Origin of the sequence: Brachybacterium tyrofermentans (assembly GCF_014897585.1) — a bacterium.
Classification (GTDB): Bacteria; Actinomycetota; Actinomycetes; order Actinomycetales; family Dermabacteraceae; genus Brachybacterium; species Brachybacterium tyrofermentans.
Genome location: NZ_JABUXW010000014.1, coordinates 1 through 115,343, shown reverse-complemented (window position 1 = coordinate 115,343; position 115,343 = coordinate 1). Strand labels below are relative to the sequence as shown.

Here is a 115,343-nt window from a genome sequence, read left to right as displayed (position 1 = left end):
GTCACGTAGAGCGCGGCCATCGCCGCAGCCAGCAGGAGCGCGATCCAGTCGGGCTGGATCACCGTGAACATGGTTCCCGGGCCGAAGGCCTTCGCGGGCGGCAGGTAGCCGACCAGCGAGAGGGTCTTCAGATCGCCGACGGCGGGGACCACCTGCGGCACGGGCGGGGCGGACCTGCCCAGGGCGATCGAGGCGCCGATCACGGCGGCCATCACGATCCCCTCGGTCGCGGCCAGGTGCCGGAAGCGCAGCCGGTCCCCGAGCCGTCGACGCTGGGCGGCACCGATCCCGGCCAGGACCAGCAGCCCCACGGCCTTCACGAGCACGACGCGGCCGTACCCGGTGGTGAGCAGGTCGCTCCAGCCCGAGAGGCGGATGACGGCGCTCAGCACCCCGCTGACCGCGAGCGACGCCACGGCCGCCAGGGCCCAGGGCGAGAAGCGGCGCACGGTCGTGGCGAGCTGCGCGTCCTCCAGGCGTGGAGCGATCAGTGCGATCACCAGCAGGCCGCCGGCCCAGACCGACACGGCCACGAGGTGCAGCGCCATCGCGTTGACCGCGTTCGTGTGGTCCAGGCTCGCCCCGGCGTGGCCGGCCAGACCGAGGGCGCCCACCCCGATCCCGGCGAAGGCGAGCCCCCAGCAGGCCAGAGTGGTGGACCGCGCGAGCGCATAGGCCAGCGCCGAGATCGTCGCGGCGATCCCCACGGAGAGCTGGAGCTTGCCGAGATCGGTGCCGAGCGCGATGTCCCAGACATTCAGTCCGGAGCCCGATCCCGCGGCCTCCAGCCCTCCCAGCGGGATCTGGGCGATCGCGGCGACGGCCCACAGCAGAGCACCGACGGCGCCGAGGCGGACGGTGGCGCGTCGCGCAGGATCCAGCGTCGTGACCTCGCGCCGGGACGGGCCGGGCTGGAGGAGCACGGCGGTGCCGCCGGCTCCGATCGCGAGCAGCAGCCCCAGATGGTGCAGGGCTCGGACGACGGGCAGACCCCAGGTGACCAGCGGTGACGCGGGCACCAGGGTCGCCGGGGTGGCGGCGCCGGTGGCGAGCAGCCCGACCAGCGCGGAGGCGACGGTGAGAACCAGCAGCATCGGCACGACGGCCGCCCCGATGCGCAGGGCACGTGAGGTCATTCCCGGGCCTGCCTGCGGCGGAGCGTCTCGAACAGGCATACCGTCGCGGCGGTGTGGACGTTCAGGGATTCGGCGTGCCCGGCCAGGGGGATGCGCACCGCCAGGGGCGCCGCCTCGAGGGTGTGCTCGTCCAGTCCGTGCGCCTCGTTCCCGAGGATCCACGCGATCCGGGAGGGCAGCTCCGCCGTGAACAGCTCCGCCTCCGCGTAGCCGCTGGTCGCGGCGGCGGTGACCTGCGCGCCGTGCAGAGCCTCCAGCACGTCGTCGATCTCGGCGCCGGTGACGACCGGCAGATGGAAGAGGCTTCCCACGGAGGCACGCACGGCCTTCGGGGCATAGGGATCGGCGCAGGTGCGGGTGAGCACGACCAGGTCCGCTCCGGCGGCGTCGGCCGTACGGATCAGCGTGCCCACGTTGCCGGGGTCACGCACTTCGTGCAGGACGACCACCGTGACCGGCTGCTGCTGCGGCAGGGCGGCGATCGCCGCGACGGCGGCCGACGGGTCCTCCGCGGGCAGATGTCCGAGGGCCAGCACGCCTTGAGGGCTCGTCAGGGTGCCGCTGGCCGCGCCGTCCGGCTGCGCGCCGTCAGGGCTCGGCCCGGTGGCGTCCTCGCGCACCATGGCGCGGATGATCTGGTCCTCCACCTCGTGCACCGTGATCCCGGCCTCGCGGGCAAGGTCCGCCAGCTCGGGATGGGCGGCGTCGGCTCGGGCGGTGGTGAACACCTCGCGCGCGAGATCGGCGCGATGGGCGAGCAGCGAACGGATCGACTGCGGCCCCTCCACGCGGAACATCTGCTGCTTGCGACGAGCAGAGCGCCCGGCCAGTGCCGCCACCTTCCGCACCCGCTCGGAGCGGGGGGAGGTGATCGGGGACTGATCCGGGCGCTCGGTCATCGCGTCGTGTGGCGCGATGTCAGGCTGCCGGGGCGTTGACGTCCTCGGGGAGGGCGTTCTTGGCGATCTCGACGAGCGCGGCGAAGGCCGGGGCGTCGTTGACCGCGAGCTCGGCGAGCATGCGGCGATCGACCTCGACGCCGGCCAGGCCGAGGCCCTGGATGAGGCGGTTGTAGGTCAGGCCGTTGGCGCGGGATGCCGCGTTGATGCGCTGGATCCAGAGCTGACGGAAGGAACCCTGGCGCTTCTTGCGGTCGCGGAAGTTGTAGGTCTGCGAGTGCAGGACCTGCTCCTTCGCCTTGCGGTACAGACGCGAGCGCTGGCCGCGGTAGCCGCTGGCCTGCTCAAGGATTTCCCGACGCTTCTTATGGGCGTTTACCGCCCGCTTCACGCGTGCCACGTGATACTCCTTCGATCGTAAATTCAGGGGCGCGGGAGCAGGGCTCCCACGTGGGCGATCAGCGGCCCAGCAGCTTCTTCATGCGCTTGACGTCGGCCTTGGCGACAGTGGTGTCGGTGCCGAGGCGGCGCTTGCGGGTGGAGGACTTGTGCTCCAGGAGGTGGCGAGCGTTCGCCTTCTCCCGCATGAGCTTGCCCGACCCGGTCACCCGGATGCGCTTCTTGGTCCCCGAATGGGTCTTGTTCTTCGGCATGGTGCCTGTTCTCCTTCGTACGTTCTCAGGACTCGGAGCCGGGCTCGGCGTCGGCCTCGGGCTGGGACGACTCGTCCCCGCCACGGGCAACAGCCTTCTCGGCGTCAGTCTTGCGCTTGCGGGCCTCGGCCATGGCCTGGGCCTTCTTCTTGTGCGGTCCGAAGACCATCACCATGTTGCGACCGTCCTGTCGCGGGTGCGACTCGACGAAGCCGTACTCGGCGACGTCCTCGGCCATACGACCGAGAAGCTTGACGCCCCTCTCGGGACGGGACTGCTCACGACCACGGAAGCGGATGATGACCTTGACCTTGTCGCCACCATCGAGGAACTTCTCCACGTTGCGACGCTTGGTCTCGTAGTCGTGCACGTCGATCTTCAGGCCCATACGGATTTCCTTCTGGACCGTATTCGCCTGGTTCTTCCGCGCCTCACGGGCCTTCAGGTTGGCTTCGTACTTGTACTTGCCGTAATCCATGAGACGCGCGACCGGCGGGTTCGCGCCGGGTGCGACCTCGACAAGATCGAGATCGGCTTCCGCGGCGAGACGCAGTGCGTCCTCGACACGGACCTCACCGACCTGCTCGCCGGCGGGCCCGACCAGAAGGACCTTCGGGACCCTGATCTGACCATTGATGCGCTGTTCGCTGATGTTGGCTCCTCACCTTGGTTCGAGTCGGACAAGACGAAAGGCCCCCGCTTCATGCGGAGGCCCCAAGGTGCGCGACGCCGGAGCGCCTGCCGGGCATTGCGGCCCGACGATCGGGCGTTGCCGCCCGACTGCGATACTGACCTGGCAACGGTTCGCGCCGAGCTCGAGAGCTGCGGGCTGTTTGCTACGAGGTGGGAAGGGACTCCACTTGAGGAACGATGTGACGAGGGTTTCGACCTGTTCCGATCCCCTATCCTAGCAGGAGCGCTCGCGCAGTCCAGGTGATGTGCGTCGCGTCCCTGACCAGTGATGAACGAGGAGTTCCGTGGAGAGCGACCGCAGCCCTGTCGGAGACCCTGAGCGCGAGGGCGACGCCCCTCCCGGCAGCACCCCTCCTGATCCGCGGCGCAGACGGGACATCATCATCTCACTGGTGGTCGTCGCGGTCCTGGTGCTGGTGGTCGCCATCGGCGGCAGCATCCTGGCCTATCGCGCACTGCGCCCCGAGCCCGGTGCAGCAGTGGGTGCGATCATCGAGGAGAGCACGATCCTGGAGACTGCAGGAGGGACGATCCACGACCCTCTCGCGGACGCCGCGGCGCGATGCGCTGCGGGCCCGGACCGCTCCGCCCGCACTCTCGACCCCCTGGTCGCCACCGACGACCTTGCCCCCTCCACGACGAAGGACAACACCCTGTGAACGACAACCAGACCCCCGCACCTGCCCCCGCGGACGAGAGCTCCGACGATGCGCTGCGCGACATCTCCGAGGTCGCCGCGGTCGAGATCATCACGTCGGCCTGCGTGCATCTCATGAGCGCCGCCGCCGTGAAGGTGGGGCTCGCGGAGGACGAGGCGACCGGGCAGTACCAGGACCTCGCCGAGGCGCGGAAGCTGATCACTGCCCTGGCCGGCCTGGTGACCGCCTCGGCTCCGGAGATCGGCAACGAGCATGCCCGGTCCCTGCGTGACGGCCTGCGCTCGCTGCAGCTGGCCTTCGCCGAGGCGCTGCCGTTCCCCGATGGCCCGGGCGAGGCCCCGGGCGAGGCCCCGGGCGAGAAGTACACCGGCCGCGTCTCCTGAGGACCGAGCGGCTCATGAGTGCCGTACGGCTCATCCGGGCCGCACGGCTCCCGCAGCTCGACCGGCTCCCGCAGCTCGTACGGTCAGGACCCCAGCACGAGACGCAGTGAGCTGATCCGCTCGGCGACGAGCGTCTCCGCGCCGAGACGGGCGGAGACCTCGTCGACCACCGCGCGCACCTGAGGCGCCGTGAGTCCGGGGCGCAGCTGCAGATGGAGGTCGACCTCGCTGCGCTGCCCTGCACGCGCCGAGAGGCCCTCGACCTGATCCGTCGCGTCCGCGACGGCGTCCAGGACGGCGGAGAGCTCCGGATCCAGATGCGGAGGGACCCATTCGCGTCCCTGGGCGAGCGCCCAGAGCACTGATCGCGGGAGCAGGATCGGCCCGCCCACGTCCGGCGAGGTCGCCGCGTCCACCAGCAGTGCGGTGCAGCCTTCCTGCACCGCGGCCTGTGCGGCCTGCGGGGCCACCACGGGGACCGGGCGGGCGTCGGACCGCCAGGCGCTCAGGGCATCGGCGGCGGTGAAGATCGGCAGCACCCGGATGCCGTCGGGCGCGGTGATCGACACCATCGCCATATCGGCGCCGTTGTCACCGGTCAGCCCGTGCGCGGTGGTGCCGGTCTCGGTGGCGACCGCCATGATCGGCACCAGCACGCGGCTCCGCGCCAAGGCCGCCACGAACGCCTGACGGTGAGGATCCTGACCGGCACGGTGGGCCGTCAGCGCACGGCCGAGCTCCTCCGGGATCGCCCCGGAATCCTCCGGGAAGGGGCTGACGGTGTAGTCGCGCCCTTCCCACGAGACACCCGCGGTGTCCGTGAGCGGTGACTTCTCGCGGAAGTGCGCGGGCAGCGCCTTCGCGACCGCCTCCGCACGGGTCTCGTGAGCGTCGGCGGGCCGCCGTTCCGAGGGGTCCGGGGTCTCTGGTGCCCCTGTCATCGGCGACCTGCGACGTCCAGCGCCTCACCCATCGTGAACGCCTGGGCGTAGAGGGCCTTGCCCACGATCGCGCCCTCGACCCCGGCGGGGACCAGCTCGCGCAGGGCACGCAGGTCCTCGAGCGAGGAGATGCCGCCGGAGGCGACGACGGCGGCGTCGGTACGGGAGCAGACGTCGCGCAGGAGGTCGACGTTGGGACCGCGCAGGGTGCCGTCCTTCGTGACGTCGGTGACGACGTAGCGCTGGCAGCCGGCTTCGTCGAGGCGCTCGAGGGTCTCCCACAGGTCGCCTCCCTCGCGGGTCCAGCCGCGGGCGGCGAGGGTCGTGCCGCGCACGTCGAGGCCGACGGCGATGCGGTCGCCGTGCTCGGCGAGGATCTCCGCGGTCCACTCGGGGTTCTCGAGGGCGGCCGTGCCGAGGTTGACACGGCGGCAGCCCGTGGCGAGCGCGGCGGCGAGGGAGTCGTCGTCACGGATGCCGCCGGAGAGCTCCACGTTCATGTCGACCGCGGCGACGACCTCGGCGAGCAGGGCGGCGTTGCTGCCGCGCCCGAAGGCCGCGTCGAGGTCCACCAGGTGCAGCCACTGCGCACCGCCCTCCTGGAAGGCGAGGGCGGCGTCCAGCGGGGCGCCGTAGGAGGTCTCGGAGCCGGCTTCACCCTGCACGAGACGGACTGCCTGGCCGGACTGCACATCGACGGCGGGCAGCAGCTCGAGGATCGGAGCGGTCATAGGGGTGCCTCCTGGAAGCGGGTTGTCTCGGGGTCGTCGCCCTGCAGGGGCTCGAGATCACTGGTGGGGACTGCAGAGAATGCACGGACTGCACGGGATGCAGGAAGTGCGGGGATTGCAAGGAGTACGGAGAATGCTCGGGAACCGAGGAACTCAGGGAGGGGCGAATGGGCGGGAACGGACGGAGCCGGCGACAGGTCGTGCCGGTCAGCCGGTCCGCAGCCGCCAGAACGAGATGCCGATGAAGACCAGGCCCAGCACGAGCAGTCCCAGGGTGGCCCACCATGGCTTCTTGGAGCGGTAGAAGGACCAGGCTCCGCCGAGCGTCATGCCGCCGGCGAAGAGCAGGATGAAGGCGTAGATCACGGTGACGCCTCCTGCTGGGCACCTGCTGCGGCGCCCTCAGCCCCGGGTCGGCGGCGCGGCAGCGTGCCGAGCCAGTTCGCCAGGAGCTTGGCCCCGGCGTCCCCGGACTTCTCGGGGTGGAACTGGGTCGCCGTGAGCGCGTCGTTCTCGACGGCCGCGACGAAGCGGTCCCCGTCGTGCTCGGCCCAGGTGACCTTCGGGGCGGCGAGCGAGCCGATCTGCTCCATGGTCCATTCGCGCGCGGCGTAGGAGTGCACGAAGTAGAAGCGCTCGGACTCGACGCCCCGGAACAGCTGGGTGCCGTCGGCGGCCTCCACGGTGTTCCACCCCATGTGGGGCACCACGGATGCCTGGAGGCCGGTGATCTCGCCCGGCCACTGCGCGAGCCCCGCGCTACGCTGGCCGTGCTCGGTACCGGCGTCGAACATGATCTGCAGGCCCACGCAGATGCCGAGGACGGGCAGGCCGCCGGCCAGCCGTCGTTCGATGATGCGGTCCCCGCCCACAGCGAGCACCTGCTCGATGGTGGCGGCGAAGGCGCCGACGCCGGGCACGACGAGACCGTCGGCCGCGAGCGCGAGATCGCGATCGGCGGTGAGCTCGACGGCGGCGCCGGCTGCCTCGAGGGCGCGCACCACGGAGCGGACATTGCCCGAGCCGTGATCCAGGACCACGACGCGCGGGGTGGCGGCGGCGTCGCCGGCACCCGGCTCGGCAGAGGGTTCGGCGATGCTCTCGGGGAGGGGATCGGCCTCGGTCACTTGCGCTTCCCCTTACCGGCGATCCAGGCCAGGGCCTCGGCCCGGGTGACCGTCGAGGGGTCGATGCCCTCTTCCAGCTCGTCCACTGCCGTCGTCCCGAGGAGCAGCTCCTCCACGACGTCGTCCACCGCGCCGAGCACGATCGCGGGCGAGATGTCCTCGCCGCGCTCCCCGCCCTTGTACCGGGTGGCGGTCATGCGGTCGCCCCGGCGCCAGAACAGCACGATGCCGTTGCGCTGCAGCGCGGTCGAGGCGATCGCCGCGAGATCATGGGCGGCGGTCTCCTCGAGCTCCCCCACGGCGATCGCGCCGGTGCGGGTCTCCAGGGTGCGGCTGCCGGTGGGGATGTCGATCCCGTCGGTGCGCGCCTCCCGGCCCAGCCGGATCGCGCCGGCGAGTGCCTGGCTGGTCGCGACGGAGGTGGCGACCACGGCGATCGTGGGTTCCTTCTCCTCGGCAGGGGTCTCGGACAGGACGTCCTCGACGGTCAGCGGGGTCTCATCGAGGGAGTCGAGGGAGAGACCCTCGGTGAGCCGGGCGAACTCGGCATCGATGTCGTCGGAGCCGTGGCCGGAGCCGTCGGACGGATCCTGATCCGGGTCACGCGGGTCGGCGGTGCTCACAGGGCTCCCTTCGTGGAGGGCACGTCCAGGACGCGCTCGTCGTAGGCGCAGGCCGCGCGCAGCGCGCGGGCGAGCGCCTTGAACTGGGCCTCGACGATGTGGTGCGGGTCGCGGCCCTCGATCAGGCGGATGTGCAGGCAGATCGCGGCGTGGTGGGCGATCGACTCGAACACGTGGCGGGTCAGCGACCCGGTGAAGTGGCCGCCGATGAGGTGCGTGGCCTGGGCCTCGCTCTCGCCGGAGTGCACGCAGTAAGGGCGGCCGGAGAGGTCCACGACGGCCTGGGCGAGGGACTCGTCCAGCGGGACCAGGGCGTCGCCGAAGCGGGCGATGCCCTTCTTGTCGCCGAGGGCCTCGCGCAGCGCCTGACCGAGCACGATCGAGGTGTCCTCGACGGTGTGGTGCGCATCGATGTGGGTGTCGCCGGTCGCGCGCACCGTGAGGTCGAAGCGGGCGTGGGTGCCCAGGGCCGTGAGCATGTGGTCGAAGAACGGCACGGAGGTCGACACCTCGACCTGGCCGGTGCCGTCGACGTCGAGGGTGACCTCGACGGAGGACTCGCGGGTGGAACGGGTGATGCTCGCCGTGCGCGACGGGCGCGCGCTGGTGGTGTCGGTCATCGGGGGTCGGCCTCCTCGAGGGCGGTGCGGAATGCGGTGTTGTTCTCGGGCGTGCCGATGGACACGCGCAGCCAGCCGGCGGGGCCGACGGCTCGGACGAGGACGCTGCGGTCGAGGAGCGCCTCGAACACCGCGTCGCGATCGGAGAAGGTGCGGAACAGGATGAAGTTCGCGTCGGACGGGGCCACGTCGTGGCCGCGGGCCACCAGGTGCTCGGCGAGGGCGTCGCGCTCGCTGCGCAGCAGGGCCACCTTGCCCAGCAGCTCCTCGCGGTGGGCGAGGGCGGCACGGGCGACGGCCTGGGTGACGGCCGACAGATGGTACGGAAGGCGCACGACGCGCACGGCGTCGACGATCGCCGGATGGGCGACCAGGTAGCCGAGCCGTGCTCCCGCCAGGGCGAAGGCCTTGGACATGGTGCGGGTGACCACGATGTTGGGGTGGCGGTCCAGGAGGGTGAGGGCGCTGGGCACCCCGTCGCGGCGGAACTCGCCATAGGCCTCGTCGACCACGAGCAGTCCCCGGCTCGGTGCCAGCGCCGCGGCGGCCGCCTCGACCACGTCGAGGGTGAGCGCCGTGCCGGTGGGGTTGTTCGGGCTGGTCAGCACCACGATGTTCGGTTCGTGTGCGGCGATCGCGGCGGTGACCGCCTCCGCGGTGAGCGCGAACTCGGGCTCCGGGCCCCGCTCCGCGGTGACCCACCGCGTGTAGGTGTCGCGGGCGTACTCGGGGTACATCGAGTAGTGCGGGGTGAAGCCGAGCGCGGTGCGTCCGGGGCCGCCGAACGCCAGCAGCAGCTGGTGCATGATCTCGTTCGAGCCGTTGGCCGCCCAGACCGCCTCGCGCGGCGGCGCGGCGATGCCGGACTCCGCCGCGAGGTACTCGCCGAGGTCGGTGCGCAGGTCCAGGGCCTCACGGTCCGGGTACCGGTTCAGGCCGACGGCGGCGTCCGCCGCGGCCCGGCCGATGGACGCCGCGAGCTCCGGGGAGGGCCCGTAGGGGTTCTCGTTGACGTTGAGCGCATGCTCGACCGCGAGCTGCGGGGCGCCGTATGGGGCGGCTCCCGCGATGCCGTCGCGCGGCTGCGGCAGCGCGTCGGTGGCCAGGGTCGGAGCAGAGTTCTCGGGCATGGGGCCCATCGTAGTTCGGCCGCGGCGCCGACGACCCGGCCGCCCACCGTGCAGACGGCCATCCAGAGCGGCCCGGTGCTCCCCGACAGGCACGTCGACCGTCGCGAGCAGGCAGGCCAGCAGGTCGGGAGCACGTCGACCGGAGGGGCGCGGCGACCGCCTCCAGGGAGGACGAGGTGGCGCCGTTCACAGAGACCCCTGCAGGGGCCGCCGGCTGAGAGGACGGCGGCCTGTCCGCCAGTACGCTGAGAGGATGTTCCGTTCTCTGGGTGCCCTGATCGGCGACCTGCTGGTCGTCATCCTCTTCGTCGCCATCGGTTTCCTGCAGCACGGGACGCCGCTGACCTCGCAGAACCTGTTCCTGGTGGGCTGGCCGTTCGCCGTGGGCGTGCTGCTGGGCCATCTCGCGATCCGCGCCTGGCGCGCGCCTTTCCGCGTGTGGCCGCACGGGGTGTTCGTGTGGGCGATCACGATCGCCGCCGCGATGGCGATCCGCACCCTCTTCTCGGCCGGCACCGAGGTGGCCTTCATCCTCACCACGGCGATCTTCACCGGCGTGCTGATGCTCGGCTGGCGCGCGGTGGCGATGTACCTCACCCGCGGGGTGCGCAGGGTGCCCCTCGCCGGAGCCGGGGGCGAGGCCGGCAACGAGTCCGCTGCCACAGCCGGAGCCGAGGCCGGAGTGGGCAACGGGACCGCGGCCGCGACCCGAGCTGGAGTCGCGACCACCGGCAACGACGACGACAACGACGGCACCGACGACACAGCCGCCGGGCCCGCGCGGCGCTGAACGCCCACGCAGCGAGCTCCACCCTGCACTACGTGTCGGTGAGGAGGCTCTCACCGACACGTGGTGCAGGCTCGACGACCAGACGGAGCGACCACCAGGCGGATCGGTGACCGGCCGGATCGACGACCAGCACGGCCGGCGACCGGGCGGCCCGGCGGCCCGACCGCATCACCGCCTGCTGCTGATCACCTGGTCGATGTCGAGGCCGTGCCCGTAGGGGTACAGCGGCTCCGCCGTGCCGCCGGGGACATCCTCGTGAGCCTCCCGCACCGCCTTCATCGACCGCGGCAGCTCGATCGGGAGTCGACCCCGGGCCGGGACCACGCCCGTGATCGCGTCCGCCCAGGCGGCGGCGGAGACCCCGAAGCTGCCGGTGAGTGCGTCGCACTCCCCCGCGATGTCGGTGAGCACGGCGGCCCGGTCGAGGTCCACGTCGAGGATCAGCGGGCACGCGGCGCGGAGACGGGCGAGACGGTGGGCGAGCCCGGGCGGGAACTCCAGGTCGCCCTGGTGGAACCACGATTCCAGGAAGAGGTCGTCGCGGGGCTGGAACGGGGCGCCGATCCGCAGCAGCGCGACGTCGGCCTCCGCCGGGGTGGCGACCTGCTCCCCCAGCTGGGCGATGACGTCGGCAGGCAGCCCTTCGGCATAGATGCGGGTGCTGCCGCGCACGGTGTGCAGCGGCAGCACGTGACCGTCGTCGTGCAGGACCACGACGCTGCCGGCCTGCGCCTCATGGCCCTGGCGGCGGCTCTCCTCGCTGCCCACCAGGGCGTCGGCCGCGGACTCGTCGACATAGGGGTCGTCGAACAGCCCGAGCCGGAACTTCACCCGCAGCAGCCGACGGGCCGAGTCGGTCACCCGTTCCTCCTCGACCAGGTCATCGCGCACCAGGCCCAGGAGCAGCTCGGTGCACTCCTCGCCGCCGAGCTGATCGGCCCCTGCCTCGAGGATCCGCTGGAGGCGCTGGGCGGGGATGAGCTCCTCGACGCCCCAGGCGCGCGCCGGGAGCACCTGGTCGCCGACGTGGTTGTCGTTCACCAGCTCCCAGTCGCTGACGATGACGCCGTCGAAGCCGAGCTCGTTTCGCAGCAGGCCGGTGAGCACCTGCTCGTTGAAGCCGAAGCCGACGGACTCGATCTCGTGCCCGTCGATCTGGAGGCCGACGGGCCGGCCGTAGTAGGGCATGATCGCGTCGGCCCCCGCGGCGATGGCTTCGCGGAAGGGCAGCAGGTGGTCCTCGAAGCGACCCCCGGGGTAGACCTGGTCGCGGCCGTAGGGGAAGTGCGCATCCTCGCCGTCCTTCTGCGGACCGGCGCCGGGGAAGTGCTTGACCGTGGACTGCACCGGAATCTCGCCCTCAGCCCCGCGCAGACCGTCGAGCGCCGCGGTGACGAGGCGGGCCACGAGCTGCGGGTCCTGGCTGAAGCACTCGCGCTGACGGGCCCAGCGCGGTTCGGTGGCGAGATCGGCGACGGGGTGCAGCGCGGCCCGGATCCCGACTGCGGTGTACTCGCGGCGCACGGTGCCCGCCCAGGTGCGCACCAGCTCCGGATCGCCGAGAGCGCCGAGCCCGAGCGGCTCGGGCCACAGGGAGAAGAACGACGTCACCCAGGAGGTGCCCGCGTTCTGGGCACCGCCGTGGCGGGGGTCGGTGGAGATCGTGACGGGGATGCCGTGGGGAGTCTGCTCGGCGAGCTCCTGGAGCCGGTTGTGCCAGCGGGCCGCGGCACGGGCATCGTCCAGTCCGTGCACGTTGAAGTGACTCATGCGCTTGTCCAGCACGACCGTGGAGGTGGGCGACTTGGAGATCGCGCCCGGGGTCTCCAGGAGAGTGCCGTCCTGGCCGGTCTCGATGACCGTGTGGAACATGAGCCCCACCTTCTCCTCGAGGGAGAGGCGGGCCAGCAGGTCCTCGGTGCGCTCCTCCGGGCTGAGGCGAGGGTCCTCGAAGGGGTCCATCACCCCGTTGCGGTTCAGGTCGCGGAAGCGGGTTCCGTCGGGCGCGGAGGAGAGGTGGGGAAGGGTGCGGTCAGCCGTGGGCACGGAAGGTCTCCTGCTCGAGGACGGGACGGAGGCGGGCGGCGACCTCGTCGGTGCCGAACCAGCGGTGCAGCTGCTCCTCGAGCAGCACGTTGCCGAGGGCGCCGAGCACCATCGACTGGTCCAGGGAGAGGTGGCGCCGGGCGATGACTCCCGAGCCGACGGCGACGGCGTCGTGGAAGCCGCCGGGTCCGTAGGCGCCGAGCTCGGTCTCGATCCGGGAGAGGTTCTCGATCGCCTCGGCGCGCTCGTACTGCATCGCGAGCGCCGCGGCGTGCGGGGTGACGACGCCGTCGAGCCCCTGCGGGTAGGGCTCTCCCTGATGCCAGTCGGTGGCCGCGGCGTCGGAGAAGTAGCCCTCGGGGTTCAGTCCCAGGGCATCGACGCCGTACTCGCGGTACTCGCCGTGCGGGTCGGAGCTCGGGGAGAAGCCCCAGTAGCCGTAGCCGGCCTCCTCGAGTCCGTGCTCGCGCTGGGCGCGCACATGGAGCGGATGGTTCCTGCGCCAGCTGTCCGGGCCCCAGGCGGCCTCGGGCACGAACAGGTCCGGCATCAGCTCCTCGAACATGGAGCCGCCCCAGCCGGGGACGATCTCCAGGCCGCGGTAGGTGTGGGCTCCCTCGAACACGGCGACCCCCTCGTGCTCGGCCCAGTCGCCCACCGGCGGCATCTCGGCCCAGTCCCACTGGGGCGGGAAGGTGCGGAAGGTCGTGAAGTAGGCGGCGGCCGGGATCTGCTCGGTCATGATCCCGAGGTAGGTGACCATGCGGGCCTCGGAGACGGCCGTGTCGTAGTGATGCTCCGTGTGGTACCAGACCTCTGCCCCGGGGATGTCCTGGAACAGGGGAAGCAGCTCGACGCCGTCCCGGTGCGGGTCCTCGACCCAGAAGCCGCCGATGGTCTGCCCGGGCTGGACGTCGACGTCGCGGTCGAAGAACACATCCCAGCGCATCGCGTCGAACAGGCGCTTCGCCCGACGGCGGTTGGAGGGATCGGCCTGGGCGACCACGTGCAGGGCGGCGCCGAGCCAGCCCATGTCGACGCTGGAGACGAAGGGGACCACGGGGTCGCCGGTGCCGGGCCAGCTGCGCAGCACGGAGCCGTCGGTCTCGTCGTACCAGTTGTAATACATGCCCGAGGGCTCGTGATGCTCCATCGTCTCGAGCGAGTCCAGGGTGCGGGAGATCCGGTTGCGGGCCTCCCCCGGCGTGATCAGGCGCAGCTCGCGGGCCAGGAGCGTGGACCAGAGATAGCCGCCGATGTTGGTGGGCGACGTGTGGCGCGAATGCCCCGTCAGGTCCGCCTCGATGGTGTCGGAGACGAGTCCGGTGCTGCGCACGGTCATCGCGTCCAGGGAACGCCAGGTGTCCTTCGCCCAGCGTCGCAGCAGGCGCTCGTCGCGCCCTCCCCCGGCGGTGCCGACGAGGGCCGGGAGACCGGCCGTCGACAGCCCGGCCCCCGAGGGCGTCGGGGCGGGAGCTGCCAGGGCCGGACTCGCGGCGCCGACGGCCCCGAGGGCGGCGCCGGCTCCGAGCAGCGGGACGGTGAGCAGGGTGCGGCGAGGGATGGAGTTCACGATGCCTCCTCGAGGCGATGGGTACGACGTCGGACCGGGTCTCGTGCGGGGTCGTGCAGGATCGTGCGGGGTGGTGTCGGGTGGTGGAGATCAGCGGACGCCGATCATTTGATGCCGGAGGTGGCGATGCCCTGGATGAAGTAGCGCTGGAAGAAGAGGAAGACGAGGAGGATCGGCAGGACCACGAGCGTGGCGCCGGCCAGGAGCAGCCCGTAATCCGTCTGGTTCTGTCCGGTCGAGATCAGGGCGAGCGCGACGGGCAGGGTGTAGGTCGACTCGCTCGAGGAGACGACGAGCGGCCACAGGAAGTTGTTCCAGGAGCCGAGGAAGGTGAGGATGCCGAGGGTCGCGAAGGCGGGGCCCGCGAGCGGCAGGTAGATCCGGAAGAAGATCGCGACCTCGCCGACGCCGTCGATACGGCCGGCCTCGAGCAGCTCCCGGGGCAGTCCCAGGAAGAACTGGCGCATCAGGAAGACGCTGAACGGCTGCACCAGGAACGGCAGGATGAGCGCGGGGATGGTGTTGGCCAGCCCCATGTTCACCACCAGCACGTACTGCGGGATGAAGGTGACCAGTCCGGGGATCATCAGGCACACCAGGACCAGCACGAACAGCACCCGCTTGAAGGGGAAGGTGAGGTGCGCGAGCGCGTAGCCGAACATCGAGCTGAAGATCAGGTTCCCCAGCGTCACCGCGATCGCCACCACGGTCGAATTGCGGAAGTAGTGGCCGAAGGGCCGATCGAAGAGACGGCGGAAGTTGTCCCAGGTGGGTTCCTCGGGCAGCCAGGTGGGCGGGACGCGCAGGAGCTCTCCCTGGGTCTTCACGCTGCCGAGGATCATCCACACGAAGGGCGTGATGACCAGCAGCAGGAAGGCAGTGAGGATGACATAGGTCAGGACGGGACTGCGACGTTCGATCATCACTTCTCCCTCATCAGGCGGAACTGCGCGAGGGTGACGATGCCGATCACGATGAACGTCAGGTACGCCATCGCCCCGGCCATGCCGTAGTTGCCGAATCCGAACTGGTTGTAGGTGTACATGGAGGCGGAGATCGTGGAGTTCAACGGACCGCCGCCCGTCATGACGAAGGGCTCCTCGAAGAACTGCAGGTAGCCGATCGACGTGGTGACCAGCACGAACAGCAGCGTCGGCCGAATGGACGGGATGGTGATGTTCCGGAACCTCTGCCAGGCGTTCGCCCCGTCGAGCGCGGCTGCCTCGTGCAGCCCGCGGTCCACGGCCTGCAGGCCGGCCAGGAAGATCACCATCGAGGTGCCGAAGTTGCGCCAGACCGCCATCACGATGAGCGACAGCAGGGCGGTGCGCTCATCACCCAGCCAGTTGGGCCCGTCGATCCCCACCCAGCCCAGGACGGTGTTCACCAAGCCGTTCTCGGGCTGCAGCAGGAACCTCCAGACCACGGCGACGGCCACGATGGAGGTGACCACGGGGGTGTAGAAGCCCATCCGGAACAGTCCGCGCAGCTTCAGCGCGCCCCGGTTCAGGGCGATCGCGGCGCTGAGCCCCGCGATGATCGTCAGCGGCACCCCGACCAGCACGAACACTCCGGTGTTCAGGGCTGCCCGCCGGAAGACGGGGTCGTGGAAGGCAGCGATGTAGTTGTCCAGACCCACGAAGTCCACCGCGAACGGCGACCGGATGTCGGTGATGCGCATGTCCGTGAAGGACATGAACATCGACTGCAGCACGGGCCAGGCGATGAAGATCCCGAAGAGCACCACGAAGGGCAGGGAAAGCAGCAGCCCGGCGCGGGCCTCCGCGGCGGCGCGGTGGCCGCGGCGGCGCCCGGGCCGGGAGGCACTGCCCCTGCCCCTGTGGCTCCCTCTGCTCCCGGTGGGCGACGGCGGCGGGAGGGCCGCGGCCGAGGAGGCGGACTGCGTGGTCATCTCAGGCGCCGATCCCGATGCCCTGTGCCTCGGACTGCGCGGCCTGGAGGGCGTCGGCCGGGGCGAGGTCCTGCTTGCAGACCTGCTCGATCTGGGCGTCGAACTTCGCAGCCACCTGTTCCCAGGTGGCGATCGTGGGCGGGGCGAGGGCGGTCTCGAGCTGGGTGTGGAAGGCCTCGAACTTCTCGTTGGAGGAGACCTTCTCGTCCTCCCAGGCCGACTGCACCGCAGGCATGTCGGTGACCTGCTCGAACCACTGGATCTGGACCTCCGGGCGGGAGAGGTACTCCACGAGCTTCCAGGCGGAGTCGCGGTTCTTCGACCCCTGGAGGACGCCGATGTTGGCACCGCCCAGGAAGCTCGAGCTGGTCTCCTTCACGGGCATCACGAACACGCCGTACTTGTCGGCGAAGCCGTCTCCGCCCACGCCCTCGACGGCCGCCATCATCCAGGGGCCGGAGACGAACATCGGCACCGCTCCGGAGACGAAGTCCTGCTCGGTGGTGCCCTCGGCAGGTGCCGGGTCGGCGATCCCGTCGGTGAAGTAGGACTGGTAGTAGGCCAGCGCCTCCTCGTTCTGCGGCGTCTCGAAGGTGAACTCGTCCCCGGCCTCGGAGACGACACCCCCGCCGTTGGACCAGCACAGCGGGAGCACGGTCTGCCAGGAGCCGTCCCCGCCGGGCTGCAGGGCGATGCCCCACTTCCCGTCGGGCTGGCCCTGGAGCGCCTTCGCCATGGCGGCCAGGCCCTCCCAGTCGGTCGGCGGCTCGGAGATCCCGGCGGCCTCGGCGATGTCCTTGCGGTAGTAGACCAGGCGGGTCTCGACGTACCACGGGACGCCGTAGGCGGTGTCGCCGACGGTGACACCCTCGACGGCGCCGGGGAAGAAGTCGTCCAGGGCGATGGACTCCGGGGTGGGCTCCAGAGCATCCAGGCTCACGAACTCCGCCATCCAGGTCGAGCCGACCTGGGCGACGTCCGGGGCGGTGCCGGCGGCGATCGCCGAGGTGAACTTGTCATGGGCCGAGTCCCAGGGCAGCGGGGTGACCTCGAGCGTGACGTCGGGGTTCTCCTCCTCGAAGCCCGTGAGCAGCTCGGGGAGGGCCTCGCCCTCGGCGCCCATGGCCCAGATCGTGAGGGAGCCGGTGGCGGGTCCCTCGGCGACCGGGGCGGCGGGGTCTGCAGCACCGCCGCCGTCCTCCTCGGGGCGGCCGCAGGCGGCGAGGGCGGACAGGGCGCCGGCAGCGCCCAATCCGCCGAGGGTGCGGCGGGAGATGCGGGGAATGCTGGTCATGATGACTCCTTCGTCCATGAGGCGGTCGGGGGATCTGTGCGGTTCTGGTCGGATCGTGAGCGGGCGCGCTACGCCAGGGCCGGGACCGGGTCGGGGGCGCAGCCGCAGGACTGCCGGAGCACGACGTTGGAGTCGACCGTGACCGGCGACTGCGACGTGTCCCCGTCGATGAGGGCCGCGAGTCGCTGTGCGGCGAGGGCCCCGAGCTCTGCGACGTCCTGCCGGACGGTGGTCAGGCCGGGGGTCAGGTAGCGGGCGGTGACGGTGTCGTCCCATCCGGTGACGGCGAGGCGACCGGGGACGTCCACGCCTGCCGCGGTGAGGCGGGAGATGATCGCCATCGCGAGCTCGTCGTTGCCGCAGACGAGTGCGTCGAGACCGGCGATCCCGGTCGCATCGTCCGCTCCGGCCGCACCGGCGTCCGCGTCGTTCCGCTCGCGCTCGACGGCCAGCAGCATCTCGGCGATCTCGAGTCCGGAGGCCTCGACCGGGTCCTTCTCGAACCGCTCTGCGGGCGCGAGGCCGGCTTCCTCGAGGGCTTCGAGGTAGCCGACGTGGCGCTGCCCGATGTCGGACCCCTCCTCGAGGCGCCCGACGAAGCCGATGCGGCGTCGGCCGTGCTCGATGAGGTGCTCGGTGAGCTGACGGGCCGCCGCGCGGTTCTCGGCGTAGAAGGCGTCGACGCCCTCGACCTGGCCGCGGGCGACGCTCACGGTGGGTCGCACATCGGCGACCTGCCGCACGGTGTCGTCCTGCGCGCCGCTGCGGGCCATGAAGGCGACGCCATCGACGCGGCCCAGGAGGTCGAGCACGGAGAGATGCCGCGGCTCCTGCGGGTTCAGGAGCGCCAGCACCACGGACAGCCCGAGCTCGGAGGCCGCGACCTCGAACCCGACCAGGAGCTCCGCGTAATACGGGCCGTCGATGTGCGGGAGCACGACGCCGAGCGCCTTGCTGCGCCGGACGGCGAGCGCCCGGGCCGCAGCGGCCGGGACGTACCGCAGGACGCGGGCCGCCTCGAGGACGGCATCCAGCGTGCGGGGTGCCACCTTGGAGGGGTCCGAGAACGCGCGGCTGACCGTCGCGATCGAGACGCCCGCGCGCTCAGCGACCTGGTAGATCGTAGGTACGGGCGAGGATGCGCCGTTGGCCATCATCCGGTCTCCTCCAGCTCATCCAGCTCGTCATCGATTCCTGCTCAGCAGCGCTGCGCGCACTCCCGGACCTGCCGTCCGTCGGAGCCGGAAGCCCCCATCAGAGCTGGAAGCGCTTACAGCGTGACACGGACTGTATGCGCTTACATCGGTGTGCGCAAGAGGCGCAGGCACGTTCCTGGATCACGGCACGGCCGATGAGTCGACGGGTCTACGGCCAAGGGCCGAGGCCGACAGGCCGACGGGCGACCCCGCCCGTCGGCCCGCGCCCGCGCAGGTCAGTCCGCGAAGCGGATGTCGATCGCCGCACCGTGCGCCGGGAGCCCCTCGGCGTCGGCCAACGTGGTGGCCGCCGCACGGGCATCGGCCAGCGCCTCCCGGTCGTAGTGCACGACGTGGATGCCGCGCAGGAAGGTCTGCACGCCGAGGCCGCCGTTGAACCGGGAGCTGCCGCCGGTGGGCAGCACGTGATTGGAGCCGGCGGCGTAGTCGCCGAGGCTCACCGGGCTGTGGGAGCCGACGAAGACGGCGCCCGCGTTGGTGACCCGGGCGGCGACCGCGGCGGCGTCGGCCGTCTGGATCTCGAGGTGCTCCGCACCGTAGGCATCGACCACCGACAGGCCCTGGTCCATCCCGTCGACCATCACCACGCCGCTCTGCTCTCCGCGCAGCGCCTCCTCGATGAGCTCGCGGTGCCGGGCGAGGGGCACCTGACGGGCGAGCTCCGTCTCGACACCCGCGACGAGCTGCTCGTCGTCGGTGACCAGGATGCTCGCGGCGAGCGGGTCATGCTCGGCCTGCGAGATGAGATCAGCGGCGACGAAGGCGGGGTCGGCGGTGGCGTCGGCGAGGATCGCGATCTCGGTGGGGCCGGCCTCGGCATCGATGCCGACGGTCCCGCGGACCAGGCGCTTCGCGGCGACGACGTAGACGTTGCCGGGACCGGTGACGAGATCGACCGGGTCGAGGTGCTTCCCGTCACCGAGGTCGTCGGCGCCGTGCGCGAGCAGCGCGATGGCCTGGGCACCGCCGGCGGCGATCACCTCGGTCACCCCGAGCAGCGCGCAGGCGGCGAGGATCGTGGGGTGCGGCAGCCCGCCGAACTCCTTCTGCGGCGGCGAGGCGAGCACGATCTGCTCGACGCCGGCGACCTGCGCGGGCACCACGTTCATCACCACGGAGCTGGGCAGCACCGCACGCCCGCCGGGCACGTACAGGCCCACCCGACGCACCGGCACCCAGCGCTGCGAGACCGTGCCGCCGGGGACGACCTCGACGCTCTCCTCCCGGCGGCTCTGGGCGGAGTCCACGCGGCGCACCCGCGCCGCCGACTCCCCCAGAGCGGCTCGAATCTCCGGATCGAGCTCGTCCAGCGCCCGCTGCAGCTCGGCCTGCGGCACCCGCAGATGCTCCGGGCGCACTCCGTCGAAGCGCTCCGAGGCATCGAGCACGGCGGCCGCGCCTCGCGCGGCGACGTCGTCGACCACGGGACGCACAGCGGCGGTCGCGGCCTCGACGTCGAGCTCGGCGCGCGGCAGGGCCGCCGTGAGCTCGGCGGTGCTGAGGATGCGCGAGCGCAGGTCGGTCACGGCGAGGAACGGGGCAGGATCAGGCATGGGGTCAGTCTAGGAGCTGGCCGAGCAGACGGACCTCGTCCGCCGTGGAGTGGTCCTTCCAGGTGATGCCCCCGGGCCACTCCCCCGTCTCCTCGTCGGCGGAGGTCACCCGCCGCCCGGTCACGAGCAGGATCCATCCTCGGGAGCGCAGATGCCGGACGGCTTCGCGGTTCCAGGACACCCTGGCGCGGCGGTAGCGCTCCTCCCAGTCCATCTCGCCCCCTGTCGTCGCTCGGGTCACCGTACTGTCCGTCCGCCTCGCACTGTCCGTCGGCTCCGTCTCGCACAGTTCATCGGCTCTGTCTCGCCCGGTTCGTCGGCTCCGCCGCGCCGGAGCCGACGACGAGGCCCTGGGCGGCTAGTGTCGTCCTCGTGCTCGCCGCCTTCCTCCTCACCCTCGTCGCCGGTGGTGCCACCAGCATCGGCGCCGCACTCGGAGTGCTCGGTCGGGGCACGAACCCGAAGATGCTGGCAGGCGGCCTCGGCCTCTCGGCGGGCGTGATGCTGTACGTGTCCTTCGTGGAGCTGCTCCCCGAGGGCGCCCATGTGCTCTCCAGCGGCGGCGCGATCACAGCCCGCGGCACGGCGATCGCCACCCTCTCCTTCTTCGTGGGGATCGCGCTGATCGCGGTGCTGGACCGTCTGGTGCCCGAAGCGGTCAGCCCCCATGAGTTCTCCGGGAGGATGACCGGCTCACACGGCGACCCCGAGGTGCGCGAGCCCGATGAGCAGGCGGCGGATCGGGCGCTGCGCGCACGGCTCCTGCGCACCGGCACGGTGACCGCCGCGGCCCTCGCCTTCCACAACGTCCCCGAGGGCTTCGCGACCTTCGTGGCCGCACTGCAGGCACCGGAGATCGCGATCCCTGTGGTCGCGGCGATCGCCCTGCACAACATCCCGGAGGGGCTCGCGGTGGCGGTCCCGGTGCGCCGCGCGACCGGCTCGCGATCCAAGGCGTTCTGGCTCGCCTCGATGACGGGGCTGGCGGAGCCCGTGGGCGCCGTGCTCGGGTATCTGCTGCTCGCCCCGCTGCTCTCCGGCGACGCGATGGGCGCGATCCTCGCGGGCGTGGCCGGGGTGATGGTGTTCGTCTCGCTCGATGAGCTGCTGCCTGCGGCCGAGGAGACCGGCGAGCACCACACGGTCATCTACTCCCTGATCGCGGGCATGGCGATCATGGCGCTCACCCTGCTGATCCTCTGAGCCGACGAGGAGCTGACGAGGAGGCGACGGGGAGGGACTCGTCACGTACCGTGGGGGCATCCGGATCAACACTCCAGGCTCGTGCCTGACGTCGATTAGTCTTGACGTCAAGACAAATGCCGCACCGACCCGAGGGAGCCCCGCGACACATGGCGCGCATCATCTACACCCACACCGACGAGGCACCGATGCTGGCGACCGCATCGTTCCTGCCGATCCTCGATGCTTTCTCCGACACCGCCGGGATCGACGTCACCACCCGTGACATCTCCCTGGCCGGCCGCATCGTCGCGACCTTCTCCGATCTCCTGCCCGAGGGGCAGCGGGAGGCCGACGCCCTTGCCGAGCTGGGCGAGCTGGCGAAGTCCCCCGAGGCCAACATCATCAAGCTCCCCAACATCTCCGCGTCGGTGCCGCAGCTGAAGGCCGCCATCGCCGAGCTGCAGGGCCAGGGCATCGCCCTGCCGGACTACCCGGAGTCCCCCGAGACCGACGCGGAGAAGGACGTCCGTGCCCGCTACGACTCGATCAAGGGCTCGGCCGTGAACCCCGTCCTGCGCGAGGGCAACTCGGACCGTCGGGCGCCCGCCGCGGTGAAGAACTTCGCCAAGGCGCACCCGCACCGCATGGGCGAGTGGTCCACGGACTCCAAGACCTCCGTCGCCACGATGGATGCGGACGACTTCCGCGCCAACGAGCAGTCCGTGGTCCTCGAGGCCGAGGACACCCTGTCGATCGTGCATATCGCCGCCGATGGCACCGAGACCGTGCTCAAGGCGTCCCTCCCGGTGCTCGCGGGCGAGGTCGTGGACTCCACGGTCATGCGCGCCGCCGCCCTGGATGCGTTCCTGAGCGAGCAGATCGCCGCCGCGAAGGAGCAGGGCGTCCTGTTCTCCCTGCACCTCAAGGCCACCATGATGAAGGTGTCCGACCCGATCCTGTTCGGCCACGCGGTGCGCGCCTTCCTGCCCACCGTGTTCACCCAGTTCGGCGAGCAGCTCGAGCAGGCCGGCCTGTCACCGAACAACGGCCTGGGCGGCATCCTCGCCGGGGTCGACGCGCTCGATGCCGAGCAGCGCGACGGGATCCGCGCCGCGATCGACACGGACCTGGCCGCGGGCCCCGACCTCGCGATGGTGAACTCCCACAAGGGCATCACCAACCTCCACGTCCCCTCCGACGTCATCATCGATGCCTCCATGCCCGCGATGATCCGCACCTCGGGCCACATGTGGAACGCGGATGACGCCGAGCAGGACACCCTCGCGGTGATCCCCGACTCCTCCTACGCCGGCGTGTACTCCGCGACGGTGGAGGACTGCCAGAAGAACGGCGCCTTCGATCCGACCACGATGGGCACCGTCCCGAACGTCGGCCTCATGGCGCAGAAGGCCGAGGAGTACGGCTCCCACGACAAGACCTTCGAGATCGCGACCGCTGGCCGGGTCGAGGTGCGCGACGCCTCCGGCACGGCGCTCATGACCCACGAGGTCGCCGCGGGCGACATCTTCCGCGCCTGCCAGGCCAAGGACGCTCCGATCCGCGACTGGGTGCAGCTGGCCGTGCGGCGCTCCCGCGAGTCCGGCATGCCCGCGGTGTTCTGGCTCGACGACTCCCGCGCCCACGACCGCAACGTCACCGCGAAGGTCGAGGCGTACCTCGCCGAGGAGGACACCGACGGTCTGGACATCCAGATCCTCGCCCCCATCGAGGCCACCAAGCACACGCTGGAGCGCGTGCGCCGCGGCGAGGACACCATCTCGGTGACCGGCAACGTGCTGCGTGACTACCTCACCGACCTGTTCCCGATCATGGAGCTGGGCACCAGCGCCAAGATGCTCTCGGTGGTCCCGCTCATGAACGGCGGCGGCCTGTTCGAGACCGGTGCCGGCGGCAGCGCCCCCAAGCACGTCCAGCAGCTCGTCGAGGAGGACTACCTGCGCTGGGATTCCCTCGGGGAGTTCCTGGCGCTGGCCGAGTCGCTGCGTCACCTCGCCCGCACCGCGGACAACGAGCGCGCCCGCGTGCTCGCCGACGCCCTGGACCGCGCCACGGAGACGCTGCTGAACGAGGGCAGGTCCCCGCAGCGCAAGCTCGGGAGCATCGACAACCGCGGCAGCCACTTCTACCTCGCGATGTACTGGGCGCAGGAGCTGGCCGAGCAGAGCGAGGACACCGAGCTCGCCACCGCCTTCGGCCCGATCGCGAAGGAGCTCACCGACGGCGAGCAGACCATCGCCGACGAGCTGCTCGCGGTGCAGGGAAAGCCGGCGGACATCGGCGGCTACTACCGTCCCGATCTCGAGAAGATCTCGGCTGTGATGCGCCCGTCGGCGACGTTCAACCGCATCCTCGAGGAGATCTCCGCGGCGCTGTGAGCCCGGGATGAGGACGGCCGGACGGCCGCTCCTCGTGGGACCGATTCTCCGGACAGCTGCACGGACGGGCCGCTGGTGATCCGAGCTGACGACATCGCCAGCAGACATCACCGGCGGCCCGTCCGCTTCCGCCGACGGGCCAAATTGCCCTCCGCACCCCGCGCAGCAGAGCCGACATCCGTGCCCTGCAGAGCGGCCCCGATCCGGGTTCCGCTCCCAGAGCGACCGACCGAAAGGACCGGGCCGTGCCCGTCATCCCCTCCCCCGTGGACGGCATCGACCTGCGCTACGACGTCATGGGCTCCGGCCCCGCCGTGGTGCTGCTGCACGGCTCCGTGCTCTCGCGGGCGATCTGGCGGGGGCTGGGGTATCTCGAGCCTCTCGCCGGCGAGCACACCGTGATCAGGATGGACCTGCGCGGGCATGGCCGGTCGGGCACCCCGCACGATCCCGCCGCCTATACGCAGGACGTGTTCGTCGCCGATCTGCTCGCGGTGCTCGACGCCGAGGCGATCGGCCGGGCCGCGCTGATGGGCTACTCGCTGGGCGCCCGTATCGCGCTGACCGCAGCGCTCGAGCATCCGGCGCGGGTGACGCGCCTGGTCAGCCTGGGCGGTTCCGCCGCTGTGCAGAGGGGCCAGATCGACTCGGTCTTCTTCCCGGAGGTCATCGACGCGATCCGGGAGGGCGGGATGGAGGCGTTCTGCGACGGCCAGGGACTCGGTCCCGGCATCACCACACGGCGGGACCGTGCCACGCGCACGGCGTTCCTGGCCGCTGATCCGCTCGCCGTCGCGGCTCTGCTGACCGCGACCGACGCCACCGCCGCTGTCCCCGACGACGTGCTCGCGGACTGCACGGTCCCGGCGCTGTGGATGGCGGGCACCGAGGACCATCCGCGGTACGAGGATTCCGTGCGTGCCGCTTCGCTGATGCCGGATGCGGAGTTCGTCCCGCTGCCCGGGCGCTCCCACGGCGCCACCCTGTTCCCGCCCGACGACGTGCTCGACCAGGTCGTCCCGTTCCTGCGCTGAGGCTGCGGGCGGCCCGCCCTGTGTGGCCTGCTCCCGCTCAGATGAACTGGCGCACGAGGGCGATCAGCGCGACGACGACGATGATGCCGCGCAGCAGCCACTCGGGCATCAGCTTGGCGAGATGGGCGCCGAAGTAGCCGCCGATCAGGGCGCCGACGGCGATCGCGGCGGTCGCGAGCCACACGATCTCCGCCCCGATCACGAAGTGCGCGATGACGTAGATGGTTGCGGCCGCGAGGTTCACGACCAGGCTCAGCAGGTTCTTCACACTGTTCACCGAGCCCATCGTGCGACCGGTGAACGTGCCCAGGATCCCGAGGTAGAGGATCCCCTGTGCGGCGGTGAAGTAGCCGCCGTAGATCGAGGCGGCGCCCATCGAGCCCACGAGTGCCGGTGAGCGCAGCGGGCTGCGGTCCGAGCCGTCGGACGTCGGCGCCACCGGCCCCCGGGCGGCCCTGCGTCGATCCGATCGGGCGCGCAGCGCCGCCGTGATCCGCTTCTGGAACACGACCATCGCCAGGGCGACCACGATCAGCACGGGCACGACGACGTCGAGTGCCGAGGCCGGGGAGACCAGCAGCAGGAGCGAGCCGAGGATCGCTCCGCCGGCGGCGGTGAGGACCAGCGGCGGGAGGTCGTGCTTCTCCTCGTCGATCTCCTTGCGGTAGCCGACGACGGAGCCGATCGTCGAGAAGAGCATGCCCACGGTGTTCGTGCGCACGGCGACGCCCGGGGGGATGCCGAGGGCCATCAGCACGGGGAGGGTGAGCAGCGAGCCGGAGCCGACTGCGGCGTTGATGGCGCCGGCGAGGGTGCCCATCACGAGCAGGACGATGAGCGAGAGCGGTTCCACGATCGACGACCCTACTGCCCGGAGGGCCGGAGCGGGCGGATGTCCGCATCACAGCACGGCCGCAGGACGGGAGCGGAGAGGACTGTCCTGTCAGAGCCGCCGGTCCGGGTCGCCGGTCAAGATCGACCTTCCTGGTCCCTGGTCAGGATCTCGCACCGTGCTCTCAGCGCACGAGTCCCTGCAGCGCCTCCTGCAGCACCTGGGCGTGGTTGTGCTGGGTGTCCTTCGCAGCGAACAGGAGCACGATCCTGTGAGCTCCGGCCTCTCGGGCCCGGTCCAGGAGCGCCTGGGGGGCGTCGCTGTCGTCGAGCTCATGGCGGTACCGGCCCGAGAACTCCTGGAAGTCCAGGTCGTCGTCGTGGAAGGACGTCCGGAGATCGGAGCTGGGGGCTACGTCCTTGTCCCAGTCGTCGTGGGCGAGCCGCTCCTTCGTGATGCCGCGCGGCCACAGCCGGTCCACCAGCACGCGGTACTCGTCGGCGCCGGAGCCGTCATCGTCCAGCACGTCGTGGACGCGGTCGGTGGTGATCTCGATGCTGCTCATGATCTGTCCTTCCGATGGGTTTCGTCCCGGGTACGGGACAGGGCCCGATCCGCGCGGGAGGCGGACCGGGCCCTGGCCAGGGGTGGCAGCTGCTGCCGCGGAGGGGCGCTGCTCGGGTGAGTGCCTCTCAGGCCAGAGCGGCCTTCGCGCCCTCGTAGTCGGGCTCCTCGGAGACCTCGCCGACCTGCTCGGTGTAGACGACCTTGCCGGTCTCGTCGGTGATGACGACGGCGCGCGAGAGCAGGCCCGCCAGCGGGCCGTCGCTCATGGTCACGCCGTAGTCCTCGCCGAAGGAGGAGCGGAAGGCGGAGCCGGTGACGACGTTCTCGATGCCCTCGGCGCCGCAGAAGCGCGCCTGCGCGAACGGCAGGTCCTTCGAGACGCAGACGACGACGGTGTTCTCGAGGCCAGCGGCGAGCTCGTTGAACGTGCGCACGCTCATCGCGCAGGTGCCGGTGTCCAGCGAGGGGAAGATGTTCAGCACGACGCGCTTGCCGGCGAGGTCGGAGCTCGCGACCGGCGAGAGGTCCTGACCGACGAGCTCGAACGCCGGCAGGGCAGAGCCCTGGGCGGGAAGCTCGCCGACGGTCGAGATGGGGGTGTTCTTGAAGGTGATGGAAGCCATGGCTCCATCATCATCCGCCGAGCTGAACGGCACAAGCCGACTCCTGGGAGTCGGCGGGGGCCGGCAGGCGCCCCGTTCCCGGCGCCGGATCAGTCCATGGTCTCCTGGAGCCGGGCGGTCTGCTCGGCGACGTCGAACTCCGCCTCGGGCCACTGCGGGTCGATGCCGCGCAGCGCGTCCAGCAGGAGCTGCTGCACCGCGAGGCGGGCGTACCACTTGCGATCCGCCGGGACCACGGTCCACGGGGCACCGACGGTGGAGGTGGCCCGCAGCGCCTTCGTATAGGCCTCCTGGTAGGCGTCCCAGTGCGCGCGCTCGTCGACGTCCCCGGGGTGGAACTTCCAGTGCTTGTCGGGCCGCTCGAGCCGCTCCATGAGCCGTTCGCCCTGCTCCTGGCGGGAGATGTGCAGCATGACCTTCACGATCACGGTCCCCGCCTCGGTGAGCTCACGCTCGAAGGCGTTGATCGCGGTGTACCGGCTGCGGATCTCCTTCGCGTCGGCCCAGCCGTGCACGCGATGGATCAGCACGTCCTCGTACTGGGAGCGGTCGAAGACGCCGATCATCCCGGGCTCCGGGGCGTGCTTGCGGATGCGCCACAGGAAGTCGTGGCGCTTCTCGGCGCGGGTGGGGGCCTTGAACGCGGTGATGTCCACGCCCTGGGGATCCACGTTCCCCACCACGTGGCGCATGATGCCGCCCTTGCCGGAGGTGTCCATGCCCTGCACGATCAGCAGCACCGAGCGGCCTCCCTCGACACCGTGGTTCTCCGCGTACAGCCGCTCCTGGAGCTCGTCGAGGGTGCTGTCCCGGGCGGCGAGCTGCTCCTTGCCGTCGGCCTTCTTCCCGGTGAAGCCGGGAGTGGCGTGCGGATCGAGCTCGGAGAGATCCTCCGTCCAGTCCGACGGGATCGCGAAGCCGCGAGGCTCCTGGGCTGCGGGGTCGCTCTTCTTCTGCTTCTTCGACATAGGGGCAGGCTAACCCGCACAGTCCGCCCGCACGGCGTTCTGCCCGCACTTGACTCCACCGATCGGTCGGGCGAGTGTCGGGGCATGACGATCACCGCCCTCACCAACGCCCACGTCCTCCCCATCTCCTCCCCCGCCCTCGACGGCACCGTCCTGGTCGAGGACGGCCGCATCACCGCGGTCGGGCCCCACGTCGAGATCCCCGAGGACGCGCTGGTCGTCGACGCGGGCGGCGGCTGGCTGCTGCCAGGCTTCATCGACGCCCACGTGCACCTCGGGGTCGACGAGGAGGGCGAGGGATGGGCCGGCCAGGACACCAACGAGATGACCGACCCGGTGATGGCGGCGGCGCGGGCGATCGATGCGATCAATCCCGTGGAGATCGGCTTCGACGACGCGATCATCGGCGGCGTCACCGCGGTGAACGTGAATCCCGGCTCCGGCAACCCCATCGGCGGGCTCGCCGTGGCGATCCGCACCCACGGCCGGATCGTGGACGACATGGTGCTGCGCAGCCCCTCGGGGTTGAAGGCCGCGCTCGGTGAGAATCCCAAGCGGATCTACGGCGAGCGCAAGCAGACCCCGTCGACGCGTCTCGGGGTGGCCCTCACGATCCGGCAGGCCTTCGCGAAGGCCCAGGTGTGGATGGCGAAGGACAAGTCGGATCGCGAGGCCGATCTGATGAGCGAGGCGCTCGCCCGCGTGCTGCGCCGCGAGATCCCGTGGCGCCAGCACTCCCATCGGGCCGACGACATCGCCACCGCGCTGCGGATCGCCGAGGAGTTCGGCTTCGAGCTCGTGCTGGACCATGGCACCGAGTCGTACCTGATCGCCGACAGGGTCGCCGCCGCCGGGGTGCCCGTGCTGTACGGCCCGCTGATCGTGTCCCGCTCGAAGGTGGAGGTGCGTCACCGCACCCCGAAGGCGCCCGGCCTGCTCGCCGCCGCCGGCGTGAAGGTCTCGATCATCACCGACCACCCGGTGGTGCCCATCGAGTTCCTCGTCCACCAGGCGGCTCTCGCCGTCAAGCACGGCATGGATCCGGCCGACGCCCTTCGCGCGATCACCCTGAACCCGGCCGAGGTGCTCGGCGTCGAGGACCGGCTCGGCTCGATCGAGGTCGGCAAGGATGCGGACCTGGTGCTCTGGGAGGGCGATCCGCTGGACACCCGGAACCGCTCGCTGCGGGTGTGGCAGCACGGGCGTGAGGTGATGCACCGGGACGAGGCCGGGGAGCCGGTGATCGCGTCGCGATGAAAGCTGACCGTCCTGCCCCTGATGCGATAGCCCGATGAGCGATCGGCAGGCCCCGGCGACTCCGGCCGTCGAGATGCTGTGGGAGGCCGCTTCTCCGGATGTCGTGCTGCGCGACCGGTTCGGGTTCGCGGGTGCCGGCGAAGCTACTGCCTGGATCACCGGAACCGTCCGTTCGCTCTGGGGAATCGAGGTCTTCTCCTGCGCACGGATCGTGATGTCGGACAGCAACGCCCTGACGTGGCTCGGGACGTCGGCAGGAACGCTGGTCGCGAAATGGTCGATCGCGACCGACAGGTTCGTGCGGCTGGGGGCGTTGTCGAACGTGCTCGCCGAGCTGGCCCACCGGGAGGTCCCGGTCTCGGCTCCGTTGACCTCCTGTGATGGTCGACGACAGGTCGAGGTCGATGGCGTCTCCCTCGCGCTGCAACGGGAGATCCCCGGACAGATCCTCGACACGGCGGATCCGACTCAGGTGCACGGCGCCGGTGCTCAGCTCGCCCGGCTGCACCATGCACTCGCCGAGATCACGCAGGACGTTCCGGTTCTGGGTTCGTCTGACGCGGTCCCGAGCGTGCGGGCGCGGATCGAGGAGTGGCTCAGCGGTGATTGCTCCCACCTTCCGGCGCCAGCGCTGCGCACGCTCGCGGACTCCCTGGACGCCGAGGACGATGGCCTGCCGGTGCAGCTGCTGCATGGCGACTACCGCTCCACCAACATCCTGTGGTCGGGGAACAAGGTGGCCGCTGTGCTGGACTTCGATGAGGCGAGGGTCGACCTCCGCGTGGATGAGGTCGGACGGTCCGCCGTGCTCCTCGGCACGAGGTTCACCGACTGGGAGCCGGTCACTCTGGCGGTGCGCGAAGAGTTCTTCCGGGGATACGACGCAGTCAACCGGCCGAGCGACTCGGAGCGGCGATGGCGGCGGATCCTCGTGCTGTGGTACTCACTCGCGACGGTTCCTGAGTCCGACGGGCGATCCAGCTGGTCGCGCGCTGCAGCAGAGGAGCTTGAGGCGGAGCACTGGCGCATCTGACGTCTACGATGAGGTCGGGCCGCATGCCGTGATCAGGCAGTTCCGCAGTGCTGCACACTCTCGAGCGCCGGCTCACTCCGCGATCTTCGCGTGCGTGTGCATGTCATGCCATCCGTCGGCGTGCAGGACGCTCTGGCGACGTGTCCCCTCTGCGGCGAACCCGGCTCTGATCGCGACGCGGCACGAGCCCGGATTCCTCGTCGAGTGCTCGAGCTCGACGCGATGCATCCCGACGGAGAACGCCCAGCGTGCCGCCGAGTCGAGCGCTCGGGCCGCGACCCCTCGGCCTCGGACGTCAGGTCGTACCCAGTACGCGGCCGTCGCGATGCCGTCGGTCTTCTCGACCCTGAGCGTCATCCGTGCTGCCAGTGCACCGTCGACGTCCACGGCCCAGCTGACTCCCGTCTCCAGCGTCCACGCCTCATGAGCCCCCGAGATCCAGGTGCTCGCTTCCTCGCACGACATGGATCGTGCATGCCAACGCCGGATCTCGGGGTCCGAGTACGCAGCAGACACTGCTGGGATGTCGCCTTCGGTCCACGGCCTCAAGATCATCGGTCCGGCCCGGAGCACTGGCTGGGCGGCGGACGAGAGGGAGCCCTCGGCGATGGTCGGCTGCACGAGGGAGGCCATGCCAGGAGCATCTCAGACGCGCACGGTGTCGACAACGCCCGTACGAGCGCACACCGCGTCGAGCAGTGCAGCTCCTGCTCGTGCTCCTGCGACGGATCAGTCCTCGACCCGTACCTCACCGGTCTCGACGTCGACCTCGATCTCGGTGTCGTCGCCGCCGGACCGCTCGAGGTCGATCTGGTAGCGGATCGTGCCGTCGTCGGAGTCGAGGTCCCAGCTGGAGACCCGGCCGTCGTGCTTCTGCAGGGCGAGATCGATCGCCTCGGCGGGAGTCATGGGCGAGGTGACGTCCACGGCCGGCTCGTCGACCCTGTCGTCGTCCTCCTCGTGCTGGAGGACCTCACCGGTGGCGGCGTCGATGTCGATCTCGTGCTCGCGGCCGTCCAGGGCCACCTCGATCTCCCACACCCAGTCGCGGTCGTCGTCGTGGTCGATCGAGACCGACACCGTCTCCCCGCCGCCTGCGGTCTCCAGCGCGATCGCGACGGCGTCCTCCACGGGAACCGGCAGCTGCTCGGTGGCGAGGTCGGCGCTCTCGGGGAGCGGTGCGCCGCCGGCCGCCGCGTCGTCACCGGCGCCATCGCCTGCCGTGCCGCCGTCCGAGGGCGCCCCGTCGGCGCCACCTGCATCCGAGGCGCCAACCGCTTCCGAGGTGTCGCCGCCTGCGGAGCCGTCGCCGCCGGAGGCGTCGTCGCCCGTCGCCTCCCCACCGTCGCTCACGGAGGGGTCGGAGTCCCCGTCGGCCGGAGAGCCGTCGTCCCCGGAGGTGTCCCCGCACCCGGCGGCGAGGGCGATGACGAGGGCGCCGAGGGCGGCGGCCCGCGTGGTGCTGCGGAGGGTGGAGCGTGAGCGCATCGTGCGGATCATGGCGGTCCTTGTCCTGCCGGGGCGGGCCCGGCATACGTCGTGAAGATACCCCCAGGCTACGAGGCACTTCCCAGGAGATCCAGCACTCTGAGAACACTCTCATCGGGCTCTCACCGGCCCCACTGCCACCACGTGTCGCAGGGCGCGTGCGGGGCAGGGGTCTCCGGGCGGCACAGATCCGTTGATCGGGACCTCCGGCCTTCCCCGTCCGCCACCGACGACCTACGGTGGGAAGCAGCCCCCAGGGGACCCTGATGTCTGATGCAGCAGGAAGGCGCCATGACCTCTACGAGGACCACCGCGAACACCACCACGAGCACCTGGCCGGACTCCCCCGCGCAGTCCCCCACCGAGGAGGAGCTGCACCGGATCCACGCCTGGTGGCGGGCCGCGAACTACCTCTCGGTCGGGCAGATCTACCTCAAGGACAACCCGCTGCTGCGCATCCCTCTGCAGCGCGAGCACGTCAAACCCCGCCTGCTCGGCCACTGGGGCACCACCCCGGGGCTGACCTTCCTCTACGCCCATGCGAACCGGGCGATCCGGCAGCGGGGCCTGCACGCCATGTACATCACCGGGCCCGGCCATGGCGGGCCGGGTCTGGTGGCGGCGAGCTACCTCGAGGGCACCTATTCCGAGGTGTATCCCGCCGTGAGCCCGGACGAGGACGGCCTGAAGCGGCTGTTCACGCAGTTCTCCTTCCCCGGCGGCATCCCCTCGCATGTCGCTCCGGAGACCCCCGGCTCGATCCACGAGGGCGGCGAGCTCGGCTATGCCCTCTCCCACGCCTACGGCGCCATGTTCGACCGCCCCGACCAGATCGCCTTCACCGTGGTGGGCGACGGCGAGGCGGAGACCGGTCCGCTGGCGACCTCCTGGCACTCCAACAAGTTCACGAACCCCCAGCAGGACGGGGTGGTGCTGCCGATCCTGCACCTGAACGGCTACAAGATCGCCAACCCCACCGTGCTGGCCCGCATCGGCGACGAGGAGCTCGAGGCGCTGATGCGCGGCTACGGGCACACCCCGCTGTTCTTCACCGGCGGGTTCCAGGACGAGGATCCGATGGCGGCGCACGAGCGCTTCGCCGCGGTGCTCGACACGGCGCTGGACCAGATCGCAGAGATCAAGCAGCAGGCGCAGGCCGATGCCGCGGCCGGCCGCGAGACGGAGCGGCCCGCGTGGCCGATGATCATCTTCCGCACCCCCAAGGGATGGACCGGGCCGAAGACCATCGACGGGCAGGTCACGGAGGGGTCCTGGCGCTCCCATCAGGTGCCGCTCGCGAGCGCCCGGGACACCGAGGAGCACCTCGCCGACCTCGACACCTGGCTCCGCTCCTACCGCCCCGAGGAGCTGTTCGACGAGGAGGGTCACCTGCTCGAGGACATCGCGGCCGCCGCTCCGAGCGAGCTGCAGCGGATGTCCGCGAACCCGGCCACCAATGGCGGCTCCGTGCTGATCCCGCTGCGCCTTCCGGACTTCCGCGACCACGCCGTCGAGGTGCAGCATCCGGGAGCCTCGGTCTCCGAAGCCACCAGGGTGCTGGGCGGCTGGCTGCGGGACGTGGTGACCGAGAATCCCGAGAACTTCCGGATCTTCGGGCCCGATGAGACAGCCTCGAACCGTCTGCAATCGGTGTACGAGGTGACCGACAAGCAGTGGAACGCGGACTTCGAGCCGCACGACCGCGAGGAGCACCTGGCGCGATCCGGCCGCGTCATGGAGGTGCTCTCGGAGCATCAGTGCCAGGGCTGGCTCGAGGGATACCTGCTCACCGGCCGCCACGGCCTGTTCTCCTCCTACGAGGCGTTCATCCACATCGTCGACTCGATGGTCAATCAGCACGCCAAGTGGTTGAAGGTCACCAACGAGCTGGAGTGGCGCCGGCCGATCGCCTCGCTGAACTACTTGCTCAGCTCGCACGTGTGGCGACAGGACCACAACGGTTTCAGCCATCAGGATCCCGGGTTCATCGATCACCTGGTCAACAAGAAGGCCGAGATCGTGCGGGTGTACCTGCCGCCGGATGCGAACACGCTGCTGTCCACCTACGACCACTGCCTGCGCTCGCGCCAGTACGTGAACGTGGTGGTGGCCGGGAAGCAGCCCAACCCGAACTGGCTGAGCATGGACGAGGCCGTGGTGCACTGCGCGCGCGGGCTCGGGATCTGGGAATGGGCCGGCACCGAGGTGGACGGCGAGGAGCCGGACGTGGTGCTGGGCTGCGCCGGCGACATCCCCACCATCGAGACGCTCGCGGCCGCGAAGATCCTGCGCGAAGCGATGCCCGACCTGAAGGTCCGGGTGATCAACGTCGTGGACCTCATGCGCCTGCAGGAGGACACCGAGCATCCCCATGGCCTCTCCCCGGAGGACTTCGACGGGCTGTTCGGCGAGGACATCCCGGTGATCTTCGCGTACCACGGGTATCCCTGGCTGATCCACCGCCTGGCCTACCGCCACGATCGCAGCTCCCGGATCCACGTGCGCGGCTACAAGGAGGAGGGCACCACGACCACTCCCTTCGACATGCTCATGCTCAACGACTCCGACCGCTATCACCTCGTGATGGACGTGATCGACCGGGTCGAGGGCCTCGCCACCCGGTATGCGGGACTGCGCCAGCGGATGGTCGACGCACGGCTCCAGGCACGAGCCCACGCGTACGAGCACGGCGAGGATCCGGCGCACATCGCGCAGTGGCAGTGGGACGACAACGCGGACGAGGCGGGCGACGGCGCCCCCGCGCAGGCCCAGGACACCGGGGGCGACAACTGAGGCGGCCCGCCCCAGGGCCGGAGCGTCGGCAGGTCGGCAGGTCGGAGAGGACGAGATGAGCACGCAGCGGAACCCCGAGCTGGCGAGCGGATCAGCAGAGGCGCAGCGCAGGATCGTCCGGGTGCGCGGGCAGGTCCAGGGCGTCGGCTTCCGGATGGCGGCCGCCTCGGAGGCGGCGCGGCTCGGTGTGGCCGGCACCGTGCGCAATCTGTGGGACGGCACGGTCGAGGCCGACATCGAAGGGGCGCAGCACGCGGTCGACGCGATGCTCGCCTGGCTGCGTCAGGGGCCGACGAGCGCGCACGTGAGCGGGATCGACGTGCGCCCGGAGGCGCCGCGCGGGGCGGACTCGTTCCGGATCACCGGCTGACTCACCGGCCGATTCAGGCACCGACGTGCGCGCGCGGCGTGGTGCGCAGGTAGTTCACCGCGACCAGCACGCCGGCGGCGATCATCACCGTGGAGGTCACGATCAGCGCGGTCTGGCCGGCCGAGTCGATGATCAGGCCGCCCACCAGGGCGCCCCCGGCGATCGCGGTGTTGAACACGGCGCTGTTCAACGCGGTGCCCTCCTCGATCACCTCCGTGGCCTGGGAGTTGACGAACGCCTGGATCGCCACCGAGATCGCGCCGACGAACAGGCCCCATAACGGCATGATCGCGAATGCCGAGGCGGGGCTGCGCATCAGCACGAGCACGGCCAGCAGGGCGATTCCCATCCCGGCAGAGACGACGAGCACGCCCCAGGGGGCGCTGCGGCTCAGCAGCGGGGCGACGGCGAAGTTGCCGATCAGCCCGGCGATGCCGAACACGAGCAGCATCATCCCGACCTGGGTGACCGGCACTCCGGCACGCTCCAGGAGGATCGGGCTCACATACGCATAGGTGATGAACTGCGCGACCACGACGAGCGTGGTGAGCGCCACGGCGTAGCGCACGCCGCGGGTGCGGGCGGCGGCGAGCATCATCGACGGGGTCACCTTCACCGGCGAGCGCACCGGCGTCACGAGGACCAGGATCAGCACCGCGACCACTGCCGCCGCGACGCCCACCACGACGAAGGCGGTGCGCCAGCCCACGTGCGTGCCGATCCAGGCGGCGACCGGGACGCCCAGCACCAGGGCAGCGCCCGCCCCGCCGAAGGCGACCGTCAGGGCCCGGGAGGTGTGCTCGCGAGGAACCTGGCCGATCGCGACGATGGCCAGCACGGCCCAGTACAGACCGATGGAGACCCCGGCGAAGAGCCGGGCGATCAGGAGCACCGCGAACGTGGGCGCCACGGCGCTCAGCAGGCAGGAGAGCACCACGGAGACCAGGGCGATCACCAGCACGAGGCGGCGGTCCAGCCCGCGCACGAGCACCGGGGTCAGCACGGCGACGATGCCGGCGAGAACGCCCGGGACGGTGACGGCGAGGCCTGCCACGCCGGCGCTGACCCCGAGATCCGGTGCCATCACGCTGAGGACGCCGATGGGCAGCTCCTCGATCGTGATGAGGATGAAGATCCCCAGGGCGAGGGCGACGACCCCTCCCCACCGTCGTGCGCTGTCCACTGCTGCTCCTCCGGACCGGGCCCGATGCTTCCTCGGGCAAACTCCCTCACGATAGGGCACGGCGGCCCGGGACAGCGGGCGGCCCCGGGCGCCGAGTAGGTGATCTCGCGCTGCCGGGGCCGTCCAGGGTCCTGCGGTCCTGCGGGTCCTGGATCTCGGACCCTCAGAGAGGCTCGATCAGACAGCAGCGTCGAAGGCCGCGCCGATCTCCTGCTCGCCGTCGTTGTAGGTCAGGAACTTCCCGACGGTTCCGGGGCGATCGAGTGCCGCCACGATGGTGCGGGCCACGTTCCCGCGCGAGACGGTGCTGCTCTCGGAGGTGGTGGCGTCGATCCGCCCGGTGGGCTCCTCGAGGGTGAGACCGGAGGGGCCGAGGATGGTCCACTCCAGGTCCGTGCCCTGCAGGTGCGCGTCCGCCTGGGCCTTGGACTCGGCGTAGGCGAAGAACGGCTCATCCTCGGGCACGCCGTGCTCGAGGCTCGCGCCGAAGTAGCTGACCATCACGTAGCGAGTGGCGCCGACGCGCCGGGCCGACTCCATCGACGCGATCGCCGCGTCCCGGTCCACAGCCCACGTGCGCTGCGGGCTCCCGCCGCCGGCGCCCGCCGTCCACACCACCGCGTCCTTGCCGCGCAGCAGCTCGTCCCAGCCGTCGGCGTCGAGCGATTCGATGTCCGCCACGACGGCCTTCGCCCCGGTGGCCTCGATCTCCGCCGTCTGCTCCGGATCGCGGATCACCGCGTGGACGGTGTGGCCCGCCTCCACGAGCAGCGGCTCCGCGAGCAGCGCGACCTTGCCATGTCCTCCGATAAGTGCAATATCCATGTGCCCACCTTTGCACCGTCATCAGCGCACGTCGAGACCGTGCCGTCCAGGTTCACTCCTGGTGGAATGCGTCGTGATCCGCGTGGCGCTCTCCGCCGTCGACACCCTCGATGCGCGCGCCCGTGCACCGCGCTCGTGCACCGCGCTCGTGCACCGCGCTCGTGCCGCGACCGATATCCTGACCGCGGTCGCCGTCGGGCGTCCGATCCCTCGGGGGAAGGAACCTCGCATGGCCGGTGGACTCGCCGCACTCCTCGACGACGTCGCAGCGCTCGCGCGGCTCGCCGCCGCCAGCGCCGACGATGTCGCCGCAGTGTCCGCGAAGGCGGGCTCGAAGGCCATGGGCGTGGTGATCGACGACGCTGCCGTGACGCCGCAGTACGTGAAAGGGCTCGAGCCCAAGCGCGAGCTGCCGATCATCTGGCGGATCACCAAGGGCTCCTTCCGCAACAAGCTGATCTTCATCCTCCCGGTCCTGCTTCTGCTCAGCGCCTTCGCTCCCTGGGCGCTGACTCCGATCCTCATGCTCGGCGGCCTCTATCTCAGCTTCGAGGGCGCCGAGAAGATCTGGGAGCTCGTCAGCGGGAAGCCCAAGAAGGCACCGGCGGCCGCCGAGGGTGCCGGCGCCGAGGACAAGATCGTCTCGAGCGCCGTGCGCACCGACCTCATCCTCTCCGCCGAGATCATGGTCATCTCCATGAATTCGATCGATGCCGAGTCGCTGTGGGCACGCGCGATCGTGCTCGTGATCGTGGCCATCGGCATCACCGTCCTCGTCTATGGGGCCGTAGGCGTCCTGGTGAAGATGGATGACGTCGGGCTTGCCATGGCGGCTGATGACGACTCCGAGTTCAAGCAGAGGTTCGGCCGCGGCCTGGTCGGCGCGATGCCGAAGGTCATGAACGTCATCAGCTACGTGGGCATGGTCGCGATGCTGTGGGTGGGCGGGCACATCCTCCTGGTCGGCACCCATGACCTCGGCCTCGCCCAGCCCTACGGTTTCGTGCACCACCTCGAAGGTGCCGTCGCAGGCATCGCCGGGGTCGGCGCGATCCTCGGCTGGCTGATCAACACCGCCTTCTCCTTCGTGTTCGGCCTGATCATCGGCGGCATCATCGCCGTGATCCTGCACTTCCTGCCCTTCGGGCATCACGACGAGGACGGGCATGACGGCAGCGGGCACGCCGGGGACAGCGCCGGCCAGCACGACGCCGGCCAGCACGGCACCGTGGAGAGCACTGAGAGCGCCGAGAGCGCTGAGAGCTCCGACGCCGGCTCAGAGAGTCACGACGCGAAGGGCTGACCCCAGGGCTCCCGGCATCGCAACGGTGCTTGCCCGGCCTCCCAGGCCGTGCGACCGTTGGTGACCACCGTCACCGACCGAGGAGTCCACAGCGCCGTGCATCCTGTCGATCGCCGTTCCTTCCTGTCCCTGTCCACCCGGGCCGCCGTCGGCGGAACCGCAGTCACCGCCGCGGAGGCCGCGTCGGCGGTACCGGCTGTTGCCGCTTCTGCGCCCGCTGCCCCTGGGGAGGACCCCGCTCCCCCGCCCTCCCGGGAGTTCCGCGCCCTGTGGCTCTCCTCCGTGGTCAACATCGACTGGCCCTCGACGAGCGGGCTGAGCATCGAGGAGCAGAAGGCCGAGTACATCGCCTGGCTGGACCGTGCTCAGTCGCTCGGCCTGAACGCGGTGATCGCCCAGGTGCGGCCCACAGCGGATGCCTTCTGGCCCTCCCGCTTCGAACCCTGGTCGGTGTACCTCACGGGCACTCAGGGGCAGGATCCCGGCTACGATCCGCTGGCCTTCCAGATCGAGGCGGCCCACGAGCGCAACATCGAGTTCCACGCCTGGTTCAACCCCTACCGGGTTGCGATGAGCGAGACGCCTGATCTGGTCGAGGACCATCCGGCGCGGGTGCACCCCGACTGGGTCTGGCCCTTCGGCGGGAAGCTCTACTACGACCCGGGCCTGCCCGAGGTGCGCGCCTTCGTGCAGGACGCGATGATGGATGCGATCTCGCGGTACGACGTGGACGGCGCCCACTTCGACGACTACTTCTATCCCTACGCGATCGCCGGGAAGGAGTACCCGGACCAAGCCACGTACGACGCCCAGTCCGATGGCGCCACCTCGATCGAGGACTGGCGCCGGGAGAACATCAACTTGCTGGTCAGCGAGATGCATGAGCGGATCCATGCGGAGAAGCCGTGGGTGCGCTTCGGGATCAGCCCGTTCGGGATCTGGCGGAACTCCACGAGCGATCCGGAGGGGTCGGACACCTCGGGCTCGGAGAGCTACGAGATCATCTGCGCGGATTCGCTGCGCTGGGTGCGCGAGGGTTGGGTCGACTACATCACCCCGCAGATCTACTGGCAGTTCGGCCACCCCGCCGCGGACTACGAGACCCTCGTGAACTGGTGGGCCGAGAAGGTCGAGGGCACCGATGTGGGCCTGTACATCGGCGAAGCCGCCTACAAGGCGATCAGCGGAGTGTTCCCCGAGGTCACAGAGCTGGGCGATCACGTCGATCTGACCCGCAGCCTGGACGCCGTGGACGGCAACGTGTATTTCAGCGCGGCGAGCCTGCGCGATGACACCACCGGTTCGGTCGACGACCTCGTCCAGCGCCACTATCAGCACCCGGCGATCGTGCCCGAGCTCGAGATGGTGCCCGGTGAGGCTCCCGGTGCGCCGACCGTGCTGGTGGTGCGCCGCACGGAGGACGGGGTGCAGGTGCGATGGAGAGGGCACGGAGCCGCCAGCTACGCCCTGTGGCACCTGCCCACCGCCGACGTGACCGACGAGGCTCTCGCCGACGGGCGGAATCTGGTGGCGACCGTGCGCGCGGACCGGGGCTCGCAGGCGCTCGTGCACCTCGAGGCCGAGGGCGCCGACGGCAACGGGTACTACGCGGTCACGGCCTACGACCGCACCTGGCACCAGAGTGCGCCCTCGAAAGCAGTGCGGGTGCGCGGCTGACTGCGGCACCGGCCACTGTCCAGCCCACGATTCGATATGAGGACGTCGGGCACGTGGAGGCCCGCCGGCTCACCGCGTGCCCGCTCCGCCCCCACGGTCCCAGCAGGGATTCTGATGCGCCCAGATCGCGGCTTGGACGCGATCGCGGACGCCGAGCTTGGCGATGATGCGTGAGACATGGGTCTTCACCGTACCGACCTCCACGAACAGGCTCTCTGCGATCTCGGCGTTGCTCTGCCCGTCAGCGAGGGCGGTGAGGACATCGCCCTCTCGAGCAGTCAGGTCGGGTAGCGGCAGAGACGATTCTTCGGCTGGCCGCCGACGGGCGAACTCGCGGATCACGCGGCCGGTCACCGCAGGAGAGACCAGTCCGTCTCCGGCCGCAGCAGCCCTCACTGCGAGGGTCAGATGCGCTGGATCGGCATCTTTGAGCAGGAAGCCCGCAGCCCCTTTCTCCAGCGCCCCGAAGACATATTCGTCGAGGTCGAAAGTCGTGATCACGACGACGGGGACCGGCCGCTCAGCGGTCGGATCAGTGAGCTGAGCAGTCGCCGTGAGGCCATCACCCCCGGGCATCCGCACGTCCATCAGCACGACGTCGGGCCGCAGACTGTGGGCCCGTTCGACAGCTTCATGGCCATTGGACGCTTCGCCCACGACCTCGATGTCGCCGTCGACTTCGAGAAAAGTGCGAAGAGAGCGACGGACGCTGGGCTGGTCATCGGCGATCAATACCCGGATCATGCGCTCCTCCCGACGGCGTAAGCCCGGTCAGCGGGTGAGGGGTTGGGCAGCGTGAGGGCTACGATCCAGTCCCCGTTCGGCGTGGGGGCAGCCTCAAGCATCCCGCCCAGCAGCGCGGCCCGTTCAGCCGCACCGACCAGCCCATAGCCAGTGCCCGCGTTCCGGGCGTGCTCCGGCGATGATCGCTCCTCACTGCCGAGATGCTGACTGGTCGGATTGGTGACGGTCAGCTGCACGCGGTCACCATCGGCGTCGAGAGCAACGGTGACCGTGTGTCCCGGGGCATGGGCATCGGCGTTGAGCAGAGCCTCCTTCAAGATGCTGAGCACCGTGGAGGCCGCGGCGTCACCGACACGGGCAGGTACCCGGACGTGCGAATCCACGGCGATACCCCGTTCCCTGGCTACAGCGTCGATCAGCTCGCGAGCAGCCACGTCGAGGGGCGATCGGGCCGGGTCGTCGACATCCTCCTCGCGCAGAGCACGGACCACCATGCGCATGTTGTCCAGGGCCCGAGCGGTCTTCTCCTCCACCTCGGTCAGGATCGGCTCGTGATTGGTGAGCCTCAGTGCCCGGAGGGAAAGCAGGACGTCCATCACCTCGTGAGCGGCGAGGTCGTGCAGATCGCGAGCGAGACGGTTGCGTTCCGTCGCGACGGCCTCGGCATTCACCGCGCGCGAGTGCTTCTCGACCAGCCGGGCCCGCTCAGCGGCATCGCTGGCACGCTGCCGCTGGAGACGGAACCCATAACCGACCGCAGAGCACGCGACGAAGAAGAAACCAATATCCAGCGTGACCAGGCCGATCTCGGGCACCGTGACCTCGAGACCGTTCCGGATGGCGAGCCCCACTTTCAAGGACGTGCTGAGCAGCCATCCGGCCGCCACGACGATCAACCCGAGTCGGAACGGCGCGTACGCGGCGACGGCGTAGACGCTGAACCAGAGCGGCAGGGTGAACGCCGCACTGCCGGTCTGCCCGGTCAGCATCGAGCTGGTGAGAAGGACCAGCATCACCCCACTGAACACCAGCAGCGAATGCTGCCGATGCCACCACAGCAGACCGGCGGCCAGCGTGTTGACCACGAGAAACACGACGTACCGTGCGACTCCACCGTCGATGATGTAGTCGTGGATCGCCCACAGATACAGGGCACCCACAGCCACGCTCAAGGCGCCGACCGCCAGGACGACGAGGGTGTCGTACCTGCCGGTGCTACCGGTCGAAGTCGCCGAAGACATGCCCCCATGATGTCTGAGTGCGGGGAGATCGGCATCTGTCGGAGGATGGACTTCTCGCGGCGTCCCCGGGAAATCTGTCTTGCGACAGATGTGCCGTGGGCTCCGACCCCGACACGCTGGACGCATGAATGATGAAGCCGATGCTCCGCCACCGCTGTCCGGTCTCGCGATCGAGGTCCAGGGCCTCAGCAAGAGGTTCAGCGATCGCGACGTTCTCCGCGATATCTCGTTCGCGGCCCGCCCGGGTCGCGTTACTGGATACCTGGGTCCGAACGGCTCGGGCAAGACCACGACCATTCGCATACTGCTGGCGCTCACCGCTGCCGCCACAGGCTCTGCCACCTTCGGCGGCTACCCGTACCGGGCGATCGCGCACCCCGGGCGGTCGGTCGGCGTGCTCCTGGAGAACGCCGGCCTGCACCCAGGTCTGACGCCGACCAAGCAGCTGCGCATCGCGTGCGCCGCAACCCACACCTCGAGGTCGCGGATACCCCGCGTGCTTCACGAGGTGGGACTGTCCGAGGTCGCGAACCGGAAGATCAGGACTTTCTCGCAAGGCATGCGGCGACGACTCGGTCTTGCCCTCGCGCTGCTTCCGGAGCCGAGCACACTGATCCTCGATGAGCCGGCCAACGGGCTCGATCCGGAGGGCATGATCTGGATGCGCACCCTCCTGCGCGACTACGCAGACCGCGGAGCCACCGTGCTGCTGACCAGCCACGTCCTGGCAGAACTTGATCGGTTCATCGACGACGTCGTCATCATCGGCGGTGGTCGCATTCTGGCCGAGACGACCCTCGGCCAGCTGCCCGAAGGCGTCGACCTCGAAGCCTTCTACCTCTCCACACTCCATACAGCCTCTGCCACGCAGGAGGTGGGAGCGTGATCGCCAGCGAACTGCTTCGCCTCCGCTTCTCGCTCGTCGCGAGGATCATCGGGATCCTCGTCGTCGCCGAGGCCGTATTCATCGGGCTGCTCCTTGTCCTGCTGCCCTCGATCATCGACGGGCTGATCGCCCTGAACGAGGTCATCCCGAATGCCACTGACGCCGACCAACTCGACCCGTCCCAGCTCGCTGCGTTAAGCCTCGACGCTCCCGCAACCCAAGAAGTCATCATCGACCTGCTGGGCAACTCTGGAACCGGCAGCGGCCTCCCCGCCATCGCAGCCCTGCTCATCGGTGCGTTGACCATTACCACCGAACACCGGCGCGGATCGCTCACCGCCAGTGCCCTCGCCGAACCCCGCCGGGCGCAGCTGCTGCTCGCCAAGATGACCGCTCTCGCTCTCACGGTGATCGCTGGGGTCGTCGTGCTCGTCGTGATCCGGGGCCTCCTGCTCACCATCGGCCTCGCCATCCACGGCGCGCCACTGCAACTCGACACCGTCGCGCTGGCCGGGCTATGGGGCAAGGGCGCTCTCGCTCTCGTTCTCTATGCCGCGATCGGATTCGCCATCGGCTTGCTCGCTCGCAGCCCGGTCACGGTGATCATCGTGCTCGGAGCGGCGATCATCGTCGAAAGCGTCATACGGCCGATCACGCTCCTCATCGTCGGCACACCCAACCCCGCACTCTTTCTTCCGTTCGGCCTCGTTCCCGACATCAGCGGAACAAACCCGCTAGCCGCGCTCACCGGGTCAACGGTGACGACCACAGGAATCACACCGATCACAGCCATGCTGGCCTTGGCCGCCTGGGCGATCATCGCTGCCGCTGTGGCATCGATACGCTTCGTCCGAACAGACGCCCCGGACCTCCAGTGAGGACACGATGACAGCACGGCTCGGGTCTCGCGTCTCGCCGCTGGTGGTGTCTACCCGTCCTCGCGTCGTCCCCACGGATCGATGAGCGCGACATCCAACTGCTCGAAATCCTTGACGTTGCGCGTCACCACGGTCAAGGCGTGGACTGCCGCCGTGGCGGCGATCATGGCGTCCCGCTCTGGACTCGGATCAGGAACATGCAGCCGCGCCGCCCGCCGGGCCACGGCGAGATCCATGGAAAGGATTCGGCCCGCGAACACCTTGAGCAGATCATCCTCCAGCCATGTCTGCAGACGACCCGCCTGAGCAGGATCTCGACGAGCTAGTCGTCCGATCCCGATCTCGATCTCCATGATCGTCAGTACCGACAGGTACAGGTCTGACGGGGCACGGGATGCGACCCACGAGCGCACCATCGGGTCGGCCTTGTGCTCCGGTTTGCGAAGCTCGCTGACCACGTTCGTGTCGAGCAGATAGCTCACAGGTCAGGAACCCTCAGACCGACCTTGATCGGCTCGACGTCGAAGTCGACGTCATCGACCATGCTCAACCGCTCGACCAGATCTGCGCCGTCTTCTCCCAGACGTCGGTATTCCTCGATCGACAGGAGAACGAAGGCAGGCTCGCCGCGATCGGTGATCACGACCGGTCCATGACCGGCCTCGCGCTTGGCCGCGCTGACGTCGCGGTTGAACTGACCAGCACTTATCGTCGTCATCACGATCATCTCCGCCGTAGGTAGATACCTACTTTAGCTCGATCTCGCGATCGTAGCAATCTCTGCGCACCGCGCCCGCGCCCGAGGGCGGAAGAGCACTCATGCCCTGCCATCTGGGCGGATATCGCGGACGACATGAAGAAGCGCGCGTCCGTCCTCGGTGCGTCAGTCCGTCGCGGCGGCACCCTGGTTCGCGACCACCGGCGGCTCGGCCGACCACGGGAAGACGATCCACTCATCGGTGCGCCGCCACACGAAGTCCGGGGAGACGACGGAGGCGGACTTCGAGTACAGCACCGCACTGCGGGCGTCGGCGCCCTGCTCGCGCAGCAGGTCGAGCACGAGGGCGAGGGTGCGGCCGGAGTCGGCGACATCGTCGACCACGAGCAGTCGCTTGCCCTGGATCGACTCGTTGTCCAGCATCGGCGCGAGCAGAACCGGCTCGGGCAAGGTCTCGTGCACGTCGGTGTAGAACTCGACGTTGATCGCGTCGGCGAGCTTCAGGCCCAGGGCGTAGGAGAGGGACCCGGCCGGCAGCAGACCGCCACGGGCCACCGCGATGACGATCTCCGGCTCGAACGCAGAATCAGCGATGATCTGCGCCAGCTCCCGCGAGGCGGTGCCGAACAGCTCCCAGGTCAGGACCTCCTTGGTCGACAGCTCGGACGAGTCGGCATGGTAGGCCTGGGACATCTTTTCTCTTCTCCTCGGGGTGCGATCGACGCAGAGAGCAACGATGGTATCGGCCCGCATGCGCTCGAGCCCGCGCAGCGGGCGCCTGCGTGACGGTCGACTCGTCCGGACCGGCCTTCCACCGGTGGATCGCTGGCTGAGCTCTGGCTGATCTCCGGCTGCAGCGGCCCTGACCGCGCCCTGGCCCCGTCCCACCAGCACCTCCGCGCAGGATGCTGGCCGCGCCGTTCAGCTCGCCCGCCATCGCCCTGCTGCCCCCGACTCATGCATTCAGCCACACATTCCCACAGATATTAACTGTTATTTCATGTGGCTTTGTGGCGTAGTGTGCGGTCATCTGCGGAGCCGAGGCTCGCTCGACGCCCGCGATCCCCCTTCGATGAGGCAGGTGATCCCATGTACGCCCGCGAACGCCAGCGACAGATCCTCGACACCCTCGCGCAGTCCGGCCGCGTCGCCGTCACGGACCTCTCTGCGCAGTTCGACGTCGCCACCGAGACCGTTCGGCGCGACCTCGACCAGCTCGCGGGACAGGGCTCGCTGACCCGGGTCCACGGCGGCGCAGTGCCCCGGCGCACCACCGAGGTCGAGCCCGACCTCGAGTCCCGCCGCACCACCAACGTCGACGTGAAACGACGGATCGCGACGGCCGCCGTGCGTCTGCTCCCCGCAGATCCGGGCGCCGCCGTGCTGATCGACGCCGGGAGCACCACCGCAGAGCTCCTCCCCCATCTCTCCGGTCGGCGCGGCCCCGTGATCACCAATGCTCCCGCGATCGCCCAGGGCGCTCTCGTCCACACCGATCTCGAGGTGCATGTGCTCCCGGGCCGCGTGCGCCCCACGACCCAGGCCGCCGTCGGCTCCGCGACCGTCGACGCGATGCGCCTCCTGCATCCCGAGATCGCGTTCCTGGGCTGCAACGGCCTGGACGGCGACGGCTTCACCACTCCGGACCCCGACGAGGCCGCCGTGAAGGACGCGATGGTCCGCTCCGCCGGGCTGCGGGTGGTCCTCGCCGATTCCTCGAAGGCCGGTTCCCGGCACCTGGTGACCTTCGCGCGAGCCGCGGACATCGACACCCTCGTCACCGACGACGGCCTGCCGCCCGAGGTGCTGCGCCAGCTCACCGACGCCGGGGTCGAGGTGATCTGCGCATGATCATCACCTTCACCGCGAACCCCTCGCTGGACCGCACCATCGACCTGGGCGGTCCGCTCGTCCCCGGAGGGGTGCACCGCATCAGCGGCGACAGCACCCAGCCCGGCGGCAAGGGCATCAACGTCGCGCTCGGCGTGCACCGCGCCGGGATCGACGTGACCGCGATCCTGCCGGCCGCCCCGTCGGACCCCCTGCTCGCCCTCCTCGAGGCCGAGGAGCTCCCCCACCGCGCCGCCCCGATCCGCGGCCCGGTGCGCACGAACCTCACCGTGCTGTCCTCGCCACAGGTCACCACCAAGCTCAACGAACCCGGTGCCACGCTCGGCGCGGCGGAGATCGCGGAGCTCGAGCAGCTGCTGATCTCGAGCGTCGGGGACGAGGACATCGCCATGCTCTCCGGCTCGCTCGCTCCCGGGCTCCCGGCCGACGAGTACGTGCGCCTGATCGACCTGCTCCAGGCGCGCGGCGCCCGCGTCGGGGTCGACACCTCTGATGCGCCGCTCGCAGCCCTCGCTACTGCACTTCCCGGCACCGCTCCGGACTTCCTCAAGCCCAATGCCGAGGAGCTCGGCCAGATCGTCGGCGTTCCCGGCGACGAGCTCGAGAGCCAGGTGAGCGAGGGGAACCTCGAGGGGGTTCGCGACGCGGCCCTCATGCTCCATCTCCGCGGAGTCGGCGCGGTGCTGGTGACCCTCGGCGGTGCCGGCGGGCTGCTCGCCACGGAGGGCGCCGCCTGGTACTGCCCCTCAGCCCCCTCGGCCGTGGTCTCCACCGTCGGTGCCGGCGACTCCGCGACCGCCGGCTACCTGATCGGCCACGAGATCGGCGAGGCACCTGACCTGCGCCTGGCCCGCGCCCTCGCCTACGGGACGGCCGCCGTCGGCCTGCCCGGCACCACCATCCCCCGCCCGGACCAGGTCCGCATCGCGGCGGACGGCGTCGTCCGACTCTGACCCGTCTCCCCTCGTCCCCCTGCCTCTCCCCGTCCCGCCCCGCGGGACAGCCCGTTCGAAGGAGCACACATGCCCGGATCACTGATGACCCCCGAGCTGGTCCGCCTGGAGGTGGCCCCTCCCGGTGACAAGCTCGCCGTGATCGGCCTGATGGCTGATCTGATCTCCGCCACCGGCCGCGCGGACCGCGACGGCCTCGAGGCCGGACTGCTCAAGCGCGAGGAATCCTTCGCCACGGGCATGCCCGGCGGCTTCGCGATCCCCCACTGCCGCACCGACGCGGTCCACGAGGCGGCGCTGGGCTTCCTGCGCCTGTCCGAACCGGTCGACTTCGGATCGGCAGACGGGCCTGCGGACCTCATCATCGGCATCGCCGCCCCCGCGGGCACCGACGACCAGCACCTGAAGCTGCTCGCCCAGCTCTCCCGCGCCCTGATCCGTCCCGAGTTCCTCGCCGACCTGCGCGCCGCCCGGGAGCCCCAGGAGGTCTCCGACCTGGTGATGGGCGTGATCGAGCCCGAACCGTCGGCGCAGCCCGCCGCCGGGCCGAGCGCCGGCTCCGCGACCGCCGGGAGCTCCACAGCCGACGCTCCCGCCGGGAGCTCCGCAGCCGGGGCAGGCGCCGCCGAGAGCGCTGCCGCAGGCACAGCTGCTGCTGGCACAGCCGCTGCAGGCACCGCCGAGGCAGCCGACGCGCCCGTGCTGCTCGCGATCACCTCGTGCCCCACCGGGATCGCCCACACGTACATGGCTGCCGAGTCCCTCGAGAACGCCGCGAAGGACAAGGGCGTCGAGCTGCACGTGGAGACCCAGGGCTCCGGCGGCATCACCCCGTTCACCGACGAGCAGATCGCCGCCGCGAGCGCCCTGATCATCGCGGCTGACGTGAACATCTCCGGCCGCGAGCGCTTCGCCGGCCTCCCGCTGGTCGAGCATCCCGTCAAGCGGGCCATCTCCCATGGTCCGCAGATGATCGACGAGGCCGTCGCGGCCTCCTCGGATCCCTCGGCGCGACGCGTCCCCGCGGCATCGGGCAGCTCGGAGAAGGGCTCGGAGTCCGCGTCCAGCTCCGGGAGCCAGCAGTCCTGGCCCAAGCGGATCCAGGCCTCGGTCATGACGGGCGTGTCCTACATGATCCCGTTCGTCGCGGCCGGCGGTCTGCTCATGGCGCTCGGCTTCCTCGTCGCCGGCTTCGACGTCGCCTTCGTGGCCCAGGACGTGGCCACCGGCTACACGCTCACCTCGCTCCCGGACCACATGCCCTATGACGCGGCGACCGGTCAGGCGATGACCGAGCGGGCGGGCCTCGCCCTCTACCTCGGCTCCGTGTTCTTCACCGTCGGCAACCTCGGCATGGGCTTCCTGGTCGCCGCCCTGTCCGGCTACATCGCCTACGGCCTCGCCGGCCGACCCGGGATCGCCCCCGGGTTCATCGGCGGCGCGGTCTCCGTGCTGGTCGGCGCCGGCTTCCTGGGCGGCCTGATCACCGGTCTGCTCGCCGGGCTCGTGGCTCTGTGGTTCACCACCCTGAAGCCGCCGCGCTGGCTCGCAGGGCTCATGCCCGTCGTGATCATCCCGCTGCTCACCACCCTCGTCGTGGGCGGCCTGATGCTGATGTTCCTGGGCCGTCCCCTCGCCTCGCTGATGACCACGCTCCAGGACGGGCTGACCGGGATGTCCGGCTCCTCCGCGATCCTGCTCGGCGTGATCATCGGCCTCATGATGTGCTTCGACCTGGGTGGCCCCGTCAACAAGGCGGCCTACCTCTTCGCCACCGCGGGACTCTCGCAGGGCACCGAGGCCTCCTTCCAGATCATGGCCGCCGTGATGGCCGCCGGCATGGTGCCGCCGCTCGCGATGGCGCTGTCCACCGTGGTGCGCAGGAAGCTGTACACCCCGGTCGAGCGGGAGAACGGCACCACCGCCTGGCTGCTCGGAGCGGCCTTCATCACCGAGGGCTCGATCCCCTTCGCCGCAGCCGACCCGCTGCGCGTGATCCCCTCGATGATGACCGGCGGCGCCGTCACCGGCGCTCTGATCATGGCGTTCAGCGTCGGCTCGCAGGCGCCCCATGGCGGCATCTTCGTCGCCTTCGCGATCAGCCCGATCTGGGGCTTCCTCCTCGCAGTCATCGCCGGCACCGTCGTCGCCGCCGCCGTGGTCACCGTGCTCAAGGAGACCGCGAGCCGGAAGCAGGTCGCGACGGCCTGACCCTGACGGGCCCCGCACGGCACGCAGTTCCCGCAGTTCCCGTAGTTCCCGCAGTTCTCGCAGTTCCTCCCGTAGTTCCCGTAGTTCCCGCAGTTCCCGCAGTTCCCGCAGTTCCCGTAGTTCCCGTAGTTCCCGTAGTTCCCGTAGTTCCCGTACGACATTGCGCAGAGCGCCCCGCCACGGCGGGGCGCTCTCGTAGTCTCGGACCTGGTGTTCGCCACGACGACGGCCAGGTCCGCCCGACGGGCACGATGCGAGGAGACAGGACAGGGATGCCGAGAACCGATCCGGGCGCGGGCACGCTCGTCGCGGGCCCACTGGGCCACATGCCTGCCTACGGGAGCGCCCATCTGAGCGTCCTCGCCCTGACCGTGGTCGCCGCGCTCGGCCTGGTCATCTGGGCCCGCACAACGCGCGCGGAGCTGGTGGACCGTTCACTGCGCGTGGCCGGGTGGATCCTCCTGGCCAACAGCGTGCTCTGGACGGCATGGGGCTTCCTGCCCTGGTCCTGGAACATCGACGAGTCGCTCCCGCTGCACTACTCCGACGCACTGCGCTTCATCGTGCCGCTGGCCCTGATCACCCGGGCACCCTGGGCGATCGCGGTCACCTACTTCTGGGGGCTGACGCTGAACATGCAGTCGGTGCTCACCCCGGATGTGAACTACTACGTGTGGATCCCTCTGGAGTTCACCGAGTACTGGTTCGCCCATATCAGCGGCGTCCTGGCCCCCATCGTGCTGACCTGGGGGCTCGGCTACCGCCCCACCTGGCGCGGCTATGGCATCGCCTATGCGGCGACTGTGGCGTGGGCGGGCATCGCCATCACCGGGAACGCGCTGACCGGCGCGAACTACGGCTATCTCAACCGCGCCCCGTCCGGCCCCAGCATCCTGGACGTGATGGGCCCCTGGCCGCAGTACCTGCTGGTCGAGGCCATGGCGATCGCCGTGGTGTGGGCGCTGATGACCTGGCCGTGGACCGCGCTCGACGCCCGCCGCGGAACCCCAGCCATCGAACCCGGTGCGCTGCTGCGCCGCCGCCTCCAGGATGAGCCAGGCCCGGGCCCTCGTGCTACGGACGGGCCGATGGTGTCACGAGCTGGCCGATCGTGACACGGCCGGGCCGATGGTGTCACGAGCTGGCCGATCGTGACACGGCCGGGCCGATGGTGACGAGCCCTGGCGATATCGCCAACTGGCCTCAGCATCGGCCCGTCCGTGACGGAGCGCCCGCGGGGCACGCAGGCGGGACGGCGTGCGGGCATCAGTCACGCAGGCGGGACGGCGTGCGGGCATCAGACACGCAGGCGGCACGGTAGACGGGCATCAGGCACGCAGGCGGGACGGTAGACGGGCATCAGGCACGCAGGCGCCCAGGCGCGCGGGCCCGAGCGCACGAGCGCAGGAGGGCGCGAGGGCGCGAGGGCGCGAGGACACGAACCCTTGCGAGGACCCGGGCGCTCGGTCAGGCCAGCAGCTCCAGCTCCGCCAGACGCAGCGGGCCCTGGGCCGTGGTGATCACGAGCCGGTGGTGGGTGAACCCGCGTGGCGAGGGGATCTGGAAGGGACGGGTCTGCCGACGCCAGCGGAAGCTCTGCTCCGTGCGCTCATCCAGCAGCTCCCACGACTCGCCGTCCTGCGAGCCCTCGAGCCGCCAGGCGATCGGGTCACCGCCGGTCTCCGCCGAGGAGGTCAGGGTGAGGAACCGGGTCACGAGGGGCTCGCCCAGCTCGGGCAGATCGATCACGACGCTCGAGGTGTCCCAGGTCTGCTCGGTCCGCGAGTCGTCATCCCGCAGCGGATCCGAGGGGTCCGCGCTGAAGAGGTCCCGCAACGGCTGCGGGTGGTGCCCCACAGGAGTGGCCGACGGCGGCACGGCACCCCAGTCCGAGGCCTCGGCGTCGGCCCGGGAGCCGAGCGCGACGTGCAGGCGACCGCGCAGGTCCGCGTGGTCGATCCAGGCATCGCGGTGCTCCGTGTCATCGCGGGTCATGCCCACGATGCAGTCGGCTCCCGCGTCGCCGTGCTCGGCGATCACGGTGAACGGTTCCCCGCCCAGCGGCTTGACGTGCACATGGTCGAAAAGCGGCGCCACCAGGTGGTAGCGGCCGGTGCCGAGCTGCAGCGGGTACAGGCCCAGCGCGGTCAGCAGCCACCAGGCGCTCATCTCGCCGTTGTCCTCGTCCCCCGGGTAGCCCTGTCCGATCTGCTCGCCCACGAACAGCCGACGGTGCACCTCGCGCACCACCTGCGAGGCGATCTCCGGTGCCCCAGCGTGGTGGTAGAGGAAGGGGATGTGGTGCGAAGGCTGGTTGGAGACCCCGAACTGTCCCATCCGCACCGCGCGGGCCTCATCCATCTCGTGGATGACGTGGCCGTAGGTGCCCTTGAGATCTGCCCGCTCCGGGGTGGAGAAGAACTCGTCGAGCTTCGCGCGCAGGAACTGCCGCCCGCCGAACAGGGCGGCGAGGCCCTCCCCGTCGTGCGGGACGTGGAAGGCGAAGTTCCAGCCGTCGGTCTCGGTGAAGTCCCCTCCCCAGGCACGCGGGTCGAACTCCTCGGGGCTCTGCGCGAAGGCGCCGTCGGCCCGCCGACCCTGGAAGAAGTGGATGGCCGGATCGAACAGCAGCGGGTAGTTCACGGAGCGCGACCGCAGGTAGGCGGCCTCCTCGTGGAGCTGCGCGGCGTGACGCACCTCCTCCGTCGACGCCGCCAGCAGCTCGGCCTGGGCGGCGAGCCCGAAGTCGTTGATGTGCGCCTCGAGGGCCCACGACACGGATTCCTCGGTGTCGGTATCGACGTATCCCGTGAACACGGCGCGTTCGTTGCCCCTGCGCCCCACCTCCGTCATCGGCGGGGTCACGGTCGCATTGCGCAGGCCGGACTCGTAGGCGGCGACCGGATCGGGCAGGGCCACGCCCTTGACGGCGAGATCTGCGAAAGCGACGTCGCTGCTCGTGCCGGTCATGCAGTCCGCATAGCCGGGCGAGGACCAGCGGGCGATCCAGCCGCCTTCGCGGTACTGCTGCACGAAGCCGTCGGCGATCTCGGCGGCCACCTCCGGGTAGAGCAGCGCGTACGCCGGCCACGCGGTGCGATAGGTGTCCCAGAACCCGTTGTTGACATACAGCGTCCCCGGAAGCACCTGGGCGTTGGTGCGGGAGTCGGTGGCATCGCCCTTGGGCGGGCGCACCGGGCTCGCGTGCATCGGAGAGACCCGCTGCAACGTCCCGGCGTTCTCCCACTGGGAGTTGGGGTAGAGGTTCAGGCGGTAGAGGTTCCCGTACAGGGTGCGCCGCTGGGCCGGGGTCGCGGTCCCCGGCTCGATGACCCGCAGGCGCTCGGTCCACGCGGCGTGCGCGTCCTCGCGCACCTGCTCGAGGGACCGACCCTGCACCTCCTGGGCGAAGGTGCGACGGCCCTGTTCCACACCGATGAAGCTGGTGACCAGGCGCACCGTGACGTGCTGGGTGCCCTCGGCGAAGGTCAGCACGCTGCCGGTGGACTCCCCCTGCGCGGCGGCGACCGAGATCGGGGCCGGATCCACCTCGGCCACGACGAACATCCGGGTGGCCCCGTCGGCCCGCTCATAGCCCTCGGCCAGGCCCGAGTCGACCCACGCGCGCATCGTGCCGTCGAACACGGCACCGGCCGCGTCGATGCGGCTGTGCTCGTCGACGCCCTCGAGCAGCAGGTGCGGGGTGCCGCCCTGGGCGGAGTAGTCGATCTCGCAGACGGCGCCGTGGTCGGTCGGCGCCAGCCGCAGCGCGGTCCCGCCGTCGAGCGCCACCTCGTAGAGGTCCGGGCGCGCGGTCTCCTGGGCATGGTCGAAGCCCAGAGCGCGGGCGGCCGGGGTGGCGACGGGCGAATCTCCCTGCATCGGCATGAGCACGAACTGATTGCGGTCCCCCATCCAGGGGCTGGGCTGGTGGGAGATCGCCAGTCCCTGCAGGCGGGGACGGTTGTCCTCACCGTTGCGCCGGTGGTACTCGTACAGCCAGCGCCGGGTGCGCGCATCGGTCACCGGGGTGAAGAACGCGAAGCCGTTGGGCACGGCGGTCAGCGGAAGGTTGTTGCCGCGGGAGAAGTCGCCGGAGGCGTAGGTGCCGCGCCGGGTGTCCACCCAGGCCACGTAGTCCTCGCGGGGCGGGTCCGCGGGAAGGGGGCCGACGTAGGGGCCGTCGATCCAGCCGATGAGCTCCACGGGCGCGGCGGGCTCGATCGGGGCGGCGGGCTCGATCGGGGCGGCGGGCTCAATCGGGGTGGCGGGCTCGATCGGGGCGGCGTCGTCGACCGCTCCCGTGGCGGCATCTGCCGCCGCCGGTGCTGTCGGTGTCGTCGGCCCATCGTGCGCCGTGGCACCCTCATCTGTCGCAGAGATGACGGCGACACCCCTCGTGGTCAGGCCGGCGTCGTCCGCCGGGGCCTGCTCCTCCACGGGATCGTCCTCGAGATCGCTCTCGTCACCGAGGTCCCAGGACGCGATCTGCGATGCCCCGAGGGACGGATCGGCCTGTGCCAGGACCGTCCCCGACAGGTCGCTCCGCTCCAGGTCGACGTCCAGCATGCTCACTTCTGGACCAGCGGGTGCCGGATCCGCGGCGGGAGCACCCTCGGGCTGTTCGTCGTCGTCACCATCCGGGATCGCGGCCATCAGCAGCACCTCGGCGATGGTGCGGCCGACGGCGGTGTCGAGCGCGACCTGCACGTCGTTCCATTGGTCGGCGTACAGGATCTTCCCCTCGCCGATCCCGGCGGCGGTGGCCGGGGTCCCGTACTGATCGCGCGGGTCGAGCTCGGAGAGGCGCGAGCCGTCCTTGAACACGAGATCGATCGAGACGTGCGTGGCGCCCCAGGTCAGCTCCGCATCCAGCTGCGGATACACGTAGAACCGCAGCACATCGCCGCGCTCGATGGTGCGACCCACCACGGAGGCCAGGCCCTCCAGCACCGGCAGCGTCGTCTCGGAGCTCTCTGCGGCGCCGGCTTCGTAGCGCAGTGCGGAGGTCGCGAGGAAGCCTGCGGCGTCCTTGCTGGTGGGCGAGCCGACGGGTCCCGGGTCTGCGGTGACGATCATGCGCTCAAGGTTAACGACCACGGCGGGCTCGAGGCAGGTCCCGTCCGGCGCGGCGCGGCAGGACCTGCCCCCTGGGCACCCGATTGCGCAGGCTTCGTGGTCCGCCCCCTCCACCTATATCCACAGGCACCAGGTGTGCAGGCTCCGCCATATACGGCCTCCCTCATCACCTCACGCCCCTGGATACGCCTTCCCCACCTCGGGAAGGAGGCGCCCGGCGGCGGGGCGACGAGTACCTCTCCTCATCACGGGAGCCATAGGGCTCCGGCGCTATGGGCCCTCTCCTCATCACGGGAGGCACAGGGCTGCGGCGCTATGGGCACCTCTCCCCATCGGGGGAGGCACGGGGCGGCGTCCCGATGCGGAATACTGGAGGGACGACGACGCAAGCACTCGGGGGAACAACATGGCGTACGCCCAGGCATCACCGAACATGCCGCAGAAGGCTCCGACCGATCGGCCGAAGCGGCCTACCTGGCATTGGCTCGTGGTGGGCGGAGTGGCCCTGCTCGGTCTGCTGCTGGTCGCGGCGCTCGCGATATTCATCGGGTGGCGGATCCTGGACCGCGGCAATCCCGAGGACACCCTCGATGACTTCTACTCCTCGCTGCAGTCCGCCGACTGCGAGCTGTTCATGGAGTCGACCACCGACGAGTTCCAGCAGGCGACCGGTCTGACCTCCTGCGCCGTGTTCGATGAGAACATCGCCGGGGTCTCGGGCGTGGACTACGAGGTCACCGATCGCACCAACCGTCAGGGCTACGCGATCTTCGAGGTCACCGAGACGTTCACCGCGGACGGTCAGTCGGAATCCGTGGACGCGCGCTTCTACGTGCGCCGCATCGACGGCCAGTGGGACCTCGACCTCGTCGAGACCGTCGAGCCGGGCAGCGAACCGATCACCTGATCGGAGTGCCGCCGCGCGCGTCGCGGCTCATCGCACACCGCACACCGCACACCGCACACCGCACAGGGTCAGCGATGTGCTCGGCAGCGGGCCTGGTACAGCTCCGTGCCGCCGATCTGCTCGGCCGTCGCCTGCAGCGCGTCGGCGTCGGAGTCGAGCAGACGGATGTGGAAGGCGGCGTCGGCGCCGCACACGGTGCATACCGCGGTCAGCTTCACGACCTCCTCCGCCTGCGCCATCAGGGAGGGGATCGGCTCGAAGGGGCCGCCGTCATAGGTGACGCACAGACCGGCGACCTCCACCAGGATCCCGGCCACGAGGATCTCCTCGACGGCCTCGACGATGCTCGGGCCGAAGAACTGGGCCTCATCGATCGCCACCAGATCCGGGCGCTCCCCCGTGACCGCATCGCGCAGCTCCTGGGCGTTCTGGAGCATCCTCGCAGGCACCGTGCGGCCGATATGGGTGCTGAGCCTGTCCTGCCCGCCGCGGTCATCGAGCCGGTGGCCGAACACCTCGACCCGGAGCCCGGCGAGCTCGGCGCGATGCACACGACGCAGCAGCTCCTCGGTCTTGCCGGCGAACATCGGCCCGGCGATGACGTGGAGACGACCTGCCTCTGAAGGACGCATGCGATCACAGTACGCGCAGGCCGCGCGTGGACGGCCCCGGTTACAGTGCCCGCATGAGCATCCGCCGCGTCTCTCCCCTCGACGGGCGCAGGCCCACCCGTGACGATCTGGCCGCCTTCGCCGGCTCGGACGGATCCGTGCTCGAGGACGTGATGCCGGACCCCGAGCACGGGGAGCGCCTGCGACTGCTGATCGTGGGGATCAACCCTGGCCTGTGGACCGCCGCGGTCAACGCGCCCTTCGCCCGGCCCGGCAACAGGTTCTGGCCTTCCCTGCACCGCGCGGGGCTCACCTCCCGCCTCGTCGATGCCTCGCGCGGGCTGGCGGAGCAGGACGAGCGCGAGCTGCGCGCACGAGGCATCGGCATGACCAACCTCGTGGCGCGCGCGACGGCTCGCGCGGACGAGCTCAGCCGGGAGGAGCTGCGCGTCGGCGGCCGCGAGCTGGCCGCCCGCGCGGAGTCCCTGCGGCCACATGCGGTCGCAGTCGCCGGCATCACCGCGTTCCGCACCGCGTTCGGCCTGCCCCACGCCCGGATGGGTCGGCAGGACCCGGAGCTGGTCCCGGGCTGGCCCACGGAGGTCACCCTGTGGGTGATGCACCAGCCCAGCGGCCTCAACGCCCATGCGACGGTCGACTCCCTCGCCGAGACCTGGCGCGACGTCGCGCGCGATGCCGGCCTGGCCCAGGAGAACATCAGCTGACCGGTGCATGGCTCCCGCCTGCGGGCTCGATGCACAGACGGCGAACTGTGAACGGACACGGGGACAGGGCGATGGTCCTCACCTAGGGTGCCTAGCAGAACTTTGCACCTCTCGGCATGATCGCCAGGGTGCAGATCCCGTCCCCAACCGGAGGAGACAGCGGTGGCCAGCACCGATGAGCGACCTGAGTATCCCGATGACCACAAGCGGTTCTCTCTGAGCGAGGACTGGATCGCGACGATCCTGGGCCTGCTGATCTTCGCCGTCTGCCTGCTCGGCCTGATCTCCCCGGAGCTGATCCCGTGAGCACCGTCGATCCCCAGGTGAGGGACGAACCCGTCGACGCCGCGGGGACCCCGCTCGTCGATCGCCGCGTCCCCGAGCAGTCCTCCGCGGGCGAGGGAGACCCCGAGGCACCGCGCCGCGCCTCCGCGCTGTGGACCGTGCTCGGTCTGCTCGTCGTGCTCGCCCTGGCGGCCGTGGTGAAAGTGCTGACCGACCTCGTCCCGGCGGTGACCGAGGGCACCGGGATGGGCCGCATCGCGAAGTCCGTGGAGTTCCCGGTCTACGCGATCGCGCTCGGCTTCCTCGGCAACGCGGTGCTCTCGCTGACGGGCGTGCGCGCCAGGATGACCGCCGCCTTCCGCACCGAGCTCTTCATCAAGATCGGGCTGGTCCTGCTCGGGGCCACCATCAACTTCGCGGTGGTGGTCCGGGCCGCCGGCCCCGCGGTGCTGCAGGCGGTCGCCCTGATCACGATCGTCTTCCTGTTCACCTGGTGGTTCGCCGGGCTGCTCGGGATCGATGACAAGCTGCGGGCCCTACTCGCAACCGCCCTGTCGGTCTGCGGGGTCTCGGCGGCCGTCGCGGCCGCCGGCGCCGTGCAGGCCAAGAAGGAGCAGCTCGCTTTCACCGCCACCCTCGTGATCGTGTTCGCGGTGCCCTCGATCTTCCTGCTGCCGTGGCTCGCGGGAGTGATGGGCCTGTCCCCGGCGGTCACCGGAGCCTGGATCGGAGGGAACATCGACACCACGGCGGCGGTCACCGCGGCCGGTGCGATGGCCGGTGAGCAGCCCCTGCAGATCGCCTCGATCGTGAAGGTCACGCAGAATGCGCTCCTGGGTGTGGTCGCCGTGCTGCTGACCCTGTTCTTCGCGTTCCGCGCCGCCCCGGCCGACGCCGACACTGCCGGCGCGGTCGCCACTGGCTCGATCCCTGCGGGCTCGGCATCTGCCAGCTCCTCCCCCGCCGCGCCCGTTGCCGGCCGCCGTTCCCTCGGCATGCTGTGGGGTCGCTTCCCGAAGTTCGTGCTCGGGTTCCTGCTCGCCTCGGTGATCGCCACAGTGCTCGCTCAGTCACTCCCGGCCGACGTGCTCGAGCCGCGGCTCGACGCCGCCAAGGAGCTGCAGACCTGGGCCCTGACCCTCGCCTTCGTATCCATCGGGCTGGAGTTCAACATCTCCAGCGCCAAGGAGGCCGGCTGGAAGCCCGTGGTCGTCTTCGCGGCGGCGACCGTGGTCAACCTCCTCGTGGGCCTCGGTCTCGCGCTGCTGCTGTTCCGGAACTTCACGTTCTGACCCACGGCCGGCCGCCGTCAGCGAGAGCTACTGCTGGCCCTTCTCCTGATCGGAAGAACGCTTCTCCCCGGTGGACCAGAAGTAGAGCAGATCGGTTCCGTTCAGCAGCCGGTCCCCGATGGCACGCTCCTGATAGATGACCGGGTTGTGCGAGGCCAGGGTGCGGGCGTTGCGCCAGTGACGGTCCAGCGCTCGTCCCCGTGAGGTCGCCGATGCCCCGCCGACCTCGAACAGCTCCGTGGTCACCGAGAGCACGTCTGCGACCGCGCTGATCTGGGCCTGGACGGTGCGCAGCTCGGAGGCATCGGTGAGGTGCTCGGGGGTCGGTGCGCCGACGGACTCCTGTGCGAGGGCGAGCGCCCGCGCGGCGGCGAGCACCGCATCCTAGGCCGACGCCACCTGCGCGGACAGCCGACCCACCACCTGCTGCACGAGCGGGTCGGTCGCCGCGGTTGTTCCGCTGCCCTGCGAGTAGACCCGGGTGCGTGAGCGCACGAACTCGATCCCCTCACGGAGCGCGGCACGGCCGGCGCCCACCAGGGAGGCCAGGAGCACCAGCTGCAGGAAGGAGGTCTGCGTGGTGGTGGCCCCGTCCCCGCGGCTCTCGAGCACCCGCACCCGGTCGGTCGGCACGTGGACCTCGGTGAACAGGGTGGATCCGCTGCCGGTGAGGGTCTGGCCGAAGCCGTCCCAGTCGTCGCGCACGTCGACGCCGGCGTCGGCGATCCCCACGGTGACGCGGGCGCGCCGGCCCTCCGGGGTGCGGGCCGAGACGTTGATCCAGTCGGCGAAGATCGAGCCGGTGGAGTAGTGCTTCTCCCCCGAGAGACGGAATCCGTCGGCCGCAGGGGTCACGGTGGTCGCGAGGTCGCCGACGGTCGCGGTGCTGCGCTCATGGCTGGCGTTGCCGAAGACCGCGCCCTGCACGATCTCCGAGAACCAGGCGCCGGGGTCGCCCTCCTCGCTGCCGATCAGGAAGTCGTTGACGAAGGCGAAGTGTGCTCGCAGCAGCTGCGGGAGGTTGGAGTCCGCCTCGCCGAGATCGATGAGCAGCCGGAAGAAGGTCTCGATGTCCGCGCCGGAGCCGCCGTGTGCCGTGGGCACGGTGACGGCGGTGAAACCCACCTCGGCGAGCGCTCGCACCTCGGCGTGCGGCAGCCGTCGATCACGATCCCTCTCAGCCGCCCCCTCGGCGATCTGGGAGAGAACGGGGGCGAAGCGCTCCCGCAGCTCGGTGTAGGTGGGTGCGGGTCGAGTGGTGGTGGCGGTCATGCGGACTCCTCGAGTCGGGGGCGGGGCAGCGCGTCGACGAGCTGCCGGGTGTAGTCGTGCTGAGGGGTGAAGAAGACCTCGTCGGCGGACCCGGATTCCACGATGCGGCCGCCCTGCATGACGAGCACGCGGTCGCTGATGTGGTGGATGACGCCGAGGTCGTGGGAGATGAACAGGTAGGCGGTGCCCAGTGCCTGCTGGAGGTCGCCGAGCAGATCCAGGACCTGCGCCTGGATCGACACGTCGAGGGCCGAGACGGGCTCATCGAGGACGAGGATCTCGGGATCGGTGGCGAGCGCGCGGGCGATGGACACCCGCTGCCGCTGCCCTCCCGAGAGGGACAGGGGGTGGCGTGCGGCGTGCTCGGGGGCGAGGCCGACGGAGTCCAGCAGCTCCCCGACCCGTCGTGCGCGGTCGCTGCGGGGGACGTCCGCGGGCAGGGCGTCGGCGATGATCCGGCCGGCGGTCCACCGCGGGTCGAAGGAGCCGAGCGAGTCCTGATGGACGACGGAGATCCCCCGCCGACGCGCGCGGCGTGTGCGCTCCGGGAGCTCGGACCAGGGCAGGCCGTCCAGCAGGACCGTGCCGGTCGTCGGCCGGGTCAGGGCCAGGGACATCCAGGCGGTGGTCGACTTCCCGGACCCTGATTCGCCGACGATGCCCAGGGTCTCCCCCGCGTGGAGGTCGAAGGAGACGTCGTCGACCACCGTGCGATCGCGGCCGTCGGGCCCCCGATAACTCTTGGAGACCCCTTGGACGGACAGCACGGGGCCGACGTCGACGGGGCGCTCGGACTGCGAGGTGCGGTCCGGCAGGATCTGCTGGGGCGGCGCAGCGGACAGCCGCTCCCCGCGCGAGTGCGCCGAGGGCACGGCGGCGATCAGCCGCTGGGTGTAGGGATGCTGCGGGCGGGTGAGGACCTCACGGGTGGGTCCCTGCTCGACGACCCGACCCTCCCTCATGACCAGGACATGATCGGCCAGGCGCTCCACGACCGCGAGATCGTGGCTGATCAGGATGATCGCCCTGCCCTCGGAGAGGTTGTCCTCGAGCAGCGCGAGGATCTCGGCCTGCACGGTGACGTCGAGCGCCGTGGTGGGCTCGTCGGCGAGGAGGATCTCCGGGTCCAGGGCGAGCGCGGCGGCGATCAGCGCGCGCTGGCGGAGCCCGCCGGAGAGCTCGCCGGGCAGCTGCCGCGCGCGCAGCTCCGGCTCGGGGACGCCCGCCGCGGCGAGGAGCTCGCGGACCCTCTCCGGCCGCTCGGCGCGCGGCACGCCGTGCAGCCGCAGCGGCTCCGCGATCTCGGCGCCCACCGTGCGGATGGGGTCCAGCGAGACCAGGGCGTCCTGGAGGACGTAGCCGATCCGGCTCCCGCGCAGGCGGCGGAACTGCTCCTCTGTGGCGGTCAGCAGATCAGTCGCGGTCAGTGGATCGTCGCCGACCTCGAGCCTGGTCCCGGTGACCGTGGCGTTCGAGCTGTTCAGACCCAGCAGGCTGCGGGCGGTGACCGACTTCCCGGAGCCCGATTCGCCCACGATCCCCAGGCAGCTGCCGGCACGCAGGGTGAAGGAGACGTCGTGGACGACGGGCGTGCCGTCGAAGGCGATCGCCAGGTTCTCGGCGGTGATCAGCGGGGTCGGGGAGGTCGGCGGGGTCATCGGGCAGCTCCGGAATCGGTGGCGCGCTGGAGGTGACGACCGATCACGGTCAGCGACAGGGTGAACAGGACGATGGTGATGCCGGGGAAGAAGTCCATCCACCAGGCCTGCTGGATGTAGTTGCGGCCGGCGTTGAGCATCGCGCCCCATTCGGCGGTGGGCGGCTGGACGCCCATGCCCAGGAAGCCGAGGGCTGCGGCCCAGACGATGGCCTGGCCGATGCCCAGCGTGATGAGCACGGTCAGGGGGCGGAACGTGTTGGGGAGGATCGTGCGCAGCAGGATCCTCAGCGGTGAATGGCCGAGGGAGCGGGCCGCCTCGACGTAGAGGGAGCCCTTCACCGACAGCACCTGACCGCGCACCATCCGGGCGTAGCCCGGCATGGAGGCCACCCCGACCGCGACCATCTGCGTGAGGGCGCTGTTGCCGTAGACGGCGATGAGGATCAGGGCGAGCAGGATGCCGGGGAAGGCATAGAGCACCTCGATCACGCGGGTCACGGCCACATCGGCGAATCGTCCGCCGAGACCGCCGGTGAGGCCGAGGGCGAGCGCTCCCAGCAGCCCGATCGCCGTGGCGCCCAGTCCGATGGTCAGCGACTGACCCGCGCCATGGACGACCCTGCTGTACACGTCGCGGCCGGACTGATCGGTGCCGAAGGGATGCTGGAGGCTCGGGGCGTCGAAGCTCGCGGCGAGGTCGATCTCGAGCGGATCCTGGTGCGCCAGCAGTCCCGGGGCCAGCGCGGCGAGCACAACGAGGCCGACGACGCCACCGGCCAGCAGGACGCCGGGACGGCGCAGCGGACCGCGACGCGCCGCCCGGGACGGCGGACGCGGGGCTTCCGCGGCGAGGGCGGTGTCGGGAGCTGGAGCGAGCAGCGTCATGAGGCACGTCCGATCGAGGTGCGCAGCCGGGGGTCGACTGCGACATAGGCGAGATCCGTGAGGAGGTTGGCGACCACGTAGACCAGGGCGACCACGAACGTCACCCCGACCACGAGCGGTAGGTCCTGCGCGGTGACCGCGCTGACCAGCACCTGGCCGATGCCCTGCCGGGAGAAGATCACCTCGACGACGACGGCGCCGGAGATCAGCGATCCGAGCCCCCATCCCGACAGCGCGATGCCGGGCAGGGCCGCGTGCCGCAGGACATGGCGCCACCGCACGTCGTGCAGCGTCGCGCCCCGGGAGCGGGCCGAGAGCACGAAGGGCTCGCGCAGCGCGGCATCGAACTCGTCGCGCGTGACCTGGGCGAGGAACCCGCCCAGCGGGATGCCGAGGGTCAGCGACGGGAGGATCAGGCCGAGCGGTCCGCCGTCCACGACCGGCAGCCACTGCAGCACCACGGCGAAGACCACGAGGAGCACGACGCCCAGCCAGAAGTGGGGCAGCGCCGCGAAGACGACCTCGATCGCCGAGCCGATCCTGCCCACGAGGCCCGAGCGGCCCGCGCTGGCCAGCGTCAGCGCCAGGGCGATCCCCCAGGCGATCAGCAGCGCGGTGGCGGTGAGCTGGAGAGTGGGGACGATCTGCTCGCCGATCACGGCGAGCACCGACTCCTTCATCGTGTAGGACTCGCCGATGTCGAGGTGCAGCAGGCCGCCCAGGAAGGCGACGTACTGCACGAGGATCGGCTGGTCGAAGCCGTACTGCTCACGGACCGCCTGGACCGTCTCCTGCGGAGGGTTCGCCGAGGCCCCGCCGAGGATGGCGAGCGCGGGATCGCCGGGGACCATGTGCTGGAGGAAGAACACGATCGTCGCGACCGCCCACAGCAGGAGGATCGCCGAGCCCAGCTGAGCGGCGGCACGGCGGGCCAGAGCCCGCCACCGGGCGGGTGAGGGCTGGAGGGAGCCGCTGGGAGGGATCACCTCGGGGGCCGCCCCGTGGGCAGTCCCGGGGGTGGCCGCAGGGACCGCCCCGACCGCGGTCGGGTCCGGCGCGCTGTCGAGAGTCTTCACAGTCATCTCAGAGCCCTTCGCGGAGCAGATAGGCGTCGTGGAGGACGGGCTCGCCCTCGCTCGGTTCGATCCAGATGTCCTCGACGAGGTCGGATCGCGTGGCCAGGCGGGTCTGGACCGGGTACAGCGGGATGTGCCAGGCCTGGGCGGTCAGGCGCTCCTGGGCCGCCGAGTAGAGGGCGTCCTGCTGGTCCGGGTCCGTGGTGGCGGCGGCCTCGAGCAACGTCGCGTCGAGCTCCTCGTCCGAGGCCCGGGACACGTTCTGGCCGTTGCCGAGATCGAGGGTCTCCTGGGAGTACTTGATGTACATGACGTTGGGGGTGGGGCTGTTCCAGTAGCGGCCCTGGATGTCGTACTGCGTCGGATCCTTCTTGAGCGCCGTCATGGTGGAGGCATCGGTGGGGACGAGCTCGACCTTCACCCCGACGCGCTTCTGCATGGCCTGGAAGTTCTGGTAGATGGTGAGGTCCGCCGGCGGGGTCTCGCCGGGGTCGGAGTTGTAGGGGAACCGCAGCGACAGGGTCTGTCCGTCCTTCGTGCGGTACCCCTCGTCGTCACGGCCGGTCCAGCCTGCCTCGTCCAGCAGAGCCTCGGCAGCGGCCTCGTCGTAGGGGTAGGGCTCGTGGAACCGCTCGTCGTACGCGGGGGTGCCCGTGGAGATCGAGTTCCCCTCGTACGGGAACACGCCCGCATAGGCGCTCTCGACGATGCCCGGCGCGTCGGAGGCGTGCACGATGGCCCGGCGCACGCGGATGTCGGACAGCGCCGGGCCGGTGGTGTTGAGGTCGAGGGAGAACGGCACTCCGGAGTGGACGAAATCTTCGGTGCTGATCGTGGGATCCGCCGTCGCGGCGGGCACCGATTCGGGCGGCACGTTGAAGATCGCGTGGGCCCGGCCGGACTGCAGCGCACCGAACCGTGCGGTGTTGTCCTTGAGGAACCGCCAGGTGAGCTTCTCCAGATAGGCGGGGCCCTGGTGCTTCGCGTCGGCCGGGGCGGAGGTGTAGTGCTCGTTGCGGACCATCACGACCTCCCGTCCGCGCTTCCACTCGGTGACGATGAACGGGCCGGTCCCGACCGGGGACTGGCAGTTCTCCTCGAGGCCCCGCGCCATCGCCGTCGGGGACTCCATCCCGAAGAACGCCTGGGAGAGGACGGTGAGAAGCGGTGAGTAGGGTCGCTTGAGGTGGATCCGCACCACGTGCTCCGAGACGGCTTCGGCGGAGTCGAAGTAGGGCGAGAGGTACAGCAGATCGGTGGACGACTGGGTCGCGGGATCCATGATCTGTTCGAAGTTCGCGACCACCGCAGAGGCGTCGAAGGGCTCCCCGTCCGTGAACTCGACGCCCTCCTTGAGGGTGAAGTCGTAGGTGAGCCCGTCCGCGGAGATCTCCCAGGAGTCCGCGAGCCAGGGCACCACCGAGCCGTCCTCCTGCATCGAGACCAGCGAGTCGAGGTACTGGCGGGCGATGTACGTCTGCGGCATGTCCCCGGTGTTGTGGGGGTCCAGGCAGGTCGGTTCGCGGTCGGTGGCGTAGACCAGCTCCCCGCCCTCCTTCGTCCCGGCCGGCAGCGCGGCCGCGGGGTCGGCCGTTCCACAGCCGGCCAGCAGCATGCTCGCGCAGGCGGTGGCGGCAGCAGCTGCCAGGGATCGTCGTCGCACGGTCGTCTCCTCGGTCGATGGGTCACCACGGAACATAAGGTCAGATAAGGAGGGGTGAAAGTTTTGTGACGGCTCGCGAACGTGCGGGTCGGCGGCATGGACCGCACGACAGCGGGGCGTCACGGTGGTTCACAGGAGATGCGCGACAGCGCCCCGAGCACGGATCGTGCGCAGTGCCATCACCGCCCCCACGATCGGAGTTCCCGTGGCCCCCAAACCGCTGATCCTCAACCTGTTCGAGATGAACTGCGTCGGCCACATCACCCATGGCCTCTGGCGGCTGCCCGGGAACAACCGGCACCGCTACACCGACGTGGCCTATTGGACCGAGCTCGCGCGCCGTGCGGAGGAGGGCGGGTTCACCGCGATCTTCCTGGCCGACGTCGTGGGCGCCTATGACGTGTACGGGGGCTCCGCGGAGACCGCTCTGCGGGAAGGCCTGCAGATCCCCAACAACGATCCGATGATGGTGGTCCCGGCGATGGCCGCGGTCACCGAGCGCCTCGGCTTCGGGATCACCTTCTCCACCAGCTATGAACCGCCCTTCTCCTTCGCGAGGCGGATGTCCACGCTCGACCACCTCACCGGAGGCCGCGTGGGGTGGAACATCGTCACCTCCTATCTCCCCAATGCCGCCCGGAACTTCGGGCTCGCCGAGGAGATCGAGCACGACCAGCGCTATGAGATCGCCGATGAGTACCTCGAGGTCCTCTACAAGCTGTGGGAGGGCTCCTGGGACGACGGCGCCGTGGTGCGCGACGCGGAGAACAGCATCTACGCCGACCCCTCGAAGGTGCATCGCATCGACCACGCGGGGCCGAACTTCTCGGTCGCCGGCCCTCACCTCTCCGAGCCCTCCCCGCAGCGCACCCCCACCCTGATCCTCGCCACGGCGTCGCCCGCCGGCGCGATCCGGGCGGGGCAGAACGCCGAGGTCGTCTTCACCCACGGCCCGCTGCTGGAGAGGACCGTCCCCGCCGTACGGGCGGCCGCGGAGGAGGCCGGCCGCGATCCGTCCGATCCGAAGTTCGTCGTGCAGGCCGCCGTGATCACGGGACGCACCCAGGCCGAGGTCGACGCGAAGCTCGCGCAGTACCAGGAGCACCGCTCCACCGAGGGGATGCTGGTGCACCAGTCGGTGCCGATCCGCGCCCTGGACCATCCGCGGGAGCGCACGATCGCCGAGGCGCTCGAGATCGAGGGCCTGCCCGCCGACACCCCGGTGGGCCGCAAGGGCGGGGCATCCACCATCGGAGAGCTCCTCGACGCCGTCGACGAGGCCTGGCAGGACCGCTTCTTCGTGGCGGGGACGCCGGAGGTGGTGGCCGATGCGATCGAGCACTGGCTCGACGTCGACGGGATCGACGGCATCAACCTGCGCCAGTACCACTCCTATGACACGGTCTCGGACTTCGCCGAGCTGGTCTCGCCGATCCTCCGGGAGCGCGGGCGCCTGCCGGAGCAGGGAGGCACCCTGCGCAGCCAGCTCACCGGCACGGACACGCTGCCCGCGGCGCACCCCGCAGCGCGCTTCCGGGGCGCTTTCTCCGGCGTCGGCGTCTGAGGATCTGCCGCATCCCGACGGCGGACGGCCCGACACCCCGGCGCGTCCGGGCCTCCGCCGCCCCTCTTCCGTCGATCGACTCCGCAGGCGACTAGACTGACAGGCCCACTTATTGCGGATCCAAGGAAAACTGATGTCTATCACTGCCCCGCACGACACCCCTGCCGTGCACGTCCTGCATGACAACCCGGAGTGGATCCCGCCGTTCCGACGCGCCTTCGAGGCCGAGGGTGTCCCGCTCGTGGAGTGGCCGCTCGGCACCGGCACCCTGGATCTCGATGCCGAGCCGCCGGCGGGCGTGATCTGGTCCCGGCTCAGCGCCTCCTCGCACACCCGGGACGCTCCCCTCGCGAAGGACGCAGCACGCTCGATCACCGCGTGGGCCGCCTCCTGGGGCCGACGCGTCGTGGGCGGCCAGCACGTCGCCGACCTCGAGGTCAGCAAGGTCATCCAGCACGCGGCCCTGCGTCGGGCAGGGTTCGATGTGCCGCGCACCGTGGCGGTCTTCGGGCGCGACGGCCTCATCGACTCGGCGAAGGGCATCGAGGCCCCCTTCATCACCAAGCACAACCAGGGCGGCAAGGGACTCGGGGTGCGCCGCTTCGACGACCACGAGTCCTTCGACGCCTACGTGCGCGGTGACGACTTCGAGGAGGCGGCCGACGGGATCACCCTGCTCCAGGAGCTCCTGGTCGCCACCGAGCCGTCCGTCACTCGTGCGGAGTTCGTGGGCGGCGAGTTCGTGTATGCGGTGCGTGTGGACACCTCCGCCGGCGGCTTCGAGCTGTGCCCGGCCGAAGCCTGCGCACTGCCGGGCACCAGCGCAGGCGCCGATGACGGGGCGCGCTCCGGCGCAGCCCCCGAGCCGATGTTCCGGATCCGGCCCGAGATCACGGGCGAGGACCCGCTGATCCGCCGGTACCGCTCGCTGCTCGCGGACCTCGGCATCGAGATCGCCGGCATCGAGTTCATGACCACGGTCGATGGTCGCACCGTCACGTACGACATCAACACCAACACCAACTACAACCCCGAGGTCGAAGAGGGGCTCGAGCTCCCCGCGGCCCGACAGATCGCCCGCTACCTGGGTGGGCTGCTGCGCGAGGAGGTACGGAACACCTGAGGGGCTCGGACGGGAGAACGCCGCCTGCACCTCACCTGTTCCGCCATTTCCTTGCGGCGGCCCCGTCCGCGTGGAAAGGTGAGCTGACCCACGCGGTGCACTGAGGCCGAGCTGGGAGCTCGGTCCCGCCGCACGTCGAGCACGCAGGAGGTCATTCGTGAAACTGCCCTGGCTGAAGCCGGCCCTCGAAACCACCGGTCCGATCACCTCGGTCCACCTGGACACGACCCGGACGGATCCGCACGCCGCCGGCGAGCTGGAGGCACGGTGGGCCCGGATGCGTTCCGGCCTCTCGGCCGACGGCGCGCCCGCGGATCTCCTGGAACAGATCGAGGAGACGGTGCTGAGTCCCTCCCCGATCGGTGGGAGGAACGGCCGCACGATCCTCGCGACGGACACCGAGATCCTCGTGGACCGGGTGCTGCCGGTCCCGCCTCTGCAGGAATCGGCTCACCGCGGCGACCATCCCCAGCTGCTCCCGCTGCTGCAGCTCACCCCGTATGCGGTCAGCCAGCTGCTCGTCGTCGTGGACCGCGCCGGCGCGGACCTGCATCTGCGCGCCCCCGAGAACCCGTCGATCGCCCGTGGCCCCAACGATCTGGGCGCGGATGCCCACGTCGAGGGCGGCCACGACGAACTGCACAAGGCACGCCCGGGCGGAGCCCAGCACGGCTGGCGGGGCAGCAGCATCGAGGCACGGGTCGAGGACTCGTGGGAACGCAATGCGGAGGCCGTCGCCGCGACGGTTGAGCGCATCGTGCGCGAGCGCTGCCCCGACATGCTGATGCTGAGCGGAGACGTGCGCGCCATGGGTCTGCTCAAGGACGCCCTGGGTCGCGAGACCCGCGACCGTGTGATCGAGGTCCAGGGCGGAACCCGAGGCGTCGCCTTCGACCAGGGACCGTTCCGCACAGAGCTGGTGCGCACCGCCGAGGAGTTCGTCGCCACCCGCCTGCAGGACCTCGCGGACCGCTTCCGCGAGAGCCAGGCCCGTGATGGCGCCTCCGTCGGTGGATCTGACGAGGTGGCCCAGGCGCTGGACCGCGGGCAGGTCGATGAGCTCGTGTTCGTCAGCGGGCACGCTCCCCCGAGCATCGAGGTTCTGCTGCGCACAGCACTGCTCACCGACGCTGCGGTCGCCGCTCTCCCGGAGGATGCCGAGGGGATCCCCGAAGGCGTCGGCGCCCTGCTGCGCTGGCGCGACGGCAGCACCCCGTCCAACAGCATCGGCAGCATGACCGGAGACTCCCGGCGGGAATGAGGGTGGCACGAGGCGCCTGATAGGCCCCGCAACCACCCCACCCCCGGAGCACCCGACCCACGGAGCACCCGGCGACAAGGAGCAGATGATGCCCGACGCATGGAACGACAAGCGGGAACGCCAGTACGAGCACGTCAAGGAGGGCCTGGAGGACAAGGGCCGCTCGGAGGCGGAGGCCGAGGAGATCGCGGCCCGCACTGTGAACAAGACCCGCGCCCAGGAGGGCGAGTCCGAAGAGGCCAGCCGCACGTCGACCGAGGACAAGTCCCCGGCCGAGCGCGGCGGAGAGCACTCCCACTCGGGACCGCAGGGCCGCACCAAGGACCAGCTCTACCAGGACGCCAAGCGTCACGGCGTCGAGGGCCGGTCGTCGATGGACAAGGCCGAGCTGGAGGTCGAGGTCGAGAAGCGCGAGGAACGCTGAGGCCAGCACCGCGCCGCTGCAGTGCGCTGCACGTCGGTGCACTGCACGTCAGTGCACTGCACGTCAGTGCACTGCACTGCAGGACGGCACGACACAGGAGAGTCCGAGGATCCGGGGGTGAGCCTGAACGCTCCTCCCCCAGGATTCTCGGGCTTTCCTCAGATATCTCTGTAAACTTCAACTAGGCAACGGGGGAGTATCCGCCACGCAGCGCACGTCATCACGAGGGCCTCCACAGGCACTCCGGGCGCAGCGGCCCGTCGAGAACCTCGACGGGTGGAGAGACCCGGGTCAGTCACACGACCCGGAAGGCAGCTTCATGTCCGTACCACCTCTCGTCTGGATCCTGACGATCATCCTGATCGTCGGCCTCCTGGCTTTCGACTACATCTTCCATGTGCGCAAGGCGCACATCCCCACGATCCGCGAGGCCGCGGTCTGGTCGGGGGTCTACGTCGGCATCGCCCTGCTGTTCGGCGCGGCCGTGCTGGTGTTCGGCGGCGCCGACATGGGCACCGAGTACTTCGCCGGGTATGTCACCGAGAAGGCCCTCTCGATCGACAACCTCTTCGTGTTCCTCGTGATCATCGGCGCCTTCGCCGTGCCGCGCGAGGACCAGCAGAAGGTGTTGCTGTTCGGAATCACCTTCGCGATCATCGCCCGCTCGGGCATGATCGCGATCGGTGCGGTCGCGATCGATCGCCTCTCCTTCGCCTTCTACATCTTCGGCGCGATCCTGCTGTACACCGCGGTGAAGATGATCCTCGGCGAGCTCAAGCCCGACGATCCGGAGAAGGAGAAGAAGGACAGCCTCTTCGTGCGCCTGATCAAGGCGGTCCTTCCGGCGAGCGATGACTTCGACGGCGACAGGCTCTTCACGATCGAGAACGGCAAGCGCGTCCTCACGCCGATGCTGCTGGTCATGATCGCCATCGGCGGCACCGACCTGCTGTTCGCCCTGGACTCGATCCCGGCGATCTTCGGCCTGACCCAGAACACCTTCATCGTGTTCACCGCGACGGCCTTCTCGCTGCTCGGACTGCGCCAGCTGTACTTCCTCATCGACGGACTGCTCGACCGCCTCGTCTACCTCTCCTACGGGCTCTCGATCATCCTCGGCTTCATCGGCGTGAAGCTCGTGCTGCACGCCCTGCACGAGAACGAGCTCCCGTTCCTCAACGGCGGCGAGCCGCTGAACGTCCCCGAGGTCACCACGGGCCTCTCCCTGAGCGTCATCATCGTGACCCTCGCGGTGACCGTCCTCATCTCCCTGGTGTCCCCCAAGGGACGCGCGCAGGCCGCGGTCAACAACGCGCATCGCGAGGCCGTCGCCTACCAGGAGATGACCTACGAGAGCTTCGAGAGCCGGCGCGATGAGATGTACGAGCGGATGCTCGAGCACGAGCGGATCATCGAGGGGCTCCCTGCGAAGTTCCAGGACCTGGTGGTCTCTGAGCGCAACGTGACAGAGCTGCTGTCCGACGCCCACGCGGTCCATGCGCAGCGGGTGCGCTTCAACGAGCGGGGAGAGCGGTCCGATGAGCAGCCCGACGGCCTGCTCGTCACCCGGGAGGACGGCACGGTCGCGACCGATCCCAACGGCAACGTCATCACCGTCGCCGAGGAGGAGAGGGTCCGCGCGACCAAGAAGGCCAAGCGCCTTGAGCGCGAGCAGGCTCGCGCCGAGCGCGTGAGCTGACCCCGCACGGCTTCGACGGCTCCTCACGGATCATCCGTGGGGAGCCGTCCTCGTCCCCCAGGGAGCCGCGCACTCACCCGGTGCGTGCCACCCGGGTCGGACGGGGCTCTGCGGCGACGCGACGCACCGAGAGCACCAGCAGCAGCTGGGCGAGCATGTAGGTGCTCATCACCCAGAACCCCTGGACGGGCAGGGTGAGCACCCCGAAGGCGTCCAGGGCGATCAGGGAATCGGAGACGACGAAGACGGCGCCCCCGATGCCGGCGCGCGCGCCGAGGCCCGTCGCGAGCACGGCCATGATCACGATCGCCGCCGCATAGACGATGATCGCGGGCAGCAACGGCCCAGCCTGCCCCGCACACAGCGCGCAGATCAGCACGGCAGCGGCGACATACGGGACCAGCAGCGAAGGCCGCGCGAGCACCGAACGGTGGCGCCTGGGCCAGAAAGCCGCCGCATACAGCAGGTGCGCGACCAGGAAAGCCGCCAGCATCCCGACGAAGGACTGGCTCTCCGGCAGGAGACGGGGCACGGCATCCCCCACCCAGGACAGACCCAGAGCTCCCAGCGTCAGGACCACCAGACGGCCCCGCGGGGCCGTCGTGCCCGTCCAGAGCACCATGGCGAGGGCGGGCATCAGCAGGACCTGCGTGACGCCCGAGATCATCACCGCACCGAGCAGCTGGGCGCCAAGATGTACGGACGACACCACGGCGACGACGAGCAGAGCGAGCCTCATGGACGAAGCGTAGAGGGAGCCGGACGCGGTGGCCCAGGCCGACGGGGTGCGGAATACGGGGCGCGGGGAAGGGGTCAGTCGCCGGGCGCGCTCGGCCCGTCCCAGGTCCAGGTGTGGACGGGAGCATCGGAGGGAACGGCCACCGACGCAGCGGGATACCGGTTCAGAACGTCACGGGTCATCCAGGTCCAGTACTCCACGATCGCGGTGGCCGCAGGGTCGGGGATGCCTGCCTGGGCCACGGCGCGTGCGAAGACGGCGATTCCCGCCTCGTCGAAATCCTCGTGGATGCCGTTCCCCGCATGGAGGCGATCCATGTGTGCGGGCGCACCGTAGGACTCGGTGTAGGCAGAGGGGCCTCCGAGCGCCTGGGCCAGGTAGGTCGCCAGCCGCTCCTCATGGTCCGCGGCATACCCGTGGGAGAACGCGTGAGCCACCACCGGGTCGGTCACCGCCAGATCGTGCCAGCACCTCGCGATGCTCCTCATGGCGTCCATCCCGCCAGCGGCGTCGAAGATGTTCTGCTCCATGCGCCCAGGATATTCCTGCCGGGCAGGTCGGAGCGAAGAGACCGGGGCATCGGGGCCCGGCACCTGCGCGCGCGCTGCCCGTTCCGGCCCGCCTCCGAGGCCTGGCTCACGATCGTCGTGACCATCCCGTGACCTACCAGACACCGGGTGACTCAGGTCCCATCCCCGCTCCCACGTGCAGGAAGAGCATCATCGCCGCAGGTCAGCGGATCAGTCGAGCGAGCGAAGAAAGGTCATCCCTGCTTCCGGTCTATGTAAAGGCTCGGTCAGTTCGGGCCGACACCCTTGCTTCGAGGGGGGACCGCCCCCGTACGGTGGCCATCGTTCAGCAGACGCGAGATACGCGACGCGACGACCGTGCTATCCACGGGAGGCGCGACCCCCGCGAGATATGTGAAAGGACGTGTCTATGTCCCCGCACAACACACACGCCATTCGGACCCCGAAGACCGCCACGCTCCGCCGCAGCATGACCCGCACGGCTGTCGGCCTCGCCGGGGGCGCACTCGTCGCCACCGGCATGCTCGCCACCGGCGGCGCCGCGAACGCTGCCGGCGGCTGGGACAGCGTCGCCGCCTGCGAGTCCGGCGGCAACTGGTCGATCAACACCGGCAACGGCTACTACGGCGGCCTGCAGTTCTCCCAGTCGACCTGGGAGGGCTTCGGCGGCACGCAGTACGCCTCGACCGCCGACCAGGCCTCGAAGAGCCAGCAGATCGCCATCGCCGAGAAGGTGCTCGCCACGCAGGGCAAGGGCGCCTGGCCCACCTGCGGCGTCAGCCTCACGGGGGGCGCGGACACCTCCAACGCCCCGTCTGCGGACAGCGGCAGCTCCGACTCCACCTCGAACCGCGACTCCGAGCGCAAGGCCGATCGTTCCAACGATCGCAAGCCCGCCGAGAAGCAGGGCGACTGGAGCTGCAACGGCGACGGCATCGCGGACAACTGCGATGACAACGGCTTCACCAAGGAGACCGAGAAGAAGCAGCAGGCTCCGAAGCAGACCGAGCAGAAGCAGCAGGAGGCCCCGAAGCAGCAGGAGGCTCCGAAGCAGAAGGCTCAGAAGCCCGCCGCTCCGGCCGAGAAGCAGGGCGACTGGAGCTGCAACGGCGACGGCATCGCGGACAACTGCGACGACAACGGCTTCACCAAGGAGACCGAGAAGAAGCAGCAGGCCGAGAAGCCCGCCGCTCAGGCCGAGGCTCCCAAGCAGTCCGACGCCGGCTCGCATGCCTCCGCGGATCTCTCCGTGGCCGGCACGCTCGATGTCGACGGCAAGATGGGCACCAACACCATCACCGCCCTCCAGGATTGGCTGGGCGTGGAGCAGACCGGTGACATGAACGAGGAGACCACCCTCGCGCTCCAGGGCTGGGCCAAGACCGACCAGGACGGCAAGATCGGCGAGAACACCGTGGCCGGCCTGCAGCACGAGATCGGCGCCACCCAGAACGGCTCCGACGAGATCGATGGGGACACCGTGAAGGTCCTGCAGACCTTCCTGAACCTCTACTGATCCTTCCGCGGCGCACGCGCCGCACCTGCGGTCACACCGCACTCCCCCGGACGGCCGGGTCACCCTCAGGGTGGCCCGGCCGTCCGTCGTCGTGCCTCCTGACTCTGGGATCCGGGTTCCTGATTCCAGGTCCCGGGCGCCGAGCGCCGTGCTCCGGGTTCCGGGTTCCGGGTTCCGGATCGATCAACGGTCGACGCGCTCCTCGAGCACCACTGCACTCCACGCAGGGGTGCACACCCAGCCCGCGCGGCAACCAATGGCAACTTGGGCCATTCCACAACATGCAACACACAGCACTATTGAGATGACGACACCTCCGCCTTGCAGATGCACAGGTGAGAGACCCGCGATACGCGATATACCGTCTGCGCATCTCCTTGGCACCCGTTCCATCACCGTGCAACTCGTGGCAAGAAGCACCAGCTTTCACCCGTCGCGGCCAGACTCGAATCACTCGTTCCGTACGGCTGCCTCAGCCACGGCGACCATGGCGACCCAGAGCCTTCATCCGCACCGTGATGCGTGTGATCGCCGCGCCACTCAAGGATGAGACTGAAGGAGCACAACGATGAGCACCAATCACACGGGGACGCCGTTGCCGTCCGTATCGCCGCCGCCCGTCGGATCCACCGCCGTGGCGAAGCGCCCGTTCAGCCTCCGGGACAAGATCGGCTACATGTTCGGAGACTTCGGGAACGACTTCACGTTCATCCTGCAGTCCACGTTCTTCCTGATCTTCTACACCAACGTGATGGGCATCAGCGCCGCCCACGTCGGCACCCTGCTGTTCGCCGCACGCATCCTCGACGCCTTCACCGACATCGGCTCCGGCCGCCTGGTCGACACCCTGCGACCCGGGCGGAGCGGCCGCTTCAAGCCCTGGTTGCTGCGCATCATGATCCCGGTCGCTGGGGCCTCCTTCCTCATGCTCTCCCCGTTCCTGCAGGACGGCAGCTACGGCATGCGCCTGGCCTGGATGGTCGTCACCTATGTCCTGTGGGGCTCAGTCTTCTACACCCTGATCAACATCCCCTACGGCTCGATGGCCTCGGTCATCTCCAACAAGGCCGGCGAGCGCGCTTCACTGTCCGTGTTCCGCTCGCTCGGTGCGACGCTGGCGAATCTCGCCATCTCCGTGGTCCTGCCGCTGATCGTGTTCGTCCAGATCGACGGCCAGTCCGAACTCTCCGGCACCCGAATGATGCTGGCCGCCGCCGGCTGCGGCGTACTCGCCATCGTCTGCTACCTGATGTGCTTCGCCAACGTCGAGGAGCGCATCACGACCCCGCCGAAGCCCAAGGAGGAGCGCATGGGTTTCGCGAAGACGATGGGCACCTTGGTCACGAACCGCGCCCTGACCGGCATGATCGCCAGCTCGCTGTTTATGCTGGTCGCCTTCATGACGCTCGGTACGATCATGCCTTTCCTGTTCAACGAATACTTCAACGACGGCCAGCTGCTCAGCGCCGTGAATTTTGTGGGCCTCGCTCCGACCCTGCTGATGGTCCCCGTCGCGGCCAGGCTTGCCGGGGCCGTCGGTAAGAAGGAGATCGGCATGGTCGGCTTGCTGCTCGCCGTCGTCGCCGGCCTGGTGCTGTTCGTCGTGCGCACAGACAGTCCATATTTCTTCATGTTCGGCTACGCGGTGCTCATGCTCGGCGTCGCCTGCCTGAACATCCTGATCTGGGCGTTCATCACCGATGTGATCGACTTCCAGGAGATTCGCACCGGGGAGCGCAATGACGCGACCGTGTACGCCACCTACTCCTGGGCCCGTAAGCTCGGCCAGGCCGTCGCCGGCGGCCTCACCGGGTGGGCGCTGACGTGGATCGGCTACGTATCCACCGCCGGTGAGCACATCATCCAGACGGATCAGGTGCTCGACGGGATCTACTCCCTCGCCACACTGCTTCCGGCGCTGCTGCTGCTGGTCTCCCTGTTGGCGCTGATCTTCTGGTACCCGCTGTCCAAGAAGCGCGTCGACGAGAATGTTGCGACACTGGCGGCCAAGCACGAGTCCCAGAGCTCGCACTCCTGAACCCCGTCGTCGGCGGTCCTTTCGAGGGGTCAGCGACGACCTCGTACCCCCGATACCGCCAGCGCGGCACAACCACCGATTTCCTCGGCCCGCCCCGCGGGTCAGAACCTTTCACCGTAGACAGGAGACACCATGTCGGAGAAGACAGAGAAGTCAGTACGGCTCGGCATCATCGGACTGGGCGCCCAGGGCGGCATGTACGCCGGGCTGCTCGCCGACGGCAAGATCGAGGGCATGACCCTCGGCGCGATCGCCGATATCGACCCGGCCAAGAAGGACCTCGCCGCGGAGAAGCACGCGGGAATCCCCTTCTTCGACGACTACATCGCGATGCTCGACTCTGGCGACGTCGACGCCGTCGTCACCACCGTGCCGCACTTCCTGCACTCGGAGATGACCATCACCGCGATCGGCAAGGGCATCCACACCCTCACCGAGAAGCCGGCCGGCGTCTACACCAAGCAGGTCGAGGAGATGAACGACTTCGCGGCCGCTCACCCCGAGACCACCTTCGCGATCATGTTCAACCAGCGCACCAACCCCGTCTACACCGACCTGAAGGAGCTCATCTCCTCCGGTGAGCTCGGGAAGCTGCGCCACACCTCGTGGATCATCACCACCTGGTGGCGCCCGCAGGGCTACTACGACCAGTCGGCATGGCGTGCGACCTGGGGCGGCGAGGGCGGCGGCGTGCTCGTGAACCAGGCTCCCCACCAGCTGGACCTGTGGCAGTGGCTGTGCGGCACCCCGAAGAAGGTCTTCGCGAAGCTCGCCTTCGGCTTCCAGCGCGACATCGCCACCGAGGACGAGGTCAATGCGGTCGTCGATTTCGGCGACGGGGCCACCGGCAGCTTCATCACCTCGACGAACGACATCATCGGCACCGACCGCCTGGAGATGCTGTTCGACAAGGGCAAGGTCGTCGTGGATGCCTCGAAGAAGGTGACCATCACCCGCCTCCAGGAGGACGAGCGCTCCCTGAGCGACAAGATGACGATGCAGGACGTCGCCAAGCTCTTCCGCGGCGAGATGGACCCCTCCGAGGTGTACACCGTCGAGGAGAAGGACTACGAGTCGGCGTGGGGCCAGCAGCACATCGCTGTCCTGACCAACTTCGCCGCGCACGTCAACGACGGCACCCCGCTGATCGCGGACGGCGCCGAGGGAATCAACGGCGTGCGCCTTGCCTCGGGAATGCAGCTGTCGGCGTGGACCGGTCGCGAGATCGACCTGGTCGACTACCCGGCCGAGGAGTACCTCGCCGAGCTCAACAAGCGCATCGAGGCCGAGGGCACGTTCCCCGTCCGTTCCTGATCGCGCAGCGGGCCCGGGGAGGCGAGCACCAGCACGCCTCCCCGGGCCTGCACCGAGTGCACACGGCCGACCACGGATGACGTCCGTCGGCCGGACGACCACCCCACCACCCGGGCCGCGCGCCGCTGGCGCCGCCCGATGACTCCCAGGAGAACTCTCATGCCCGTGCTCGGACTCCAGCTCATGATGCTCAAGGACCAGATCAACGAGAAGGGGATGTACGAGGTGCTCCGCGATGTGCGCGAGCTCGACATCGACGCCGTCGAGGTCTCCCAGGTGGAGATGACCGACGAGCTCATCGACGACCTCGTGCGCGGCAAGGCCGACTTCGACGTCGAGACCGCCGCGATGAGCGCGTCGATCGCCCCCGGCGGCAACGGCTTCGCCCTCGAGACCGAGTTCGACCGCGCCGTCGAGGCCTGCCAGAAGACCGGTTCCCGCTTCCTGCGCATCGGCATGATGCCGTTCGGCGCGATGACCTCGAAGGAGGCCGCTGAGGAGTGGGCCGCCTCCGTCGAGCCCTACGCCGCCCGTCTCACCGAGCAGGGTGTGACGCTGTGCTATCACAACCACCACGTCGACCTCATCCAGTTCGACGGGGAGCGGATCTTCGACATCGTGCGCCGGGTGGCCCCGTCCCTGCTGTTCGAGGTGGACCTCCACTGGGTGCAGCGCGGCGGCATGGCTCCGCTGGACATGCTGGCCGCCTACTCAGGCGCCTGCAAGCTCATCCACGTCAAGGACTTCCGGGTAGCCCCGCTGGACGCGGAGGTCTACCGAAAGTTCGAGGCGAAGGAGATCGACATGAAGGAGTTCTACGGCGCCTTCCTGTCCCTCGGTCAGTTCGCCGAGGTGGGCCAGGGCAACATGAACTGGCCGGAGCTGCTGCCGGCGGCCGAGAAGGCCGGCGCCGAGTACTTCCTCATCGAGCAGGACGACACCTACGGGCGCGACCCGATGGACTGCATCCGCGACTCCCGCGAGTACCTGAAGTCCATCGGGTACTGATCCGGCCCGACGCCACAGGCCACGATGCCCGGCACCTCCCTCTCGACGGGCGGTGCCGGGCATCGTGCTGTCCTGCTCTCTCCGCGTCGTCGCGTCGTCGCGTCGTCACGTCGTCACGTCGTCACGTCGTCGCCTCGTGGCGTCTCCACCTCATCGCGCCGCCGCCTCATGGCGTCGTCGGCTCTTCACGTCGTCGGCCTCAGGCGGCAGGCAGCAGGTAGGTGCGGATCTCGCGGATCTTCGCCGTCTTCGTGGCGCCCGCGAAGCGGATCACGTGGCAGAAGTCCACGCGTTCCTCACCACGCACGAGATAGCCGTCGCAGGCGGCGTGCCGACCGTGACTGAGGACGGTGAGGATCTCGCCGTGGTCGGCGTCGAACGGCGGCGGGACGATCGCGCCCTTCGGGCTGTCACTGGCGCTGTCGTTGGTGCTGGTGTTCTTGGTGTCGCCGTTGCTGTCACTGCCGGCAGTGTCCCCGTCAGCGCTGCTCGCGGCGTCCCCCGGATCCTGCGCACCGACCAGGATCCAGCGGGCGTCGACGGCGAGCCACTCCTGCACAAGGGCGTCATCCCCCGATGCCCAGGCCGTGATGACCTCGGCGACGAGCGCCATCCGTGGCGAGTTGCCGCAATCCGTCGCTGTCCTCAGATCCATGCCTGACACCCTAGGTGGGCTCTGCATCCGCGTCCCGGCCTTATGAGAAACGGAGCCGGAAGCCCGCGCTCCTTCCCCGCGAGCAACTCCAGCCGTTACCCTTTCGTGACACTACCCACGGAACGCGAGTTCCTGACCGGTCTCTGAGCGGTCCTGCAACGCGATGTCAGGTTTCGGGGCGTAGCGTCGCCCGCGCCGCTCAATCTCAGGAGGCACAGTGAAGGTCCCCAGCACCTCGAAGCTCCGCAACTCTTTCGTCGCCATCTCGTTCGCCGCCGTCCTCGCCCTCACCGGGTGCAGCGACGACAAGGCTGCCCCGTCGGGCGCCAGCGACGGCGGCGGCGAGCAGCCAGCCGCCGCTAGTGATGGCGGAGGCGCCCCTCAGCCCGGCGGCGAGCAGGCGATGCCCGAGGCCGACACCTCCGACGTCCCCGACGTCGTCGCCGAGGTCAACGGGGAGAAGATCTCCAAGGACGAGTTCGTCAAGGCCTACGAGCCCCAGTTCCAGCAGGCCTCGATGCAGCAGCAGTCCACCGGCCAGGAGATCAACCAGGCCGACCTGAAGAAGCAGGTCGCCGGCCAGCTGGTCGACAACCGCCTTCTGCTGCAGGCAGCCTCGGACGCCGGCATCAAGGCCTCCGACAAGGACATCGACGCCACGCTCGAGGACATCGCCGCACAGAACGGCATGGGCTCCGCCGACGAGGTCGTCAAGGCCCTGGAGCAGCAGGGCATGAGCGAGGACGACGTGCGCAAGGACGCCGCCTCCCAGTTCACCCTGACGACGTACATCGAGCAGGAAGCCGATATCAAGAAGCCGAGCGACGAGGAGCTCAAGACGCAGTACGACCAGCTCGTCGCCCAGCAGGAGCAGTCCGGCGGCCAGCAGGGCGAGGTCCCGCCCTTCGAGGACGTCAAGGACCAGCTGGCCGATCAGGCGACCTCCCAGCAGCAGGGCGAGGCGGCGACGACGATGGCGAAGGATCTGCGCGAGAAGGGCGACGTCACGATCAACCTCTGAGAGCGCGTTCGAGGACACGATCACGCTCTGAGGAACGAACCTCTCGCTCCTGACCCACAAGCCAGCAGTATCCGTTGACTCCCCAGACCGGTGCCGCCGCCCTCGCCAGGGCTGCGGCACCGGTCTGGGGAGTGCGTCGTGCCTGCGTGCCATGTCACCCGGGCACCGCACAATGCCACACGCTCGGCGAGATAGTTGCAGTGGATGCAAGATCGGCCCTAGTGTGCGAAAGGACGGCTCGCCGCAGCTCAGCCTGCGACGGGCCGCATCGAGCGAGAGAACCGAGACGGAGAGGCGTCGATGTGACAAGGGAGAGCGGCGCACCCGCCCCGTTCAACCGGAACGTCGTGCTCGCGACGCTGGTCTCAGGAGCGTTCATCGTCATCCTGAACCAGACGTTACTGAACACTGCACTGCCGGAATTCATGCGCGACTTCGACATCACCGCGAACTCCGCGCAGTGGGTCACCACGATCTTCATGCTGGTCAACGGCATCATGATCCCGATCACCGCGTTCCTGATCCAGAAGTTCACCACCCGGTCGCTGTTCTTCGCGGCGATGGGCCTGTTCACGATCGGTACGGTGATCTGCGCCCTCGCGCCGGCCTTCTCGGTGCTGCTGATCGGCCGTGTCGTCCAGGCGGCCGGCGGCGGCATCATCATGCCGCTGATGCAGACGATCCTGTTCGCCGTGTTCCCGCTCGAGAAGCGCGGCTCGGCGATGGGCACCTTCGGCCTCGTGATCGCCTTCGCCCCGGCGATCGGCCCCAGCCTCTCGGGCTGGATCGTGGATCACCTGCCCTGGCAGACGCTGTTCATCATGCTGGTGCCGATCGCGATCATCGACATCATCGTCGCGTCGTTCATCCTCAAGAACGTCACCGAGCGCACCCACCCGCGGCTGGACGTGCTGTCGATCGTCCTGTCCACGTTCGGTTTCGGTGGCCTGCTCTTCGGCCTCGGCACCGCGGGGAACACCGGATGGGGCAGTCCCGAGGTGCTCATCTCCCTCGCGGTCGGCGTGGTCTCGCTGGTGTGGTTCATCCGCCGCCAGGGACGCCTCGAGCAGCCGATCCTCGAGTTCCGCGTTCTGCGCTTCCGCATGTTCACCCTCGGCACCGTGCTGGGCATGCTCGTGTTCATGGCGATGATCGGCGGGATGCTGATGATCCCGCTGTACATGCAGAACATGACCGAGCACAGTGCGATGGACTCCGGTCTCGTGCTGCTGCCCGGCGCCGTGGCGATGGGCCTGATGTCCCCAGTGACGGGGCGGATCTTCGACCGCTTCGGGGCCAAGTGGCTGGCCATCATCGGCTTCGCCCTGGTGACGGTCACGACGTTCCTGCTCGCCACTCTCACCCCGACCACCACGTTCGCCTACATCGCGATCGTCAACGCCTTCCGCATGTTCGGCACGGCCATGGTGATCATGCCGGTCACCACCGCCGCCCTGAACCAGCTGCCGCAGCACCTCATCCCCCACGGCACGGCCCTGAACAACACGCTGCGCCAGATCGCCGCGTCCGTGGGAACCGCCGTGCTGGTCACCGTGATGACCTCTGCCGCGCTGGACCCCGCGACCCATGGGGCACAGGGTCCGATCCACGGCGTGAACGTCGCGTTCATCGTGGCCGGCGGCTTCAGCCTGCTGGGACTCATCGGAGCCTTCTTCATCCGCGCCTTGACCCCGCAGACGATCCACTCCGGGCACTCCGATCCCGGCGACACGGGCCTCACGGAGGACTGATCACCGGCCGAGGGCAACTCCTCGGCACCGCGATCGCCCGGGCGATCGCGGTGGCCGGAGGCGTTCCTGCCCTGCGAGAATGGCTCTATCGGCCTGGTTGCGGGACAGGCAGGCCGCCCCACTCATCTCTTCGTCCCGGAAGGACCTGATCATGATCCTCATCAACGTGAAGTTCCCCGTGAAGCCCGAGTTCGCGGACCAGTGGCCCGAGCTCTCCCGCGAGTTCACCGAGACCACGCTCGCCGAGCCGGGCAACCTGTGGTTCGAGTGGTCGCGCAGCGTCAAGGAGCCCAACACCTATGTGCTCATCGAGGCGTTCACCGACGAGGGCGCCGGACCCCACGTGAACTCCCCGCACTTCGCCACGATGCAGCAGGAGTTCCCGCAGTACCTCGAGGCCACGCCGCAGATCATCTCCCAGCAGATCGAGAGCGACGGCTGGGGTCCCATGGGAGAGATCCAGGTCGACTGATTCGCCGGTCCGGCGCGTCTCGGCACTCCCCGGCGCGTCTCGGCCCTTCCCTGCGCGACTCGGCACTCCGCGGCGCAGCCCGGGGCTGACATCGCAGCGCGGCAACGGTCAGTGGGCCCCATGCCGGCCGAGCGTCGTCACGGGGGCGGCGCCGGGCCGGGTCCACTGCGGCACGGGCCGGCTGGTCCCTCCCCCGGTGGAGTTCCCCTCGGCGTCGGTGCGCCAGGACCAGCAGGCATGGCGACCCTCCGGCCAGCCCTCGGGGGTGTCCTCCCAGCTCTCGCCGCGCCCGTAGGTGGTCATGTCGAGCAGGCCCATGGCGACGTTGACGCGTTCGTTGCCCCGACCGGTGGTGCGGTAGGTGAGGAACACGCGATCCCCGTCGCGCAGGAAGCTCGCGAGGTAGCCCATCTCGCCGCCGACGGGTTCGTCGAGCGTGCGCACCGAGTACCAGGGCACCTGGGTGTATCCCATGAACTCGGTGTACGGCGCGACCTCCTCCCATGGCCCCGTGGTGAGGATCGCCAGGGAGACGTCATGGGCGTGGAGATAGGTGACGTCCTGCAGGTGCCAGGCCGTGGTGGTGCAGCCTTCGCACTGGCCCTGATGCGGGGCTCCGTCGTGCCACATGTGCTGGTAGACCACGAGCCGATCGCGGCCCTCGAACAGGTCCCGGAAGGGCACCGGGCCGTCCTGGCCCACCACCTCGACGCCGCCGTCGATCTCCACCATGGGCAGCCGTCGTCTCGCCGCCGCGATCGCATCCCCCTCGTGGGTATGCGCCTTCTCGCGCACCAGCAGCTCGTCCCGGACCTCCTGCCAGGTGGTCATGTCCACCACCGGCGGTCGTCCTGCGTTCCCGGCAGCATCCGTCGTCATCGCTCAGCGCTCCCAGGCGGTGCCGGGAGGTTCCGGCAGATAGGTCGGTACGTACTCGAGCAGCTGGAGACCGCCGGCGAAGGTGCGCGCCTCCGTGAGCTCCAGGCCGAAGTCCTCGAAGCGGTCCCAGATGCGCTCGAGGCCGGTGCGGCCCGTGATCACGGGGAACAGGATCACCCGGAACCGGTCCACGAGACCGGCCTTCATCAAGGAGTGGCTGAGGCGGATGCTGCCCACGGTGGTCAGCGGGAGGGACGAGGTCTGCTTCAGCTCCCGCACCGCCTCGACCGCGTCGGCGCTGATCAAGGTGGTGTTCGGCCAGGCGAGCGGCTCCTGGAGCGTCGAGGAGAAGACCACCTTCGGCAGCTGAGCCATCTCCTCGAAGCTTGCCTTCTCCTCCTCGGAGATCTCGATCTGCTCGGCCTGCTGCCCCATCTCGGACATCAGCCGGTAGGTGGTCGCTCCCATCAAGGAGACGTAGTCGGGCTCCCCGGCGAGCCAGTCGAGGTACTCGTCGCTCTGGAGTCCCCACCAGCCCGGCCAGCCCTCGCCGGCGGCGCAGCCGTCCAGCGAGAGGATGAAGTCGACGAGCAGCGGCTGTGCGGTGCGTGGTGCAGGGTTGTCATCCATGAGTGGTCCTCGACGTCGAGAGATCCGGTCCGGGCGCGTGCAGGAACCAGGCTACGCCGCCAGGGCAGGCACCGCCATCGTGCGGCGCCCGACATCGAGGGCGTCGGCGGCCGACCGGTCGTCAGCGGAACGGGACGCCATCGGGACGGGACGCCATCGGGACGGGACCTCAGCGTCCGACGGGACCACGCCGTGCCCCTCGTCCGATCGTCACGGCGAGACCCGCAGCGACCAGCAGCCAGGCGAGCAGGGCGACAACGAGGAACCCCGCCCCGATGGTCTCGACCGCCGGCATGTGCTCCACGCGGCCCAGTCGCATCGAGGCGACGGCGAACATGCCCAGCGGGAACACCATCGACCACAGGGCCGGGGTGTAGCGCAGCGGGATGCGATGGATCAGGTGGCGCCAGGCCCCGGCACCGACCAGCAGGGGCACCAGCCATGCCGCGAAGCACCAGAACACGACGACGGTGCCGCCGATGAGCCCCCGTGCGGCGTCGACCATCGGCACCGAGCCCATGTCCACGATGCTCGCCCCGGCGACGACGGAGATGGCCAGGGCGCCCATCGCGACCCAGTACGGCGGCTCGAACTGATGGGGGGTGATGCCGTGGTGCACCACGCGCAGGATCACCAGCACGGCGATCCCGACGTAGAGGATCGTGCCCACCGACCAGGCCATCACGGTCGCGATGCCGAGCAGGTCGGCGAGGCGCGGGGTGGTGGGATGCAGGCCGGAGAGGCCGACGGCGAGGGACTGCGAGGCCACGGACCAGATGAACCAGGTGCCGTTGGTGCGGGCGAGGATCGGCTCGCCGTCCCGCATCATGAGCACCTGCCAGGGCAGCACATAGCCCAGCACCAGCCAGATCGCGGCCGCCACGATCAGCAGACCGATGGAGAGGCCCCCCAGACCATTGCCCTGAAGACCGGCCGCCAGCACCCCGGTGGCGGCGACGACCGTGAAGAACCCGAAGGCCGTCTCGGGATTCCTGGCATCGCCGAGCATCCGTCGGCCGTGGCGGATCGCGCGGGCCACGAAGAGAGCCACGAGCACCAGGTATGCCACCACGGCGAGCGCGAGCGCGACCTGTGAGGGACCCAGGAGCCCGGCTTCATGCAACGCGACCGACAGGATTCCGGTCGCCATCACCAGGGCGAAATAGCCTGGGGAGAGCCCGGAGATCGCACTGTCTGCTCGTACGGCGAGGCGGGAAGGCGTCCTGGTCACGCTCCATTGTGCCCACATGATCGGGCCCATAATGCCGCCCCGTGATCGCAGCCGTCGGCCGTGCGAGGAGATGAATTGTGCGACGGAAACGCGCGACGGACCGCGGAGAATTCCCGGACACCACCGGCAGGAATCACCTTGCGAATGCAACTCCCGGTGGTGTCATAGCGTCGTAGCAACACTCCCGGTCGGTGGGGGCTCGAGGCGAGGAGGCCTGGGATGGTGCGGCGGCGGCTCACGTTCACGGAGCGGATGGAGATCTCGACGGGATCGAAGGCCGGGTGGGGAGTCCGTCGCATCGCTGCTCACCTGGGCAGATGCCCGTCAGTGGTCTCCAGGGAGCTACGACGGAACTCGACGAAGACCCGTGGCTATCAAGCGGTGACCGCGGACGTGAAAGCGCAACGCCAACGCTCGCGCCCACAAGTCCGAAAAGTGGCGAAGGACCCGGTGCTCCAGGCGAGGGTGAACGCCGACCTCGCGGCGTCGTGGACGCCGAACGAGATCGCGGGTCGCTTGCGTCTGGAGGCCGCAGACCCGACCGTTGGACGCATGGCGAACTCTCCCGATGCTCAGGGCCGCACCGTCAGCGGAGAAGCGATCTACCAGTACATCTACGCGATTCCCCGCGGTGAACTCGCCAAGCGCGGGATCTTCTTGCAGTCCAAGCGGACCAAGCGCCAGCCCCGCACCACCGGCCGGACCCGGGGCGGACCGATCGTGGGGATGGTCCCGATCGCGGAACGGGGCGAGGACGCAGCGAAGCGGCGGGTGCCGGGGCACTGGGAGGGCGACCTGATCATCGGGAAGAACGGGGCCTCGTGCGCTGCGACCCTGGTGGAGCGGATGAGCGGGTTCACCGGCCTGCTCGCCCTGCCCTCGAAACATGCCGAGGGCACCGCGGATGCGGTGATCGAGTACTTCACCGAGCTGCCCAGGATGATGCAGGCCTCGCTGGCCTGGGACCAGGGCTCCGAGATGGCGCAACACGCGAAGGTCTCCCTGGCCACGGACATGCCGGTCTACTTCGCTGAGCCCCACTCGCCCTGGCAGCGGCCCAGCAACGAGAACACGAACCGGCTCTACCGGGAGTACCTCCCCAAGGGCACCGCGATCCCCGACCACCAGCCCTACCTCACCACCATCGCCGAAGAGATCAACAACCGACCCCGACGCCGACTCGGCTTCCTGACACCGACAGAATCCTTCGCCCGACTACTGGCCGGCGAACCCCATGTTGCTTCCACGCTTTGACACCACCCCCGCGCTCTGCGACAATCCCGGATCCACGGCAGGAGAATCCGCTCATCCCCCGGCGCCCGCCCGGCGCGGAGCCCTCACCTCGGTGCCGGCGCACCACAAGGCTCGCACCATGCTCCCGGACCTGCCTCTGGACACGGGGCCGCGACCACGGCACTCTGGGAGCCATACCGCTGGAGCCCACCACGCCGACGACGGCGTGCATTCTCGTGCGTTCCCCCTGACGGTTGTGTCACCCAGCTGGATGTCCAGTGGACCCTTTCCACCGGTGAACCTAGGGTATTAAGTTGTCCGCGGCCCGGTGGAGAGTCATCGGCCGCCGACACCGTCCCACCGCCGGGCCTGCTCGCTCGCGCGAACCGGTCCGCTCCGCTCGCACGTCGATCGAAAGGACCGTGATGGCCGAGGCCGCCAAGTCCCCTCGCCCCGCAGAATCCCCAGGCACCGGGAACGACCCCGGCGGGAGCGGAGCGGGATCTCCGACCGGCACCGGCGCTGCGGGCACCCATTCGGCCGTCAACTGGCCCGTGTTCATCGGCACCGCCACGATCATCGTCGCGTTCGTGCTGTTCGCAGCGATCTGGCCGAGCACCGCCGAGACCGTCATCTTCGGATCGATGGCCTGGATCGCGACCAACTTCGGCTGGTACTACGTCCTCACCGCCGGCATCGTCGTGGTGTTCGTGCTGATCGTCGCCTTCTCCAGGGTGGGCGGGACCCGGATGGGTCCGGACCATTCGCTGCCGAAGTACAACATGTTCACGTGGGCGGCCATGCTGTTCGCGGCCGGCATCGGCGTGGACCTCATGTTCTTCGGGATCTCCGGACCGGCCACGAACTTCCTCACCCCGCCGGACGTCCCGGCCGGCTCGGACGAGGCCGCCCGGATGGCGACGATCTGGACGATCTTCCACTACGGGATCCCCGGCTGGGCGATGTATGCGCTGATGGGAATGGCCTTCGGGCTCTTCGCCTATCGGTATCACCTGCCGCTGTCGATCCGCTCTGCCCTGGCCCCGATCTTCGGCAAGCGGATCCACGGCGCCGTGGGCCACGTCGCCGAGATCGGCGCGACGATCGGCACCATCTTCGGCATCTCGGTGTCGCTCGGCATCGGCGTCGTGTTCCTGAACTTCGGTCTCTCCGCCCTGTTCGGCATCCCGAACTCGATGGCGGTGCAGATCGCGCTCATGGCGCTGGCCGTGTTCATCACGATCCTCTCGACCGTCTCCGGCGTGGACAAGGGGATCCGTCGGCTCTCCGAGCTCAACGTGATCCTGGCCCTGGTGCTGATGCTCTGGGTGCTGTTCTCGGGCAGCACGCACGAGCTGCTCAACGCCCTGGTGCAGAACATCGGCGACTTCTTCTCGCGGTTCCCCTCGATGCTGATGAACACCTTCGCCTACAGCGAGGGGGCGACCGACTACCCCTCCGATCAGTGGATGGCCGACTGGACGCTGTTCTTCTGGGCGTGGTGGATCGCCTGGGCGCCCTTCGTGAGCCTGTTCCTCGCGCGCATCTCCCGCGGCCGCACGCTGCGCCAGTTCGTGGTGGGCGTGCTGCTGATCCCCTTCGCCTTCATCCTGCTGTGGGTCTCGATCTTCGGCAACGCGGCCCTGAGCTTCTTCGGGGATGCAGAGTTCCTCGATCTTGCCGTGAACCAGCCCGAATCCGGCTTCTTCAACCTGCTCGAGCAGTACCCGGGGGCGACCTTCACCGTCTCCCTCGCTCTGCTCACAGGTCTGTTCTTCTACACCACCTCGGCGGATTCCGGCTCGCTGGTGATGGCGAACATGACGTCCAAGGCCTCGATGAATGATTCGGACGGTCCGCCGTGGCTGCGCATCGTGTGGGCCGTGATCACCGGCGCACTGACTCTGGTGATGCTGTTCATCAACGGCGTCTACACGCTGCAGGCCGCGACCGTGGTGGTCGGGCTGCCGCTGTCGGTGATGCTGTACCTGGTCATGTACAGCCTGTGGAAGGTGCTGAAGACGGAGAGCATGAACCTCGAGTCCCGTCGGGCCGCACTGCCCGCGCTGCTCACCAGCCGCGTGCGGGAGGCCGACGGGGGCGATCGTGGATCCTGGCGCCAGCGCCTGTCCCATCGCATGTCCTACGCGGACGAGGAGAAGGCCCGCAGCTTCGTGGAGACCGTCGCCGCGCCCGCCATCGAGGAGGTCGCCGCGGAGCTCACCAAGCTCGGTGCCGACGTCTCCTGCCACCGCGGTGACCACCCCGACAGCACGGTCCCGTTCGTGGACCTGGTGGTCACCTTCCCCGACGCGGAGGACTTCAAGTACCAGGCCTATCCCGTCGCCTACTCGGTGCCGAGCTTCGCCGCGAACCTCGCCACCGTGCGCGACGTCTACTTCCGCCTCGAGATCTTCTCGATGCTGGGCTCCCGCGGCCGCGACATCATGGGGTACACCAAGGATCAGGTCATATCCGACGTCCTGGACTCCTACGATGCCCACATCATGTACCTCACCATGAGCCAGGAGATCGGCACCGCGACCGGCACCATCGCGGTCAGCGCACCCGACACCTGGCTCGACACGGATCAGATCGACCACTCTGATCAGCACGATCCGACGAACACGCACGATCACCCGACCGATCCCACACCCGTCACCGACGAGACCGGGACGACGAAGACGACGGAGGAGAGCAATGACTGACAGCATCGCCACCCTGTACATCGACGGAAAGTGGGTGCCCTCGTCCACGGGCGAGACCCGCAGCGTCATCTGCCCCGCGGACCAGTCCGAGGTGGGCGTCGTCTCCGAGGCGAGCGCCGAGGACGTCGAGCGCGCGATCCTCGCGGCCCGTGCGGCCTTCGAGGCCCGGGTGTGGGCCGACAAGCCGGCCTCCGAGCGCGGCGACTTCCTGCTGCGGGTCGCCGACCAGCTCCAGGAGCGCAAGGCGGAGTTCGCCCGCGCCGAGGCCTTCGACACCGGCAAGCGCCTGGTCGAGGCCGAGGGCGACATGGACGACATCACCGCCTGCTTCCGCTACTTCGGGAAGGTCGCGGGCCAGAACCCGGGCCGCCTGGTCGACGCCGGGGACGACAGCGTGATCTCGCGCGTGGTGCACGAGCCGATCGGCGTGTGCGGCATGATCACGCCCTGGAACTTCCCGCTGCTGCAGGCCGCATGGAAGATCGCCCCGGCCCTGGCCGCCGGCAACTCCTTCATCATCAAGCCCGCGGAGCTCACCCCGCACACCACGATCCTGATCGTGGATGTGATGGACAAGCTGGGCCTGCCCGCCGGGGTGGCGAACCTGGTGCTCGGCTCCGGCGCCGTGGTCGGCGCTCCGCTGTCCTCCCACCCGGAGATCGACTTGGTCTCCTTCACCGGCGGTCTGGTCACCGGCCGGAAGATCGCCGCCTCCGCCGCGGAGGGCATCAAGAAGGTCGCCCTCGAGCTCGGCGGGAAGAACCCCAACGTGATCTTCGCCGACGCCGACTACGAGGCCGCGCTCGACAATGCGCTGAACGCCGCTTTCATGGACTCCGGCCTGCTCTGCTCCGCGGGCACGCGTCTGATCCTGCAGGACACCATCGCCGAGCAGTTCGTCGATGACCTGGTGGCTCGCGCCGAGGGCATCGTCATGGGCGGCCCCCTGGATGAGAAGGCCGAGACCGGCCCGCTGATCTCGAAGGAGCACCGCGACAAGGTCACCGACTACGTGAATCGCGGCATCGAGGCCGGGGGCCGGCTGCGTACGGGCAACCACTGGGGCGGCCCGGAGCTCGAGCAGGGCTACTTCTACGCGCCGACCGTGCTGGACCAGTGCACCGCAGAGAACCCCGCCGTGATCGAGGAGGGCTTCGGCCCCGTCATCACGGTCGAGACCTTCTCCACCGAGGAGGAGGCGATCGCGATCGCCAACACCACCGAGTACGGCCTGGCCGGCGCGGTGTGGACCTCGAACTCCGGGATCGCGAACCGGGTCTCGCGGCGGCTGCGCCACGGCACCATCTGGATCAACGACTTCCACCCCTACCTGCCGCAGGCGGAGTGGGGCGGCTTCAAGATGTCCGGCGTGGGCCGCGAGCTGGGCCCCACCGGTCTCGAGGAGTACACCGAGTCCAAGCACATCTACGAGAACACCGAACCGGCCGTGACCGGCTGGTTCCCCCGCAAGGGCTGACCAGCCCCTCGCCCGGGGCCGCACCTCGTGGTCCCGGGCGGCGCTTTCGCTCTCCCGGCCGCCGCCGCGAGCGGTCTTCCCGCTCGCGGGCGCCCACCTCCGTCCCCTCCGTCGACAGGAAGCTGAAGACATGACCACCGATGACCTCACCTCCGAGAACCCTCTCTCCGAATTCGACTATGTCGTCGTCGGCGGCGGCTCCGCCGGCGCCGCGCTGGCCTCACGCCTCAGCGAGGACGCGAGCATCGACGTCGCCCTCCTCGAGGCCGGCCCGTCGGACCTCGAGCACCAGGAGGTGCTGCAGCTCAAGCGCTGGCCCGAGCTGCTCGAGGGCGGGCTGGACTGGGACTACCCGATCGAGCCGCAGGAGAACGGCAACTCCTTCATGCGCCATGCGCGCGCGAAGGTGCTGGGCGGCTGCTCCTCCCACAACTCGTGCATCGCCTTCCATCCGCCGGCGGAGGACATGGACCAGTGGGAGCAGCTCGGTGCCGAGGGCTGGAACGCCGAGACGATCATGCCGCTGATCGCGCGGCTCGAGACGAACATGTCCCGCACCGGCGAGGGCCACGGCACCGACGGTCCCGTGCACCTCATGGACGTGCCGCCCGAGGATCCGGTGGGCGTCGCCCTGCTGGAGGCCTGCGAGCAGGCCGGCATCCCCACGGCCACGTTCAACGACTTCGAGACCGTCGTCAACGGCGCGAACTGGTTCCAGGTGAACCGGCAGGCCGACGGCACGCGGGCCTCCTCGTCCGTGTCCTACCTGCACCCGAACCTGGAGCGGGAGAACCTGCACGTCCTCACCGGTCTGCAGGTCATGCGGGTGCTCTTCGACGAGGAGCAGCGGGCCACGGGAGTGGAGTACATCGACAACGCCTTCGACCGCTCCTCGATCATGCACGCTCGGCGCGAGGTCATCCTCTCCGCCGGCGCGATCGACTCCCCCAAGCTGCTGATGCTCTCGGGCATCGGCCCGGCGGATCACCTGCGCGAGGTGGGCATCGAGGTGCGCGTCGACTCCCCCGGTGTCGGCTCGAACCTGCAGGACCACCCCGAGGCCGTGATCTCCTGGGAGTCCACCCAGAAGATGACACGCGAGTCCACGCAGTGGTGGGAGATCGGGATCTTCTCCCCCACGCAGGAGGGCCTGGACCTGCCGGACCTGATGATGCACTACGGTTCGGTGCCCTTCGACATGCACACCCGCCGTCAGGGCTACCCCACCTCGCCGGAGTCCTTCGCGCTCACGCCGAACGTCACCCACGCCCGCTCGCGCGGCACGGTGCGCCTGCGCACGATCGACTACCGCGACAAGCCGCGGGTCGATCCGCGGTACTTCACCGATCCCGAGGGCCACGACATGCGCGTGGCGGTCGCCGGTATCCGCAAGGCCCGCGAGATCGTCTCGCAGCCCGGCATGGACGCCTACCGAGGCCGAGAGCTGTTCCCCGGCGAGAACGTGCAGAGCGACGAGGAGATCGCGGACTACGTCTCCACGACCCACAACACCGTCTACCACCCCGCCGGCTCGTGCCGGATGGGCGCGGTGGACGACGACATGTCGCCCCTGGATCCGCAGCTGCGGGTCAAGGGCGTGACGGGCCTGCGCGTGGTCGACGGCTCGGTCATGCCGCAGCTGGTCGCCGTGAACCCCAACATCACCACGATGCTGATCGGCGAGCGCGCGGCGGAGCTGATCCGCGGCGAGCAGCAGAGCTGATTCGGCACATGCAGAGCGCCTGATCCTGCACCGATGAGCGCCCTGGGCACCGTGGAGGTGTCCAGGGCGCTTCTGTGTTCCCGCCGAGCACTGCGCTGACCTCAGCTTCGGCGTCCTCACTCAATCTGATGCCATCTTCCGGGATAGCAAGACTTATCAACGGTCGCAGCCGGGTTCTTTCGCCCGCTGTCGCATCATCAGATCGTGCGCCGCTCATCTGTCTGCAGCCACCGATCTTCTGCCCGCAGCACTCCCGATGAGGGCGTCACGCGGGACCGTCCCCCTTGTTGAAGGACACCCATGCATCTCACTCCTGATATGGCCGATTCGTTCGGCGACCGGCTCGAGCGCGACCTGATTCAGCACGGTCTGGTCTCGGCTCGGCCGGAGCTCGCCGACGCGATGGTCCCTGATGAGCACCGTCCGCTGCTGCGTATTCGCCGTCCCGGCGCTGGCATGCTCATCGTCGCGAGGGTCATCGAAGGGGCGGCCGCGCGCTGGGTGATCGGAGTGCCCGGCGAGCCCTCTCCGACGCTCCTCGACGCCGACTCCCCCGACGATGCCGTCGCGATTGTTCTCGCCGCCCTGGATGGGGCGAGTCGAGGACGTCACGGAGACAGCCCGGCCGACACCCCCGGATGATGTGCCCGATCTGCGCGCCAGCCAGTACGAAATGCGCCGAAGCCAGCGATGAACCGCGGGCACCTGCGAGCGTCATTCGAGACCTGGAAGAGTAGGTGCTACGAGGGCTCCGTCATCGAATGGTGCCAACGCGAGATGGAGGCTGGCACCGGTCGCACGCATCATGTCGAAGGTGTCGACGGTCGGAACGCCCATGGCGACACAGACGTCCGGGATCAGCACTCGCTTGCGCGCATTGGGCTTGGGCCTCTCATGCGTCGCCACGGTGAACCCGTGCTCCACCGCGAAAGCGATCAGCTGGAAGTCAGCGTCCTTTCCCGTGAACGCGTTGATGGCGGAAGGCCGGTATCCCTGCGCGGTGACCCAGGCCGTGAGCGCACCGAAATGAGCCGTGGTCCGTTGGTCGAGGGGACGGAAGAAGTCTCGATGAGCAGCGGCCCATCCGGTCAGCTCGTCGTCCCCGCGAAGGAGCTCGTCACGAACGGAGTCGATACTGCAGGTGACACCCTGCCGATGAGCCCGGTCCAGCCACTCCCAGAACCCCGGTGCGATGTCGAAGGCGTAGTACCTGTTCTTCGCCTCGATCAAGATGTTCGCGTCGACGAGGTACATCAACGGGCCCCGAGTTGGTCTGCGAGCCCTTCGAACGTGCTGTGCTTCGTCAGGCCGAGGAGCTGATAGGCGTCCCGGTATCGGGTGCTCCCCTCGTGGGTGCTCTCGATGACCGATCGAGCGAACTGCCGGCTCAGCCTCAGCGGCTGAGTGTTGTAGTAGTTCCCTCCCCCGCCGGCCTCACGCACCTCGGCGAGTTTGGCCAGGACTCGACGCTCTTCGTCGATGTACCGCGCACGGAAGTCGGCCCAGGCCAAGAATCCTGCATCTGCTATGCGACGCAGCACGACGAGCGTGCTGACGGAGAACTGGCGAGCGAGCTCGTCGAGTGCTTCAGGGGAGGCATCGCCCCGGTATTCCGCTCTCAGGAGGTCGACCGGCACCAGGAATTCCGCAGCGACATCGTTGCACCAGCGCTCCGTCGTGTTCACAGAGCGCTCAGCGACATTCGCATCAGAGAGAGCGCTGCCACCCAGCCAGAGATGCGCGAACTCGTGGATCAGGGTGAAGATCTGGGCCGCATTGGTATCTGCACCATTGACGTAGACGAGCGGTGCGATCTCGTCTGCCAGGGCGAAACCTCGGAATTCTCCAGGATCCAGCACGCGATGAGTGTTCGCCCCGACGACCCCGCTCACCATCACGAGGGCACCGGAGGCCTCGATGCGGTCGACCAGTCGACGGAACGTCGCCGACCAGCTACTCACGGCATGTCCAGGGTTCGCGTCACCGAGGAGTACGTGCATCCGGTGCGCAACCGTCGCGGGAGCGTCCTCGATACTGACAGAGCCGATGTAGCCCACAGGGTCGAGGCCGTTCTCCGCTGCGAAGTCGCGGTACCAGTCCTGCCGTTCCTGGCAGAGGTAGATCGTGTCCAGGAGATCGGCGGAGGGCCGTCGGACCGCCGCGTCCTTGATCGTGCGCAGGTCCGGCATCGGCAACGGCTCGATGGGCGGCTCGGGGAGGAACAGCTGCCCGAACGGCGCATGGGTTGCGTGCGCGAACTTCTCCAGCTGCTTGAGAGTCGGCTGCCGTACCCCGGCAGTCCAGTCATCGAGCTGGGGGAATCGCTGGAGCGCCGTCTGCTCGTCCCAACCAGCTCGCTCGACGGCCCAGCGAAGGAGATCGGGCGCGATGTCGAGGTACACAGCCATCCTCTGTTGCCTCCCGTCTCGCGAATCCCTCTGGAGCTCGTGCTGCTCATGGTAGGGACTGGCGGCGCTTCACGGGGGCAGATGTGGACGACGTCGCAATGAGCCGTCCCGTTCCTTCGAGCCTGACGCTCACTTCACGTCTCCGCCTGGGACACCTCCCAGGCGCCATAGCTCATGCCGCTCTCTGCGACCCACTCGATCCGTCCGTTGGAGGTCGCTCGACCCAACACGACCGACGCTGCCGCCGACGGCGAGGAATAGACGAGGTCCTTCGTCAGTCGCGCCAGTGAGCCGTTCTCGAGCGGCACCGCGCTCTTCATCAACTCTCCGTGCTGCAGCGAGCGGTTCTCGAACTGCCTGGCCGTCGACTCCGACTGTTTTCCGGAGGAGCGCATCGCAGCGCTGACAACTGACCCCTCGAGCACGGTGAACTCCCCGTCGATGACCTGTGCCTGGGCGTCGATGCCCTTGGACGTTCTCAGCCGGAACTGCGGGCTGTCCACTGCCATGTCCTCCAGCCCGAGTGTTCCCTGCCCAGCAGTCTTCGTCGGTCGCTCAGGGACCGATGCCGCGCGGCCGCGGAAGATGTCGTAGCCGAGAACGGGCATCAGGATGCGTACCTGCTCGATGAAGTAGTCCATGTCGGAGGCGTCGGCCTCCGGGAGCTCGGCACCGCCGGTAGGTCCTTGGACGTTCTCCAGGGAGACCCGGCCGACGGTCTTGGCGATCCTCACCAACCGCGATTCGAGGTAGCGGACGTGGGCACTGGTGAGGTTCGCATCCTTCGAGGTGATGATGGTGACCTCGTCCCAGAAGTCCTTCTTGGAGTCATGATCGACAAGGCGTTTGCCGACGTTGTCGCTCTCCCCGATGTAGGCGACGTCGTCACCCTCGGCGTTGCTGCCGAACAGGATGTAGATCCCGGTGCGACTGGCCTCGATGCGCTTTCGGATCTCGCCGAGTTCGAGCCGCTTGCCCCGGAGCACGTGCCCAGTCCAGTTCCCGATCTCGGCGGTCATCAGACCGCCGGGCTTGCCATCGACGAGGAACAGTCTCACCTGCTTGCCATTCACTGCGTGGCTCCGTTCTCGGTCTCGAGCTCCGCGGCGTACCGCGGAGCGAGCGATTCCATCTGGCTCATGACGTTCACGATCGCGTCCTTCTGCTGGTCCGGGGGGTACTTGTACTTTCGCAGCAGGCGCTTAATGGAAGAGCGCAGCTTGGCCTTGACGTCATCGCGCACGGTCCAGTCGGTCCGGATGTCGCGCTGCATGGTCGCCACCAGTTCGCGGGCGATCTGGGCGAGCACGTCATCACCCATGACGTCCATGGCCGAGGGGTTCTGGGCGACCACGTCGAAGAATGCGAGCTCGTCCGTGCCGAGCGGCGGGCTGAACTGCTTTCCGCGATCTGCCTCGTGGCTGACTTCCTGCGCCATCTCGATGAGCTGCGCGATGACCTCGGCGGCGGTGAGCTGCTTGTTGGTGTACTTCAGCATCAGCTCGTTGATCCGCTCGGAGAACAGCTTCGAGCGCACTTCGTTGCCGCGGGTCACGCGGGCAGCCTCCTCGAGGATGCTCGCCTTCAGCGCCTCAATCGCGAGCTGCGATTTCGACGGCTTCTTCGCCTCCTCGACCCAGTCGGACGTGATCGCGTCGAGCCGCTGGAGGCCCAGCCCGGCCTCCTTGTAGATGTCGACCACGCCGGTGCTCTCGGCGGAGTCGACGAGCAGCTCGCCGAGCAGGCGCCGCACCTCGTCGGTGACGGGCTCGCCGCGGGAGATGCGATCGCGTGCGTCGTACTTCGCCATCCAGACGCGCACCTCTTTGTAGAACTGCACCTCGGGCAGCAGCACCTGGATGTCGTCGTGCCCGGCGGCGAGCGCCCAGGCGCGGTCGAGCTTCGCCGAGAGGCCGCGGAAGGCGTCGGCCAGGGGCCTGACGTCCGGGTCCTCGGGGTCGGTGTTGCCCTCAGTGAGCGGGGAGCGCAGGAAATTCGTGGTCGCGGAGACGGCGTTGATGAAGCCGCGGCGCACGTCCGCGTTCTGGATCGCCTTCCAGTCGAGGGTGACGATCTCGCGCAGGGACCCGACCAGCGTGTGGACTAGCTGCGCGGCCTCGTCCACGTCGCGCCGTCCGGCCGACGGGTCCGTCGCGTCGACCTCGTGGGTGAACTCGCGCAGGGCGGCGTTGAGGTTCTCCAGCAGCGGAGCATAGGCGACGAGGAGGCCGTCCTGCTTGCCCTTGTAGGTGCGGTTCACCCGGGCGAGGGTCTGCATGAGCAGGGCGCCCTTGATGCTGCGGTCGAGGTACAGGGTGTGCAGGGCAGGGGCGTCGAATCCGGTGAGCATCATGTCCTTGACGATCACGATCTCGAGCTCGTCGGCGGGGTCCTTGACCCGCTGCTTGATGCTCGCGATGGCGCTCGGCCGGCGCATGTGGGTCTTGATCACGTCCGGGTCCGACGGGTTCGCCGTGTAGACGACCTTGATCTTGCCCTTGGCGTCGGCCTCGTCGTGCCAGTCGGGGCGCAGAGCCACGATCTCGTCGTACAAGCGGGCGGCGATCGACCGGGTGGCGGTGACGATCATGGCCTTGCCGGGCCCTTCGATCATGGGCCGCATGTTGTCCCGTCGCCGCTCCCAGTGCTCGACGAAGTCCTTCGCGAGGGTAGTGAGGCGTTCGGGGGCCCCGTAGAGGGCTTCGAGCACGGCGACGGACTGTTGGAGTCGCTGCTTGTCGACCTCGTCCAGGCCCGTCGTCGCTTCCTCGGCGGCGTCGTCGATGGTGTCGTCGTCGAGCTTGTCGAGGCGGGCGAGCTGGATGAGCCGCGGCTCGAAGTAGACGGGCACGGTGGCGTTATCGTCCACGGCGCGCCGCAGGTCGTACACGTCGATGTCGGCGCCGAATACCTGGCGGGTGTCGCGGTCGGCCTCCCGGATGGGGGTGCCGGTGAAGGCGATCAACGCGGCGTTCGGCAGTGCGCTGCGCAGGTGGCGGGCGTAGCCGTCGAGGTCGCCGTAGTGGCTGCGGTGCGCTTCGTCGGCGATGACGATGATGTTGCGGCGGTCGGAGAGAAGCGGATGCTTGGCGCCAGCTTCTTTCTCGTCCTGGGACAGCCCGAACTTCTGCAGCGTGGTGAAGTAGATGCCGCCGGTGCGGCGCTCGCTGAGCTGGGAGCGCAGCTCTTTGCGGCTGGAGACCTGCTGGGGCTGTTCGGGAAGGAGGGTGGAGCGCTGGAAGCCGTCGAACAGCTGGGTGTCCAGCTCGGTGCGGTCCGTGAGCACGACGATGGTGGGGTTCGCCAGCTGCGGGTGACCCATGACCTTTGCGGTGTACAGCTCCATCTCCATGGATTTGCCGGAGCCCTGGGTGTGCCAGACGACGCCAATCTTCCCGTCAGCGCGGACGGCGCTGACGGTGGATCCGACGGCTTTGGTGACGGCGAAGTACTGGTGGGGCTTGGCGACACGTTTGGTGAGCCCGGCGGCGTCCTCGTCGAAGGCGACGAAGTCGTGGATCAGCTGTCCGAAGCGGTCGAGGTTGAACAGGCCGTTGAGCGTCCAGTCGATCTCGGTGAGGATCTCTCCGTCCGGCCCGGGCTCACCGATGGGAACAGGTCGCCCGTCGTCATCCACGTTCCACGAGGCGAAATGGTTCCAGGGCGTGAACTGCGTGCCGTAGCGGGCATTGATCCCGTCACTGGCGACGACGAAGGCTGTGAAGCGGAACGCCATCGGCAGCTCGGCTACATAGGTCTGCAGCTGGTTGAACGCGGCCTCGGCGGTAGCGGCCCGGCTGCCGGCCTGCTTGAGCTCCATGATCACCAGCGGCAGCCCGTTGACGTAGGCGACCACGTCGAAGCGCCGCTCCACCTGCCCACGACGCATGGTCACCTGGTTCACCACCCGGTAGCTGTTCTCCTCCACGTTCCCAGAAAGGAAGCGGATCACCGGGCTGCGCTCACGCCCATCGTGATCCACGTAGGTGATGCCGCGGTAGCCGTCACGCAGGATCTGGTGGAGACGGAAGTTCTCCGTGATCGCGTCCTGCGACTTCGGGGCGAGCACCTCCGCAGCCGCCTGGTGGAGGTAATCGGCCGGCACCTCGGGGTTGAGGTTTTTCAGGGCCGTGTCGAGGGTGCCGCGCAGCACGATGTCCTGCCACGACTCCCGCTCACCCGAACCCGGCGCGACGTCCGCGCCCGGCGTGTACTCCCATTCCAACCCTCGCATCTCATCGATAACGAGCTGCTCCCAGGCGTCCTCACCAGTATTCGCGGACATGTCAGACGACCTCCTCGACGGTCTTCTCGGCGTCTTTGACGGTGATCTTGCCCGCCATGAGTAGTGGGAGGAGCTCGTCGCGGGTGGCGGCGACGCGAACTGACTCCTGTTCGGCCGCCACAGCACGATCCCACATCGGATCGACCAGCGCTCTCAACGCAGGAACGTCCGAATCAACTGGGGCCAGCACGCTTTCCGCGAGAAGGTCACTCTTGTTCAGATGAATAACCGTCGTCCCCGATTTGCTTCGCTCGACCCGACGAAGTGGCGCGACGAGCATTTCGCGCGAGATGGCTGGTCCATATTTAACGCTGGACGCTGCGAGCACTCTCTGGTTGAGAACACCGATCGGGCCAGACCATCGAGTAGCTCGGAACTCAGCATCCATCCCTACAAGGAGGGCGCCCGGTCGAACCTCAAATTCCTTTGGACGCCTCTCCGTAGTCCACACCTGGCACTTCTGTGACTTTAGATCACGAATCCTTACTAAGGCCCGACCAATTCCAGGGACACTGAAAGAATCCCCCTTGAATGCTTCGCCAAAAACAATCTTCAAAGCGTCCCAGAGTTGACTGGACTCTGCGAGACGTGGCGCTACCTGGGCTCGAATTAGATCGTCTACAGCATTTGCAATGCACCGATTCGCGTCGACCTTGTCTTCGAGGGCTCCGAGCACCGCCGCAAGCGCCTTCTGTACACTCATTGGCGGGAGCTTGATCCCCACTGACCCTAGCGAGGCAAGCGGTTGACCAATGCCCGGAGTCCCAACAGAAGAAGCCATTGTAAGCAACTCCCGGGAGCCCTGCGCCAAGAAGAACCAATAAGCAAACTCCGAATCTACGATCTTGGGATCAAACCTTGCTCTCATCATACTCGTTGATAACATCAGGTCACGGTCGGCAATTCCGACCCGCCCAATGGAACCTCGGTGAGGAAAAATGAGATCTCCAGGCATTGCGACACTACGCAATAGTCGAGATGCAGTTTCAGACGAGACTCGAGGAGCCTCATTCACATTGGGCCACCGCCCACCACCCAAGTTTCCCCCCGCGACGACGGGAAGTCCCTCGGACACGTAAGTGTCCGCCTTGAGCGCCGACCCGAACGGCCCGATTGCGAGTTCAGCAACATTCTTTACACGCTTGATTGGCCAGTTCATGCCATCCTCCCCAGCTGCTCCCGCACTACGGAATCGAGCCGCGCGGACTCATCCATTGCCGCGGTGAGCTCCTTGGTGAGCCGCTCGATCTTCTGGTCGATGGGCTCATCATCTTCTTCCGCTTCGGGCGCACCCACGAAGCGGCCCGGAGTCACAGCCCAGCCGGCCTGCTCGATCTCATCGATCGTGGCGCTTTTGCAGAAGCCGGGGACGTCCTCGTACTCGCCCTCGGCGGAGTCGCGGCCGCGCCAGGTGCGGAAGGTGTTGGCGATGGTGTGGATGTCCTCGTCAGAGAAGGTACGTTCCACGCGGTCGATCATGTACCCCGTCTCGCGGGCATCGATGAACAGCACCTCGCGACTGCGGTCGATCGACCCCTTCGAGCCGGCGGTCTTGTCGTTCGCGAAGAACCACACGCACACCGGGATCGCGACCGAGCGGAACAGGTTCGGCGGCATCGCCACCACCGCGGAGACCACGCCGGCCTTCAGCATGTTCTTGCGGATCTCGCCCTCTCCCCCGGTGTTCGAGGCCATGGTCCCGTTGGCCATCACCACGGCGGCCTCGCCCTGTGCGGAGAGCTTGGAGAGGATGTGCTGCATCCACGCGTAGTTCGCATTGCGCACCGGAGGTACGCCGTAGGTCCAGCGGGCATCGTCCTCGTGCCGAGACCAGTCCTTGATGTTGAACGGAGGGTTCGCCATCACATAGTCGGCCACCAGGTTCGGGTGGATGTCGCGGGCGAAGGTGTCACCCCAGCGGGCGCCGAGGCCCTGGGAGTCCAAGCCGTGGATGGCGAGGTTCATCTTCGCCATCCGCCAGGTGCGCTCGTTGAGCTCCTGGCCGTACACGGCGATGTTCGTCGGATCCTCGTCGTGGGAGGCGAGGAACTTCTCGGCCTGGACGAACATGCCGCCACTGCCGCAGCACGGGTCGTAGACACGGCCCTTCTTCGGCTCCAGGATCTCCACCAGGGTGCGCACCAGCACCGGCGGGGTGTAGAACTCGCCGCCGCGCTTACCCTCGGCCTTGGCGAACTTGTCCAGGAAGTACTCGTAGACCTCGCCGAGCAGGTCGCGGGCCTTGGAGGCTCCCTCGCCGGTGAAGCGAGCGGAGTTCAGCAGATCCACCAGCTCGCCGAGGCGGCGCTGGTCCACGTTGTCGCGGCCGTAGATCCGCGGCAGCGTGCCCTCGAGCGAAGGGTTGTCCGTGCCGAGATGCGTCATGGCGGCGTCGATCAGGTCGCCGACGGTCTGGCGATCCGCGGTGGCGCTGACCTGGGTGCCCTTGGCGTGCGACGAGATGTACTCCCAGCGGGCCGTCGGCGCCACCCAGAACACACCGGAACCGGTGTACTCGTCGACCTCTTCGAGGGTCTCGCCGATGTAGTCCTCGTTCTCGCCGGCGAGCTCGGCACGGATCGCCTCGCGGCGCTCCTCGAAGGCGTCGGAGACGTACTTGAGGAAGACGAGGCCGAGCACCACGTCCTTGTACTGGCTGGCGTCCATGGAGCCGCGGAGCTTGTCCGCAGCTTTCCACAGGGTGTCCTTGAGCTCCTTGGGCGTCGAGGGCGCCAAGGTCGCTGACTTCGGGGTCATCAGTTCTCCTTCAGAGGGGGTATGGGAGCTGCGACGAGGGTGCCCGTCGCGAGGGCCCGGGTGAGTTCATCCTCGAGGGCGTCGAGGGTGGCGAGTTGGGAGATCAGGTGGGCCCGGCGGTCCTCAATCCGTGCAGTGGTCTGCTCGATCGCGGGCACCGAATCGTCCGGGATGGTTCGGAGGCGCCAGGTGCGCCGGTCGCGTCCCTCCTGGCGGGAGATATCTGCGGCGACGACGGACGGGTGGAGGATGCGCCCCTGCCTGCCGTCGGCACTGCAGCGCAGGGCTCGCACAGGTGACTGCAGCACGTGGCCGCCCTCCACATCGACGAATGCGGCGACCCCGCCTTCGGCGGTGAAGACCACGTCGCCTGGCTGCGTGAACGTGCTGCGCGAGGCGGCTTGCTCCAGGACGAGGCGATCGATGGCCCGGCGTCCGCGGAGCGCGGGATCCCGCACCTCGTCGGGCCCGATCACGATCGCGCTTCCCGGTTCGGGGCCGGCGATCGCTTCCTCGGGAAGCCTGGTGCCGCGCACCTCGGCGGCGAAGGCCGTGGTCACTGTCTGCCAGGAGATCGTGGGATCGGTGCCGCCGGCCTCCACGGCTTCCAGATGCACCGCATCGCGCACGAGCCCGTCGTCCAGCTCCCAGATGCGGGCGAGGCTCTCGCCTCCACTGCGCTCGAGCGCCTCCTGGGGTGCGAGGACCAGGGATCGCCGGCGCACCAGGGCATCCGTGGCGAGGCGGCTGCTGCGCAGGAAGGCATGGGAGGTCAGCGCAACACCGCCGGCGAGGGCGGCCACGACGTCTGCGGCGATCGCAGCGCGGGAGGCCCGGTCGAGCGCGGTGTCGGCGTGCTCGCCGTAGACGGTCCAGGTTCGGTCGGCGTGGGTCACCGCCGTGCCGACCACCCACAGGGCGAGTCGGCGGCGCCCGCCATGACGGCTCAGGCCCCGAGGCAGGCGCGCGACATATCGCAGGTCTGCGGGATGGCCCGCCGTGGGCATCAGCAGGCGCTCACGTGCCACGCGGAGGGCATCGTCCTTGAGGGGCTCGACGAGGAGCTCGGCCGGGCCGATGAGGGCGAGCACGTCTCGCGGGCCGCGCTCGAGCAGGAGGGAGTCGATCTCCTCGAAGAAGGTGTGGGCATCCTCGATCTCCTGACGCATGACCAGCGTGAGGCGGTCCTGGACCGTCCCGTCGGCGGAGGCAGGGTCCACGATGCTGTCCGGCCCGAGCTGGGTGGCCAGCAGACGCAGCAGCGCTCGCCCGGTGGGTTCCTCGGTCATCGCGCCGTCGATGCCGACGAGAAGTCCGCGGTCTTCGCCAGCTGCTGCGGCGACGAGCGCGCTCAGCAGCTGCCCTCCGCGCCCATGCGGATCGAGCCGATGGTTGAACTGTTCGTGCATCGCCAGGGTCACGTCTGCCACGAGACCAGCGCCCGGGCCGGTGAGGGCCTCACCCGCCCAGGCACCCCGGGGAGCGGTGAAAGTCCCCACCAGCCTCTCGAGCACGTGGCGACCGGAGAACGCGGCCTCGGCGAGCTCGTCGACGGACTCGAGGAGTTCGCGCTTCGCCAGCAGGTCTGGCAGCGCCTCGAGGTCAAGGAGTCGGTCCAGGCCGCCGTGACGCGCACCGTCCAGCACCTCGTGAGGACGCAGATCAGCGAGCGGTCCCCCGAGCTGGTCGTGGAGCAGCAGGAGTGTCGAGGCGGCATCGAGGTCCTTGAGCAGGCTGTCGAACAGCGAGGAGTGCAGAACCGCTTCGAGCGGGGCGTCGGGGTTGTTCCCGCGCCCGGTGACGCGGAGCCAGTCGGCGACGAGGCCGGCCTCGAAGAGGCGGCCGTCGGCCTCGACGGGTTGCGGGAACGGATGCGAGGAGTCGGCGTAGCGGGAGCGCCACATGCTCACGACTTCGCGCTGCACCTGAGCGAGGTCCGCAATCGCCTGCATCGTCAACGTGGGCACTGTGCACCTCCTCCAAGTGGGACAGACACACACTAATGAATCGTCGGCACCCTTGCGCGCGATCCATTGATAAGGGATGTTACCGCTCGACGCGATATCGAATGTCGGGCGCCGTCCGCATGCTGTGACGACCGCCGAAAGCTCCCCGTACCGCAGCGCTCGGTACGCCACCCGATCGGAGATCCACCATGAACGACCTGCTGAAGGACCTCGGCACCCCGCCCGAAACAGTTGTCCCCCTCGGAACGTGGGGCACGGTCGGATTCTCCGTGCTCCTCGTTCTCGCGGCCGCTATCACCGTGGCACCGGCCCTGGTGGGGCGCTGGAACTTCACTGTGCCCCACCTGGTCGTCACGATCGCCGGCGGAATCGGGCTCCTCCTCGTCGAGCTGCGCTTCTGCCGTGCCATCGGGCCGGAGAACCAGGTCGGTTCCCTCGTCTTCTGGCTCGCGGCGTTGCTCGTCCCCCTGGCTGTCGCCGTGACCCTCGGACTCCTGGACCAGGCGTCCCTGGCCGGTGGTGCAGCCGTCGCACTGACCGGGATCGTTGCCGCCTCCGGGGCAGGAGCCGTGGATTCGCTTCTCGAACGTCTCTCCCTGATCCCGCTGTCCGTGCTCGGAGCTGCCGCGCTCGTCGCGCTCGTCGTCCTCTGGGTCATCAGCCCCCGGCGCTGAGCCGACCAACCTCCTGTTCCACTCCACCCCTTTACGAAGGAGCCATCATGGCCATCACCTCTTGTCACGGCGCACCGCCCTCGGCACGCGCATCCCGCCCCGTCCCGGAACCGCACGGCGACGCTCTGCCTGGTCCGGAACAGGCGAACCGCCGCCACACGACACTGGTCCGCAGGCTCTCCCTCGCTCCGCTGCTCGCCACGGCGGTGCTCATGAGCGGTTGCGGGATGGCCCCGGCAGCGCCGGCGGACGACGAACCCACGGTGACCGCCGAGTCGTCAGCGACCGAGAGTTCGGAAACCGAAGAGGACGCAGCAGCGGCAGCTGCTGCGGACGAGGGGGCGGACGTCTCGGACACCACTGCTGACGATCATGGGAGCGAGAGCACCGTCGACGCCGTGCCGGAGCCGGCTCCCGAGCCCGAGCCCGAGCCCGAGCAGATCGACGCACCGTCGTTCACCGGCAGCGGCTCCGAGGTGGTGATTCTCGAGCCTCTGGGCGATGCGGTGTTCTACGCCGAGGTCACCCACGACGGCACCGGGAACGTCGCCCTGTGGTCCGTGGACGGCAACGGACAGGACATCGATCTGCTGGTCAACGAGATCGGCAGCTACTCCGGGCAGGTCGCGGTCAACTTCGGTGAAGAGCCCTCCGCCCTCCGCGTCGAGGCGGACGGCGACTGGACCATCACCTTCCACCACCTCAGCGAGGCACCGCGCTGGGACGGGAGCGACACCTACGAGGCCACCGGAGACTCGCTGGTCATCGTCGACGGCGTCGCCGACGGGCTCACCCCCGTGACCCTGACCCATGCCGGCGAGAGCAATTTCGCGATCTGGGCGTGGGGCGAGAGTCGCCCGGATCTGATCGTCAACGAGATCGGCCGCTACGACGGCACCACGTTGCTTCCCGACGGCTCGCTCGTGCTCCAGGTCGACGCCGACGGCCCCTGGACGATCAGCATGGAGTGAGCGAGTGTGCTCGCCTCAGCGGGTGACGTCGATGAGGAGCTTCCCGTTCGCGGCGCCGGCCATGCTGACCTCGAAGGCCTGACCGGCCTCGGCGAGGGCGAAGGTGCGGTCGATCTCGACCCGCAGCGCACCGGCGGCGACCTTCTCCAGCAGGCTGCTCAGCCGCGCGCCGTCGGGACGCACCCACACCCAGTGCCCGCCGACCTCCTCGACCGAGGGATCGGCGATCGAGACGTGCCGGCCACCGTCGGCGAGCAGGGCGAGCGTGTCCTCCCGGACCCCGCCCACGAAGTCCGCGACAGCGCTCACGCCGTCGGGCGCGACCTCGCGGACCCGCTCGACCAGGCCCTCTCCGTAGGCCACCGGAGTGACGCCGAGGGCTGTCAGCTTCTCGTGGTTCTGGGCGGAGGCGGTGCCGATCACGGTCGCGCCGATCTCGCGCGCCAGCTGCGCGGCGAGGTAGCCGACCCCGCCAGACGCTGCATGGATCAGCAGCGTGTCGTCTGCGGTCAGCTCCAGGGTCTCGAGGCTGCGCAGCGCGGTCAGGCCGGTCAGTGGGAGGCCCGCGGAGACGTCGAACCCGACGCCCTCGGGGATGGCCGCGACCGAGGTGGCGGGCAGCGCCACGAACTCGGCGTAGGTGCCGCCGTGGATGATGTCGGTGCGGCCGTAGGAGGCGACACGGTCACCGGGGGAGAACTCCGGGGTATCGGGGCCCACCGCCTCGACGACACCGGCCACGTCCCAGCCGGGGATCACGGGGAAGATGGTCTCGATGAGCCCGTCGAGCCCGCCGGACATCACCTTCCAGTCCACGGGATTCACGGAGGCCCGCTCCACCCGGATCACGACGGAGCCGGGGGCGGCCTTGGGCATGGGTGCATCGGTCACGTCGAGGACGCTGGGGTCGCCGTATTCGGTGTAGGTGAGTGCTCGCATATCCAGGACAACTCCTCGCCCTGCACGGACATTCCCTCAGCGTGCATGCGGGTTCTCACGCGCTGGTCCTCGCGGGCCGGTCTCCCCTGCTGTTCTCGGTGCGCGAGAACGGGCTTCGGTGCCGCCTCGCTCCACCTGGGCCGGGTCTCCGTCCCCGACGACGGCGGCATCCCGTTCAGCGGAGGGACGACGCCGCGCTCAGCGGTCGTCCTTCCCGCGCCAGTTCACCCGCATCGCGGCCTCGCTGCTCACCATCCAGGTGGCGAACACGGCGGCGCCCAGGTCGAACGTGACCAAGCGGGAGTCCCAGCGTCCCTCGCCCCCGGCGGCCCGTCGCGCCAGGGCGAGGCCTGCGAGCAGATTGGCCGTGCCCCAGGCCGCGTTGGTCCACGGTGCGGACTGCGCCCCGCCGACGGGTGTGAGGTGGCGGTGACCGGTCACCGCCGTGGCCAGGTGCGGGAGGCTGTTGGCGCACAGCATGCCCGCCGCGATGGTCGCCGCATGTTCTCGTCGGTTCATCATGCGCCCCGAGGCTATCCACGGGCGGCGTGTCGGACCACCGACCTTCGTCGTCCGGTGCGCAGGGGATCTGCCCCGCCGGATCAGGTGCCGGCCATCGGGTTCGCGCGTAGCCTGAGAGGCAGGGCGCCGTGCGATCCCGCGGGCGCACCTCCGGACCAGGAGCCGACATGACCCCCCACGAGGGCCGGACCTACGTCGTCACCGGTGCCGACAGCGGCATCGGTGCCCTCACCGCGAGCACCCTGCGACAGCGCGGGGCGCGGGTGATCCGCTGCGGCCTCGGCCCGGACGTCGATGTCCGCGCGGACCTCGGGGACGACGAGGGCCGGGATCTGCTGGTCGCCGAGGTCAGCCGGCTCGCGCCGGGAGGCATCGACGGTCTGGCGCTGGTCGCCGGGGTCGGCACCTCGACGACGGAGACGGTCCGCGTCAACTACTTCGGCACCCTCGCCGTGCTGGCGGGCCTGCGAGCGTCTCTGCGGAAGAAGCCGTCTCCACGCGTCGTGGTGGTCTCCTCGGCGGCCTCGCTGTCCGCCGGCGACGACGACGTGATCGGCGCCTGCCTGCGCGGCGAGGAGGAGTCAGCGATCGCCGCGGCGGAGCGGCTCATCGCGACCGGACGCGGCGGCGTGCTGTACCGGTCCTCGAAGATCGCCCTGAACCGCTGGGTCCGCCAGTCCGCGGCCGGTGAGGACTGGGCGGGGACCGGCGTGGTCCTGAACGTCATCGCTCCCGGGATCGTCGAGACCGACTCGGCGGGGACGACGCTGAGCACCGACTCCCCGCCGGATCCTGCACGGAGTTCTGCGCAGAGCTCCGTACAGGACTCCGCTCGGGACCGGGTGCTCAGCACCGCGCTCCCCCAGCCGCTCGGCTTCCCGGGTCCCGTCCAGGCGATCGCCGACGCCATCTCCTGGATGATCAGCGAGGAGAACTCCTTCATGGCCGGGCAGATCGTCTTCGTCGATGGAGGAGCCGACGCCACGCTGCGCTCCGACAAGCCCTACGCCGACGGGGTCCGCTACGGCCCGGTCGCCACGTCGAGGATGCTCTTCTGGGCGCTCAAGGCCCGGCTGGGTCCTCTGCGTCGGAGCTGACCGCGCACGAGCTGACCGCGTCGGATCGATCGCTGCGGCGACGAGCTCCGGCCTCCACGATCCTCACTGCTCCGTCGATCCTCACTGCTCCGTCGCGACCGGCTCCGCGTCCCGGATCTGCCCGAAGGCCAGAGCCGACCAGAAGTCCCCGCGCACATAGCGCTGCTCGGGGTCGGGCTCGTAGTCCCAGTGGCGCACCCGGCCCTGCTGGAGCGCCATGGCGACGAGGCGACGACGGGCCTGGCTCGCCAGGATGTCCTCCTCGAGGGTCTCCAGGCCGTACTGCGCCATGAGCTCCTCGCGCAGGCTGCCGACGAGGTCGGCGTGCTCGGGATCGGCGGCGACATTGCGCAGCTCGTGGGGATCGGCGACCAGGTCGAACAGCTGCTCGGGGTCACCGGGGCAGATCACGTACTTGTACTGCCCGCGCACCAGGGTCACCTGGGGGCGCAGCGTGCCCTCGGCGAGGTACTCGATCAGGATGTCGCGGTCATCGGGGCCGGCCGCGCCGCTCGCCTCCCGGCGGGCGGATTCCAGCAGGGAGAGCCCGCGCCGGGTCTCGGCGGCGCTGACGCCTGTCGAGGCGCCCTCGGCCACTGGCGCGGGGGCCTCCTCCGGGGCGCCTGCCAGCTCGAGCAGGGTCGGCATCAGGTCCAGCAGGGAGACCGGGTTCGCATAGCGCCCACGGTCGACCAGATGCTCCGGCCCGTGGAGGATCAGCGGCACGCGCGCGGACTCCTCGTAGGGGGACATCTTGTACCACAGGCCCTTCTCCCCCAGCATGTCGCCATGGTCGCTGGTGACCACGATGACCGTGTTCTCCAGCAGCCCGAGGGACTCCAACCGTTCCCGGATCCGCCCCACATGGTCGTCGATGTAGCTGACGGCCGCGTAGTAGGAGCGGCGGGCGCGGGCCACCTCCTCCGACGTGGTCTCGCGCTGGTCGAAGCCGCTCATCGCCCGCAGACGGTGGGTGTGGGGATCCTGAGCGGCGTCGGGCACCTCCGGGTGCTTCGGGGCGGGGATGTCGCCCTCTGCGAAGCGGTCCCAGTGCTCGCGCGGCGGCTCGTACGGGTCATGGGGGTGGATGAAGCTGGTGACCATGAGGAAGGGGATGTCCTCGCCGGCGGCGCGGTTCGCCCGCACCCGGTCGTTGAGGTGGCGCAGGGTCCGGAAGCCCACCTCGTCATCGAAGTCCTGCTGGACCGTTGCCTGGGAGACCCCGGCCGTGTGGACGGTGTCGGCGTCGTGGTACCACTGCAGGCGGTCGGCCGGGTCCCGCTGCCAATCCGGGACCATGTCCAGATCCGCCGGGTAGACGTCGGTGGTCAGGCGCTGCTCGAAGCCGTGGTGCTGGTCGGGACCGATGAAGTGCATCCGGCCCACCAGTGCCGTGTGATACCCGGCGGCGCGCAGGTGGTGGGCGAACGTCGGGGTCGAGGCGGCGAAGTCGTCGCCGTTGTCGTAGCAGCCGAGGTCCGAGGGCATGCGCCCGGTCATCATCGACGCCCGCGAGGGAGCGCACAGCGGGGTGGTGCAGTAGGCCCGGTCGAACACTGCGCCGTCCGCGGCCAGGGCGTCCATATGGGGGGTGCGGGCGGCGTCGTCCCCGTAGGCGCCGAGCGCCTGCGCCGCCATCTGGTCGGCTTGGATGATCACGATGTTGGGTCTCATGACCGTGCTCCGTTCTGCTCGGCCCCGTCGGGGCCGGTGCGGTCGGTGTCGTCGGTGTCGTCCGCGGTGGTGTCGTCGGTCTCCGGCTCCCAGCCGTCGGCCCATTCGCCGGTCGCGAAGTCGAAGCCCACGGGTTCGCCGTCCTCGTCGGTGCGCTGATACCAGTCGGTGTAGTCGGCGTGCGTGGAGTCGACCCCGGCGCCGGCGCCCTCGCCCGGCTCGGCCTTGACGACCTCCAGCCGGAAGTCGTCGTCGTACCGGTCCACGCCGTCCACGACGGCGTTGCTCACGGCGGCCTCGGCATACTCCTGGCGCAGGGTGTGCGGATCACTGCGCAGCTCACGGACCCAGGCCACGATGATCAGCAGCATGACCAGGGCGAAGGGCACAGCCGTGATGATCACCAGCGACTGCAGCCCCTCCAGGGCGGTGTCGCCGCCCAGCAGCAGCATGACCACGGCGATCCCGCCCATCACGATGCCCCAGAACACGACGATCAGCTTGGGCGGGTTCTGACTTCCCCGCGTGGTGAGGATGCCCATCACCACGGAGGCGGAATCCGCTGCGGTGACGAAGAAGATCGCCAGGATCGCCATGATCAGGATCGGAAGGAACCCGGAGAAGGGCAGGTTCGCCACCATCGAGAACAGCACCTCCGCCGGTTTCACCGAGTCCATCTCGCCCAGCTTCCCGTCGCGATACATGGAGATTGCGGTGCCACCCATGATCCCGTAGGCCACGAACAGCAGCGAGGAGGGGATGAGGATGACGCCGAGCAGGAACTGGCGGATCGTGCGACCCCGGGAGATGCGGGCGATGAAGATGCCCACGAAGGGCGACCAGGAGATCCACCAGGCCCAGTAGTAGACGGTCCAGGCGGACTGGAACTCCAGGGTGTCCGAGCCCCAGGAGGCCGAACGCGCCATCATCTCGAAGAGGGATCCGATGTACTGCATGACGCCCGAGGGCAGCAGGTTCAGCAGGAACAGCGTCGGGCCGAGGATGAACAGCATCCCGGCGAAGCCGATCGTGAGCACGATGTTGATGTTCGAGAGGTAGCGGATGCCGCGCGAGACGCCGGAGACGGCCGAGATCACGAAGCCGACCGAGAGGACGGCGATGATGAGGATCATCGCGGTGTTGGTCAGCTCCGAGGCACCGGAGACGATCACCACGCCCTGGCCGATCTGCAGCACGGCGATCCCGAGTGCGGCGGCGGTACCGAACAGGGTCGCGATGATCGCGAAGATGTCCACCAGCTGGCCGGCCCAGCCCTCGGTGAGCCGCTTGCCGAACAGTCGCTCGAAGATCGAGGACATCAGCAGGGAGCGCCCGCGCCGATAGGCGGCGTAGGCGACGGCGCCGCCCACCAGGGCGTACATCGCCCAGGCATGGAAGCCCCAGTGGTAATACGTCTGCGCGAGCGCCTGGTGCAGGGCTTCGACGGATTCGGGCTCGTTCGTGAGCGGCGGCGGGGTGATGAAGTACGTCAGCGGCTCGGAGGGCCCCCAGAACATCACACCGATACCGAGGCCGGCGGCGAACAGCATCGCGACCCAGGAGAAGGTGGAGAACTCCGGCTTCTCCCCGTCCTTGCCCAGCGGGATCTTCCCGTACCGGGAGAAGGCCAGGATCAGCAGGGCGACCAGCACCACCGTGGCGACCGCGTTGAACAGCCACCCGAGATGAGCCATGGTCCAGCCGTAGGCGATGTCCGCGACCTCGCCCACGCCCGCGGGATCGACGATCCCCCAGATCACGAAGGCCACCGTGAGGACCCCGGCGACACCGAAGACGAGCTTGTCCACGCTGTAGCGGCGACGCTGGTCGTCGATGGCGATGCCCGGCACGAGAGCCGGATGGATGTCATGGGGGTACTTCGGTCGCGCGTAGTCGATGCTTCGCAAGAGCTCGCCGCCGCGCCGGCCCGGCCGCGTCCCGGGAGCGGGTCGTTCTCCGGGAGAGGGTCGTTCTCCGGGAGTGGGCGGCTCGTCCTCGGTCTTCACGATGGAACTCCGTTCAGGCTGGGGTCAGGGATCCGGGCGGCCGACGGCTCGTTCAGCGGGCCGGCACGATCGAACGCACCCGACGAGGACTGATCAGGAGGGACAGTCGGCCCTACCCGACCACCCACTCTAGCCGTGGGCCTGCTGGACACGGCCCGACGGAAGCTCGGACGCAGCAGGGCGCCCGGCCTGAACCCGGCCGGGCGCCCTGCTGGCGCGGTGATCCTCTCAGGGGGTCGCGCCACCCGTTTCCGTGGCGGTGAAGACGCTGGACTGGACGATCCCGTCCGTCCCGTCGGCCGCTGTCCCGTCGGGCCCCGTCCCGGCTCCGGCGGCGAGGGCTGCCGTGCGCAGCTCCTTCGGATCGATCGCCCGCGAGGCGTCCTGGGTGATGGCGTACCAGCCGTACGGGGCGCCCTCGTCGAGTCCGTCCCAGGCGGCCGTCGCCGGCTCTCCGGAGGCGTGCGTGGCCTCGCCGATCAGCCGGTCGCTCGGGGTCAGACCCATCACGGTGTCGGTCCGGAAGGTCGTGGTGCGGCCCTCGAACTGCACGGGCAGGCGGAAGTCGTCCTCGTGCCCGTCGTAGCGGCCCTTGGTGTCGTACTCGGTGGCGCCGAACTCGTCGAGCTGCGCCGAGTAGGTGTCCACCGCGACTTCGCCGCGGTCCAGGTCGAACTGGAGCAGGCGGAAGAAGGAGGCCCCGAACTGCAGGCCGGTGTCCGCGTCATAGCCGCGCATCCCGTCCAGCCCCATCTGCTCCGCGCTGACCTCGTAGAACTGGTAGTCGGCGAGCAGCTCGACCACGTTGTTGCCGGGGGTGCCGACGTCCTTGCGCACGCTGATGCTCACCCCGTGCTCATGCCCGGACAGCACCAGTGCGATGTTGGGGTGCTCGGCCAGGAGCTGCTCGCGGATGATCTGCCCATCCTTCGAGAACGAGCCGCCGCGACCGTCGGCCGCGTCGCTGGGCTTGTTGTACGCGTGGGTGAGGATGATGGCGTTGCGCGTGGGGTACTGGTCCAGGATCTCGCTCGCCCAGGCCGTCTCCTCCTCCGTGACCGAGTAGCCGAGGTTGATGGCGATGAAGTCGCGGCCCGCGGCGGTGAACAGGTTGTAGCTGTTCTGGTTGTCGCCGGGCTTCCACGGGTGGTACTCCGCCCCGGCCTCCTTCCAGGAGTCCGTCTGCGCGAGCGCCTCGTACCGTTCAGGCCCGAAGTAGTCGTTGTAGAGGCTGTCGGGGCCCACATCGTTGCCGCCGCGGTTGTCGTGGTTGCCCGGGATCACCGAGTGCGGGATGCCGGTGTCCTCGAGGATCTCCTGCGTCTCGGAGGCGAACTCGAACTCCCGGATCGCGACACCGCGGTGCTCGGCGTTCGTGTTCCAGTTCTCGATGACGTCCCCGGTATGGGCCACGTAGGCGAGCTTGTGCTCCTCGCCGTGCTCGGCGACCCACCGGTAGGAGCCCTCGTACGCCTCGGCCCAGACCTCCCGCTCCGTCGTCGAGGGACGCCCCGCGGCACCCTCGGAGAGGTACTGGGTGTCGGTGATGTGCATTAGGGAGAAGTCGAAGCTGTCCGGGTCCTCGAAGCCGTCGCGGATCGGCTCGTCGAGGTCATCGGCGAAGGGATCGGTGCCCAGCACGAGCGCCTTGATGGTCCCGCCCGAGTCGTGGTGCGCGGCGGCCGACGCGCTCAGCTCGACCTGGCCCTCGCCGTCGCCGCGGGCGGTGTCGGCCACCTCGTAGCTGCCGGTCTCGGTGTTCAGCAGCAGCAGGCGCACCTCGCGGGAGGGGTCGACCTGTCCCTGCCACAGGACGTCCTGACCCTCGGTGGTGAACGGGATGTCGGTGCGCAGCGCGGGGACCTGCTCGCTGACCGGTGCGTCGAGGAGCTGGTCGTCGGCCGGGTCCAGTGCGTCCTCGACCGCGGCGGCGTCCTGCAGCTCGACGTCCCCGGCGACGGTGCCGTCGGCGGCGATGACGGCGGGGTCGATGACGCCCTGCTCGACGTTCGTCGCCGTGGTCACCTCGCCCTCGAGGAAGGAGGTGTGCAGGTCCCCGCCGCTCGGGTGCTCGGCACGGGCCGACAGCTGGGCGCTGCCGTCGGCGTACTCCTGGGTGGCGCCGCCGGCCGTGGGGATCGAGGCGGAGGTGAAGGTGCTCGACCCGGAGACCTCGCCGCCGAAGGCGTCAGTGCCCGTATAGGCGATGGTGTGCTCACCCTCGCGCAGGCCCTGGCCGATCTCGTCACCGAGGGCGACGCTCTCCCCGTCGAGCGTGAACGAGAGCGGAGCGGCCAGCAGCTCCTCGTTCCCGACCGCACCGGCAAGGACCGTGGGGGCGGTGAGCTGCGCGTCCGGGACCGGGCTGCCCAGCTCGAACGTGACGTCTCCCTCAGCGCGGTCCGCGAAGGTCTGCGCGTACCGTGCGGTGATCTCGTCGGCGTTCAGCGCCCGGCTGTAGATGCCGGCTGTGGCGAGGGAGGTGGTGCCGTGGAACTGAGGATTCCCGCTGCTGTTGGTATCCGCGCCGAGGAAGAACTGACGCGCGCTCTCCTTCGGCGGGGTGATCGAGCTGCCCTTCGTGGGGGTCTCGGCGACCTTCTCCCCGTTGAGATAGAGGGCGACGGTCTTCCCGTCCCAGACACCGGTCGCGTGGTACCAGACCCCTTCCTGGACCTCCACCCCGGTGCCGTAGTAGGTGCCGTCCACGTTGACCACCATCTTCAGCGTGGACCCGTACGCGGTCAGCGAGTAGCCGCCCGCCTCCTTGGCACCGCAGAAGTTCCCGGTCCCCTCGGACTCGCCGTCGCTCAGGCCGCCGTCGAAGCGGACGGTGCACTCCAGGGTGAGGGCCTTCGAGGTGGTGTCGAAGCCGTCGGCGTAGTCATAGCGCAGGGCATTGGTGCCGTCGAAGGCGGCGACCTTCCGTCCCAGAGCAGTGTCCGCGGCGATCTCGGGAGCGGCGCCGAATCCGGTGACGGTGCGGTCCTGCGCGCTGTCCGCGGTCGAACCGGAGGCGAGGTCGACGTCGAGCACGTCCGGGGTGGGTGCCTCGACGGCCGGTTCGGGCAGCGGCGCGCGCTGCGGTGCCGCGCCGGCGGTCCCGGGCTCGGCCGGTGCAGCGCCGGCGGTCCCGGGCTCGGCCGGTGCGACGAAGGGGGCCGACGGGAGTGCCGGAGCGGCCGCGGAGACCACGGGGGTCATGCCGACGGCCACAGCGGCGGCTAGGGTGAGAGACAGGGTGCGCCATGAGGTGGGCACAGGGGCTCCTGAGATAGGAAGGAGTCGGGGACGCCCGCACGCTAGGGAGCCTGGCGGTCACTTCTGTACCGTTCTGCCGAACGCTGAACGTCCAGCAGATGTCCACTCGATGGCCCCGAACTGCTGTGTGCCTACCGCAACGAAATGCCGAACACTGCAGGTCAGCGCGCCGTTGCCAGTGAGCCGCCTCCTGTTGGGCTGTGCGTCATGACGAACCTGGCGCGGTCGTCGTAGGGCGCCGAGGTGACACCCCCGACCGACGCGCCGATCCACTCCACGAGAACGTCCCACCCACGTCACGAATCAGGGGAATCGGCGGCCAGGGGCCCATCGCCCACCACCGCCCGCGCCACCGACCACGCCACCGCCCTCGGCATCGGCATCGGCATCGGCATCGGCATCGGCATCGGCATCGGCATCGGCATCGGCACATTTGCCCGTCACGCGCCACCGCCGTCGGCACCCAGCGCCCAGCGCCCAACGCCCAGCGCCCAGCGCCCAGCCGAACGGTCAACGCCCCGAAGCGACGCGCCGATCCATTCCACGAGAACGTCCCACCCACGTCACGAATCAGGGGAATCGGCGGCCCGGAACCCGCCACCGGCACCGGCCACCCGTCACCGCCACCGCCACCGCCACCGCCACAGCGACAGCCACAGCCACAGCCACAGCCACAGCCACAGCCACAGCCATCCTTCGCCCGTCACCCGTCGCGCACCACCCGGCCGAACAGCCGACGCTCCGTCCCGCCCCGCACCGACGCGCCGATCCATTCCACGAGAACGTCCCACCCACGTCACGAATCAGGGGAATCGGTGGCCCGGAGCCCAGCGCCCGCCATCGCCATCGCCGCAGCCACCGGCACTCGCACTCGCACTCGCACTCGCCCCAGCACCAGCACCAGCACCCGCACCCGCACCCGCACCCGCACCCGCACCCGCACCCGCACCGACCGTGCCGACCGTGCCGACCCCGCCGCAGAGAATTCCTTTGACCCTGGGCAGGGACCCGGCCACGCTGTGAACATGGGGCAGGCACAGGGATTCGAGTACGCGACGCGTCGCGACGGCGCCGTGGTGATCACCCATCACGGCACGGTGGCCGCCGTGCTGCGCGGGAGGCGTGCGGAGCAGTTCCTCGACGAGGCGGCGGGCGATCCGCAGGGGGCCATGGCCCGCTGGACCGGGAACTACCAGCACGGCAACGAGCGCACCGCGAAGCAGCACCCCCGCAACCGGACCCGGCACTGACCCTGCCCGCGATAACCCTGCCCGTGAGACTGAGCTGCTGCGGTGATTTCGGACAGCGGATTCGGTTGATTTCTTATGCTGTCGT

Annotated in this window: 103 protein-coding genes (1 of these 103 running past the window's edge); 43 read left to right on the top strand and 60 right to left on the bottom strand. The window is 69.4% G+C overall.

Features of this window, described 5'->3' with window-relative positions; all coding sequences use genetic code 11:
• The 5 genes in view from INT49_RS12010 to infC are tightly spaced (at most 58 nt apart) and all read right to left on the bottom strand, a layout consistent with a single transcriptional unit that may run on beyond the window.
• Positions 1-1,136, bottom strand: partial view of a cytochrome c oxidase assembly protein gene (locus INT49_RS12010; protein WP_193117975.1) — the 5' portion only. The gene continues 922 nt to the left of window position 1, outside the view; 1,136 of the gene's 2,058 nt are visible here — the first part of the coding sequence; the start codon lies at positions 1,134-1,136; its stop codon lies off the left edge, out of view.
• Positions 1,133-2,035: a TrmH family RNA methyltransferase gene (locus INT49_RS12005; protein ID WP_193117974.1), complete on the bottom strand. Its 903-nt coding sequence runs from the start codon at positions 2,033-2,035 to the stop codon at positions 1,133-1,135. Before INT49_RS12005 ends, INT49_RS12010 begins: the two co-directional genes overlap by 4 nt.
• A 19-nt stretch (positions 2,036-2,054) precedes the next feature.
• Positions 2,055-2,435 (bottom strand): 50S ribosomal protein L20, encoded by a 381-nt coding sequence (gene rplT / locus INT49_RS12000; protein WP_193117973.1) that lies wholly within the window; start codon positions 2,433-2,435, stop codon positions 2,055-2,057.
• Positions 2,436-2,493: 58 nt separating this feature from the next.
• Entirely contained in the window at positions 2,494-2,688 is a 195-nt protein-coding gene (gene rpmI, locus INT49_RS11995) for a 50S ribosomal protein L35 (RefSeq protein ID WP_193117972.1), read from the bottom strand.
• Between the two features lie 25 nt (positions 2,689-2,713).
• On the bottom strand, positions 2,714-3,292 hold the full coding sequence (infC, locus tag INT49_RS11990; protein ID WP_226850415.1) for a translation initiation factor IF-3: 579 nt from the start codon (positions 3,290-3,292) through the stop codon (positions 2,714-2,716).
• Between the two features lie 373 nt (positions 3,293-3,665).
• Between infC and INT49_RS11985 the strand changes: the two genes are divergently transcribed.
• Together INT49_RS11985 and INT49_RS11980 are read left to right on the top strand one after the other, a co-directional pair.
• Positions 3,666-4,040: a hypothetical protein gene (locus INT49_RS11985; protein WP_193117971.1), complete on the top strand. Its 375-nt coding sequence runs from the start codon at positions 3,666-3,668 to the stop codon at positions 4,038-4,040.
• Positions 4,037-4,423 (top strand): DUF1844 domain-containing protein, encoded by a 387-nt coding sequence (locus INT49_RS11980; RefSeq protein WP_193117970.1) that lies wholly within the window; start codon positions 4,037-4,039, stop codon positions 4,421-4,423. Before INT49_RS11985 ends, INT49_RS11980 begins: the two co-directional genes overlap by 4 nt.
• 83 nt (positions 4,424-4,506) lie before the next feature.
• Here INT49_RS11980 and INT49_RS11975 read toward each other — a convergent pair whose 3' ends face one another.
• The 7 genes from INT49_RS11975 to INT49_RS11945 form a co-directional block, all read right to left on the bottom strand.
• The gene (locus INT49_RS11975) at positions 4,507-5,364 is read right to left on the bottom strand and encodes an SseB family protein (RefSeq protein ID WP_193117969.1); all 858 of its coding nucleotides are present in this window, start codon (positions 5,362-5,364) and stop codon (positions 4,507-4,509) included.
• Positions 5,361-6,095 (bottom strand): bifunctional 1-(5-phosphoribosyl)-5-((5-phosphoribosylamino)methylideneamino)imidazole-4-carboxamide isomerase/phosphoribosylanthranilate isomerase PriA, encoded by a 735-nt coding sequence (gene priA / locus INT49_RS11970; RefSeq protein WP_193117968.1) that lies wholly within the window; start codon positions 6,093-6,095, stop codon positions 5,361-5,363. The genes INT49_RS11975 and priA overlap by 4 nt, the downstream gene beginning before the upstream one ends.
• 207 nt (positions 6,096-6,302) lie before the next feature.
• Complete coding sequence (locus INT49_RS11965; protein WP_193117967.1) at positions 6,303-6,461, bottom strand: hypothetical protein; 159 nt, start codon at positions 6,459-6,461, stop codon at positions 6,303-6,305.
• Positions 6,458-7,192: an imidazole glycerol phosphate synthase subunit HisH gene (gene hisH / locus INT49_RS11960; protein ID WP_193118004.1), complete on the bottom strand. Its 735-nt coding sequence runs from the start codon at positions 7,190-7,192 to the stop codon at positions 6,458-6,460. Before hisH ends, INT49_RS11965 begins: the two co-directional genes overlap by 4 nt.
• A 26-nt stretch (positions 7,193-7,218) precedes the next feature.
• Positions 7,219-7,845, bottom strand: a complete 627-nt coding sequence (locus tag INT49_RS11955; protein ID WP_193117966.1) for a hypothetical protein — start codon at positions 7,843-7,845, stop codon at positions 7,219-7,221.
• A complete protein-coding gene (gene hisB / locus INT49_RS11950) occupies positions 7,842-8,465 on the bottom strand; it encodes an imidazoleglycerol-phosphate dehydratase HisB (protein ID WP_193117965.1) in 624 nt (207 codons plus the stop codon). Before hisB ends, INT49_RS11955 begins: the two co-directional genes overlap by 4 nt.
• The gene (locus INT49_RS11945) at positions 8,462-9,604 is read right to left on the bottom strand and encodes a histidinol-phosphate transaminase (RefSeq protein ID WP_404801950.1); all 1,143 of its coding nucleotides are present in this window, start codon (positions 9,602-9,604) and stop codon (positions 8,462-8,464) included. Before INT49_RS11945 ends, hisB begins: the two co-directional genes overlap by 4 nt.
• 244 nt (positions 9,605-9,848) lie before the next feature.
• Between INT49_RS11945 and INT49_RS11940 the strand changes: the two genes are divergently transcribed.
• Entirely contained in the window at positions 9,849-10,385 is a 537-nt protein-coding gene (locus tag INT49_RS11940) for a DUF3054 domain-containing protein (RefSeq protein ID WP_193117963.1), read from the top strand.
• A gap of 168 nt (positions 10,386-10,553) precedes the next feature.
• Here the strand turns inward: INT49_RS11940 and INT49_RS11935 are convergent, their stop codons facing one another.
• The 8 genes from INT49_RS11935 to INT49_RS11900 all read right to left on the bottom strand — a co-directional run bounded on the left by INT49_RS11935 (position 10,554) and on the right by INT49_RS11900 (position 20,221).
• Complete coding sequence (locus tag INT49_RS11935) at positions 10,554-12,431, bottom strand: glycoside hydrolase family 3 protein (RefSeq protein WP_319021601.1); 1,878 nt, start codon at positions 12,429-12,431, stop codon at positions 10,554-10,556.
• Positions 12,418-14,004, bottom strand: a complete 1,587-nt coding sequence (locus INT49_RS11930; protein ID WP_319021600.1) for a glucoamylase family protein — start codon at positions 14,002-14,004, stop codon at positions 12,418-12,420. The genes INT49_RS11935 and INT49_RS11930 overlap by 14 nt, the downstream gene beginning before the upstream one ends.
• Before the next feature lie 104 nt (positions 14,005-14,108).
• A complete protein-coding gene (locus tag INT49_RS11925; RefSeq protein WP_193117962.1) occupies positions 14,109-14,927 on the bottom strand; it encodes a carbohydrate ABC transporter permease in 819 nt (272 codons plus the stop codon).
• The gene (locus INT49_RS11920; RefSeq protein WP_193117961.1) at positions 14,927-15,916 is read right to left on the bottom strand and encodes a carbohydrate ABC transporter permease; all 990 of its coding nucleotides are present in this window, start codon (positions 15,914-15,916) and stop codon (positions 14,927-14,929) included. The genes INT49_RS11925 and INT49_RS11920 overlap by 1 nt, the downstream gene beginning before the upstream one ends.
• A gap of 1 nt (position 15,917) precedes the next feature.
• On the bottom strand, positions 15,918-17,210 hold the full coding sequence (locus INT49_RS11915) for a sugar ABC transporter substrate-binding protein (protein WP_226850377.1): 1,293 nt from the start codon (positions 17,208-17,210) through the stop codon (positions 15,918-15,920).
• Positions 17,211-17,278: 68 nt separating this feature from the next.
• A complete protein-coding gene (locus tag INT49_RS11910) occupies positions 17,279-18,367 on the bottom strand; it encodes a LacI family DNA-binding transcriptional regulator (protein ID WP_193117960.1) in 1,089 nt (362 codons plus the stop codon).
• A gap of 275 nt (positions 18,368-18,642) precedes the next feature.
• The gene (gene hisD / locus INT49_RS11905; protein WP_193117959.1) at positions 18,643-19,980 is read right to left on the bottom strand and encodes a histidinol dehydrogenase; all 1,338 of its coding nucleotides are present in this window, start codon (positions 19,978-19,980) and stop codon (positions 18,643-18,645) included.
• 4 nt (positions 19,981-19,984) lie between these two features.
• Positions 19,985-20,221: a hypothetical protein gene (locus tag INT49_RS11900; RefSeq protein ID WP_193117958.1), complete on the bottom strand. Its 237-nt coding sequence runs from the start codon at positions 20,219-20,221 to the stop codon at positions 19,985-19,987.
• Between the two features lie 131 nt (positions 20,222-20,352).
• On the opposite strand from INT49_RS11900, the gene zupT reads away from it, so the two are divergent.
• The 3 genes from zupT to INT49_RS11885 all read left to right on the top strand — a co-directional run bounded on the left by zupT (position 20,353) and on the right by INT49_RS11885 (position 24,595).
• The gene (zupT, locus tag INT49_RS11895) at positions 20,353-21,183 is read left to right on the top strand and encodes a zinc transporter ZupT (RefSeq protein WP_193117957.1); all 831 of its coding nucleotides are present in this window, start codon (positions 20,353-20,355) and stop codon (positions 21,181-21,183) included.
• A 149-nt stretch (positions 21,184-21,332) separates the two neighbouring features.
• Positions 21,333-23,561, top strand: coding sequence for an NADP-dependent isocitrate dehydrogenase (locus tag INT49_RS11890; protein ID WP_193117956.1), 2,229 nt, complete (start codon positions 21,333-21,335; stop codon positions 23,559-23,561).
• 245 nt (positions 23,562-23,806) lie between these two features.
• On the top strand, positions 23,807-24,595 hold the full coding sequence (locus INT49_RS11885) for an alpha/beta fold hydrolase (protein WP_193117955.1): 789 nt from the start codon (positions 23,807-23,809) through the stop codon (positions 24,593-24,595).
• A 37-nt stretch (positions 24,596-24,632) separates the two neighbouring features.
• Here the strand turns inward: INT49_RS11885 and INT49_RS11880 are convergent, their stop codons facing one another.
• From INT49_RS11880 to INT49_RS11865, 4 genes are all read right to left on the bottom strand, one after another.
• Positions 24,633-25,448 carry a sulfite exporter TauE/SafE family protein gene (locus tag INT49_RS11880; protein ID WP_193117954.1) on the bottom strand — a complete coding sequence of 272 codons (816 nt, stop codon included), beginning with the start codon at positions 25,446-25,448 and terminating at the stop codon, positions 24,633-24,635.
• A gap of 163 nt (positions 25,449-25,611) precedes the next feature.
• On the bottom strand, positions 25,612-25,992 hold the full coding sequence (locus tag INT49_RS11875) for a DUF488 domain-containing protein (protein WP_193117953.1): 381 nt from the start codon (positions 25,990-25,992) through the stop codon (positions 25,612-25,614).
• A 127-nt stretch (positions 25,993-26,119) separates the two neighbouring features.
• Positions 26,120-26,617: a thiol peroxidase gene (gene tpx / locus INT49_RS11870; RefSeq protein WP_193117952.1), complete on the bottom strand. Its 498-nt coding sequence runs from the start codon at positions 26,615-26,617 to the stop codon at positions 26,120-26,122.
• An 89-nt stretch (positions 26,618-26,706) separates the two neighbouring features.
• Positions 26,707-27,585 carry a polyphosphate kinase 2 family protein gene (locus INT49_RS11865; RefSeq protein ID WP_193117951.1) on the bottom strand — a complete coding sequence of 293 codons (879 nt, stop codon included), beginning with the start codon at positions 27,583-27,585 and terminating at the stop codon, positions 26,707-26,709.
• Between the two features lie 84 nt (positions 27,586-27,669).
• Here INT49_RS11865 and INT49_RS11860 point away from each other — a divergent pair, with 84 nt between their 5' ends.
• Together INT49_RS11860 and INT49_RS11855 are read left to right on the top strand one after the other, a co-directional pair.
• On the top strand, positions 27,670-28,842 hold the full coding sequence (locus INT49_RS11860; RefSeq protein WP_193117950.1) for an amidohydrolase: 1,173 nt from the start codon (positions 27,670-27,672) through the stop codon (positions 28,840-28,842).
• Between the two features lie 34 nt (positions 28,843-28,876).
• Positions 28,877-29,875, top strand: a complete 999-nt coding sequence (locus tag INT49_RS11855) for a phosphotransferase enzyme family protein (protein WP_193117949.1) — start codon at positions 28,877-28,879, stop codon at positions 29,873-29,875.
• A 72-nt stretch (positions 29,876-29,947) separates the two neighbouring features.
• Here the strand turns inward: INT49_RS11855 and INT49_RS11850 are convergent, their stop codons facing one another.
• Together INT49_RS11850 and INT49_RS11845 are read right to left on the bottom strand one after the other, a co-directional pair.
• On the bottom strand, positions 29,948-30,508 hold the full coding sequence (locus INT49_RS11850; RefSeq protein ID WP_193117948.1) for a GNAT family N-acetyltransferase: 561 nt from the start codon (positions 30,506-30,508) through the stop codon (positions 29,948-29,950).
• Between the two features lie 96 nt (positions 30,509-30,604).
• Complete coding sequence (locus tag INT49_RS11845) at positions 30,605-31,375, bottom strand: PepSY domain-containing protein (RefSeq protein WP_226850375.1); 771 nt, start codon at positions 31,373-31,375, stop codon at positions 30,605-30,607.
• A gap of 279 nt (positions 31,376-31,654) precedes the next feature.
• On the opposite strand from INT49_RS11845, the gene INT49_RS11840 reads away from it, so the two are divergent.
• Complete coding sequence (locus tag INT49_RS11840; protein WP_193117947.1) at positions 31,655-34,156, top strand: phosphoketolase family protein; 2,502 nt, start codon at positions 31,655-31,657, stop codon at positions 34,154-34,156.
• Positions 34,157-34,211: 55 nt separating this feature from the next.
• Complete coding sequence (locus INT49_RS11835; protein ID WP_193117946.1) at positions 34,212-34,526, top strand: acylphosphatase; 315 nt, start codon at positions 34,212-34,214, stop codon at positions 34,524-34,526.
• Between the two features lie 13 nt (positions 34,527-34,539).
• On the opposite strand, the gene INT49_RS11830 is transcribed toward INT49_RS11835, so the two are convergent.
• Together INT49_RS11830 and INT49_RS11825 are read right to left on the bottom strand one after the other, a co-directional pair.
• Complete coding sequence (locus tag INT49_RS11830; protein WP_319021599.1) at positions 34,540-35,709, bottom strand: MFS transporter; 1,170 nt, start codon at positions 35,707-35,709, stop codon at positions 34,540-34,542.
• 177 nt (positions 35,710-35,886) lie between these two features.
• On the bottom strand, positions 35,887-36,534 hold the full coding sequence (locus INT49_RS11825) for an SDR family oxidoreductase (protein ID WP_193117944.1): 648 nt from the start codon (positions 36,532-36,534) through the stop codon (positions 35,887-35,889).
• 229 nt (positions 36,535-36,763) lie between these two features.
• Here INT49_RS11825 and INT49_RS11820 point away from each other — a divergent pair, with 229 nt between their 5' ends.
• Together INT49_RS11820 and INT49_RS11815 are read left to right on the top strand one after the other, a co-directional pair.
• Positions 36,764-37,837 carry a DUF808 domain-containing protein gene (locus INT49_RS11820; RefSeq protein WP_193117943.1) on the top strand — a complete coding sequence of 358 codons (1,074 nt, stop codon included), beginning with the start codon at positions 36,764-36,766 and terminating at the stop codon, positions 37,835-37,837.
• Positions 37,838-37,933: 96 nt separating this feature from the next.
• Positions 37,934-39,514 (top strand): glycoside hydrolase family 10 protein, encoded by a 1,581-nt coding sequence (locus tag INT49_RS11815; RefSeq protein ID WP_193117942.1) that lies wholly within the window; start codon positions 37,934-37,936, stop codon positions 39,512-39,514.
• A gap of 69 nt (positions 39,515-39,583) precedes the next feature.
• Here the strand turns inward: INT49_RS11815 and INT49_RS11810 are convergent, their stop codons facing one another.
• A complete protein-coding gene (locus INT49_RS11810; protein WP_319021598.1) occupies positions 39,584-40,246 on the bottom strand; it encodes a response regulator transcription factor in 663 nt (220 codons plus the stop codon).
• Between the two features lie 8 nt (positions 40,247-40,254).
• A complete protein-coding gene (locus tag INT49_RS11805; protein WP_193117940.1) occupies positions 40,255-41,499 on the bottom strand; it encodes a sensor histidine kinase in 1,245 nt (414 codons plus the stop codon).
• A 124-nt stretch (positions 41,500-41,623) separates the two neighbouring features.
• Here INT49_RS11805 and INT49_RS11800 point away from each other — a divergent pair, with 124 nt between their 5' ends.
• Together INT49_RS11800 and INT49_RS11795 are read left to right on the top strand one after the other, a co-directional pair.
• Entirely contained in the window at positions 41,624-42,385 is a 762-nt protein-coding gene (locus INT49_RS11800; protein ID WP_193117939.1) for an ABC transporter ATP-binding protein, read from the top strand.
• Positions 42,382-43,263 (top strand): ABC transporter permease subunit, encoded by an 882-nt coding sequence (locus INT49_RS11795; RefSeq protein WP_193117938.1) that lies wholly within the window; start codon positions 42,382-42,384, stop codon positions 43,261-43,263. Before INT49_RS11800 ends, INT49_RS11795 begins: the two co-directional genes overlap by 4 nt.
• 50 nt (positions 43,264-43,313) lie before the next feature.
• Here INT49_RS11795 and INT49_RS11790 read toward each other — a convergent pair whose 3' ends face one another.
• The 3 genes from INT49_RS11790 to INT49_RS11780 all read right to left on the bottom strand — a co-directional run bounded on the left by INT49_RS11790 (position 43,314) and on the right by INT49_RS11780 (position 44,674).
• The gene (locus INT49_RS11790) at positions 43,314-43,745 is read right to left on the bottom strand and encodes a type II toxin-antitoxin system VapC family toxin (RefSeq protein WP_193117937.1); all 432 of its coding nucleotides are present in this window, start codon (positions 43,743-43,745) and stop codon (positions 43,314-43,316) included.
• A complete protein-coding gene (locus tag INT49_RS11785; protein WP_226850371.1) occupies positions 43,742-43,990 on the bottom strand; it encodes a type II toxin-antitoxin system Phd/YefM family antitoxin in 249 nt (82 codons plus the stop codon). Before INT49_RS11785 ends, INT49_RS11790 begins: the two co-directional genes overlap by 4 nt.
• Positions 43,991-44,146: 156 nt before the next feature.
• Positions 44,147-44,674, bottom strand: coding sequence for a phosphoribosyltransferase (locus INT49_RS11780; RefSeq protein WP_193117936.1), 528 nt, complete (start codon positions 44,672-44,674; stop codon positions 44,147-44,149).
• 396 nt (positions 44,675-45,070) lie between these two features.
• Between INT49_RS11780 and INT49_RS11775 the strand changes: the two genes are divergently transcribed.
• The 4 genes from INT49_RS11775 to INT49_RS11760 all read left to right on the top strand — a co-directional run bounded on the left by INT49_RS11775 (position 45,071) and on the right by INT49_RS11760 (position 50,111).
• Positions 45,071-45,832 (top strand): DeoR/GlpR family DNA-binding transcription regulator, encoded by a 762-nt coding sequence (locus INT49_RS11775; protein WP_193117935.1) that lies wholly within the window; start codon positions 45,071-45,073, stop codon positions 45,830-45,832.
• A complete protein-coding gene (locus tag INT49_RS11770) occupies positions 45,829-46,785 on the top strand; it encodes a 1-phosphofructokinase family hexose kinase (protein ID WP_193117934.1) in 957 nt (318 codons plus the stop codon). The genes INT49_RS11775 and INT49_RS11770 overlap by 4 nt, the downstream gene beginning before the upstream one ends.
• 69 nt (positions 46,786-46,854) lie before the next feature.
• Positions 46,855-48,996, top strand: coding sequence for a PTS fructose transporter subunit IIABC (locus INT49_RS11765; RefSeq protein WP_193117933.1), 2,142 nt, complete (start codon positions 46,855-46,857; stop codon positions 48,994-48,996).
• A 272-nt stretch (positions 48,997-49,268) separates the two neighbouring features.
• Entirely contained in the window at positions 49,269-50,111 is an 843-nt protein-coding gene (locus INT49_RS11760; protein WP_226850369.1) for a YwaF family protein, read from the top strand.
• A gap of 352 nt (positions 50,112-50,463) precedes the next feature.
• Here INT49_RS11760 and INT49_RS11755 read toward each other — a convergent pair whose 3' ends face one another.
• Positions 50,464-54,075 (bottom strand): GH92 family glycosyl hydrolase, encoded by a 3,612-nt coding sequence (locus tag INT49_RS11755; RefSeq protein ID WP_226850367.1) that lies wholly within the window; start codon positions 54,073-54,075, stop codon positions 50,464-50,466.
• Between the two features lie 406 nt (positions 54,076-54,481).
• Here INT49_RS11755 and INT49_RS11750 point away from each other — a divergent pair, with 406 nt between their 5' ends.
• Complete coding sequence (locus INT49_RS11750; protein ID WP_193117932.1) at positions 54,482-54,982, top strand: hypothetical protein; 501 nt, start codon at positions 54,482-54,484, stop codon at positions 54,980-54,982.
• A 68-nt stretch (positions 54,983-55,050) separates the two neighbouring features.
• Here the strand turns inward: INT49_RS11750 and INT49_RS11745 are convergent, their stop codons facing one another.
• The gene (locus tag INT49_RS11745) at positions 55,051-55,614 is read right to left on the bottom strand and encodes a thymidine kinase (protein ID WP_193117931.1); all 564 of its coding nucleotides are present in this window, start codon (positions 55,612-55,614) and stop codon (positions 55,051-55,053) included.
• A 53-nt stretch (positions 55,615-55,667) separates the two neighbouring features.
• Here INT49_RS11745 and INT49_RS11740 point away from each other — a divergent pair, with 53 nt between their 5' ends.
• The 3 genes from INT49_RS11740 (at position 55,668) to INT49_RS11730 (ending at position 57,895) form a co-directional block, all read left to right on the top strand.
• The gene (locus INT49_RS11740) at positions 55,668-56,318 is read left to right on the top strand and encodes a mismatch-specific DNA-glycosylase (protein WP_193117930.1); all 651 of its coding nucleotides are present in this window, start codon (positions 55,668-55,670) and stop codon (positions 56,316-56,318) included.
• Positions 56,319-56,480: 162 nt separating this feature from the next.
• Positions 56,481-56,624, top strand: a complete 144-nt coding sequence (locus INT49_RS11735; RefSeq protein WP_193117929.1) for a hypothetical protein — start codon at positions 56,481-56,483, stop codon at positions 56,622-56,624.
• Positions 56,621-57,895, top strand: coding sequence for a YeiH family protein (locus INT49_RS11730; protein WP_319021597.1), 1,275 nt, complete (start codon positions 56,621-56,623; stop codon positions 57,893-57,895). Before INT49_RS11735 ends, INT49_RS11730 begins: the two co-directional genes overlap by 4 nt.
• Before the next feature lie 27 nt (positions 57,896-57,922).
• Here INT49_RS11730 and INT49_RS21155 read toward each other — a convergent pair whose 3' ends face one another.
• Genes INT49_RS21155 through INT49_RS11710 form a run of 6 tightly spaced genes read right to left on the bottom strand, consistent with a single transcriptional unit; the run spans position 57,923 to position 64,451 of the window.
• Positions 57,923-58,273, bottom strand: coding sequence for an acyl-CoA dehydrogenase family protein (locus tag INT49_RS21155; protein WP_319021596.1), 351 nt, complete (start codon positions 58,271-58,273; stop codon positions 57,923-57,925).
• A 6-nt stretch (positions 58,274-58,279) separates the two neighbouring features.
• Positions 58,280-59,167: an acyl-CoA dehydrogenase family protein gene (locus tag INT49_RS11725; RefSeq protein ID WP_226850364.1), complete on the bottom strand. Its 888-nt coding sequence runs from the start codon at positions 59,165-59,167 to the stop codon at positions 58,280-58,282.
• A complete protein-coding gene (locus INT49_RS11720) occupies positions 59,164-60,825 on the bottom strand; it encodes a dipeptide ABC transporter ATP-binding protein (RefSeq protein ID WP_226850362.1) in 1,662 nt (553 codons plus the stop codon). Before INT49_RS11720 ends, INT49_RS11725 begins: the two co-directional genes overlap by 4 nt.
• Complete coding sequence (locus INT49_RS21150; protein ID WP_226850360.1) at positions 60,822-61,712, bottom strand: ABC transporter permease; 891 nt, start codon at positions 61,710-61,712, stop codon at positions 60,822-60,824. Before INT49_RS21150 ends, INT49_RS11720 begins: the two co-directional genes overlap by 4 nt.
• Entirely contained in the window at positions 61,709-62,794 is a 1,086-nt protein-coding gene (locus INT49_RS11715; RefSeq protein ID WP_193117927.1) for an ABC transporter permease, read from the bottom strand. The genes INT49_RS21150 and INT49_RS11715 overlap by 4 nt, the downstream gene beginning before the upstream one ends.
• 1 nt (position 62,795) lies before the next feature.
• Positions 62,796-64,451, bottom strand: a complete 1,656-nt coding sequence (locus tag INT49_RS11710; protein WP_319021595.1) for an ABC transporter substrate-binding protein — start codon at positions 64,449-64,451, stop codon at positions 62,796-62,798.
• A 205-nt stretch (positions 64,452-64,656) separates the two neighbouring features.
• Here INT49_RS11710 and INT49_RS11705 point away from each other — a divergent pair, with 205 nt between their 5' ends.
• From INT49_RS11705 to INT49_RS11685, 5 genes are all read left to right on the top strand, one after another.
• Positions 64,657-66,015: an NtaA/DmoA family FMN-dependent monooxygenase gene (locus tag INT49_RS11705; RefSeq protein WP_193117926.1), complete on the top strand. Its 1,359-nt coding sequence runs from the start codon at positions 64,657-64,659 to the stop codon at positions 66,013-66,015.
• Positions 66,016-66,148: 133 nt separating this feature from the next.
• Positions 66,149-67,138 (top strand): ATP-grasp domain-containing protein, encoded by a 990-nt coding sequence (locus INT49_RS11700; protein WP_193117925.1) that lies wholly within the window; start codon positions 66,149-66,151, stop codon positions 67,136-67,138.
• A 157-nt stretch (positions 67,139-67,295) separates the two neighbouring features.
• Positions 67,296-68,399, top strand: a complete 1,104-nt coding sequence (locus INT49_RS11695) for a baeRF2 domain-containing protein (protein WP_193117924.1) — start codon at positions 67,296-67,298, stop codon at positions 68,397-68,399.
• 88 nt (positions 68,400-68,487) lie between these two features.
• Complete coding sequence (locus tag INT49_RS11690; protein ID WP_193117923.1) at positions 68,488-68,823, top strand: plasmid stabilization protein; 336 nt, start codon at positions 68,488-68,490, stop codon at positions 68,821-68,823.
• 319 nt (positions 68,824-69,142) lie between these two features.
• Positions 69,143-70,522, top strand: coding sequence for a TerC family protein (locus tag INT49_RS11685; RefSeq protein WP_193117922.1), 1,380 nt, complete (start codon positions 69,143-69,145; stop codon positions 70,520-70,522).
• A gap of 73 nt (positions 70,523-70,595) precedes the next feature.
• Here INT49_RS11685 and INT49_RS11680 read toward each other — a convergent pair whose 3' ends face one another.
• Together INT49_RS11680 and INT49_RS11675 are read right to left on the bottom strand one after the other, a co-directional pair.
• Positions 70,596-71,261, bottom strand: coding sequence for a lysoplasmalogenase (locus INT49_RS11680; RefSeq protein WP_193117921.1), 666 nt, complete (start codon positions 71,259-71,261; stop codon positions 70,596-70,598).
• Between the two features lie 74 nt (positions 71,262-71,335).
• Positions 71,336-71,791: a globin domain-containing protein gene (locus INT49_RS11675; protein ID WP_193117920.1), complete on the bottom strand. Its 456-nt coding sequence runs from the start codon at positions 71,789-71,791 to the stop codon at positions 71,336-71,338.
• Between the two features lie 469 nt (positions 71,792-72,260).
• Here INT49_RS11675 and INT49_RS11670 point away from each other — a divergent pair, with 469 nt between their 5' ends.
• From INT49_RS11670 to INT49_RS11655, 4 genes are all read left to right on the top strand, one after another.
• Positions 72,261-73,307, top strand: a complete 1,047-nt coding sequence (locus INT49_RS11670; protein WP_226850359.1) for a transglycosylase family protein — start codon at positions 72,261-72,263, stop codon at positions 73,305-73,307.
• A 568-nt stretch (positions 73,308-73,875) separates the two neighbouring features.
• Positions 73,876-75,345, top strand: a complete 1,470-nt coding sequence (locus INT49_RS11665) for an MFS transporter (protein WP_193117918.1) — start codon at positions 73,876-73,878, stop codon at positions 75,343-75,345.
• 132 nt (positions 75,346-75,477) lie between these two features.
• On the top strand, positions 75,478-76,659 hold the full coding sequence (locus INT49_RS11660) for a Gfo/Idh/MocA family protein (protein ID WP_193117917.1): 1,182 nt from the start codon (positions 75,478-75,480) through the stop codon (positions 76,657-76,659).
• A gap of 159 nt (positions 76,660-76,818) precedes the next feature.
• Positions 76,819-77,667 carry a sugar phosphate isomerase/epimerase family protein gene (locus tag INT49_RS11655; RefSeq protein WP_193117916.1) on the top strand — a complete coding sequence of 283 codons (849 nt, stop codon included), beginning with the start codon at positions 76,819-76,821 and terminating at the stop codon, positions 77,665-77,667.
• Between the two features lie 199 nt (positions 77,668-77,866).
• On the opposite strand, the gene INT49_RS11650 is transcribed toward INT49_RS11655, so the two are convergent.
• Entirely contained in the window at positions 77,867-78,322 is a 456-nt protein-coding gene (locus tag INT49_RS11650) for a hypothetical protein (RefSeq protein WP_193117915.1), read from the bottom strand.
• A 217-nt stretch (positions 78,323-78,539) separates the two neighbouring features.
• Between INT49_RS11650 and INT49_RS11645 the strand changes: the two genes are divergently transcribed.
• The 3 genes from INT49_RS11645 to INT49_RS11635 all read left to right on the top strand — a co-directional run bounded on the left by INT49_RS11645 (position 78,540) and on the right by INT49_RS11635 (position 81,566).
• A complete protein-coding gene (locus tag INT49_RS11645) occupies positions 78,540-79,343 on the top strand; it encodes a SurA N-terminal domain-containing protein (RefSeq protein WP_193117914.1) in 804 nt (267 codons plus the stop codon).
• A 302-nt stretch (positions 79,344-79,645) separates the two neighbouring features.
• Complete coding sequence (locus INT49_RS11640; RefSeq protein ID WP_193117913.1) at positions 79,646-81,094, top strand: MDR family MFS transporter; 1,449 nt, start codon at positions 79,646-79,648, stop codon at positions 81,092-81,094.
• A gap of 151 nt (positions 81,095-81,245) precedes the next feature.
• Positions 81,246-81,566, top strand: a complete 321-nt coding sequence (locus tag INT49_RS11635) for a putative quinol monooxygenase (RefSeq protein ID WP_193117912.1) — start codon at positions 81,246-81,248, stop codon at positions 81,564-81,566.
• Between the two features lie 108 nt (positions 81,567-81,674).
• Here INT49_RS11635 and INT49_RS11630 read toward each other — a convergent pair whose 3' ends face one another.
• The 3 genes from INT49_RS11630 to INT49_RS11620 form a co-directional block, all read right to left on the bottom strand.
• Positions 81,675-82,445 (bottom strand): DUF899 family protein, encoded by a 771-nt coding sequence (locus tag INT49_RS11630; RefSeq protein ID WP_193117911.1) that lies wholly within the window; start codon positions 82,443-82,445, stop codon positions 81,675-81,677.
• Between the two features lie 3 nt (positions 82,446-82,448).
• The gene (locus tag INT49_RS11625; RefSeq protein WP_193117910.1) at positions 82,449-83,075 is read right to left on the bottom strand and encodes a dihydrofolate reductase family protein; all 627 of its coding nucleotides are present in this window, start codon (positions 83,073-83,075) and stop codon (positions 82,449-82,451) included.
• A 169-nt stretch (positions 83,076-83,244) separates the two neighbouring features.
• On the bottom strand, positions 83,245-84,306 hold the full coding sequence (locus INT49_RS11620; protein WP_319021594.1) for a tellurite resistance/C4-dicarboxylate transporter family protein: 1,062 nt from the start codon (positions 84,304-84,306) through the stop codon (positions 83,245-83,247).
• Positions 84,307-84,525: 219 nt separating this feature from the next.
• Here INT49_RS11620 and INT49_RS11615 point away from each other — a divergent pair, with 219 nt between their 5' ends.
• The 5 genes from INT49_RS11615 (at position 84,526) to INT49_RS11595 (ending at position 92,089) form a co-directional block, all read left to right on the top strand.
• A complete protein-coding gene (locus tag INT49_RS11615; protein WP_193117908.1) occupies positions 84,526-85,560 on the top strand; it encodes an IS30 family transposase in 1,035 nt (344 codons plus the stop codon).
• Positions 85,561-85,964: 404 nt separating this feature from the next.
• The gene (betT, locus tag INT49_RS11610; RefSeq protein WP_193117907.1) at positions 85,965-88,247 is read left to right on the top strand and encodes a choline BCCT transporter BetT; all 2,283 of its coding nucleotides are present in this window, start codon (positions 85,965-85,967) and stop codon (positions 88,245-88,247) included.
• A complete protein-coding gene (locus INT49_RS11605; RefSeq protein WP_193117906.1) occupies positions 88,240-89,724 on the top strand; it encodes an aldehyde dehydrogenase family protein in 1,485 nt (494 codons plus the stop codon). The genes betT and INT49_RS11605 overlap by 8 nt, the downstream gene beginning before the upstream one ends.
• A gap of 130 nt (positions 89,725-89,854) precedes the next feature.
• Positions 89,855-91,447 (top strand): GMC family oxidoreductase, encoded by a 1,593-nt coding sequence (locus INT49_RS11600; RefSeq protein WP_193117905.1) that lies wholly within the window; start codon positions 89,855-89,857, stop codon positions 91,445-91,447.
• A 300-nt stretch (positions 91,448-91,747) separates the two neighbouring features.
• A complete protein-coding gene (locus INT49_RS11595; protein WP_193117904.1) occupies positions 91,748-92,089 on the top strand; it encodes a hypothetical protein in 342 nt (113 codons plus the stop codon).
• Between the two features lie 72 nt (positions 92,090-92,161).
• Here the strand turns inward: INT49_RS11595 and INT49_RS11590 are convergent, their stop codons facing one another.
• The 7 genes from INT49_RS11590 to INT49_RS11560 all read right to left on the bottom strand — a co-directional run bounded on the left by INT49_RS11590 (position 92,162) and on the right by INT49_RS11560 (position 102,864).
• Entirely contained in the window at positions 92,162-92,701 is a 540-nt protein-coding gene (locus INT49_RS11590) for a DUF4411 family protein (protein ID WP_193117903.1), read from the bottom strand.
• Positions 92,701-93,855, bottom strand: coding sequence for an ImmA/IrrE family metallo-endopeptidase (locus INT49_RS11585; RefSeq protein ID WP_193117902.1), 1,155 nt, complete (start codon positions 93,853-93,855; stop codon positions 92,701-92,703). Before INT49_RS11585 ends, INT49_RS11590 begins: the two co-directional genes overlap by 1 nt.
• Positions 93,856-93,989: 134 nt before the next feature.
• Positions 93,990-94,928, bottom strand: coding sequence for a GIY-YIG nuclease family protein (locus INT49_RS21565; RefSeq protein WP_193117901.1), 939 nt, complete (start codon positions 94,926-94,928; stop codon positions 93,990-93,992).
• Positions 94,925-98,140 carry a type I restriction endonuclease subunit R gene (locus INT49_RS11575; protein ID WP_193117900.1) on the bottom strand — a complete coding sequence of 1,072 codons (3,216 nt, stop codon included), beginning with the start codon at positions 98,138-98,140 and terminating at the stop codon, positions 94,925-94,927. The genes INT49_RS21565 and INT49_RS11575 overlap by 4 nt, the downstream gene beginning before the upstream one ends.
• A gap of 1 nt (position 98,141) precedes the next feature.
• Positions 98,142-99,299, bottom strand: coding sequence for a restriction endonuclease subunit S (locus INT49_RS11570; protein ID WP_193117899.1), 1,158 nt, complete (start codon positions 99,297-99,299; stop codon positions 98,142-98,144).
• Positions 99,296-100,897, bottom strand: a complete 1,602-nt coding sequence (locus INT49_RS11565; protein WP_193117898.1) for a type I restriction-modification system subunit M — start codon at positions 100,895-100,897, stop codon at positions 99,296-99,298. The genes INT49_RS11570 and INT49_RS11565 overlap by 4 nt, the downstream gene beginning before the upstream one ends.
• Positions 100,897-102,864 (bottom strand): DNA-binding protein, encoded by a 1,968-nt coding sequence (locus INT49_RS11560; RefSeq protein ID WP_193117897.1) that lies wholly within the window; start codon positions 102,862-102,864, stop codon positions 100,897-100,899. Before INT49_RS11560 ends, INT49_RS11565 begins: the two co-directional genes overlap by 1 nt.
• A 188-nt stretch (positions 102,865-103,052) precedes the next feature.
• On the opposite strand from INT49_RS11560, the gene INT49_RS11555 reads away from it, so the two are divergent.
• Both INT49_RS11555 and INT49_RS11550 read left to right on the top strand, forming a co-directional pair.
• Positions 103,053-103,538 carry a hypothetical protein gene (locus INT49_RS11555; RefSeq protein ID WP_193117896.1) on the top strand — a complete coding sequence of 162 codons (486 nt, stop codon included), beginning with the start codon at positions 103,053-103,055 and terminating at the stop codon, positions 103,536-103,538.
• A 47-nt stretch (positions 103,539-103,585) separates the two neighbouring features.
• Positions 103,586-104,509, top strand: coding sequence for a hypothetical protein (locus INT49_RS11550; RefSeq protein WP_193117895.1), 924 nt, complete (start codon positions 103,586-103,588; stop codon positions 104,507-104,509).
• 15 nt (positions 104,510-104,524) lie between these two features.
• Here the strand turns inward: INT49_RS11550 and INT49_RS11545 are convergent, their stop codons facing one another.
• Both INT49_RS11545 and INT49_RS11540 read right to left on the bottom strand, forming a co-directional pair.
• On the bottom strand, positions 104,525-105,448 hold the full coding sequence (locus tag INT49_RS11545) for an NADP-dependent oxidoreductase (RefSeq protein WP_193117894.1): 924 nt from the start codon (positions 105,446-105,448) through the stop codon (positions 104,525-104,527).
• Positions 105,449-105,646: 198 nt separating this feature from the next.
• Positions 105,647-105,970, bottom strand: coding sequence for a hypothetical protein (locus INT49_RS11540; protein WP_193117893.1), 324 nt, complete (start codon positions 105,968-105,970; stop codon positions 105,647-105,649).
• A gap of 167 nt (positions 105,971-106,137) precedes the next feature.
• Between INT49_RS11540 and INT49_RS11535 the strand changes: the two genes are divergently transcribed.
• Positions 106,138-107,067 (top strand): SDR family NAD(P)-dependent oxidoreductase, encoded by a 930-nt coding sequence (locus tag INT49_RS11535; RefSeq protein ID WP_193117892.1) that lies wholly within the window; start codon positions 106,138-106,140, stop codon positions 107,065-107,067.
• 81 nt (positions 107,068-107,148) lie between these two features.
• Here the strand turns inward: INT49_RS11535 and betC are convergent, their stop codons facing one another.
• The 4 genes from betC to INT49_RS11515 all read right to left on the bottom strand — a co-directional run bounded on the left by betC (position 107,149) and on the right by INT49_RS11515 (position 114,452).
• Positions 107,149-108,741 (bottom strand): choline-sulfatase, encoded by a 1,593-nt coding sequence (gene betC, locus INT49_RS11530; protein ID WP_193117891.1) that lies wholly within the window; start codon positions 108,739-108,741, stop codon positions 107,149-107,151.
• On the bottom strand, positions 108,738-110,648 hold the full coding sequence (locus tag INT49_RS11525) for a BCCT family transporter (protein WP_226850357.1): 1,911 nt from the start codon (positions 110,646-110,648) through the stop codon (positions 108,738-108,740). The genes betC and INT49_RS11525 overlap by 4 nt, the downstream gene beginning before the upstream one ends.
• Positions 110,649-110,975: 327 nt before the next feature.
• On the bottom strand, positions 110,976-114,008 hold the full coding sequence (locus INT49_RS11520) for a LamG-like jellyroll fold domain-containing protein (RefSeq protein ID WP_193117890.1): 3,033 nt from the start codon (positions 114,006-114,008) through the stop codon (positions 110,976-110,978).
• Between the two features lie 303 nt (positions 114,009-114,311).
• Positions 114,312-114,452: a hypothetical protein gene (locus INT49_RS11515; protein ID WP_193117889.1), complete on the bottom strand. Its 141-nt coding sequence runs from the start codon at positions 114,450-114,452 to the stop codon at positions 114,312-114,314.
• A 371-nt stretch (positions 114,453-114,823) separates the two neighbouring features.
• Between INT49_RS11515 and INT49_RS21140 the strand changes: the two genes are divergently transcribed.
• The gene (locus INT49_RS21140; protein ID WP_226850355.1) at positions 114,824-115,258 is read left to right on the top strand and encodes a hypothetical protein; all 435 of its coding nucleotides are present in this window, start codon (positions 114,824-114,826) and stop codon (positions 115,256-115,258) included.
• The last annotated feature ends 85 nt before the right edge of the window (positions 115,259-115,343 follow it).

Bases quoted from the DNA above. Each gene is read 5' to 3' on its own strand.
- INT49_RS12005 (WP_193117974.1), bottom strand. From the start codon at position 2,035: ATGACCGAGCGCCCGGATCAGTCCCCGATCACCTCCCCCCGCTCCGAG.
- rpmI (WP_193117972.1), bottom strand. From the start codon at position 2,688: ATGCCGAAGAACAAGACCCATTCGGGGACCAAGAAGCGCATCCGGGTG.
- INT49_RS11975 (WP_193117969.1), bottom strand. From the start codon at position 5,364: ATGACAGGGGCACCAGAGACCCCGGACCCCTCGGAACGGCGGCCCGCC.
- priA (WP_193117968.1), bottom strand. From the start codon at position 6,095: ATGACCGCTCCGATCCTCGAGCTGCTGCCCGCCGTCGATGTGCAGTCC.
- hisB (WP_193117965.1), bottom strand. From the start codon at position 8,465: ATGACCGACACCACCAGCGCGCGCCCGTCGCGCACGGCGAGCATCACC.
- INT49_RS11945 (WP_404801950.1), bottom strand. From the start codon at position 9,604: ATGGGCCCCATGCCCGAGAACTCTGCTCCGACCCTGGCCACCGACGCG.
- INT49_RS11940 (WP_193117963.1), top strand. From the start codon at position 9,849: ATGTTCCGTTCTCTGGGTGCCCTGATCGGCGACCTGCTGGTCGTCATC.
- INT49_RS11925 (WP_193117962.1), bottom strand. From the start codon at position 14,927: ATGATCGAACGTCGCAGTCCCGTCCTGACCTATGTCATCCTCACTGCC.
- INT49_RS11920 (WP_193117961.1), bottom strand. From the start codon at position 15,916: ATGACCACGCAGTCCGCCTCCTCGGCCGCGGCCCTCCCGCCGCCGTCG.
- INT49_RS11915 (WP_226850377.1), bottom strand. From the start codon at position 17,210: ATGACCAGCATTCCCCGCATCTCCCGCCGCACCCTCGGCGGATTGGGC.
- INT49_RS11910 (WP_193117960.1), bottom strand. From the start codon at position 18,367: ATGATGGCCAACGGCGCATCCTCGCCCGTACCTACGATCTACCAGGTC.
- hisD (WP_193117959.1), bottom strand. From the start codon at position 19,980: ATGCCTGATCCTGCCCCGTTCCTCGCCGTGACCGACCTGCGCTCGCGC.
- INT49_RS11890 (WP_193117956.1), top strand. From the start codon at position 21,333: ATGGCGCGCATCATCTACACCCACACCGACGAGGCACCGATGCTGGCG.
- INT49_RS11875 (WP_193117953.1), bottom strand. From the start codon at position 25,992: ATGAGCAGCATCGAGATCACCACCGACCGCGTCCACGACGTGCTGGAC.
- tpx (WP_193117952.1), bottom strand. From the start codon at position 26,617: ATGGCTTCCATCACCTTCAAGAACACCCCCATCTCGACCGTCGGCGAG.
- INT49_RS11865 (WP_193117951.1), bottom strand. From the start codon at position 27,585: ATGTCGAAGAAGCAGAAGAAGAGCGACCCCGCAGCCCAGGAGCCTCGC.
- INT49_RS11860 (WP_193117950.1), top strand. From the start codon at position 27,670: ATGACGATCACCGCCCTCACCAACGCCCACGTCCTCCCCATCTCCTCC.
- INT49_RS11855 (WP_193117949.1), top strand. From the start codon at position 28,877: ATGAGCGATCGGCAGGCCCCGGCGACTCCGGCCGTCGAGATGCTGTGG.
- INT49_RS11850 (WP_193117948.1), bottom strand. From the start codon at position 30,508: ATGGCCTCCCTCGTGCAGCCGACCATCGCCGAGGGCTCCCTCTCGTCC.
- INT49_RS11845 (WP_226850375.1), bottom strand. From the start codon at position 31,375: ATGATCCGCACGATGCGCTCACGCTCCACCCTCCGCAGCACCACGCGG.
- INT49_RS11840 (WP_193117947.1), top strand. From the start codon at position 31,655: ATGACCTCTACGAGGACCACCGCGAACACCACCACGAGCACCTGGCCG.
- INT49_RS11835 (WP_193117946.1), top strand. From the start codon at position 34,212: ATGAGCACGCAGCGGAACCCCGAGCTGGCGAGCGGATCAGCAGAGGCG.
- INT49_RS11825 (WP_193117944.1), bottom strand. From the start codon at position 36,534: ATGGATATTGCACTTATCGGAGGACATGGCAAGGTCGCGCTGCTCGCG.
- INT49_RS11820 (WP_193117943.1), top strand. From the start codon at position 36,764: ATGGCCGGTGGACTCGCCGCACTCCTCGACGACGTCGCAGCGCTCGCG.
- INT49_RS11805 (WP_193117940.1), bottom strand. From the start codon at position 41,499: ATGTCTTCGGCGACTTCGACCGGTAGCACCGGCAGGTACGACACCCTC.
- INT49_RS11800 (WP_193117939.1), top strand. From the start codon at position 41,624: ATGAATGATGAAGCCGATGCTCCGCCACCGCTGTCCGGTCTCGCGATC.
- INT49_RS11785 (WP_226850371.1), bottom strand. From the start codon at position 43,990: ATGATCGTGATGACGACGATAAGTGCTGGTCAGTTCAACCGCGACGTC.
- INT49_RS11780 (WP_193117936.1), bottom strand. From the start codon at position 44,674: ATGTCCCAGGCCTACCATGCCGACTCGTCCGAGCTGTCGACCAAGGAG.
- INT49_RS11775 (WP_193117935.1), top strand. From the start codon at position 45,071: ATGTACGCCCGCGAACGCCAGCGACAGATCCTCGACACCCTCGCGCAG.
- INT49_RS11770 (WP_193117934.1), top strand. From the start codon at position 45,829: ATGATCATCACCTTCACCGCGAACCCCTCGCTGGACCGCACCATCGAC.
- INT49_RS11765 (WP_193117933.1), top strand. From the start codon at position 46,855: ATGCCCGGATCACTGATGACCCCCGAGCTGGTCCGCCTGGAGGTGGCC.
- INT49_RS11760 (WP_226850369.1), top strand. From the start codon at position 49,269: ATGCCGAGAACCGATCCGGGCGCGGGCACGCTCGTCGCGGGCCCACTG.
- INT49_RS11755 (WP_226850367.1), bottom strand. From the start codon at position 54,075: ATGATCGTCACCGCAGACCCGGGACCCGTCGGCTCGCCCACCAGCAAG.
- INT49_RS11750 (WP_193117932.1), top strand. From the start codon at position 54,482: ATGGCGTACGCCCAGGCATCACCGAACATGCCGCAGAAGGCTCCGACC.
- INT49_RS11745 (WP_193117931.1), bottom strand. From the start codon at position 55,614: ATGCGTCCTTCAGAGGCAGGTCGTCTCCACGTCATCGCCGGGCCGATG.
- INT49_RS11740 (WP_193117930.1), top strand. From the start codon at position 55,668: ATGAGCATCCGCCGCGTCTCTCCCCTCGACGGGCGCAGGCCCACCCGT.
- INT49_RS11725 (WP_226850364.1), bottom strand. From the start codon at position 59,167: ATGACCGCCACCACCACTCGACCCGCACCCACCTACACCGAGCTGCGG.
- INT49_RS11720 (WP_226850362.1), bottom strand. From the start codon at position 60,825: ATGACCCCGCCGACCTCCCCGACCCCGCTGATCACCGCCGAGAACCTG.
- INT49_RS21150 (WP_226850360.1), bottom strand. From the start codon at position 61,712: ATGACGCTGCTCGCTCCAGCTCCCGACACCGCCCTCGCCGCGGAAGCC.
- INT49_RS11715 (WP_193117927.1), bottom strand. From the start codon at position 62,794: ATGACTGTGAAGACTCTCGACAGCGCGCCGGACCCGACCGCGGTCGGG.
- INT49_RS11700 (WP_193117925.1), top strand. From the start codon at position 66,149: ATGTCTATCACTGCCCCGCACGACACCCCTGCCGTGCACGTCCTGCAT.
- INT49_RS11690 (WP_193117923.1), top strand. From the start codon at position 68,488: ATGCCCGACGCATGGAACGACAAGCGGGAACGCCAGTACGAGCACGTC.
- INT49_RS11685 (WP_193117922.1), top strand. From the start codon at position 69,143: ATGTCCGTACCACCTCTCGTCTGGATCCTGACGATCATCCTGATCGTC.
- INT49_RS11680 (WP_193117921.1), bottom strand. From the start codon at position 71,261: ATGAGGCTCGCTCTGCTCGTCGTCGCCGTGGTGTCGTCCGTACATCTT.
- INT49_RS11675 (WP_193117920.1), bottom strand. From the start codon at position 71,791: ATGGAGCAGAACATCTTCGACGCCGCTGGCGGGATGGACGCCATGAGG.
- INT49_RS11670 (WP_226850359.1), top strand. From the start codon at position 72,261: ATGACCCGCACGGCTGTCGGCCTCGCCGGGGGCGCACTCGTCGCCACC.
- INT49_RS11665 (WP_193117918.1), top strand. From the start codon at position 73,876: ATGAGCACCAATCACACGGGGACGCCGTTGCCGTCCGTATCGCCGCCG.
- INT49_RS11660 (WP_193117917.1), top strand. From the start codon at position 75,478: ATGTCGGAGAAGACAGAGAAGTCAGTACGGCTCGGCATCATCGGACTG.
- INT49_RS11655 (WP_193117916.1), top strand. From the start codon at position 76,819: ATGCCCGTGCTCGGACTCCAGCTCATGATGCTCAAGGACCAGATCAAC.
- INT49_RS11650 (WP_193117915.1), bottom strand. From the start codon at position 78,322: ATGGATCTGAGGACAGCGACGGATTGCGGCAACTCGCCACGGATGGCG.
- INT49_RS11635 (WP_193117912.1), top strand. From the start codon at position 81,246: ATGATCCTCATCAACGTGAAGTTCCCCGTGAAGCCCGAGTTCGCGGAC.
- INT49_RS11630 (WP_193117911.1), bottom strand. From the start codon at position 82,445: ATGACGACGGATGCTGCCGGGAACGCAGGACGACCGCCGGTGGTGGAC.
- INT49_RS11625 (WP_193117910.1), bottom strand. From the start codon at position 83,075: ATGGATGACAACCCTGCACCACGCACCGCACAGCCGCTGCTCGTCGAC.
- INT49_RS11615 (WP_193117908.1), top strand. From the start codon at position 84,526: ATGGTGCGGCGGCGGCTCACGTTCACGGAGCGGATGGAGATCTCGACG.
- betT (WP_193117907.1), top strand. From the start codon at position 85,965: ATGGCCGAGGCCGCCAAGTCCCCTCGCCCCGCAGAATCCCCAGGCACC.
- INT49_RS11605 (WP_193117906.1), top strand. From the start codon at position 88,240: ATGACTGACAGCATCGCCACCCTGTACATCGACGGAAAGTGGGTGCCC.
- INT49_RS11600 (WP_193117905.1), top strand. From the start codon at position 89,855: ATGACCACCGATGACCTCACCTCCGAGAACCCTCTCTCCGAATTCGAC.
- INT49_RS11595 (WP_193117904.1), top strand. From the start codon at position 91,748: ATGCATCTCACTCCTGATATGGCCGATTCGTTCGGCGACCGGCTCGAG.
- INT49_RS11590 (WP_193117903.1), bottom strand. From the start codon at position 92,701: ATGTACCTCGTCGACGCGAACATCTTGATCGAGGCGAAGAACAGGTAC.
- INT49_RS11585 (WP_193117902.1), bottom strand. From the start codon at position 93,855: ATGGCTGTGTACCTCGACATCGCGCCCGATCTCCTTCGCTGGGCCGTC.
- INT49_RS11575 (WP_193117900.1), bottom strand. From the start codon at position 98,140: ATGTCCGCGAATACTGGTGAGGACGCCTGGGAGCAGCTCGTTATCGAT.
- INT49_RS11570 (WP_193117899.1), bottom strand. From the start codon at position 99,299: ATGAACTGGCCAATCAAGCGTGTAAAGAATGTTGCTGAACTCGCAATC.
- INT49_RS11565 (WP_193117898.1), bottom strand. From the start codon at position 100,897: ATGACCCCGAAGTCAGCGACCTTGGCGCCCTCGACGCCCAAGGAGCTC.
- INT49_RS11555 (WP_193117896.1), top strand. From the start codon at position 103,053: ATGAACGACCTGCTGAAGGACCTCGGCACCCCGCCCGAAACAGTTGTC.
- INT49_RS11550 (WP_193117895.1), top strand. From the start codon at position 103,586: ATGGCCATCACCTCTTGTCACGGCGCACCGCCCTCGGCACGCGCATCC.
- INT49_RS11545 (WP_193117894.1), bottom strand. From the start codon at position 105,448: ATGCGAGCACTCACCTACACCGAATACGGCGACCCCAGCGTCCTCGAC.
- INT49_RS11540 (WP_193117893.1), bottom strand. From the start codon at position 105,970: ATGATGAACCGACGAGAACATGCGGCGACCATCGCGGCGGGCATGCTG.
- INT49_RS11535 (WP_193117892.1), top strand. From the start codon at position 106,138: ATGACCCCCCACGAGGGCCGGACCTACGTCGTCACCGGTGCCGACAGC.
- betC (WP_193117891.1), bottom strand. From the start codon at position 108,741: ATGAGACCCAACATCGTGATCATCCAAGCCGACCAGATGGCGGCGCAG.